Consider the following 115343-nt stretch of genomic DNA (forward strand, 5'->3'; position numbering starts at 1 on the left):
AGATCCGTGCCGGCATCGAAGGCACCATCTCCCAGGCAGTCCAAGTCTGCGGCCTGCGCAGATCCCGCTACCGCGGCCTGCCCAAGACGAGCCTCAACACCAGCTAACCGGCGCCGCCGTCAACCTCATCCGCATTGACGCCTGGCTCACCTACACGCCCCGAGCCCGCACCCGCACCAGCCCTCTGACAGCACTTCGCCCCGCCGCATAGCGACGGGGCGAAGCAACCAGGCCCGAATTAACCAACGGCATCTGTGAGGGCGCCCGGCCCCTCGTCGTGCGTGGCATGCGACGGGCCGGGCCTTTCGGCGTGCGTGGTGGCGGTCGGGCCCGGGCCTTGGCGTGAGCGGTGATGGGCGGGCCCGGGCCTTCCGGCCGGGTGGTGGGTGCTGGTCAGTCGTCGGTGGTGTGGGGCGGGCGGGGGCCGCCCAGTTCGACCGCTGTGCAGCGCCAGCGCAGGTCGGGGCCCTGCTCCAGGCGGAAGGCCATGGCACGCAGCCGGTCGCCGGCGCCGATGCGGGCGAAGGCCTCGATGGCGCCGGGGCGGGGTTCGAAGTAGCCGATGTCGCGGACGACGGGGCGCGGGCCGCGGGTGCGCAGCGGCCGGCGCTCGGCGAGGCGGATCAGCTCGTCGTAGGCGGGCCCCGCGGTGTGCCGGAGCATCCAGTGCACGGGGCGCTGGCCGCTGAGCACGGCGAGGAGACGGTCGGCGAAGAGATCGGTGGGCCGGGGCTGCGGGACGGGGACGGGCCTGCGGGGTGTGCGGGCGGGGACGGCGGAGGGGCGGCCGGGGCGGCTGCCGATGGTGGTCGGTGGGCGGGTGGTCGCGGTGGCCGTGGGCGGGCGGGTGTCGGCCGGCCTCGGGGCCGGGCCGCGCGGGGTGCCCGGTGGGCGGTCGTCCGGGGCCGTCGTGCGGGCCGTGCCTCCGCCCGGGGTGCGGGGCGGCGGACCGGACGGGCGGCGGGCGTCGAGGCGGCCGGGCGGACGCGTGGACGGGCGGCGTCGGCTCCTGGTCATGACCTTGATCATGGGGTCCCCGTTCGGCAGGCCGGCATTGATACCGGACAGTAACTTGTTGTTGGGTGACCTTGTACGGGGACATGGGCACGGGGGGCAAGCAGGCCGGGGACGGCGTGGCGCGCCCGCAGGGTTCACTTGTCCGGGTGACTCCGGTGTGCCGAGGCCCGTACTGCCGGGGGCGTACCGGGTGAATCCGTGGACCGGGGTGGACGGTTCGGGGCCCGTGGGCAGGGACCCGAAAGAGGGCTCGCGCACGTATCCTGAAGGCCCTCCGGGAGACGCGGGACCGCCCTTCCCAGGGGTCCCGCCGAGCCCTACGACCACGACGAAAGCGGCCAGACATGCGCGTCTACGTCCCCTTGACCCTCCCCGGTCTCGCCGAGGCGTACAAGGCGGGTCAGCTGGGGACAGGGGCGCTGGTGGCGTACGCGGTCACGCCCGCGCTGCGCGAGTGGTACCTCTCCGACGACATCGAGGAACTGGAGTACGCGGCGCTGAACCGCGCCGCCCTCGCCTCCCTGCGGCTGCTCGCCGCCGACGCCGCGGCGCCGCGGCGCCGGGTCGTGGTCGCCGTCGACGTGCCCGACGGGACGGCGAGCGCAGACCCGGACCGCGGCCTCGACCCGGCCGCGCTCGGCGAGGTGCGCCTGGCCGGGCCCGTGCCGCTGGCCAAGGCGGCGGCGGTGCACGTGGACGCGGACGACGCGGAGGCGGACGTGACCGCCGCCGCCGGGGCGCTGGCCGCGGCCGACGCCGGGGACGACGACGCGCAGTTCGTCGTGGACGGTGCCGAGGACCACGAGCTGCTGTGGTTCGCCACGCAGGAAATCCCCGGCCTGGTCGGCCTCGGCACCTGACCGGCCTGCGGTTTCCCCGATTGTCAGTGGCGGCGGGTACGTTTTTGGCATGGGGAAGAAGACAGGGGCACACATCGTCTGGGACTGGAACGGGACGCTGTTCCACGACCTGGACGCGATCATCGGAGCGACGAACGCGGCCTTCGCCGAGCTGGGCCTGACACCGATCACGCTGGAGAAGTACCGGGAGCTGTACTGCGTACCGGTGCCGAAGTTCTACGAGCGGCTGCTCGGGCGGCTGCCCAGCCACGCTGAGTGGGAGGTCATGGACGAGATCTTCCACCGGTACTACACGGAGCACCGGGTGCGGTGCGGGCTGGCCGACGGGGTGACGGAGCTGCTCACCGGCTGGCGGTCGGCCGGGCACAGCCAGTCGATCCTGAGCATGTACGGGCACGAGGACCTGCTGCCGCTGGTCAAGGGCTTCGGGATAGAGGCGTACTTCATACGCGTGGACGGGCGGACCGGGCCGTCCGGCGGCACCAAGGCCGAGCACATGGTGCGCCACCTCGGCGCCCTCGCCGGCGTCGACCCGGCGCGCACGGTGGTGATCGGGGACGCCGCCGACGACGCGCTGGCCGCGGCGCACGTGGGAGCGCGGGCGGTGCTCTACACGGGGGGATCGCACAGCCGGGTCAGTCTGGAGGCGGTGGGCGTCCCGGTGGTGGACACGCTGGCGGAGGCGGTCGCCGAGGCGGAGCGGCTCGCGGCCTGACGTTGCCCTATGACAGGACCGCACCTCTCCCCTCTGTGCAGAACGTCAAACTTCCGCCCCTGCTTTTGTACACATACGGCTCATGACGGGCCCCCTGTCATGAGCGATAGCCTTGGTGGCGTGATCAGCGCGATAGCTCGCGGGGGCACCGCCGCCCCTGCCCTGCGCCCGGGCCGCACGGACGACATCCGTGACCGGGCGGCGGTCGCTGGTCTTCGCGGGCGGGAGGGGACATCGAGGTTCCCCGGGGCGCCGCACTCCTGCGGGACGGTGGCGCCGCGCACAGCAGCGTCACACCCGTCGGACGCGTCACGACCGGCTGACAGGCCCCCGCTCCTCTCCCCTTGCGGCGCAGCGCCGGAACAGGACGGACACCCCGTGCCGAGGCGTCGCGTCACAAGGGCAGAGACCGTACTTCCTTCTACGTCACGCAACGGCGCGCGACAGGAGTCAGAGGACAATGCAGACCAAGCTGGACGAAGCAAAGGCCGAGCTGCTCGAGAGGGCCGCCCGGGTAGCTGAGAACAGCCCGGTCGGGGGGCACCTACCGACTGGGAAGACGAGCGAGGGCACATCCGGTGCGGACCACGCATCCGTGCTCGCGTTCCTCCAGCGCTACTACCTGCACACGGCACCGGAGGACCTCACCGACCGCGACCCGGTCGACGTCTTCGGAGCCGCGGTCTCCCACTACCGGCTGGCCGAGAACCGCCCGCAGGGCACGGCCAACGTGCGGGTGCACACCCCGACGGTCGAGGAGAACGGCTGGACGTGCACCCACTCCGTCGTCGAGGTCGTCACCGACGACATGCCCTTCCTCGTCGACTCCGTGACGAACGAGCTGACCCGGCAGGGCCGCGGCATCCACGTCGTCATCCACCCGCAGGTCGTCGTGCGGCGCGACGTCACCGGCAAGCTGATCGAGGTGTTCGCCACCCCGCCCAGCGGGGAGCTTCCGCACGACGCGCACACCGAGTCCTGGATCCACGTCGAGATCGACCGCGAGACCGACCGCGCCGACCTCAAGCAGATCACCGCCGACCTGCTGCGCGTCCTGTCCGACGTCCGCGAGGCCGTCGAGGACTGGGAGAAGATGCGCGACGCGGCCGTCCGCCTCGCCGGGGCGCTGCCCTCCGAGCCGCTGCCCGGGGACCTGGCCGAACCCGAGGTCGAGGAGGCCCGCGAGCTGCTGCGCTGGCTCGCCGACGACCACTTCACCTTCCTCGGCTACCGCGAGTACCAGCTGCGCGAGGACGACTCCCTGGCCGCCGTGCCCGGCACCGGCCTCGGCATCCTGCGCGCCGACCCGCAGCACGCCGAGGAGGAGGCCCACCCCGTCAGCCCGTCCTTCGAGCGGCTGCCGGCCGACGCCCGCGCCAAGGCCCGGGAGCACAAGCTGCTGGTGCTGACCAAGGCCAACAGCCGCGCCACCGTGCACCGGCCGTCGTACCTGGACTACATCGGCGTCAAGAAGTTCGACGCCGACGGCAACGTGATCGGTGAGCGGCGCTTCCTCGGCCTGTTCTCGTCCGCCGCGTACACCGAGTCGGTGCGCCGGGTGCCCGTCATCCGGCGCAAGGTCGCCGACGTGCTGACCCGGGCCGGTTTCTCGGCCAACAGCCACGACGGGCGCGACCTGCTGCAGATCCTGGAGACCTACCCGCGCGACGAGCTGTTCCAGACGCCCGTCGACGAGCTCCAGGCCATCGTCACCTCGGTGCTCTACCTCCAGGAGCGCCGCCGGCTGCGCCTCTACCTGCGCCAGGACGAGTACGGGCGCTACTACTCGGCGCTCGTGTACCTGCCGCGCGACCGCTACACCACCGGCGTCCGGCTGAGGATCATCGACATCCTCAAGGAGGAACTGGGCGGCATCAGCGTCGACTTCACCGCCTGGAACACCGAGTCGATCCTGTCCCGGCTGCACTTCGTGGTCCGCGTCCCCTCCGGCACCGAGCTGTCGGAGCTGTCCGACGCCGACAAGGAGCGCATCGAGGGGCGGCTCGTGGAGGCCGCCCGCTCCTGGGCCGACGGCTTCGCCGAGGCGATGAACGCCGAGTGCGGCGAGGAGCGCGCGGCCGAGCTGCTGCGCCAGTACGGCGACGCCTTCCCGGAGGGCTACAAGGCCGACCACTCCCCGCGCGCGGCCGTCGCCGACCTCGTGCACCTGGAGCAGCTCAAGGCGGGCGAGAGCGGCAAGGACTTCGCGCTCAGCCTGTACGAGCCGGTGGGCGCCGCCCCCGAGGAGCGCCGCTTCAAGATCTACCGCAAGGGCGACGCGGTCTCCCTGTCCGCGGTGCTGCCGGTGCTCCAGCGGCTCGGCGTCGAGGTCGTCGACGAGCGGCCGTACGAGCTGCGCGCCTCGGACCGCAGCGTGGCCTGGATCTACGACTTCGGGTTGCGCATGCCCCGGTCGCTCAGCGGCGGCGACCACTTCGGCGACGACGCCCGCGAGCGGTTCCAGGAGGCCTTCGCCGCCACCTGGAACGGCAAGGCGGAGAACGACGGCTTCAACGCCCTGGTGCTGAGCGCCGGGCTGACCTGGCGTCAGGCGATGGTGCTCAGGGCGTACGCCAAGTACCTGCGTCAGGCGGGCTCGACGTTCAGCCAGGACTACATGGAGGACACCCTCCGCAACAACGTCCACACCACCCGGCTGCTCGTCTCGCTGTTCGAGGCGCGGATGTCGCCGGAGCGGCAGCGCGCCGGGCACGAGATCGTGGACGCCCTGCTGGAGGAACTCGACGCCGCCCTCGACCAGGTGGCGAGCCTGGACGAGGACCGCATCCTCAGGGCCTTCCTGACGGTCATCAAGGCGACCCTGCGCACGAACTTCTTCCAGCAGGCGCAGGGCGGCGAGCCGCACGACTACGTCTCCATGAAGTTCGACCCGCAGGCCATCCCCGACCTCCCGGCGCCGCGCCCGGCGTTCGAGATCTGGGTGTACTCGCCGCGCGTCGAGGGCGTGCACCTGCGGTTCGGCAAGGTCGCGCGCGGCGGGCTGCGCTGGTCCGACCGCCGTGAGGACTTCCGCACGGAGATCCTCGGCCTGGTCAAGGCGCAGATGGTGAAGAACACCGTGATCGTGCCGGTCGGCGCCAAGGGCGGCTTCGTCGCCAAGCAGCTGCCCGACCCGGCCGTCGACCGGGACGCGTGGATGGCGGAGGGCATCGCCTGCTACAGGACGTTCATCTCGGCGCTGCTCGACATCACCGACAACATGGTGGCCGGCGAGGTCGTGCCCCCCACGGACGTCGTCCGGCACGACGAGGACGACACCTACCTGGTGGTCGCGGCCGACAAGGGCACGGCGACGTTCTCGGACATCGCCAACGAGGTGGCCCAGGCGTACAACTTCTGGCTGGGGGACGCCTTCGCCTCGGGCGGCTCCGCCGGGTACGACCACAAGGGCATGGGCATCACCGCGCGCGGCGCCTGGGAGTCCGTCAAGCGGCACTTCCGGGAGCTGGGCGTCGACACCCAGAGCGAGGACTTCACGGTCGTCGGCATCGGCGACATGTCCGGTGACGTCTTCGGCAACGGCATGCTGCTGTCCGAGCACATCCGCCTGGTCGCCGCCTTCGACCACCGGCACATCTTCGTCGACCCCCACCCGGACGCGGCCGTCTCCTACGCCGAGCGCCGCCGCCTGTTCGAGCTGCCGCGCAGCTCCTGGGCCGACTACGCCACGGAACTGCTCTCCCCGGGCGGCGGGATCTTCCCCCGCTCGGCCAAGTCCATCCCGGTCAACGCGCACATCCGCGAGGCCCTCGGCATCGACTCGGGCGTCACCAAGATGACCCCGGCCGACCTGATGAAGGCGATCCTCAAGGCACCGGTCGACCTGCTGTGGAACGGCGGCATCGGCACGTACGTCAAGGCGTCCACCGAGTCGCAGGCCGACGTCGGCGACAAGGGCAACGACGCCATTCGCGTCGACGGCAAGGACCTGCGCGTCAAGGTCGTCGGCGAGGGCGGCAACCTGGGCCTGACCCAGCTCGGCCGGATCGAGTTCGCGCTGCACGGCGGCCGGATCAACACCGACGCCATCGACAACAGCGCGGGCGTGGACACCTCCGACCACGAGGTGAACATCAAGATCCTGCTCAACGGGCTCGTGGCGGACGGCGACATGACCGTCAAGCAGCGCAACAAGCTGCTCGCCGCGATGACCGACGAAGTCGGCCGTCTGGTCCTGCGCAACAACTACGCGCAGAACACGGCGATCGCCAACGCGCTCGCCCAGTCCAAGGACATGCTCCACGCCCAGCAGCGCTACATGCGCCACCTGGTCCGCGAGGGCCACCTGGACCGGGCCCTCGAGTTCCTGCCCACCGACCGGCAGATCCGTGAGCGGCTCACCGTCGGGCACGGCCTGACCGGCCCGGAGACGGCCGTCCTGCTCGCCTACACGAAGATCACGGTCGCCGAGGAACTGCTGCACACCTCGCTGCCCGACGACCCGTATCTGCGCGGCCTGCTGCACACCTACTTCCCGGCGCCGCTGCGCGAGGAATTCGGCGAACAGATCGACCACCACCCGCTGCGCCGCGAGATCACCACGACCGTCCTGGTCAACGACACGGTCAACACGGGCGGTACGACGTATCTGCACCGGCTGCGCGAGGAGACCGGCGCCTCGCTGGAGGAGATCGTCCGCGCGCAGACCGCGGCCCGCGCGATCTTCCGGTCCAACGAGGTGTGGGACGCGGTGGAGACCCTCGACAACAAGGTCGAGGCCGCGGTCCAGACCCGGATCCGGCTGCACTCGCGGCGCCTGGTGGAGCGCGGCACGCGCTGGCTGCTCAACAACCGGCCGCAGCCGCTGGAGCTGGCGGAGACCGTCGAGTTCTTCGCCGAGGGCGTCGAGCAGGTGTGGACGCAGCTGCCGAAGCTGCTGCGGGGCGCGGACCTGGAGTGGTACCAGCAGATCCACGACGAGCTGACGGCCGCGGGCGTCCCCGACGAGCTGGCCACGCGGGTGGCGGGCTTCTCCTCGGCCTTCCCGACGCTGGACATCGTGCTGATCGCCGACCGCATGGGCAAGGAGCCGCTGGACGTGGCCGAGGTGTACTACGACCTCGGCGACCGGCTGCACATCTCGCAGCTGATGGACCGCATCATCGAGCTGCCCCGCACGGACCGCTGGCAGTCCATGGCCCGTGCGGCGATCCGCGAGGACCTGTTCGCGGCGCACGCGGCCCTCACGGGCGACGTGCTGGCGGTGGGCAACGGCTCGTCGACGCCGGAGCAGCGGTTCCAGCAGTGGGAGCAGAAGAACGCGGCGATCCTCTCCCGGGCCCGCACCACCCTGGAGGAGATCCGCGGCTCCGAGTCGTTCGACCTGGCCAACCTGTCGGTGGCGATGCGGACGATGCGGACGCTGCTGCGCACGCACCGGTAGTCCCGGCCCAGCACCTCTGGGGCGCCCCGGGCCGAGCCGGTCGGGGCGCCCCCCGGGGTGCGGGGCCTTCAGCGGAGGCCCGCCTGGGCCGTCCGGGCGCGGCTGCGGTGGAGGAGTCGCCGGGGGCGGCCGAGGCTGGTGGGGTGACTCCTGGGCGTTCCCGTACGAAGCGGGCACCGGCCGGGCCGGCCACCGCCCCGGCCGCGTCCCGTCCGGCGGCGGCACCCGCGCTGACCGCCGGGGCGGCGGCCGGGCTGCTGGTGCTGCTGCTCCTCGCGGTGGTCGTCCGGCTCCCGTGGGCCGGTGACCTCGGCATGCACGCGGCGACGATCGAACGCCTGCGCCACGACCTCACCGACCCCGGCAACCCGCTCGTCGCCGCGGACACCCCGAGCCCGTACTACTCGCCGTGGACGCTGCTGCTCGGCTGCGTCGCGCGGCTGACCGGCCTGTCCGTGTTCGTCGTGCTGCGCATCGGCGCGCTGGCCGGGCTGGCGCTGCTGGTGACGGGGGCCGGGCGGTACGCACGGACGCTGAGCGCGCACCGGGCGGCGCCCGCGCTCGCCGTGCTGAGCCTGCTGCTGCTCTGGGGCACGGCCCCGTTCGCCTGGAGCGGCTTCCTGGGCCTGAACTCCCTCGCGCTGACGGTGTCGTACCCGAGCGTGTTCGCCCTGGGGCTCGCCTTCCACTTCTGGGCGTGGCTGACGCGGGCGCTGCGCGGGGCGGCCGGGTGGGGGGCCTGGGCGGGACTGGGGGCGCTGTGGGGGGTGATCCTGCTGTGCCACCAGTTCACCGGGGTGGTGGCCTCGCTGGGCGGACTCGCCGTGATCCTCGCGGCCCGGCCGGCGCGGCACCGGTGGACGAGGTGGGTCCTCGGGGCGGGGGCGGGGCTGCTGGTCCTGTGGCTGTGGCCGTACTACGACTTCTTCGCGCTGCTCGGTGCCGGGGCGGAGCTGGAGCACGTGCACCGGCCGCTGTACCGGGACCTGCCCGCGCGGTTCTGGCTGGTGCTGCTCGGGATGGCCGCGCTCGTCCCGCGGTGGCGGCGCGACCACCGGGACCCGCTGGTGCTGTTCTTCGCGCTGGGCGCGCTGGTGTTCGCCGCCGGCGGGCTGACCGGCCACTACTCCTGGGGGCGGGTCCTGCCCGCCGCGCTGATCCCGGCGCAGCTCGCCGCCGCGCTGGCGCCGGTCGAGGCACCGCGTCGGCTCCGCGCCGGGTGGGCGGTCCTGCTGGCCGCCGCGCTGGCCGTCGGCGCGTGGACGCAGGCCGGGACCGCCGGATACGTCGTGCCCCGCGACGCGCTGCCGGAGGCGGTCGCGGCGAAGTACCGGCAGCCGTGGACCGGCTACGGCTGGATCACGCCGTGGGTGCGCCACGGAGATGTCGTCATGGCCCGGACCTTCCCGGCCCGGCAGATCCCCGCCTACGGCGCCTACACCGTCGCCCCCGGCTATCCCGACGTCTTCCTGCCGGACGAGGAGGCCCGGCAGGAGGCGGTACGGCGGTACTTCGCGCCCGGCACGGCGGCCGGGGAGCGGCGGGCCATCCTGCGGGAGTACGGGGTGCGGTGGGTGGTGGACCGGGGCGCGGGGCCGCCCGGCGCGGGCCTGCGGGAGGTGGCCCGCGGGCCCGGCGGACAGGTGCTGTACGAGGTCGGGTGACCGGCGGCCGTCACCCCGAGGGGTGTCAGGAGGCCACCCCGCGAGGGTGCCAGGGGCCCGGGGGCGTAGGAGGCTCCCCCGCTGAGGGTGTCAGAGGTCCCCGAGGCCGTCAGGAGGCACCCCGCCGAGGGTGTCAGAGGCCCCCGAGACCGTCAGGGATCCCGAGGCCGTCAGTGGTCCCGAGGCCGCCGTCAGGGGGTCACCCCCGAGGCCGTCCGGCCGTCACCGCAGCGCCCCCGCCACCAGCCGCGCCGCCCGTTTCAGCCGGGGCCGTGCCACCCGGCGTACGACGGGGCGGATCAGGTGTGCCGTCACGCCGACCGGCACCCAGCGGATCTGGAGGCGGCCGGGCGCGTGGCCCTCCGGTTCGACGGTGACCCGGTGCGGGGCGGTGCCCGAGCGGTAGTCGACGCGGGCCGTCAGCGTGGGGAAATCCAGCGGGGCGAGCAGCAGGCCGGTGTGGCTCAGGCCGCGCTGCGTGAGGCGCAGCAGGGGATGGCGTACGCCGTCGAAGCCCTGCACCGGCAGCGGGGCCGCCGCCAGGTCCAGCCGCACCCGGCCCTCGAAGACGCCGGGGCGCACGGGGCACAGGCGGAAAGGGATGATCAGGCGGCGCGCGCCGGGCGCGAGGTGCAGGGCCGCGCGCTGCGGGCCGACCGGAAGCCGCAGGCCGGGGTCGTACGTCCGGATCGCCAGGTCGACGCAGGCGCCGGGGCCGGGGCCGAACTCCGTGATCTCGTGCCGGAACTGGGCGCTCGGGAACGGCCGGGTGTCCAGCTCCAGGTCGGACACGTCCAGTTCGCGGCGCGCCCAGTCCGTCTCGGGGATCCGGTCGCCCCAGTAGGTGCGGCCCCCGTCGTCCGTCGTCACCTCCCGCGGTGCCACGCCGTGACCCAGGCCCCGGGCGGCGAGCCTGGCCTCGGGCAGCCGGCGGTCGCGGATCAGCTGGACGACGACGCGTTCGGCGCGCGGCAGCCGGGCGAAGGCGTCCGGGTCGAGCGTGTCCAGGTAAGGGCCGACGATGTCCGCGAAGGCGGCCAGCCACTGATCGTCCCGGTAGGGCAGGTCCCCCGCATACATGCGGAAGTCGTGCTTGAGGAACTTGTAGTCCTTGTCCGGGCGCAGCGCGCCGTGCCCGCTCTCGGCGAGGAAGGCGTCGATGAGGTGCTGGACGCGCACCCGGTCGCGGACGTTCTCCAGCCGGTCCCGCCGGTTGGAGATCGACGCCGCGCCTGGCGGTGCGTACGGCGCCACGTACCAGAGGTAGACCGGCTCCGGGATGATCGTGAACGCCCTGGCCAGGCAGTACGCGCGCGCCGAGAACAGCTGGTCCTCGTAGTGGATGTCCTCGGGGAAGAGCAGGCCGTGCCGGTCGAGGAAGGCGCGGGCGTACATCTTGCTGGTCGCAAGGTGCTCGAAGAACAGCCTCGGGTCGGCCCCGATGCCGTCGAGGGTGCGGCGCTCGGCGACCAGGTGCGGCATCCAGGTGGAGCGGCGGCCGCTGTCCACGCGGATGCGCCGCACCGCGCCCATCGCGAAGTCGATGTCGCGTTCGCGGTGCGCGGCGAGCAGCAACTCCACAGCGTCGTCGGTGAGTTCGTCGTCGCTGTCCAGGAACATCAGGTACGGCGCCCGGGACACGGCGATGGCACGGTTGCGCGGCACGCCGCAGCCGCCGCTGTTGCGCGGCAGCCGCAGATACCGGATGCGCGGGTCCTCGGCGGCCAGCCGGCGTGCCACGTCCGGGGTGTCGTCGGTGGAGTGGTCGTCGCTGATGACGATTTCGAGGTCGGCGTGGGTCTGCCGGCGCACGGAGGCCACGGCCCGGGGCAGGCGGGCGGCGTCGTTGTGGACGATGACGATGACGGTGACGTCGGCGGTCATGCGAGCTCCTCGGGGCGCGGGGCGGGGGTGCGCCGCTCCAGGGGCAGGACCGGGGGCAGCGCCTCCTCGGGCTCGCCGAGGAAGACACGGCGTACGACGCGCTCGGCGGCGCGTCCGTCGTCGTACTCGCAGAACCGGCGCCGGAACGCGGCCCGCGCCTTCGCCGCGCACTCGTCCCGCCACGCCTCCGTCGCCAGGATCTCCGTCAGCTCCTCCTGGGTGCGGGCCACCGGGCCGGGGGCGTCGGTCATCAGGTCGAAGTAGACGCCGCGCGTGGTGCGGTAGGTCTCCCAGTCGTCGGCGTGCACGACGACGGGCCGGTCGAGGTTGGCGTAGTCGAACATGATGGACGAGTAGTCCGTGACCAGCGCGTCGGCGGCCAGGCACAGGTCCTCGACGGGCTCGTAGGAGGACACGTCGACGATGCGGCCGGTGCGGCGCAGACCGGTCAGCGGGGAGGCGGCGCCCTCGTAGAAGTAGTGGCCGCGCACCAGCAGGACGGTGGTGCCGCCGAGGCGGTCGGCGAGCGCGGCGAGGTCGAGGCGGGGGCTCCAGCCGGCCTCGTAGTCGCGGTGGGTGGGCGCGTAGAGGACGGCCCGGTGGCCGGGCGGGATGCCGAGGCGGGCGCGGATCGCGCGGATGTCGTCGGCGCCGGCCGTGTAGTACACGTCGTTGCGCGGGTAGCCGTGGTCGAGCGAGACGTAGCGGGAGGGGTAGGCGCGCTGCCACATGCGGGTGGTGTGGCTGTTGGCGGAGACGCTGTAGTCCCACTTGTCGACGCGCTCCAGCAGCGCCTGGAAGTCCAGCCCCTTGGCGGCGGCCGGGTACGGCATCTGGTCCAGGCCCATGCGTTTGAGCGGGGTGCCGTGATGGGTCTGGACGTGGATCGCGTCGGGGCGCTTGACCACGGCGTTGGGGAAGTTGACGTTGTTGACGAGGTACGCGGCGCGCGCCAGCACCTCCCAGTAGCGGCGGGTGCCGGGCATCACGTGGTCCGTGCCGGGCGGCAGCAGAGCGGCGTTCCGCGCGGTCACCACCCACACCGGGTGGACGTGCGGGGCGAGTTCGGCGAGCTTGGCGGCGATCGCGGCCGGATTGCAGGCGACGCCCCGGTTCCAGTAGGCGGCGAAGACGGCGAGGCCCGGGTCGACGGGCCGGCCGAGCGCCCTGCGGTACTGGTGGTCGCGGATCAGGTCGCCGACCTGCTGTCTCCTGGTGCGCAGGGCCGACTTGGCGGCCCGGCGGGTGCGGTTGGCGGCCTGGAAGGCGCGGTACTTGGTGCAGGCGCCCTCCTCCAGCAGGCCGCGGCGGACGCCTTCGAGGCCGGGCGGTCGCCGGTGCCCCTCGGGCTTGCGGCGCACCGCGGCACGCGACGCCCGCCGGAAGAACTCCCGCGCCACCGCGTCCGGCATCCCGGCCCGCGCGAAGGTGCGCAGACAGTCCCGGACCATCAGCTCGTACAGCGTGCCCTGGGCGGTCCGGCGGCCCTCGGCCAGGTCGAGCAGGGCCTCGTAGCGGTCGATCAGGGCGTAGTGCTCCTCGGGCGCGAGCGGCGGGAGGCTCTCGGGGCGCAGCCGGCGGTCATCGAGGGCGGCGTGCGGCAGGCAGGCGATGCGGTCGGCGAGCAGGAGGGCGGCGAGCGCGGCGAACGGTTCGCCGGGGCCGTCGCCGTCGTCCGCCGGGCCGAGCAGGCGCTCGTGCGCCCGCCAGAAGCCGGCGCGCACGGCGCGGTTGCCCAGCAGCGGGGTCACGCACAGCAGGTGCGGGCAGTCGTCGAGGGCGAGCGGGTCCCGCCCGGCGCGGGCCAGGAGCGGCCCGTCCCGGGAGGGCAGGCCGGAGGTGCGCCAGGTGCTGCGGACGTGGTCCAGGAGGATGACGTCCACCGTGTCGGGCAGTTCGGCGGCACGCTCGGCGAGGGTGTGGGAGGCGCCGGCCGGCAGCCCGTCCTTGGCGTGGACGAAGTGCAGCCAGCGCCCGGTGGCCCGCGCCGCGCCCGCCGCCCGGGCCGCCGCGTCGCCCGTGCCGTCGGGCAGGGGCAGCACCATCATGTTGGAGGCGTGGTGCCCGGCGGTCTCCTGCGCCCAGTCGCCGACGGCGGCCACGACGACCTCGGCGCCGGGCAGGGGGCGCGCGGCGAGCGAGTCGAGGAGTTCGGCCAGGTGGCCCTGGGTGTTGGGCCCGTGGACGACGACGCTGAGCTCGGGCATCGGGGGACTCCTTCGTCTCGTCTCACCAGACGCGCCTGTCCGGTCATACTGGCATCAATGTGATGAAGGGGTTAATCCGATTGGGCCTGGCGAGGGAAACGGTGGGGGTCAGGAGCCGACGGCGGCGGTCTTGGGCTGCGGTCCCGATTCCGGCTTCGGTTCAGGCTGCGGCTGCGGCTGCGGCTGCGGCTTGCCTTCCGGCTCCGGCTTCGCTTCAGGCTTCGGCTTGGACTTCGGCTTGGGCTGTGCCTTGTCCGCGCCGCCGGTGAACGCCTCGTACTCCTTCAGGACCTCCTCCGTCGGCCCGTCCATGCGCAGCTCGCCGCGCTCCAGCCACAGCACCCGGTCGCAGGTGTCCCGGATCGACTTGTTGTTGTGGCTGACCAGGAACACCGTGCCCGCGTGCTTGCGCAGTTCGCGGATGCGGGCCTCGGACCGCTTCTGGAAGGACCGGTCGCCGGTGGCCAGCGCCTCGTCGATCAGCAGGACGTCGTGGTCCTTGGCGGCGGCGATGGAGAAGCGCAGCCGGGCGGCCATGCCGGAGGAGTACGTCCGCATCGGCAGCGTGATGAAGTCGCCCTTCTCGTTGATGCCGGAGAAGTCGACGATCTCCTGGTAGCGCTCCTTGATCTGCTCGCGGGTCATGCCCATGGCGAGGCCGCCGAGGTGGACGTTGCGCTCGCCGGTCAGGTCGTTCATCAGGGCGGCGTTGACGCCGAGCAGGGAGGGCTGGCCGCCCGTGTAGATGCGGCCGCTCTCCACGGGCAGCAGGCCCGCGACCGCCTTCAGCAGGGTGGACTTGCCGGAACCGTTGGTGCCGATCAGGCCGATGGCCTCGCCCTTGTACGCGACGAACGACACGTCCTTCACGGCGTGCACCCGGCGTACGCCGGCGGCCTTCTCGGTCTGCCTGCGGCGCAGGATGCGGTTGAGGGCGGCGGTCGCGGAGCCGCGGCCGGCGCCGGTGCCGTTGACGCGGTAGACGATGTCGACGCGGTCGGCGATGACGGTGGGAACGCGGTCCTCGGTGCTGTCAGCCACGGCCGTAGGTCTCCTCAGCCTTCCAGAAGTAGATGAAGCCGCCGACGCCGGCCAGCAGCGCCCAGCCGGTCGCGGTCAGCCACACGTGCGCGGGCAGCCGGTCCGCGTGGAAGCTGTCGATCAGCGCGAACCGCATCAGGTCGATGTAGACGGCGGCCGGGTTGGCCTGGAGCACCGGCAGGACCCAGCCCGGCAGGTCGGTGTGGCGGCTGACCATGTGGTCGATGCTCCACATCACACCGGAGGCGTACATCCAGGTGCGCAGCACGAACGGCATGAGCTGGGCGATGTCCGGTGTCTTGGCGCCCAGCCGCGCCATGATCATGGCGACGCCCGCGTTGAAGGTGAACTGGAGTGTCAGCGCCGGGACCGCCAGCAGCCAGGACGCGGCGACCGGCACGCCGAACACCAGCAGGATCACGGCGAGGGCGGCCATCGAGAACATCAGCTGCTGGAGCTGCTGGAGGCAGAACGAGACCGGCAGCGCGGCGCGCGGGAAGTGCAGGGCACGCACGAGGCCGAGGTTGCCGGAGATGGCGCGGGTGCCCGCCATGATCGAGCTCTGCGTGAAGGTCCACACGAACACGCCCGTGACCAGGAACGGCACGTAGTCCGGCACGCCCTGCTTGGTCTGGAGCAGCACGCCGAAGATGAAGTAGTACACCGCCGCGTTCAGCAGCGGGGTCATGACCTGCCAGACCTGGCCCAGCCTGGCCTGGCTGTACTGCGCGGTCAGCTTGGCCGTCGCGAAGGCGGCTATGAAGTGCCGGCGCGCCCACAGTTGGCGCACGTACTGCGGCAGGGAGGGGCGGGCGCCGCTGACGGTGAGGCCGTGGCGGGCGGCGAGCGCCGCCAGATCCTGGCCGGTGGGTGCCGGGGCCGGTTTCTGGGGCGGTGTGTCGAGAACCTGGCTCACATCCGCTGCTTTCGGTCGGTCGGGCGGGAGTGGATGTCGGCTTTGTCGCTACGTCGGGACGGGACCGTATCGTCGCAACGGGAGCGTAGGCCGTTTGGGCGTCGGGACGCAACCGTTTCGTCGTGACGCGAGGGCTCGCTGGGGTTGGGGTGCGCGAGGGCGTTGCTGAGGGGGAGCGTGAGGACGGGGCCGTATCGTCGCTACGGCCTATGCTGGCCGCATGGAGACGAACGCTGACGAGCCCCAGCCGCGTCCGCGCCGCCGGGCCCCCGCGGGGGCGGCCGTGCTGCGGGCGGACGTGACGGAAGCCATCCGGGCGGCCGTCTTCGAGGAGCTGGCGGCCGTCGGCTACGCGCGGATGTCCATCGAGGGGATCGCGCGGCGCGCGGGGGTCGGCAAGACGGCGGTGTACCGCCGGTGGCGTTCCAAGCTGCACCTGGTGCTGGACCTGGTGTCGGCCGTCGCCGCGCAGGGGCTGCCCGCGCCGGACACCGGCAGCCTGGAGGGGGATCTGCGGCTGCTCTACGAGGTGACCGCGCGGGCGCTACGGCATCCCGTCGCCTCGCAGGTCATCCCCGATCTGCAGGCCGAGGCGGCGCGCAACCCCGAGATCGCGGAGGCGTTGCAGAAGGCGCTGCGGGAGGGGCAGAGCGGTGTCGCCAGCGGGATTGTGACGGCGGCGGAGCGGCGGGGGGAGCTGCGGGCGGGGCTCGATCACGAGCTGGCGCTCGATCTGATCTCGGGGCCGCTGTACTGGCGGTCGGTGGTCATGCGGGGGGCGCGGCCCGGGAAGGGGTACCTGGAGGCGTTGACCCGGGCTACGGCGGGGGCCCTGCGAGCGCTGTGACTGCCGTCGGCTGGGCGGGGTGGGGTGCGGGTCTCGGGGGTGGGGTGGTGGCCGGGGTTGTGGTTGGCGTCGCGGGGTGGGGTGGCGGCCGGGGTTGTGGTGGGCGTCTCGGAGTGGGTTGGTGGCCGGGGTTGTGGTTGCCGTCTCGGGGGTGCGCTGCCCGGCGCTGACGGGTTGCCGCCCGCGCCCACCCGTGCCGCCCCAGCGGCACGATTGCCCGCGGAATGACGGACCTGGCCGTCCCCGCCGCTCGCGGAATGACGGGTCGTGGGCGCCGCCGCCCGGGATTCACGGGCGTAGCTGTCCGCCGCCCGTGGGATGACGGATCGCGCCGCTTGCCGCTCGTGGGATGACGGATCGGGCCGCCTGCCGCTCGTGGGATGACGGGGCGTGGGCGCCCGCCGCCCGGAATGACGGGTTGTGGCCGCCCGTCGCCCGTGAATGACGGGCGCGGCCGCCCGTCGCCCGCGGAAAGACGGACCCCGCCGCCCGCCCGCCGCCCGGGAATGACGGGCGGAACTGCCCGCCGTCTGTGGAATGACGGCTGTGGCCGCCCGCCGCTCGCGGAAAGACGGACCCGGCCGCCCGTCGCTCGCGGACCGACGGGTGCAGCTCCCCGCCGCCCGCCGCTCGCAGAAAGACGGACCTGGCAGCCTGCCGCCCGGGAATGACGGGCGCAGCTGCCTGCCGCCCGTGGGATGACGGATCGTGGCCGCCCGCCGCCCGCCGCCCGCCGCCCGCCGCCCGCGGAATGACGGATCGGGCGGCCCGCCGCTCGCGGACCGACGGGCGCAGCCGCCCCGCCCGCCGCCGCCGAATGACGGGCGTGGTCGCCCGCCGCCGCGGTGACCGGTATCGCGCCGTCCGCCACCCCCCGGCCGGGCGATCCGTATCGCGCGCCCGCGACCCGCAGGCGACCCGTATCGCGCCGCCCGCCGCCCGTCGGCGACCACCGTCCGTCACCAGAGCTGGCCGCCCTGGTCGGTGGCCCAGTCAGTCCCGGGTCGCCTCCGGATGGTGGAGGGTCCAGCCCTGCCACGCTGAGGTGATCATGTCCTGGACGTCGTGCCGTGCCTTCCAGCCCAGTTCGGTGGCGGCGCGGTCGGCGGAGGCCACGACTCGGGGTGGGTCGCCGGGGCGGCGCGGGGTGACCGCCGGGGGGCGGTCGCAGCCGGTGACGGCGTTGATGAGGTCGATCATCTCGCGCACCGAGACGCCCTCGCCGCGCCCGATGTTGAGGGTGAGGTCGCGGCCGGGGGTGGCGCGCAGGGCGCGGGCCGCCGCGAGGTGGGCCTCCGCCAGGTCGACGACGTGGATGTAGTCGCGGACGCAGGTGCCGTCCGGGGTGTCGTAGTCGTCGCCGAAAATGCGCGGGGCCGCCTTCTCGGTGAGCCGCTCGAAGACCATCGGGACGAGGTTGTGGACGCCGGTGTCGGAGAGTTCCGGTGCCGCCGCGCCCGCCACGTTGAAGTAGCGCAGCGACGCGGTGGCCAGGCCGGTCGCGCGGCCCGTCGCGCGGAGCAGCCACTCGCCGGCCAGCTTGGTCTCGCCGTACGGCGAGAGGGGCGCGCACGGCGTGTCCTCCGTGACGAGGTCCACGTCCGGCATGCCGTACACCGCCGCCGAGGAGGAGAACACGAACGACGCCACCCCGGCCGCCGTGACCTGCTCCAGCAGGACCCTGAGGCCCTCCACGTTGGTGCGGTAGTACTCCAGCGGCAGGTCCATCGACTCGCCGACCTGCTTCTTCGCCGCCAGGTGGACGACACCGGTGACGCCGTGGTCCGCGAGGACGCGGGCGATCCGCTCGCCGTCCAGGATCGAGCCGACCACCAGCGGAACGCCGTCGGGCACCCGCTCGGCGATGCCGGTGGACAGGTCGTCGTACACGACCGTCCGCTCGCCGGCCTCGGTCATCGCCCGTACGACGTGCGATCCGATGTAACCGGCGCCGCCGGTGATCAGCCAGGTCATGTCGGCCGTCCCCTCGTGTGTTGGCCCGTTCGGGTGGTGCTTGCGCGGTCGGGCAGCTCGCCCTCAGTGAAGCAGGCGCCGGAGCCTTCCGCGTACGACGGCCCCCGCGCCGCGCACGCCGGGCGCCACCCGCAGGGCGAGCGAGCCGGAGTTCGTGGCGTACGGCCTGACGAGTACGACACCGTGCCGCAGGCTCACAACGGCGCGTCGGCGCAGCCGGCCGTTGCCCGTGAGCGCGTGCGCCGTCACCTCACGGCTCGCGCCGTCGCGAAAGCGCAGCCGCAGCCGCAACTCCCAGGTGCCCGCGCCGAACGCGGCCGGGTCCAGGGTCGTCTGTGCCGTCCAGGTGCCGGGCGCGGCGGGGACGAGTGCCGCCGTGCGGCGGGCCGCGACGGCGCCGTCCTCGCGACGCCGCCACCGCACCTCGACGGTCGCCGGGCCGGCCGGCGCGAGCCTCCCGTACAGCTCGTGCAGGCGCAGCCGCAGCGGGGCGGCGCGGGCCCGCGGGCGCAGTTCCGCGTCGACGGCGACGGGCAGGAACCGCACCGGACGCGTCAGCAGGGGCTCCAGCGTGACCTGCGGGAGGTCGGCCGACCAGACGGGCGTGCCGTCGGCGGCGCGCGCGTACGGCGGGCACAGGCGCGCCGGGCGGGCCGCCAGCTCCCGCAGCCGGGGCAGGTCGCGCGGCTCGGGGGAGGCCAGCACCACCCGGCCGATCAGCCGGCCGGGGGCGCCGGGCCCGCGCGACCAGTCCGCCGCGTCGTACTCCGCCAGGTGCGCCCGCGTGTGCTCCCACCACGCGCGCCGGTAGTGCGGGTCGCGCAGGCCCAGCTCGCGGACGTACATGCGCAGCTCGTGGTCGAGGAACTTGGCGCGCGCCGCCCGCGCGAGCCTCTTCTGCCCGGCGCCCAGCAGGATCTCGTACGCCGTCCGGCAGGCCCGGGTGCGTGCCTGCCAGTTGGTGATGTCCGCGCGGTCCAGGGAGATCGACAGCCGCTCGGCGGACCGGCGCACGTGCCACACGTACACCCGGTCGGGGACGAGGACGATGCGCGGGGCGGCGGCGAGCACGCGCGCGGTGAAGACGACGTCCTCGTAGCGGAAGCGGCCCTCGGGGAAGCGGATGCCGTGCTCGCGCAGGAAGGCGGTGCGGTAGAGCTTGTTGACGCAGAGCGTGTCGTGGACGAGCCGGGGGCGCCGCGCGGGGCGCGTGACGACGGCGCGCGCCGCGTACAGCGCCCCCTGCCACGGCACTTCGCGCCCCGAGGGCAGCTCTCGGCGCACGCACAGCCCGCCCGCGACCTCCGCGCGCTCCTCGGTCGCCGCCGTGAGCAGCGCGTCCACGGCGCCGGGCGGCAGTACGTCGTCGCTGTCGAGGAACATCACGTACGGCGTGGTCACCGCGTCGAGGCCGGTGTTTCGGGGGCTGCCGCAGCCGCCGCTGTTGACCGGCCGCCGCACGACCCTGAGCCGCGGCTCGGTCCCGGCGAGGCGGGCCAGCAGCTCGGCGCTGCCGTCCGTCGAGCAGTCGTCCACGGCGACGACCTCACGGACGGCGGGCCCTTGCGCGAGAGCCGAGCGCACGGCGTCGGCGACGTGCGCGGCGTCGTCGTAGCCGATGACGACCACACCGACCACCCCGACGGGGGCGCAGGGGGCCGCGGGGTCGGTGAGGAACGTGGGGTCGGTGCCGTGGATGCTCATACACGTCCATCATCGGCATCCCCGGGCAAAACGCCACAAAGGCTGGCGAACGTGGTGTTACGTGGTGGTCGCCGCCGCCGCGTCCAGCGCGGCCGTGAGTTGGTCCAGGTGGGCGCGCAGGGCGCGGATCTCGTCGGCGCCGAAGCCGGTCGCCTCCGCGATCCGGCGCGGCACCCGGGCCGCCCGTTCCCGCAGCGCGGTGCCCTCGCCGGTCAGCCGCACCCGCACCGACCGCTCGTCGCGCGCGCTGCGCTCCCGGATCACCAGGCCGGCCGCCTCCAGCCGCTTGAGCAGTGGGGACAGCGTGCCCGAGTCGAGGCGGAGGTGCTCGCCGAGCCTCTTGACGGGCAGCTCCCCGTGCTCCCACAGCACCAGCATCACCAGGTACTGCGGATACGTCAGCCCGAGGTCCTTGAGGGCCACGCGGTAGACGCCGTTGAAGGCGCGCGAGGCGGCGTGCAGGGAGAAGCAGATCTGGCGGTCCAGGCGGAGCCAGTCCGCGTCGGTCGCGCTCGCGGTCGCGGGGTCGGGGGCGGGGGCGGGGGCGGAGGTCGGGGTCATCCTTCCAGGGTAGCCCTGGCGCGCTATTTGATTGCGCACAATTATATTGTGTGCTCTACTCATGGTCGTGAGGCGGCCGGCGAGGCCGCCGGAACACGACCGAGAGGGATGGTTCATCCATGGACGCGCTCTACACCGCTGTCGCCACCGCCACCCACGGCCGCGCCGGCCGTGCCTACACCTCCGACGGCAAGCTCGACGTGCGGCTCGCCCCTCCGGTGGAGTTCGGTGGCAACGGCCAGGGCACCAACCCCGAGCAGCTGTTCGCCGCCGGGTACGCGGCCTGCTTCGCCAGCGCCCTCGGCCTGGTCGGCCGGCAGGCCGAGGTGGACATCGGTGACGCCGCCGTCACGGGTGAGGTCGGCCTGGGCAGGCAGGGCGCGGGCTTCGGGCTCGCGGTCACCCTGCGCATCGAGCTGCCGGAGGGCGTGGACGAGGCGACCGGCCGCAAGCTGGTCGAGCAGGCCCACGAGGTCTGCCCCTACTCCCAGGCCACCCGCGGCAACATCCCGGTCGACCTCGTCATCGAGTGACGGATCCGGCAACCGCGACGAGCGGGCATGCCCGAGGGGGCGGCCCGGTGACGGCCCGCCCCCTCGACACAGCCGCCGCGACGGCTACTTGACCGCGCCCGCCATCACGCCGGACACGAACTGCCGCTGGAACGCGAAGAACACCGCCAGCGGGACCACCATCGAGATGAAGGCGCCCGGCGCCAGCACGTCGATGTTGTTGCCGAACTGCCGTACCTGCGTCTGCAGGGCGACCGTGATCGGCTGGCTCCCGGAGTCGGTGAAGATCAGCGCGACCAGCATGTCGTTCCACACCCACAGGAACTGGAAGATGCCCAGCGAGGCGATCGCCGGACCGCCCAGCGGCATCACGACCCGGACGAACAGCCGCAGTTCGCCCGCGCCGTCCAGCCGGGCCGCCTCCAGCAGCTCCCGCGGGATCTCCGCGAAGAAGTTCCGCAGCAGGAACACCGCGAAGGGCAGGCCGAAGCCGACGTGGAAGAGGATCGCACCGATCATGGAGCCGAAGATGCCGAGCTTGCCGAAGAGTTCGGCGATCGGGATGAGCGCCACCTGCACCGGCACCACCAGCAGCCCCACCACGGCGAGGAACCACCAGTCCCGGCCCGGGAACTCCATCCACGCGAACGCGTACCCGGCCAGTGAGCCGATCACCACCACCAGCGCCGTCGCCGGCACCGTGATCAGCACGGTGTTCACCAGGGAGTCGGTGATGTCGCCGTTCTCCAGCAGCTTCTCGTAACTGGTGAAGGTCAGCTCGGCGGGCTCGGTGAACACCGTCCACCAGCCGCTCTCGTTCATGTCCTCCGGGGTGCGCAGCGAGGACAGCAGCAGGCCGATCGTCGGCACCAGCCAGAACAGGCCGACGACGATCAGGAACACCCGCAGCAGTCCGCCGCTGACGCCCTCGGCCAGCCGCGCGCCCAGCGACCGCTCCGGCTTGGCGGACGTGCCGGGCGGCGGCGCCTTGGTGACACCCGTGTCCGCGGTCATCGCCGCACCTCCCGCCTGAGCCGCCTGACGTTGAACCACATGACGGGAATGACCAGCAGCAGCAGGAACACCGCGATGGCGCTGGCGATGCCCGGCTGGTCCTCGGAGAAGCCCTTGCGGTACAGCTCCAGCGCGAGGACGTTCGCGTCGTCCTGCGAGGAGCCCGGCGCGATGATGAAGACCAGGTCGAAGATCTTCAGCACGTTGATCATCAGGGTGACGGCGACGACCGCGAGGACCGGCGCCAGCAGCGGCACCGTGACCCGCCGGAACACCTGCCACTCGGTCGCCCCGTCGACCCGGGCCGCCTCCAGCAGCTCCCGCGGGATGCCCGCCAGCCCCGCCGCGATCAGCACCATCGCGAAACCGGCCCACATCCAGATGTACGCGCCGATGATCGCCGGGGTGACCAGCGACGGGCCGAGCCAGTCGAGACCGTTGTACGCCTGCTTGAAGTTGTCCGCCGGGAGCCGCAGCAGCGCCCCGTCCGCCGACGCGGGCAGCGTGAACGTGCCGTCGCCGGCCGCCGTCGTCGACGCGACGACCTTGCCGTCCTTGACCGCCTCGATCCGCATCCCGGCGTAGCCCAGCTCGGACGCGTCGACGCCGTTGAGCTGCCCGACGCCCTTGCCGCGCGTGAAGTCCTGCCAGGTGGTGCCGGTGATCCTGCCCGGCTCCGCCTTCGGCGGCGCGGCGCTCTCCGCGCCGTCCGGCATCAGGTCCGGGGCGACACCGACGAGCGGCAGGACGACCGTCTGGCCGGCCCGCACCGGCTCCTTGGTGGCGAACGCGCCCCCGCCCGCCGCCCGGAGCGGCGAATCACGGCCCGGGTGCGCCTTCGGGAACGCCGACGACTGGACGAACGTGTCGTGCACGCCCACCCACACCGCGTTCGCCACGCCCTTGTCCGGGTCCTGGTCGTACACCAGGCGGAAGATGATGCCCGCCGCCAGCATCGAGATCGCCATCGGCATGAAGACGACCAGCTTGAACGCCGTGCCCCAGCGGACCCGTTCGGTCAGCACCGCGAAGATCAGGCCGAGCGCGGTCGCCACCGTCGGCGCGAACACCACCCAGACGATGTTGTTCTGCAGCGCGGTGCGGATGCCCTCGTCCGTGAACAGGGCCTCGTAGTTGTCGAAACCGGCGAAGCCGCCGCCGGACTGGTCGTAGAAGCTGCGGACGACCGAGTACCCGATCGGGTAGACCACGAGCGCGCCCAGCAGCAGCAGAGCGGGCAGCAGGAACAGCGCCGCCACGGTCCGCCGGGTGCCGATCACACTCTTGCGCGACTTGGGAGCGGCAGGGGCCTGGGGGGCCCCTGCCGCCGTGTCCGACGTCATCGCCGGATCAGCTCCCGTACGCCTTGGCCGCTTCCGCCTCCAGCTTGGCCTGGGCACCCGCGACGTCCTTCGGGTTCTTCAGGAAGTCCTGGAGGATCTTCCACTCGCCCTTGCCGGGCGTCCCGCCGAAGGCCTGCGGGGCCTGGTCCGACATGTCGAAGCGGAAGTCGTCACCGGCCGCGATGAGTGCCTCGGCCATCTTCCGCTGGACGTCGTTCGGGTACGACGCCGCGTCGACGTTCTTGTTCGGGGAGAGGTAGCCGCCCAGCTTCGCCTGGATCGTCGCCGCGTCCGGGGAGGCCAGGAACGTCGCCAGCGCCTGCGACGCCTTGGAGTCCTCCAGGATCACCGCCGCGTCGCCGCCGGACACCACCGGAGCGGTGTCACCGACCGCCGGGAACGGGAACACCTTCGCGTCCGTGCCCACCTTCATGTCGGTCTCACCGATGTTGACCTGCACGAAGTCGCCCTCGAAGACCATCGCCGCCTTCGGCTGGTCGCCGCCGGTGAAGGTCTGCGTCACGGACGCCGGGAACTCCGTCTGCAGCGCGCCGGCCGCGCCGCCCGCGATGTAGTCCTTCTTGCCCCAGATCTGCGCCAGCGTGGTCAGCGCGTCCTTCACGGACGGGTCCGTCCACTTGATCTCGTGCTTCGCCAACTGGTCGTACTTCTCCGGGCCCGCCTGCGACAGATAGACGTTCTCGAACCAGTCCGTCAGCGTCCAGCCGTCGGCGCCGCCGACCGAGAACGGCGTGACACCCGAGTCGTAGACGGTCTGCGCGGTGGTCAGCAGCTCGTCCCACGTCTTGGGCTCGCTCGCGCCCGCGTTCTCGAAGACCGGCGCGTTGTACCAGATCAGCGACTTGTTGGCGGCCTTGTAGTAGACGCCGTACGGCTTGCCGCCGACCTTTCCGATGTCCTGCCAGCCCTGCGAGTAGTTCTTGGCCAGCTGGTCCTGCGCCTCCTTGCCCAGCGGCTTGGCCCAGCCCTTGTCGACGGCCTGCTTGATCGCGCCCGGCTGCGGCAGCATCACCACGTCCGGCGGCTGGCCGCCCGCGATCTTCGAGCCGAGGAAGTTGATGATCGGGTCCTGCGCCGGGACGAAGGTGACCTTCGCGCCCGTACGTTTCTCGAACTCCGCGAGGACCTTCTTGAAGTTGGCCTGTTCGGCGCCGGTCCAGACGGCGGCGACCTCCAGGCTCTCGCCGTTCAGCTTGGGAAGGGTGACGGTGGTGCCGGTTTCCTTGCCGGTGTCGCCCGTGCCGCCGCCGCTGTCCTTGTCGTCGCCGCCGCACGCCGTGAGCGAGAGCGCCAGCGCCGCGGCCACGGCCGTCGCGGCCTTCGCCGTTCTGCGGGTGCGGGGGGTCGCCGTGGAGTGCTGGGGAGACCTGCTTGTCCGGAATGTGCTGCTCGTGCTGCGCATCACTGCCCCGTTCTTCGTTCCTCGTCGAACGTGTCGAAGCGCTGTCCCGTGCGGTCTGGTCTACGCCCGGCTGGTGGGGCGTGCAAGGGCGCGTCCGCTGTAAAGCGGGACATCGTGACCCCGTCGTGACCGGTTCCCGGCGTCCGGGCGGGCCTCGCTGGGGGCGGCGCCCCCAGACCCCCCTTATCGGCCTGAGCGGCTGAGTCCTCAAATGCCGGACGGGCTAATTTTTCCGGCCCCGGTCAGAGCAGCGAGGGGACTTCCGCCGCCGACACCTGTCTTGCCGCCCGCTCCAGGGCGCTGGCCAGCAGGGCCAGGTCCGTCGGGCCGTTGCCCAGTTCCCGCACCGGGCGGCGGGCCGGCGGGTCGCCCATGCGGTGCCACTCCAGGGGGACGACCGTCGGGCGGAGCGTCGCCGTGCGGGGGATGCGGCCGGTGACCCGGCCGCCCTGGAACGGGGTGTCCCGGCCGCTCGCCGAGGTCAGCCGGCCGCGGCCCGGCGCCGGTTCCTCCGGGCCCGCGGCGGGCGCGTCGAGCGTGACGCGCAGCCCGGCCCGCCGGACCGCTTCCGTACGGGCCGTACGGCCGTCCGCCGCCGACGCCGCCACCAGGTGCACGCCGAGCCGCTCGCCCTCCCGCGCCACCGCCTCCAGTGCCCGCAGCACCGAGCCCGCCGCCGGGCGGCCCGGCGAGCCGAGCGCGGGCGAGACCAGCGCGTCCAGGTCATCCACGACGACCACCAGCCGGGGCAGCGGCGGCGCCGCCGCCTCCGCGCGCCGGCGGGCCGCGCCCGGCCGCAGCCGCAGCGTCGAACTGGACGGGCCCTCCAGATCGCCGGTGTGCTCCCCGGCACCCGCACCCGACGCGCCCCGCGCCGCCGCCGTGCGCTGCGCGACCAGCCGGCCCGACAGCTCACGGCCCGTGTGCCACTCGGTGAAGTCGGAACGGCCCAGCAGCTCGGCACGCCGCTTCAGCTCCGCGCTCAGCGACTGCGCGAACTCCCGCATCCGCACCGGGTCGTCGGCGGCCAGGTGCGTGGTCACGTGCGATACGTCCGTGGCGGCGCGCAGGCCCTCGCCGTGGCCCCCCGCCGTGCCCACGGTGCCCCGGCCGTCGACCAGCACGATGCCGAGCCGGTCCGGGCGCTCGGCGGCGGCCAGCGACGCCACGACCGCCCGCAGCAGCTCCGTACGGCCGCTGCCCGGCGGGCCCTCGACCAGCAGGTGCGGCCCCTCGGCCGCGAGGTCCACGCCGACCGGGCCGCGCGGGCCGGCGCCCAGTACGGCACAGGCCCGCCCGCCGAGCGCCCCGGGGTCGTCGGCCGCCGCCGCCCAGCGGGCCATCAGCGACGCCGGGGTCGCCCGGGCCAGGCCCAGCTCGTCCAGCAGCCGCGCCGACTGGGGCAGCGGCGCCGACACCCGCGCGCGCTCCGCCACGCCGCCGTCCGTGCGCAGCGGCGCCAGCGCCCGCGCGAACCGCTCCGCCCAGGGCAGGGACACGGCGTCCACGGTGCCGACCGTGCCGTGCCCGACCGGGCCGGCGTGCCCGCCGGCCGCGTCCGCGCGTGCCACCCGCAGCAGCCGCAGCGCCGTCGCCACGTCACCGCTGAGCAGCGCGACCGCGCCGCACTCGCGGAACACCGGCGAGGCCGCGCAGGCCGCCTCGTACGTCTCCGTCACCGGCGACGCGGGCGACGCCGGTGCCGTCTCGGCGAGACAAACCACGTGAATCCCGGCCCGCGGCCCCTCCACCGCCAGCCGCACCACGGCCTCACGCACATCGGCACCACCGGGGTCGCCGTCCACCACGAGGACGGTGTACGGGCCCTGGTGGGCGACGGCTTCCGGGCCGCCCCGGGGCCCTTCGTCGGGCTGGGCCCAGGAGGGGCGGCGGGGAGCGGGGAGGGGCACATGGGCGTCCGGGGCGGCCATGGTGGCTCGGGCGGCCGGAGTGCGGGGGCGCGCGGGGCCGTCCCCCTGCGGGGCCCTCTGGCGGTCCTCGCGTTGCCCGTCCGGACGGTCCTCCAGATGGTCGTCCAGGCGACGGAGGAGTTCGTCGGTGCGGGCCGTGGCCTGTTCGCGGTCGTAGGCGAGCAGCAGGCGGCAGTCCTGGCCGTGGCCCGGACGCAGGTGGGGCAGCCAGCCCAGCCAGGACCACTCGGCCGTGCGCTCCGCCACGGAACGGGAGCGGTCGGCCGTGATCAGCGTGATTTCCAGCGTGTCGGGGGAGTGCAGCGCGGCGAGCTGCGCCAGCACCGTGCGGGCCAGCCCGGCGAGCCGCGCACGCGGACCGGCGAGACCCAGCGCGCCGACCTCGCGCAACCCGGCGGTGACCGGCACCGCGGGCAGCAGGCTGCCGTCGGGCGCCGTCCGGTCGGCCGTGCCGAGCCGCACGGCGAGCGCTTCCGGGTGACCGGGCCCGCGCTCCCACAGTCGGGGGCCGGGTCCCAGCGCGGTCAGCAGCAGCGCGGCCGGGTCCGGCCAGGTCTCCGGCACGCGCGTGGCGGCGCAGGGCGCCTGCGCGGCCGCGGCTCCGTCGGCGTCGTACCCGTCGCGGTCGGCGGTCCGCTGCTCACCCCGCCCACCGGCCAGCCGCCGCGCCCACGCCGACAGCCCACCACGCCGCCGCACACCCTGCGGCACGTCCGTCCCCCGGACGGGGGTGCCTTTGCGACCGGCAGTGCCGTTGAGTTCGTACGGGTCCGGGGTGCCGTGGGGTGTGTCGAGGGGCGGGGTGCCGGTGCCGACGGGGGTGGGGCCGGGGGTGTCCGTGTCGGCGGGGCCGGCGGGGTTCGGGGCGCGCGTGTCGGCGGAGCTGTGGGTGCCGGGGGTGGCCGTGCCGCTGGGACCGGAACCGTCCTGCGCGCCCACGCCACGGGAAGACCGCACGCCCTCCGGAGAGCCCGCGCCCTGGGGGTCGTAGGTGCCGTGCACGGCCGCACCGTGGGAACGGGTGGCGTTCGGTGCGCCGGTGTCGCCGGGACCGTCAGCATCCGGCGCAGCTGCCCCACCGGGACCGTAGGCGCCGTGCGCAGCCGTGTCATGGGAACGGGAGGCGTTCGGTGCGCCGGCACGGCCGGGACCGTAGGCACCCTGCGCAGCGCCTCCGGGGCCGCAGGCGTCCCGCGCGCCCGCGCCACCGGGACCCGAGCTGTCCTGCGCGCCCGCGCGGAGGTCGGCGTCCGCGCCCGCGCCCCCGGACCCGTAGGCACCCTGGGCGCCCGCGCCACCAGAACCGTGGACCCCCTGAGGGCCCGCGCCCCCGGAACGGGTGGCGTTCGGTGCGCCGGGACCGTAGGCACCCTGGGCAGCCGCCCCACCGGAACCGGAGAGGCCCGGCGCGTTGGTGCCACCGGGACCGAAGCCTTCCTGCCCGCCCGCGCCACCGGAACCGAAGCCGTTCTGCCCGCCCGCGCCACCGGACCCGAGCGCCCTTTGCGCACCCGCGCCCCCGGAACGGGAGGCGTTCGAGGCTCCCGCGCCCCCGGAGCCGTAGGCACCCCGCGTCGCACCCGAACCCGCTCCGGCACCCGCCGACCGGCCGCCGTGAGCGTCACCACCGTCGCCGCCGCTGTCGGCGCCGCCGGAACCACCGCCCGGCCTGGCCGCCGGAATCCGCCCCGCCTCACCGCCGCCACGCGACCCGGCACCGGAGTCGGACACGGAGTCAACCACCGGGCGCTCCTGCGACGGCCCGCCATCCGCTCCCGCGCCCCCGCCTCCCCGGCTCTCCACCCAAGGCACCCCACCCTGCCCCGGCACGCTCTGCCCCCCACCGGGCGTGCCAGGGCCACCGGGCACGCCGCCCCCGCCCGACCCCGGCACCACCGCCGAACCGGACACCCCCGCCCCCGGCGTCAGCGCCCCCGCCGCAGCCGTCCCATATGCATGATGCGTGTGCTCCACCGGCCCCGGCGTTCCCACCGCGGCCGGATCCGTCACGCGTGCGTGGGTAGCGGCACCGCCCGCACCCGGCACGCGCACATGCCCCTCCCCGTCCGGCGTAGTCGTTGCGCGGGCCTCCGGGCCCCCGGACGGCGCCAGCCGCAGCGTGGACTCGCCGACCCGCAGCAGCGCGCCCGGCGGGAACCGCACCGGGGTGCCGGTCACACGCGTGCCGTCCAGCAGCGTGCCGTTCGTGGAGCCGAGGTCGGCGACCGCGACGCGGCCGTCGGCGGCGACGGTCACCGCGCAGTGCATGCGGGAGACGTCCGGGTCGTCCAGCGCGACGTCCGCGTCGGCGGACCGGCCGACGCGGATCTCGCCGCCGTGCAGCAGGTGGACGCCGCCCGCGTCGGGCCCCGCGACCACGTGCAGCTGGGTCGGGGCGTCGTCCAGCTCGGGATGCGCCTCCGGCTCCAGGGGCGCGCCCACGGACAGCACGGCGCCGTCGATCAGCGGGGGCTCCCCGAGCGTGCAGCGCCGGCCGTCGAGCCGCTGGGAGGCCGCGTACAGCACGGCGGGGCCGTCGCTGCCGGAGACCGCCGAGGCGAGGGCCGAGGACACCGCCGCGAGCGCCGTACCGGCGGGGGCCGTGACCAGCACGTCGCAGCTCGCGGCGCGCGTCCGCGCCGTGGGGGAGGGCGGGCTCAGCGGGTCTACGACGGTCAGCCGGATCTGCATCGCCGTCAGCGGTCCCTTCTGCTCTGCACGGGCGCCCGCGCGACCGGAGCCGAAACCGTCCGCGGTCCCCCACCGCGGACTTCCCACCCCACCGCACGCGCACGTCGGCCAGTACGACAGGCATCCTCGCACCTGCCACTGACAACGCGCCCGCCACCCTGCACCGAATGATCTTGAATGGTCGGCTCTGCCCGCAAAAGTGACTGACCAGCGCCCTGACGGTGACCAATTGGGGGCCAATTGAGATCGGTCGCGTCGGTCTGCGGCAACCAACGGATCGACCGGCGCGTCTCTCCCCCGAACAGGTCCGGGCGGGCACCGGAGTACGGAAAGCCCGGTGCCGGACGCCACGGCACTACAGTTGGTCCGTAGACCTCCGCGCACCGTGGGAACCAGGTGTCCGGGCCAGCCAGCAAGCAGCAGGGAGCGCATGACGTGCGGCCGGTAGGCAGCAAGTACTTCCTCGAGGAGCCGCTCGGACGTGGCGCGACGGGGACCGTCTGGCGTGCCCGCCAGCGGGAGACGGCGGGCGCCGAGGCGGCCGTGCCGGGCCAGCCCGGGGAGACCGTCGCGATCAAGGTCCTCAAGGAGGAGCTGGCGCACGACGCCGACATCGTGACGCGGTTCCTGCGCGAGCGCTCGGTGCTGCTCCGCCTGACCCACCCGAACATCGTGCGGGTCCGCGACCTGGTCGTCGAGGGAGATCTGCTGGCCCTGGTCATGGACCTGGTCGACGGCCCCGACCTGCACCGCCACCTGCGCGAGAACGGCCCCTTCACCCCGGTCGGCGCGGCCCTGGTCACCGCCCAGATCGCCGACGCGCTGGCCGCCAGTCACGCCGACGGCGTCGTGCACCGCGACCTGAAACCGGCGAACGTCCTGCTCAAGCAGGACGGCGGCGAGCTGCACCCGATGCTGACCGACTTCGGCATCGCCCGCCTCGCCGACTCCCCGGGCCTGACCCGCACCCACGAGTTCGTCGGCACGCCCGCGTACGTGGCGCCCGAGTCCGCCGAGGGCCGCCCGCAGACCTCCGCCGTCGACATCTACGGCGCCGGCATCCTGCTGTACGAGCTGGTCACCGGCCGCCCGCCGTTCGCCGGCAGCTCCGCCCTGGAGGTCCTGCACCAGCACCTGAGCGCCGAGCCGCGACGCCCCTCGACCGTCCCCGACCCGCTGTGGACGGTCATCGAGCGCTGCCTGCGCAAGAACCCCGACGAGCGCCCCAGCGCCGAGAACCTCGCGCGCGCCCTGCGCGTCGTCGCCGAGGGCATCGGCGTGCACGCGAACTCCGCGCAGATCGCCGCCGCCGACAACGTCGGCGCGCTCCTCGCACCCGACCCGGACCCCGCCCCCGTACCGGGCACGCCCGGCGCGACGGGCGACGCCGACCCCACACAGGTCCTGCCGCACAACGCGGGCGCCTACGACCCGAACGCCGCGACCAGCGTCCTGCCGCACACCGGCGGCCCGGCCGGCGCCGACCCCACGGCTGTGATGCCCCCGGTGCCGCAGGGCGGGCCCGACGGCGGCCCCGAGGACCCGCACCCCTGGCAGAACCAGCTCCGTGCCGCGCGCGACCGCAACGAACAGACGCAGGTCCAGTACCTCGACCCGAACGAGGACCCGCTGCGCCGCCGCCCCCAGCGGCAGGTCGCCCGCCCCCAGCAGCAGCCCCAGCGGCCCGCGCGGCGACAGACCCCGCAGCCCCCGCAGGGCTACGGGCAGCCGCAGCGCTACGCCCCGCCGCCCACCCCGCAGCCCCAGCCGCAGCGGTACTCCCCGCCGCCGCCCCCGCCGGAGCGGCAGCGGCCGGTGCGCGAGCCGCGCCGGCGCAGCCCCAACCGGATGCGGATCCCCGGCCTCGGCTGCCTGAAGGGCTGCCTGTTCACGATCCTCATCCTGTTCGTCGCTGGCTGGCTGATCTGGGAACTGAGCCCGCTGCAGGACTGGATCGGCACCACCAAGGGCTACTGGGACCAGCTCTCCGACTGGTTCGGCACCGTGACCGGCTGGATCGAGGACCTGGGCGGCAGCTCGGGCGGCGGGACCGGCTGACCCACGCGCCGCCGCACTGCCCGGGTTGGCGATTTGTCGACACCTGGCGGGTGATTTCCGCCCTGGCGGTGAAGGTTGGCTCCGAGGACGCGTAGCTTTGGCGACAACACGCGTCTGTAGGAGCAGCCTTGGCACGGAAGATCGGCAGCCGGTACACCGCGAACCAGATCCTGGGCCGGGGCAGCGCCGGCACGGTGTGGCTCGGCGACGGACCGGAGGGTCCCGTCGCCGTCAAGCTGCTGCGCGAGGACCTCGCCTCCGACCAGGAACTCGTCGGGCGCTTCGTCCAGGAGCGGACGGCGCTGCTCGGCCTGGCGCACCCCCGCATCGTCTCCGTGCGCGACCTGGTCGTCGACGGCAACGACCTCGCGCTCGTCATGGACCTGGTCCGCGGCACCGACCTGCGCACCCGGCTGGAACGGGAGCGCAGGCTCGCCCCCGAGGCCGCCGTCGCGATCGTCGCCGACGTCGCGGACGCGCTGGCCGCCGCGCACGCCGCGGGCGTCGTCCACCGCGACGTCAAACCCGAGAACATCCTGCTGGACATGCAGGGCCCGCTCGGCCCCGGCGGCTCGCACCGCGCGCTGCTCACCGACTTCGGCGTGGCCAAACTCATCGACACCCCCCGCCGCAGCCGCGCCACGAAGATCATCGGCACGCCGGACTACCTGGCCCCGGAGATCGTCGAGGGCCTGCCGCCCCGCGCCGCCGTCGACATCTATGCCCTGGCCACCGTGCTGTACGAGCTGCTCGCCGGCTTCACCCCGTTCGGCGGCGGCCACCCGGGGGCGGTGCTGCGCCGGCACGTGACGGAGACGGTGGTGCCGCTGCCCGGCATCCCCGACGAGCTGTGGCAGCTGATGGTGCAGTGCCTGGCCAAGGCCCCGGCCTCCCGGCTGCGCGCCTCCGAGCTCGGCAGCCGGCTGCGGGAGCTGCTGCCGATGCTGGCCGGGATGCCCCCGCTGGACGTGGACGAGCCGGACGTGGACCCGGCGGAGGAAACCGACGAGGAGCCCGCCGCGGGCGGCTCTGCAGCGGGCGGGCAGCAGCCGACGGTACGGCGGCGGGGAGCGGTGCCGCTGGTGCCGGGCGCCAAGCCCACGGACGCCAACCGCGACACCCACACGTCCATGCGGGTCCCGGCGCCGGACGAGCTGGCGGGCGGGGCCCGGGGCACGGCACGGGCGCCACGGGCGGCGGGGTCGCCGCGGCCCGGCTCGGCACGCAACCGCGCGATGGCCCGGCGGCGCCGGATCGCGCTCGGCGCGGGCGCGGCGGCCCTGGTGGCGGCGGTCGGACTCGGCACCTGGCTGGCCACCTCGGGCGACGACACGGACGCCACACCGCGGGACACCGAGAACTCCGCGCCGGTGTCGCCCTGAGCCGGGCGTCCCGCAGGCACCGGCGTGGGCCGGCCGGCGGAGCCGTTACGCTGGAGGCGTGGCAGTCGTCGATGTATCCGAAGAGCTCAAGTCCCTCTCCTCGACCATGGAGTCGATCGAGGCCGTTCTGGACCTCGACAAGCTGAGGGCAGACATCGCCGTGCTCGAGGAGCAGGCGGCCGCGCCGTCCCTGTGGGACAACCCGGACGAGGCGCAGAAGATCACCAGCCGGCTCTCCCACCTCCAGGCCGAGGTCAGGAAGGCGGAGACGCTGCGCGGCCGGATCGACGATCTCGCCGTGCTCTTCGAGATGGCCGAGGAGGAGGACGACCCGGACACCCGCGCCGAGGCCGAGTCCGAACTGGTCGCCGTCAAGAAGGCGCTGGACGAGATGGAGGTCCGCACCCTCCTCAGCGGTGAGTACGACTCCCGTGAGGCGCTCGTCAACATCCGCGCCGAGGCCGGTGGCGTCGACGCCGCCGACTTCGCCGAGAAGCTCCAGCGAATGTACCTGCGCTGGGCGGAGCAGCGCGGCTACAAGACGGAGATCTACGAGACGTCGTACGCGGAAGAGGCCGGCATCAAGTCGACCACCTTCGCGGTGCAGGCGCCGTACGCCTACGGGACGCTCTCCGTCGAGCAGGGCACGCACCGGCTGGTGCGCATCTCGCCGTTCGACAACCAGGGCCGCCGGCAGACGTCCTTCGCGGGCGTCGAGGTGCTGCCCGTGGTCGAGCAGTCCGACCACGTCGAGATCGACGAGTCCGAGCTGCGCATCGACGTCTACCGGTCCTCCGGCCCCGGCGGCCAGGGCGTGAACACGACCGACTCGGCGGTGCGCATCACGCACATCCCGACCGGCATCGTGGTCTCCTGCCAGAACGAGCGCTCCCAGATCCAGAACCGCGCCACCGCCATGAACGTGCTCCAGGCCAAGCTGCTGGAGCGGCGCCGCCAGGAGGAGCAGGCCAAGATGGACGCCCTCAAGGGCGACGGCGGCAACTCCTGGGGCAACCAGATGCGTTCCTACGTGCTGCACCCGTACCAGATGGTCAAGGACCTGCGCACGGACTACGAGGTCGGCAACCCGGAGGCCGTGTTCAACGGCGAGATCGACGGCTTCCTGGAGGCCGGAATTCGCTGGCGCAAGCAGCAGGAGAAGTAACGCGACGCGCCAAGAGCGTTTTGTCGACAAGGCAACTGCCGCCTTTCGGGCGGCAGTTGCCTTGTGCGTACCGGGATGTCTGGGTTTTACGTCACACTCACAGCTTCGATATCCCGCAAAGCGCCCGTAGGTGGACATCGCGTGCGCAACGGCCTTGACGTTGCTTCGAAAAGTGGGAAGGGTGAACGTGGCATGCGTATCTCTGGGGCGCATGTGAACCGGGGGGCTTCACGTCAGCTACCTCCGTCGATCACGGCCCCCGAGCGCCGCCTCATTGACGATCAGCTACTGGGGGTAGCAACCACATGACCAAGAAGACGCGGATCCGTGTCGCGCGGATAGCGGCCGGCGCCGTGATCGCCGCCGGTGCCTCGCTGACCGCCGCGGGTGCCGCATCGGCCCTGGACATCGGTGTGAACGTCGGTGCCGACGACAGCGGCGTCGGCGTCGGCCTCAACGTCGGTACGGGCGACGGCCCGTGCGACATCGTCGTCGACCCTGAGTGCGAGGACGACAGCAGCGGCGGCACGTCCGAGGGCGGTACGTCGGAAGGCGGCACCTCCGAGGGCGGCACGTCCGGGGGCGGCACGTCCGAAGGCGGTACGTCGGAGGGCGGCGAGGCCGCGGGCGGTGTCATCGGCGGACTGATCGGCGGTGGCGGCGAGGAGGCCAACGGCGGCGGCAACGGCGGCGGGGAGAACAACGGCGGCGGCAACGGCGGCGAGGACTCCAACGGCGGCAACGGCAACGGCGGCGGCACCAACGGCAACGGCAATGGTGGCGGCACCGGCGGCAACGGGGGCGGTTCCGGCTCCAGCGGCGGCGGTTCCAGCTCCACCGGTGGCGGTTCCGGTTCCACCGGTGGCGGCGACGGCGGTTCCGGCTCCACCGGCGGCAACGGCGGCGGTTCCGGCTCCAGCGGCGGCGGTTCCGGCTCCACCGGTGGCGGCGACGGCGGTTCCGGTTCCACCGGTGGCGGCGGCTCGGTCGGCGGCACCGACCACACCGACCCCAACGGCGGCGGCAACGACAACTCCGCCCAGGAGGAGGGTTCCTCCGCCCTCACCGACACCGGCTCCGACGAGGTGACGGGCTCCGACACCTCGGCCCAGGGCACCGGCGACGAACTCGCCGAGACCGGTGCGGCGGAGACCACGTTCCTGCTGGTGGGCGCCGCGACGATGATCGCCGGCGGCATCGGCTTCCGGATCCTGCCGCGCCTCATGGCGGGCCGCGGCGAAGCTGTCGCCTGACGGCAGCCGTCCCGCGCGAGAACAGCGGAGAAGGGCCCGGAGCGCACAGCTCCGGGCCCTTCTCGTGACTCCTGAAGGACTCCTCAAGGACTCCCGCAGGGTCCCTGAAGGTCTCTTACGTCCTTTACGCGCTCTGATGGGCCAGAAGGGCCACCGCGGCGATGAGCACCACGAGCAGCGCGACGAGCGCCGTCGGGTTCAGCCCCGCGAAGAAGTTCTCCTGCTGCAGCCGCTCGCGGTTCGCGCGGCACACGGGGCATCGGCCCTCGTTCACGGGCGCCGCGCAGTTCGCGCACACCAACCGGTCGTACGTCATGCGCTTCGCCCTCCTTGCACCGGTTCCACCCTCCATAACGCCCGCGGCTTGGCGAACGTTCCCCTCCACTGTGCCAGGTCCCGCCGAATTCAGCTCGGGGTCCCGTGCAGCCGGGGGTCCGGACGCTGTGTGACGCCCCGCTCACCGGGCCGCCGCGAACCCGAACCGGTGCAAACGTGCACAACCCTCCCGCAACCCATCCGGCGCCTGCGCCGCGCTGCCCGGTTCGCGTAAGGTCACGCTCATCTACCCCCGGCGACCCGTGGTGCATCCGTGATCCGATTCGACAACGTGTCCAAGGTCTACCCCAAGCAGACCCGTCCGGCCCTCAGGGACGTCACCCTGGAGGTCGAGAAGGGCGAGTTCGTGTTCCTCGTGGGCTCCTCCGGCTCCGGAAAGTCCACCTTCCTCCGGCTGGTGCTCCGCGAGGAGCGGGCCAGCCACGGTCAGGTGCACGTCCTGGGCAAGGATCTCGCCCGCGTCTCCAACTGGAAGGTGCCGCACATCCGGCGCCAGCTGGGGACCGTGTTCCAGGACTTCCGGCTGCTGCCGAACAAGACCGTCGCCGAGAACGTCGCGTTCGCGCAGGAGGTCATCGGCAAGTCCCGCGGCGAGATCCGCAAGTCCGTGCCGCAGGTGCTCGACCTCGTCGGGCTCGGCGGCAAGGAGGACCGCATGCCGGGCGAGCTGTCCGGTGGTGAGCAGCAGCGCGTCGCCATCGCGCGGGCCTTCGTCAACCGGCCCAAACTGCTCATCTGCGACGAACCCACCGGCAACCTCGACCCGCAGACCTCCGTGGGCATCATGAAGCTGCTCGACCGCATCAACCGCACGGGCACCACCGTGGTCATGGCCACGCACGACCAGAACATCGTGGACCAGATGCGCAAGCGCGTCATCGAGCTGGAGCAGGGCCGCCTCGTCCGCGACCAGGCCCGAGGCGTCTACGGCTACCAGCACTGACCGCCGTAACCGGCCGCCCGATGACCGTCCACGGAAAGGCATAACCCGTCGCCATGCGCGCCCAGTTCGTCCTGTCGGAGATCGGCGTCGGTCTCCGCCGCAACCTCACGATGACGTTCGCCGTCGTCGTCTCCGTCGCCCTGTCCCTGGCCCTGTTCGGCGGCTCACTGCTGATGAGCGACCAGGTCAACACCATGAAGGGCTACTGGTACGACAAGGTCAACGTCTCGGTGTTCCTCTGCAACAAGAGCGACGCCGAGTCCGACCCCAACTGCGCCAAGGGCGCGGTGACCGAGGACCAGAAGCGGGAGATCGAGGCCGACCTGAAGAAGATGTCGGTCGTCGACAGCGTCGTCCACGAGTCGCAGGACGAGGCCTACAAGCACTACAAGGAGCAGTTCGGCGACTCCCCGCTGGCCAGTTCGCTGACCCCGGACCAGATGCAGGAGTCGTACCGCATCAAGCTGAAGGACCCGGAGAAGTACCAGGTCATCGCGACCGCCTTCGACGGGCGGGACGGCGTGCAGTCCGTGCAGGACCAGAAGGGCATCCTGGACAACCTCTTCGAGCTGCTGAACGGCATGAACTGGGCCGCGCGCGCGGTGATGGCGCTGATGCTCGTCGTCGCGCTGATGCTGATCGTCAACACCGTGCGCGTCTCGGCGTTCAGCAGGCGGCGCGAGACCGGCATCATGCGCCTGGTCGGCGCCTCCGGTTTCTACATCCAGGCGCCGTTCATCATGGAGGCGGCGGTCGCCGGCCTCATCGGCGGCGGTGTCGCGTGCGCCTTCCTGGTGGTCGCGCGGTACTTCATCATCGACCACGGGCTCGCGCTCTCCGAGAAGCTGAATCTGATCAACTTCATCGGCTGGGACGCCGTCCTGGCGAAGCTGCCGCTCATCCTCGCCACCAGCTTCCTGATGCCCGCGCTGGCCGCTTTCTTCGCTCTGCGCAAGTATCTGAAGGTGTGACACATGCCAAGCGGGCCGTGCGGTCAACCGGCCGTACGGCCTGTTGCGTTGTCCTAGACTCACCGGCATGTCAGGTCGTGACCTGTTCTGTCAGCCCCGCCGCCGGCGCCGCGGGGCCGCCCTGACCTTGGTGTTCACCAGCGTCCTCGTCGCCGGCGCGGCCACCGGCTCACTGCCGGGACCCGGGCGGGAGCCCAGGCCCGACACGGCCCGCCCGGCCGCCCCCGCCGCTCACCACGGCGACGTCACCAGGGCCGCCGAGGAGGCGATGGCCGACGGCAAGTCGCCCGTGGAGGCCGCCCGGCGCGCCGTCAGCCGCAGCGGAGACCGCTGGGCCGCCGTCTACTCCGAGGGCGAGTACGAGGAGTTCGAGGAGACCCTCGACGGCCAGTACACCGGCGTCGGGCTGTGGGCCCGGCTCGAGCGGGACGGCCGTATCGAGGTGACGAAGGTCAAGCCCGGCTCGCCCGCCGCGGACGCCGGGCTCCGCGCGGGCGACCGGCTGCGCAGCGTCGACGGCCACCGCGTCGACGGGCGGCCGGTCACCGAGGTCGTCTCCCTGCTGCGCGGCGACGCCACCGACGCCGTCGCCGGCAGCACCGTCCGCCTCGGCCTGGAGCGCGGCACACGCGCGTGGACCGAGACCCTGCGCCGCGCCCGGCTGACCACCGACTCGGTGAGCGTGCGGCGCCTGCCCGGCGGCGTCACCGTGATCAAGGTCGCCGCGTTCACCAAGGGCGCCGGCGCACAGGTCCGCACCGCCGTGCGGCGGGCCCCGGCCGGCACCGGAGTCGTCCTCGACCTGCGCGGCAACTCCGGCGGCCTGGTCACCGAGGCCGTGACCGCCGCGTCCGCCTTCCTCGACGGCGGCCTCGTCGCCACCTACGACGTCGACGGCGCCCAGCGCGCCCTGCACGCCGACCCCGGCGGCGACACCGCCCGGCCCCTGGTCGCCCTCGTCGACGGCGGCACGATGAGCGCCGCCGAGCTGCTCACCGGGGCGCTCCAGGACCGCGGGCGCGCGGTCGTCGTCGGCTCCCGGACCTTCGGCAAGGGCTCCGTGCAGATGCCGCGCCGGCTGCCCGACGGCTCCGTCGCCGAGCTGACCGTCGGCCACTACCGCACCCCCTCCGGGCGGGGCGTCGACGGCCGGGGCATCACCCCCGACCTGGAGGCGGACCGGCAGGCGCTGGCCCGCGCCGCGACGGTCCTCGGCGGCCTCGGCGCCGCCGAGTGAAACGGCTTCCCGCCCACCCCCCTCGTAGTGCGAAAATGGCGGCACTATGGCAAAGGAAAAAGGGCGCAAGCTGATCGCGCAGAACAAGAAGGCGCGGCACGACTACCTCATCATCGACACCTACGAGGCCGGTCTCGTCCTCACCGGGACCGAGGTGAAGTCGCTGCGCCAGGGCCGGGCGTCGCTGGTCGACGGCTTCGTGCAGCTCGACGGGCACGAGGCGTGGCTCCACAACGTGCACGTGCCGGAGTACACCCAGGGCACGTGGACCAACCACAGCGCCCGCCGCAAGCGCAAGCTGCTCCTGCACCGGGCCGAGATCGAGAAGCTGGAGTCGAAGTCCCAGGAGACGGGGCACACGATCGTGCCGCTCGCCCTGTACTTCAAGGACGGCCGCGCCAAGGTCGAGATCGCGCTGGCGAAGGGCAAGAAGGAGTACGACAAGCGGCAGACGCTGCGGGAGAAGCAGGACCGCCGCGAGGCCGACCGCGTGATCTCCGCGATCCGCCGCAAGCAGCGCGCCTGACCCGGGGGCGCGCGCCCGGACGCCGCCCGGCCGGGGCACGGGGCGGGAGAGCGCCGGGAATGCGCTGGCATCGACGTGCGTTGGTCACGTACGATGGGATCTGCACCTCACAGCGGGTGCGCAGCTTGTCAAATCAACATGGGGATGATCGGTTTCGACAGCGGCTGTCGAAGCAGGGGAAGCGTGTCGAGGAAGCGGCCATGATCTCGTAAACCACAGGCCGAAAAAAATAATCGCCAACACCAAGCGCGATTCCTCCCAGCAGGCCTTCGCCCTCGCTGCCTGATCTCAGGTAGCAGAGCGAGCCTCCTACTAAGGGAGTGTCAGCCCGGGGCTGTTCCCGACCCGGATCCTGGCATCAGCTAGGGAACTAAACCTCTAGGCCCGGTCACGGGGCGTAGAGGGAAATCACACAGTGACTGAGCCCGTCGGAGACTTGTCCGCGTGATCTCCGGGGCTGAGAAAAGCACAGCGGACTGCACACGGAGAAGCCCTGGTTCCGCACCGTTGGACGCGGGTTCGATTCCCGCCATCTCCACCACCCCATGAAGAACCCCCGCCCGGGAAACCGGGTCGGGGGTTCTTGCGTGGCGCGGGCGCGCTCTGGTGGCGGCGCCCATCGCGGGCCCCGCCGTTGTGGGGCCCCACTCCATATCGGCGGGTGGTTCACGCTTCTACCGTTCCTCGGCATGACACAGACCAGAGCCGCGTCATCCCCCCGCCTCCTCCTGGCGACCGTCCTGGTAGTCCTCCTCACGGCCCTTGTGACCCCCACGACCGCTCAGGCCGCCTCCCTCCAGGAGGTCACCGGCTTCGGCACCAACCCCGGCGCGCTGCGCATGTTCCGGTACGTGCCCGACGGACTGCCCGCCGGGCGGCCCGTCGTCGTCGCCCTGCACGGCTGCACGCAGAACGCGCCCGGTTACGGCACCGGCACCGGCTGGACGCAACTCGCCGACCGCTGGGGCTTCTCCGTCGTGCTGCCCCAGCAGCAGAGCGCCAACAACGCCTCCTCCTGCTTCAACTGGTTCCAGACCGGCGACATCCAGCGCGGCCAGGGCGAGGCCGCGTCCATCGCGCAGATGGTGGACCGCCAGCTCGCCGACGTCTCCGGTGCCCCGTCCCGCGTCTACGTCACCGGCCTGTCCGCGGGCGGCGGCATGACCTCCGTGATGATGGCGACGTACCCGGAGAAGTTCGCCGCGGGCGGTGTCGTCGCCGGGCTGCCCCACGGCTGCGCGCAGGCCGCCGGGTCGCCGTACGTGTGCATGTACGTCGGTGCCACGCAGACCCCGCAGCAGTGGGGCGACCGGGTGCGCGCCGCACGGCCCGGCCACACCGGACCGTGGCCCACGCTCACCGTGCTGCACGGCACCGCCGACTACACGGTCAAGCCGGTCAACATGACCGACCTGGTGGAGCAGTGGACCAACGTGCACCGCGCCGACCAGACCGCCGACGTCGCCGACACCGTGGCCGGATACCCGCACCGGGTCTACCGGGGCCCGGGCGGGAACGCCGTCGTCGAGACGTACGAGATCACCGGCATGGGGCACGGGCAGCCCGTCGACCCGGGCAGCGGCGTGGAGCAGTGCGGCGCGGCCGGCTCCTACTTCCTCGACGTGAACCTGTGCGCCGCGTACCGGCTCGGGCGGGCCTGGGGCCTCGGCTGAGCGGTGCCGCGCGACGAGGTCCCGCCGAAGCGTGCCGTCCGGTGCGCCGAGGCGGGCCTCCGAACGGCCGTCGAACTCCTGTGATCCTGCGGCCGGGCGGGCGCCGGCGGTGTCAGTCACGCGCCCTCGGCGCGCAGCTGATCAGCAGGGCCGCCGTCGCCGCCGTGACCGGGACGCCGTACCCGGCGGTGGCCGAGACGTGCTCCACGGTCCAGCCGCCGGCCGCGCTGCCGCACGCGATCCCGCCCAGCAGGCCGGTGACCGCGAGCGTCATGCCCTCGTTCAGGCGGCCCTCGGGGGTGCGGCGCTGAACCAGCGTCATCGTGGTGACCATGGTCGGCGCGGTCGCCATCCCGGCGAGCAGCAGCGCGCCCGCCACCAGCACCAGCGAGCCGGTCAGGGACGCCGCGAGCAGCGGCAGCGTCAGCAGCGCCGCCATCGCCGCGACGCACCACGTCAGCCGGGACCCGGCGGGCCCGGCCGGGCGGACGGCGCCGTACAGCAGCCCGGCCGCGCACGAACCGGCCGCCTGGAGCGCCAGCACCGCACCGGCCGCCGTGCGGTGGCCCTGCGCGTCCACGAACGCGATCGTCACGACCTCCATCGCGCCGAACACCCCGCCCGTCGCCAGGCACACCGCCAGCAGCGACGGCATGCCGGGCGCGCGCAGCGGCGACTTCGCGGGCGTGCGCCGGTGCACGGGCGGCTCGGTGGAGCGCTGCGCGGCGAACAGCAGCACGCCGGTCAGCAGCAGCACGGCGGCGGCGAGGGTGCCCGCCTCCGGGAAGAACGTCCCGCACAGAAAGGCCGCGAGCACCGGGCCCAGCATGAAGCACAGCTCGTCCACCGCCTGCTCGAAGGAGTTCGCGGTGTGCCGCGCCGCCGTGTCGTCGCCGAGCAGGTGGGCCCAGCGCGCCCGGGACATGCCCCCCGTATTGGGCGTCGTGGCGGTGGCGGCGTAGGCGGCGAACAGCGTCCAGTCGGGGGTGCCGTGGCGCACGCACAGCAGCAGGGCGAGTGAGCCGCACACGGCGAACGCGGTGGCGGGCACGGCGACCCGGGCCTGGCCGTACCGGTCGACGAGCCGCGCGACCCAGGGCGCGACCACCGCCGTCGCCGCGAGGCCGGTCGCGGTGACGGCCCCGGCGAGGGCGTAGGAGCCGCGCGTCCCGGCGATCATCATCACGGCGCTGACGCTGAACATGCCCATCGGCAGCCGGGCCATCAGGTTCCCGAGGGTGAAGGCGCGGGCGCCGGAGTGGCGCAGCAGGCGCCGGTAGGGACCGGGCGGGCGGCGCGGCGGCCCGCCCCTCGGGCTGAGGTCGGCGGCGACGAGGGTGTCGCCCGTGACGGTGAGCAGAAGGGCCTGGCGGGAAGGGGAGTGCGGCATGTCCCCACCGTCGCCCCGGGGCGATCGGGCGGTCCAACACCTGACCGGCGCCCATTGACGCACTCCCGTTGTGAATCCCGGCACGACCGGTACGGACTCACGCGTCCGCGTTGTAAGTTCGCCCGGTGCCCGCCCACCTCGACCCGCGCCTGCTGCGGGCCTTCCTCGCCGTCGCCGAGGAACTGCACTTCACCCGCGCCGCGGTCCGCCTCTACGTCGCCCAGCAGGCGCTCAGCCGGGACATCCGGCGCCTGGAGCGGGAACTGGGCGCCGACCTCTTCGTCCGCACCACCCGGCAGGTCACGCTGACCGCCGACGGCGAGCGCCTCGTGCCGTACGCGCGCCGCGCGCTCCAGGCCCAGGACGAGCTGCTCGCCGCCTTCGGCCAGGCCCGCCCGCTGCTCGTCGACCTGAACTCCCCGGGCCTGAGCACCGGCCGCCGCGTCCTGCACCGGGCCCGGGAACTCGCCCCCGAGCACGAGCTGATGGCCCGCTACGAAAGCGGCCTGACCTACGCCGCCGGGGAGCTGATCGCCGGCCGCCTGGACGCGTCGTTCGGCCGGTTCGCCGGACTGGACCCGGCGCTGCGGGCCGGCCTGGACCACCAGCCGGTGCGCTACGAGCCGATGGCCGTCGTCCTGCCCGAGGACCACCGGCTGGCCGGGCTGCCCGAGGTGCCGCTCGCCGCCCTCGCCGGGGAGTCCGTGTACGCGGGCGCCGGCAACCCCCGTACCCCCGAATGGACCGATCTCGCCGTACAGCTGTTCGAGGGGCGGGGGATACGAATCGCGCCACCCGCGCCGCTGGCCATCGGGGAGGAGGAGTTCCAGCGCATCATGGCGAAGAGGCGCAACCCGATCCTGGCCGTGCGGGACTTCCCGGCCCTGCCGGCGACGGTCGTACGGCCCCTGGTCGACCCCGTGCCGCTGTCGCCCGTGTCCCTGGTGTGGCGAAGGCGACTGACCCACCCCGCGCTCGACGCCCTGCGTACGGCCGCGGCTCAGGTCAGTGCAGGTGAGGGATGGTTGCGCAGACCACCGGGGGGATGGCTGCCGGACGGTGACGAGAGCGTCATGGCGTCCTCCTGAGGCCGTTGCGCGGTCCGACGAGCGACGTGCGGCAACCACGGTTCCTCCGCGTGCGCTACATTCTTCGCCTGAGCACGGTGTGGTAAAGGGGGGCGCTCGAACCGGGTGGGGGCCCGGGTCGGTCGACGGGTGCTCGGAGTCGTAGGCGCACCCAGAACTGTCCCGTGGGGGGAAGCGCGCGCGTGAACAATTGGCGAGAAGACGCCCAACCGGAGTGGCCCGTGGTCGCGTCCGCGGCTCAGGAGCTGCCGGGGACGGGAGAAGACGGCGCGGGCTCCACAGCCACCCGGGCCTTTCCCGGACCGCCCGGCCGCGACACCGGCGCACCCTCCGGAGCGGCCCGGGCCGAAACCTTGCGCGGCGACGTCCGGTATCGGCTGACGCCGGACACCGACGAGACGGAGCTGCTGCCGCGGGCGGAGGCGACGCGGGTCTTTCCGCCACAGGCGTTTTCGGAGCAGCAGGGGTCTGCGGGACAGGGATGTCCGCCTCCGGCGTTTCCGCAGCAGGGGTTCCCGTCTCCGGCGTTCCCGTCTCCGGCGGTTCCGCAGCAGGCGGGCGGGGGTCAGGCGGGCGGGGCGGGGACCGGCCGGGAGGCTGGCAGTGGGACCGGCCGGGGGACCGCATCCGTCAAGGGGACCGGTGTTGGGTGGGCGGCCCGGGCCGCCGGCCACCGGCCCGCCGCCGCCCCCGCTGCCCCTGACCGGTCTGCTCCCGACCCGTCTGCCCCTGACCCGTCTGTCTTCGGGCGCCCTGCCGCCGACCCCTTTGCCTTTGACGCGTCCGTCTTCGACCGGCCCGCCGCCGGCCGCCACGCCGCCGCGCCCGCCGTCGGCCCCGGCCGTACCGACACCGGCCGTACCGACACCGGCCGTACCGACACCGGCCGTACCGCCGAGACCGCCCGCACCCACACCGCCGCCCGCCACGCCGCGCCCGGCGTGCGCCCCGCTACCGAGGCCGGCCGTCCCGCCGCCCCCCGCGATCCGTGGCAGCAGGGCTCCGATCCCGGCGGTCACCACGACCCCACCGTCGACCCGCACGAGGTCACCGTGCAGCTCGACGCCGTGCAGCTCGGCGACGGGCTGATACGCCGGGCCGCGAGCGCCGCCGGCGGCCAGGACGCCTCGGACGGGCCGGTGTTCGTGGACGAGTCCGGCCGCCGTAGCCGCCGCTTCCGCCGCCTCGGCATGGCCGTGGCCCTCACCTGCGCGGTCTACGCCGTCGTCATCGTGGCGACGCTGCTGTCCGGCAGTTCCGACGCGCCCTGGCTGCCCGTCCCGGGCCAGCAGGACCAGCAGCCCGCCGGACAGGTCGACACCAGCCCGCTGCCCACCGGCTCGACGCGGCCCACCGGCACCGGCAGCCCCGAACCCGACACCTCCCCGTCGCCCGACGACAGCACGCCCCCGTCGCCCGGCACGAGCACCGGCGCGCCGGCCGGCCCCGGCGGAGCGGGCACGAGCGCCGACCCGCGGCCGACCCAGACGCGGACCACCCCCCGGCCGGGCACCGGCGTCGGCCCCGCCCCGACGAAGGGCACGCCCTCACCGGACACCAAGGACCCGGAGCCGACCCCCACGCCCACCGGGACCACGGTCGGCCCGACGGGGACCACCGGCGGCGGCGAACCCGCCGTGGCCGACGCCGTCGCCGCCGGACCGGGCGACTCCACACCCGCCCCCGGCTCCCCCCAGGAGCCCGGCGCCCGCTCGTCCACGTCCCCGGAGTACGTCCTCTGATGGCATCCCGCTCCCACCGCCGCAGGCCCGCGACCGGCGCCCGCGGCGGCCCCCGGCGCCGCCGTGTGCCGATGCGCTTCCTGCTTCCCTCGCTCGTCCTCGTCGCCCTGCTGGCGATGCTGATGCTCCGCGGCTACGTGCACAGCGAGATCCTCGCCGACCACCGGGTCCGCCCGCCCGCGCCCGCCGACAAGGTGCCCGAGCGGATCCTCAAGGGCGGTCCGGTCATCGACACCCGCAGCGGCCGCACCGACACCCTGCGCGTGCCCGACCACCGGCTCGTCCTCACCTTCGACGACGGCCCGGACCCCGTGTGGACCCCGAAGGTCCTGGACGTGCTGAAGAAGCACGACGCGCACGCCGTCTTCTTCGTCACCGGCAGCATGGCCTCGCGCCATCCCGGCCTCGTCAGGCGCATGGTCGACGAGGGCCACGAGATCGGGCTGCACACCTTCAACCACCCCGACCTGTCCTACCAGTCGAAGAAGCGCATCGACTGGGAGCTGTCGCAGAACCAGCTCGCCATCACCGGCGCCGCCGGCATCCGCACCTCCCTCTTCCGGCCGCCGTACTCGTCGTTCTCCGCCGCCATGGACAACGAGTCGTGGCCGGTCACCCAGTACATCGGCTCACGCGGCTACATCACCGTCGTCAACGACACCGACAGCGAGGACTGGCAGCGGCCGGGCGTCGAGGAGATCATCCGCCGCGCCACGCCCAAGGACGGCGAGGGCGCCATCGTCCTGATGCACGACTCGGGCGGCGACCGCAGCCAGACGGTCGCGGCACTGGACCGGATGCTGCCCGGCCTCAGGGACGACGGCTACGAGTTCGACAACCTCACCGAGGCCCTGGACGCGCCCAGCGCGCACAGCGCCGTCGGCGGCGTCGAGCTGTGGAAGGGCAAGGTGTGGATCCTCCTGGTCCAGGCCGCGGAGAAGGTCACCGGCGTTCTGGTGGCCGGCCTCGCGGTCATCGGCTCGCTCGTCATCGGCCGCTTCCTGCTGATGCTCGTCCTCTCCGGCGCGCACGCCCGCCGGGTGCGCCGCCGCGGCTTCCGCTGGGGGCCGCCGGTCACCGAACCGGTGTCGGTGCTGGTCCCGGCGTACAACGAGGCGAAGTGCATCGAGAACACCGTCCGTTCCCTGACGGCCGGCGAGCACCCGATCGAGATCGTCGTCGTGGACGACGGCTCCTCGGACGGCACGGCCCGCATCGTGGAGGCGATGGGCCTGCCGAACGTCCGCGTCGTCCGCCAGCTGAACGCGGGCAAACCGGCGGCCCTCAACCGCGGCCTCGCCAACGCGCGTTACGACATCGTCGTGATGATGGACGGCGACACGGTCTTCGAGCCGTCCACGGTCCGCGAACTCGTCCAGCCCTTCGGCGACCCGCGCGTCGGCGCCGTCGCGGGCAACGCGAAGGTCGGCAACAAGGACAGCCTGATCGGCGCGTGGCAGCACATCGAGTACGTGATGGGCTTCAACCTCGACCGCCGTATGTACGACGTCCTGCGCTGCATGCCGACCATCCCCGGCGCAGTCGGCGCCTTCCGCCGCAGCGCCCTGGAGCGGGTCGGCGGCATGAGCGACGACACGCTCGCCGAGGACACCGACATCACGATGGCCCTGCACCGCGACGGCTGGCGCGTGGTCTACGCGGAGAACGCCCGCGCGTGGACCGAGGCCCCGGAGACCGTGCAGCAGCTGTGGTCCCAGCGCTACCGCTGGTCGTACGGCACGATGCAGGCCATCTGGAAGCACCGCAGGGCCCTGATCGAGACCGGCCCGTCGGGCCGCTTCGGTCGCGTGGGCCTCCCCCTGGTCTCCCTCTTCATGGTCCTGGCCCCTCTCCTCGCCCCCTTGATCGACATCTTCCTGCTCTACGGCCTCGTCTTCGGGCCGACGCAGAAGACGATCGTGGCCTGGCTGGGCGTCCTCGCCATCCAGGCGGTCTGCGCGGCCTACGCCTTCCGCCTCGACCGCGAACCCATGACCCACCTGATCTCCCTCCCGCTCCAGCAAATCCTCTACCGCCAGCTCATGTACGTCGTGCTGCTCCAGTCCTGGATCACGGCACTGACGGGTGGCCGACTGCGGTGGCAGAAGCTGCGGCGGACCGGGGTCGTGGGCGCGCCGCCGCCCGCCGACGTACAGCCTCCCGTCCTGGGCGGACGGCCGGTCCCATGAGCACCACGCCTGCGGCACCCCCACGGCCGGCAGGCCCGCACAGACACAGGAAAGCCAGCACATGCCGGACCTGACCACCTCCGCCGCACCCTCCGGGACGGACCCCTCCGACCGGCCGCCGCCCTCCGGGCAGCCCCGGCCGGGACCGGTGCGGGACCGGTACTTCGACTTCCTGCGCGCCGTCGCCCTCTTCCGCGTCGTGCTCTACCACCTGACCGGGTGGGCCTGGCTGCCGGTGGTGTTCCCGTCGATGGGCGTGATGTTCGCGCTCGCCGGCAACCTCATGGCGCGTTCCCTCAAGCGCCCGCCGCTGCAGGTCGTCCGGGGCCGGCTGCGCCGTCTGCTGCCACCGCTGTGGCTGCTCGGCGCGGTGGGTGTGACGGGCATGCTGCTGCAGGGCTGGGGCCCGAACGACGACGGTCGCCCGGGCTGGTGGTGGCTGCACCTCGTCTTCTGGATCCTGCCGCTGAGCGACCCGCCGTACGCCGAAGGGCTGCGGGGCATTCGCGGCATCCTCGGTGAGGACTGGGCGACGGACCTGGCCGGTCCGCTGTGGTACATCCGCGCCTACCTCTGGTTCGTCCTGCTCTCCCCGTTCCTGCTGCGGGCGCTGCGCGCGCTGCCGTGGGCGACTCTGCTGTTCCCCGTCGCCCTGTCGGCGGTCCTGGAGTTCGGGTACGTCACCCTTCCCGGCGAGCGGATGCCCTCCGCACTCACCGACTTCAGCACCTTCGGCGCCTGCTGGATCCTGGGCATGGCCCACCAACAGGGCATGCTCAAGCGCCTGCCCAGTTACGTCGTCCCGTCGACGGCCCCGGTGATCGCCTGCCTGGGGCTGTGGTACGCCATGGCGCACGGCTTCGGGACCGACCACGACCTGGACTCCATGCCGCTCGCCCAGGCGCTCTGGTCCCTCGGGACGGTGCTGCTGCTCCTGCACGTCAGCCCCTCCTGGACCGACTGGCCCCGCTGGCTGCGCCGTTGGGACAACGTGATCGAACTGCTCAATTCCCGGGCGGTGACGATCTACCTGTGGCACAACGTGTGCATCCTCGTCGTCGTGACGATGTGGGACCAGCTGTGGAACATCGACGTGCTGTCGATGCACGTCTCCTGGCTGCTGGAGAGCCAGTGGCCCGTACTGGCGTGCACGTGGGTCCTCATCTGCAGCTGCATCGTCTGGTTCGGGTGGGCGGAGGACCTGGCGGCCAGGCGGAAGCCGCAGTTGTGGCCGACGACGGCGAAGGCCGCGTCGGGCAGGAGGCGCGGGCGGCCCTGACAGCGCGCACACCGTGGAGGGCCGTCGGACAGCAGTTCCGACGGCCCTCACCTATTGCGTGGCGGGCAGGGGGCTCACCCGATGGCGATGCGTGGGTCGACCAGCGGGAAAGCAGCCCCGCCGTCGGGAGGTCGACGGCGGGGCTGCCCGTTCAGGTGTGCGCCGGCGCTCAGCCGAAGGCGCGGACTGCCTGGTAGTACGTCCAGGCCGTGCTGTTGCAGGACGTCAGCGTGGAGCCGGAGTAGCGGCTGCACACGCGCTTGAGGTCCTCGTAGAAGGCGCTGTCGATGCGGGACTTGTTGGCGGAGAAGGTGCCGATCTCCTTGTAGTTGCGGTAGCCGAAGTCGTGGCGCTGGCAGGCCTTCTGGAAGGGGAAGCCGAAGGGGTTGTCGGGGGAGGAGCTGCAGTAGTCGGTCGACCAGTTGAAGGCGTAGGCCGACCAGGCGGAGCGGTTGGCCTCGGCCGACGCCCAGGCGTTGTAGCTCGTGGCGCTGGTCTGGGTCCAGCCGGCGAGGACCTGGGCCTTGTCGGCGGGGACGGCCGTGGCGGACGAGGCGGTGGCGAAGACGGTCGCCGAGGTGACAGCGGCGGCGACCAGACCCTTGAGAGCGGTGCGGGGCATGGGACTCCTCAAGTAGGTGCACCGGGTCGCGGTGCGTGGTCTGGGGGAGGCAACTGCCGTACGGGGACCGGTAGTTGGCTCCTTGGTGGGGGTGACGCTATGCGCGTAGCGTGACGCAGGAGGGACTTTCCCTTGACATGGACCTGAAGAACAAGAGGGCGTGCAGTTCCATGCAGACCCCGTAGCCTCGGCGGTCACCGGGGTTTCGACAGTCTCACCAGCGCTTTTGTCCTGGACGGTTCCGAGTCCCGTCGCCCTCGCTCGATTCCGCGTCGAGTCGGTCTCGAGGGCGGGAGGTCCGACCGACCTGCCCGGCGACCGCCCCGGCCGCCCCACCGTCCCGCCCCCCGGCCGCCCCACCGTCCCGCCCCCCCCGGCGGCCCCATGCCCACCCCTCACCCGCTCCCCCCGGCCCTCCACCCACCCCCGTAAAGTTGTTCGGGCAGCACACATCCCCCCGTGGCCCACCCCGGGGACGAGTGAGGAGCAGACGTGACAGACCCGCAGGCCACCGCCGTGCAGCAGGAGATCGCCCGGGATCTGCAGGTGAGCCAGTCCTTCGACGCGGCGCAGGAGATCGAGCGCCGCGTGGCCTTCCTCGCCGGGCGGCTGACCGGCACGGGACTGCGCTCACTCGTGCTCGGCATCAGCGGCGGCGTGGACTCCTCGACCGCGGGGCGGCTGTGCCAGCTGGCCGTGGAGCGGGTGCGTGCCGACGGGCGGGACGCGACGTTCTACGCGATGCGGCTGCCGTACGGCGTGCAGGCCGACGAGAAGGACGCCCGGCTGGCGCTGGAGTTCATCCGGCCCGACCGGGTCCTGACCGTCGACGTGAAGCCCGCCAGCGACGCCGCGCTGGAGGGGGTCGTAGCCGGCGGCACGGTGTTCCGCGACGCGCACCACCAGGACTTCGTGCACGGCAACATCAAGGCCCGGCAGCGCATGATCGCCCAGTACGCGGTGGCGGGCGCGCACGACGGCCTGGTCGTCGGCACGGACCACGCCGCCGAGGCGGTCTCCGGGTTCTTCACCAAGTTCGGCGACGGCGCGGCCGACGTCGTGCCGCTCACCGGCCTCACCAAGCGGCGCGTGCGCGCCCTGGCGCTGGAGCTGGGCGCACCGGACGCCCTGGTGTGGAAGACCCCGACCGCCGACCTGGAGACCCTGGACCCGGGCAAGCCCGACGAGGACGCGCTCGGCGTCACCTACGACGACATCGACGACTTCCTCGAGGGCAAGCCCGTCGCCGAGGCCGCCTTCGAGGCCATTGTCCGCCGCTACCGGCTCACCGAGCACAAGCGGCAGCTCCCGATCGCCCCGTAGGGCAGCCGCCGGTCACCGGCCCTCCGCGTGACCTGCGGCGGCTCCCGATCGCCCCGTAGGGCAGCCGCCGGTCACCGGCCCTCCGCACGACCTGCGCGGCTCCTCGTCGTCCCGTGGGCCTGCGCCGGTCACCAGGCCTCCACGCGCCGCCGGTCACCGCCCCCGCGCGACGCGACCTCTCACCCCCTCCGCCCCGAGGGTGAGATCAACGTTCCCTTCCGGTCACCGGGTGCCACAGTGTGGAAACGCGCCCTCCCTACCTTCGGGACTCAGCCACTCGCAGTACGACTGAGCCCGGAGCACCGTGGAGGCGTCATGACAGCCCCGAGTACAGCGCCCGCACCCCCGAGCAGGGGCCGCTGGATCCAGCACTGGGATCCCGAGGACGAGACGTTCTGGAAGGAGACCGGGGAGAAGGTCGCCCGCCGCAACCTGTTCTTCTCCGTCCTCTCCGAGCACATCGGGTTCTCCGTCTGGACCATGTGGTCCGTGCTGGTGCTGTTCATGGGACCGGAGTACGGCCTGAGCCCGGCCGACAAGTTCCTGCTGACCTCGGTGGTCACGCTGGTCGGCGCGGTCGTCCGGGTGCCCTACACCTTCGCCATCGCCGTCTTCGGTGGCCGGAACTGGACGGTGATCTCCGCCGCCCTCCTCCTCGTGCCGACCGTCGCCGCCTTCGCCGTGATGGAGCCGGGCACGTCCTTCTCCACCTTCCTGCTCGTCGGCCTGCTGGCCGGCGTCGGCGGCGGCAACTTCGCCTCGTCCATGACGAACATCAACGCCTTCTTCCCGCTCCGCAAGAAGGGCTGGGCCCTCGGGCTCAACGCGGGCGGCGGCAACATCGGCGTCCCCGTCATCCAGCTGGCCGCCCTCGCGATCATCGGCGCGAACGGCGGGCCGCGCGTCCTGCTCGGCATCTACATCCCGCTCATCCTGGTCGCCGCGGTGCTGGCCTGGCTGTTCATGGACAACATCGCGTCGGTGAAGAACGACACCGGCGCCGCCAAGGACGCCGTGCGCGAGCCGCACACCTGGATCATGGCCTTCATCTACGTCGGCACGTTCGGCTCCTTCATCGGCTACAGCTTCGCCTTCGGGCAGGTCCTGCAGAACCAGTTCGGCCGTACGCCGCTGGAGGCCGCGTACGTCACCTTCATCGGCCCGCTGCTGGGCTCCCTGATCCGGCCGCTCGGCGGCTCGCTCGCCGACAAGTACGGCGGCGCCAGGATCACCCTCTACAACTTCGTCGCCATGGGCGCCGCCACCGCCGTCCTGATCACCGCCGGCATGCGGGAGTCGCTGGGGCTGTTCACCGTGGCCTTCGTGGTGCTGTTCGTGCTCTCCGGCCTCGGCAACGGCTCGACCTTCAAGATGATCCCGGGCATCTTCCAGAACAAGGCGCTCGCCAAGGGCCTGACCGGCGAGGAGGCCGCCCGCTACGGCCGCCGCCTGTCCGGCGCCTCGATGGGCCTGATCGGCGCGGTCGGCGCGCTCGGCGGCGTCGGCATCAACCTCGCCTTCCGGCAGTCCTTCCTCTCCTACGGCTCCGGAACCGGCGCCTTCCTCGCCTTCCTCGCCTTCTACGCCGCCTGCTTCGTGGTCACCTGGGCCGTATACCTTCGCCGCCCGTCGGCCAAGGTGCGGGCCACTTCCGCCACCAGCGAGGAGAAGCCGCAGCTCAGCTATGCCGAGGTGTGACGTAACACTGGCGACACGCGTCCGAACCGAGCCTGTCACGAGCCGTTGACAGGCTCGTTCGGCACGTGGATGTGAACGCTGGATGTGAACGCCTTCCGGCACGTGAGAGTGATGATTAGAGCGGGACGAGAGCCATGGACGACCGACAGCAGCAACCCGACCACGGCCCCCTGGCCGGCTTCACCGTAGGGGTGACCGCCGCCCGCCGGGCCGACGAACTGGGGACACTCCTCCAGCGGCGTGGTGCCGCCGTCCTGCATGCCCCGGCCCTGCGGATCGTGCAGCTCGCCGACGACAGTGAACTGCTCGCGGCGACGAAGGAGATCATCGACCAGGCGCCGGACATCGTGGTGGCGACGACCGCGATCGGCTTCCGCGGCTGGGTGGAGGCCGCCGACGGCTGGGGGCTCGGCGACGCCCTGCTGTCCCGGCTGCGTGGTGTGCGGATCCTGGCCCGCGGGCCCAAGGTCAAGGGCGCGATCCGGGCCGCCGGGCTGACGGAGGAGTGGTCGCCGTCGTCCGAGTCGATGGCGGAGGTGCTGGACCGGCTCCTGGAGGAGGGTGTCGAGGGCCGCCGGCTCGCCGTACAGCTCCACGGCGAGCCGCTGCCCGGGTTCGTGGAGGCGCTGCGGGCCGGCGGGGGAGAGGTCGTCGGGGTGCCGGTGTACCGGTGGATGCCGCCCGAGGACATCGGGCCCGTCGACCGCCTGCTGGACGCCGCCGTCTCCCGCGGGGTCGACGCGGTCACCTTCACCAGCGCGCCCGCCGCCGCGTCGCTGCTGTCCCGCGCCGAGGAGCGCGGCCTGCTGCCCGAGCTGCTGGAGGCCCTCCGCCACGACGTGCTGCCGGCCTGCGTGGGGCCCGTGACGGCGCTGCCGTTGCAGGCCCGCGGCATCGACACGGTGCAGCCGGAACGCTTCCGGCTGGGCCCGCTGGTCCAGCTGCTGTGCCAGGAACTGCCCGGCCGGGCACGGGCGTTGCCGGTCGCCGGGCACCGCATGGAGATCCGCGGGCACGCGGTGGTGGTCGACGGGGAGCTCAAGCCCGTGCCGCCCGCCGGGATGTCCCTGCTGCGGACCCTGGCCCGGCGCCCCGGCTGGGTGGTCGCCCGCGCCGACCTGCTGCGCGCACTGCCCGGCGCCGGGCGCGACGAGCACGCGGTGGAGACGGCGATGGCCCGGCTCCGCACGGCCCTCGGTGCCCCGAAGCTGATCCAGACGGTCGTCAAACGCGGCTACCGCCTCGCCCTGGACCCGGCGACGGACGCGAAGTACGCCGACGGGTGAGGGACGGGGGCGGTCGGAGGGCCGCGCGCCGGTGGCGAATGGCCCAGCGCCGCCCCCCAAGGCCCGGCACCGCCCAGTGCCCGACACTGGCTCGGTGTCCAGCACCCCCAGCACCCCCCAAAGGCCCGGCACCGCCCAACACCCGCCACCGGCCCAGTGCCCAGCACCGCCCTTAAAGCCCTCCACCCCCCACCCCCCAAGGGCTTCCCGCCACCGCCACGGCCAGGCACTGTAAGAGGGAGCGGTTTCGATTCCCCCCTCCCAGCCAGCTCCCACCTCAGCTCCCACCCCCTCCCCTAGGCGGTGACAGGCGCATGGCAACGGGTACGGCCACGGCCCCCCACGAGCTGCGTTTCGACGCCGGGCGGATCTGCCTGGACCTCCTCGCCACCACCCACCCCGCCGAACGGCTCGACTCCGTCGAGGTGCTGCGCGCCTGGATCGTCGCCTCCGGACTCGTCCCGCCCGGCACCCCCCTCGCGCACGCCGACCCCGCCTGGCCGGCGGCCTTCCGCGAACTGCGCGGTCACATCGCCCAGTTGGTCCGCAGCAGGCTGACTCCGGGAGTACGCCCGTACGGCCTCGCCCTGGCCCGCGTCAACGACCTCGCCCGTGCCGCGCCCCCGGCCCCGCGTGCGGTGGCCGACGCCGAGGGGGCGCTGTCGCGGCGGCTGGACGGGCCGCCCGCGTGCGCCGCGCTGCTCGGGGCCGTCGCCCGGGACGCCGTGGAGCTGCTCACCGACCCGGTCGCCCGGGCGGGCCTGCGCGAGTGCGCGGGCGACGACTGCCCGATCGTCTACCTGGACACCTCCCGGGGCCGCCGGCGCCGCTGGTGCTCCAGCGAGACGTGCGGCAACCGCGAACGCGTCGCCCGCCACCGCCGCCGCGCCGCCCTCGCCCGGGCCTGAGCACCTCGGAGCACCCGAGCGCCCCCGGCACCCCGGGTGAACGCAGCGGCGGGGGAAATGTCCTCCCGTGTCCCACCCGTCACGGCACCCCCGGGAAAACGCCGCCCCGTTTGAACACTCCGCACCCCCGCTGCGTACCCGTCCTCGAGCGACCGGCTGGGGGAACCCCCGGACATCGGAGGTGGGCGTGCGCAAGGATTCCGTCGTGGCCGGGGAACGCGGAGCGAGGGCCCGGCACCGCCTGTCCCAGCCGTCGTCGGAGCCCGACGAGGAGCTGATGCGCGCCCTGTACCGCGAGCACGCCGGACCCCTGCTCGCCTACGTGCTGCGCCTCGTCGCCGGAGACCGCCAGCGCGCCGAGGACGTCGTGCAGGAGACGCTCATCCGTGCCTGGAAGCACGCCGGTCAGCTCAACCGGGCGACCGGATCGGTTCGCCCCTGGCTGGTGACGGTCGCCCGGCGCATCGTCATCGACGGCCACCGCAGCCGGCAGGCCCGGCCTCAGGAGGTCGATCCGTCGCCGCTGGAGGTCATCCCCGCGGAGGACGAGATCGACAAGGCGCTGTGGCTGATGACCCTCTCGGACGCCCTCGACGACCTGACCCCCGCACACCGCGAGGTACTGGTCGAGACGTACTTCAAGGGGCGTACCGTCAACGAGGCGGCCGAGACGCTGGGCATACCCAGCGGCACCGTCCGCTCGCGGGTGTTCTACGCCCTGCGTTCGATGAAGCTGGCCCTGGAGGAGCGGGGGGTGACGGCGTGATGAGTGCTTACGGGGGCTACGGAGCGGGTGGTGCGGGTATGTCTGGCCCCATGCAGGGATCTCCGGTGCCGAACGAACACGAGACGGTCGGCGCCTACGCCCTCGGCATCCTGGACGACGCCGAAGCAACCGCTTTCGAGGCGCATCTGGCGACCTGCGAATGGTGCGCGCGGCAGCTCGACGAGCTCGCCGGGATGGAGCCGATGCTGGCCGCCCTCGCGGACCTGCCCGGGGCCGGCACGCCCGCGATCGGGGAGTCGCTGTCCGCGAAGCCGGGTCCGCGGCTGGCGGAGGCGCTCGTGGACGAGGTCGCGCAGCGCCGCGCCGCCAAGCGGCGCCGGAACGTCTGCCTGGTGGGCGCCGCGGCGGCGCTGATCGTCGGCGGCCCGTTCGCGGCCGTGGCGACGACCGGCGGCGACGACGGCGGCAGGCGTCCGGCCCAGGCGGACGTGAGCCCGGCCCAGGAGGCGTTCGACGCCATGGGCGAGAAGATCACGGCGACCGACCCGGCCACCAGGGTCACCGCGACGGTGGCGATGGAGGAGAAGGCCTGGGGCACCCACGCGGTCCTGCGGCTGAAGAACGTCACGGGCCCGCAGAAGTGCTCGCTCGTCGCCGTCGGCAAGAACGGCGAGCGCGAGACCGTCACGTCCTGGTCCGTCCCGGCCTGGGGCTACGGCATCCCGGGCGCCGGGACCGACCGGGCCAAGCAGCCGCTGTACGTCCACGGCGGCGCCGCCTTCGAACCCAACCAGATCGACCACTTCGAAGTCATGACGTTCGACGGCGAACGCCTCGTCGAGGTCGATGCCTGACAGTCCGCAGCTTCCCGGCAGGGCCCCCTTCGCGTACGGTTGACGGCTGCCCAGCACGTCAGAAGGGGGCCCGGTGGCCGCTCAGGCTCAACAGCAAACCGCGGTTCAGGCTCAGCAGGAGCCCGCGGCCGACTCGGTCCGCGACCGGGAGATCGGTGTCGAACAGGAACACCTGGACCGGGTGTACCGCCGCCTGGAGGAGAAGATCCACGAGGCGGAGTTCCTCATGAACGACGCCGCCCAGCGCGGCCAGGTCGGCACGCCCGGCGCGCTCGCCGAGCGGGACGCCCAGGTGTTCCGCGCGGGCGTGCACCTCAACCGCCTCAACAACGAGTTCGAGGACTTCCTCTTCGGCCGTATCGACCTGCTCCCCGGCAAGGACGGCAAGAAGGGCCCCGACGGCGCGTACACCGCCGTGGAGCCCGCCGACGGGGCCGTCCGCGCCGACAACACCGCCGACATCGCCGAGACCCTGCACATCGGCCGCATCGGCGTCCTCGACCAGGACTACGCCCCGCTGGTCATCGACTGGCGGGCGCCCGCCGCCGCGCCGTTCTACCGCTCGACCCCGGTCGACCCCGGCCGGGTGGTCCGGCGGCGCGTCATCCGCTCCAAGGGGCGGCGGGTGCTGGGCGTCGAGGACGACCTGATGCGCCCCGAGCTGACGGCGTTCCTCGACGGCCACGAGCTGCCCGTCATCGGCGACGGCGCCCTGATGGCGGCGCTCGGCCAGGCCCGCAGCCACACCATGCGGGACATCGTCGCCTCCATCCAGGCCGAGCAGGACCTGGTGATCCGCGCCCCCGCCGCCTCCGTGACGTACGTGGAGGGCGGTCCCGGCACGGGCAAGACGGCCGTCGCCCTGCACCGCGCCGCCTACCTCCTCTACCAGGACCGGCGCCGCTACGCGGGCGGCATCCTGATCGTCTCGCCGACGCCGCTGCTGGTGGCGTACACCGAGGGCGTGCTGCCCTCCCTCGGCGAGGAGGGCCAGGTCGCCATCCGGGCGATCGGCTCGCTGGTCGACGGTGCCGAGGCCACGGTGTACGACTCCCCGGCCGTGGCCCGCGCCAAGGGCTCGTACCGCATGCTCAAGGTGGTGCGGAAGGCGGCGCGCGGCGCCCTGGAGATGCGCGACGCGCCGGACCGGCTGCGGGTGGTCGCCTTCGGCCGCCGCCTGGAGCTGGACGCGCAGGAGCTGGACCGCGTCCGGCGCACCGCCCTCGGCGGCACCGCGCCGGTCAACCTGCTGCGCCCGCGCGCCCGCAAGCTGCTGCTGGACGCCCTGTGGGAGCAGTCCGGCGCCGGGTCCCGGCACACCGACCCGGAGCTGGCCGCCGAGCTGCGCTCCTCCTTCGACGAGGACGTCAGCACCGAGGACGACTTCCTCGCCTTCCTCGACACCTGGTGGCCGGAGCTGACCCCGCGGGCGGTTCTCACGGCCATGTCGGACGAGCGGCGCCTGGGCCGCTGGTCGCGCCGCGTCCTGAACCCGGGCGAGGTCCGCAAGGTCGCCCGCTCCCTGAAGCGGGACGGACTGTCGGTGCACGACGTCGCCCTGCTGGACGAGCTGCAGGCGATCCTCGGCGCCCCGGCCCGCCCGCGGCGCAGACGCGAGCTGGACCCGCTGGACCAGCTCACCGGGCTGGAGGAGCTGATGCCGGTGCGCGAGGAGTCGCAGCGCGAGCGCGCCGAGCGGCTGGCCCAGGAGCGCACCGAGTACGCGCACGTGATCGTGGACGAGGCGCAGGACCTCACGCCGATGCAGTGGCGCATGGTCGGCCGCCGCGGCCGGCACGCCACGTGGACGGTGGTCGGCGACCCGGCCCAGTCGTCCTGGTCCGACCCGGACGAGGCGGCGGCGGCCCGCGACGAGGCCCTCGGCAGCCGTCCGCGCCGCCGCTTCACCCTCACCGTGAACTACCGCAACCCGGCGGAGATCGCCGAGCTCGCCGCCCGGGTGCTGGCGCTGGCCATGCCGGGCGCCGAGGCCCCGGCGGCGGTGCGCTCCACGGGCGTCGAGCCGCGCTTCACGGTCGTAGGGGGCTCGCTCGGGGCGACCGTGCGGCAGGAGGCGGCGCGGCTGCTGGACCGGGTCGACGGCACGGTCGGCGTGGTCGTCGCCATGAACCGCCGCGAGGAGGCCGGGCGCTGGCTCGCCGGGCTCGGCGACCGCGTGGTGGCGCTCGGCAGCCTGGAGGCGAAGGGCCTGGAGTACGACGCGACGGTCGTCGTGTCCCCGGCCGAGATCGCCGACGAGTCACCGGCCGGCCTGCGCGTGCTGTACGTCGCGCTGACCCGCGCCACCCAGCAGCTCACGGTGGTGTCGGCGGAGCGGGACGAGCCCGACGCGGACGGGGTGCCCGACCTGATGAGGGACTGACGCCGGGGGACCGGCGGGAGAGTTCCGGGCTCCGCCCGGGTGGCCCGGAAATGAACTCGCGGCAGGGGAATGGCCTTGCCGGACGGGTTTGTTAGCCTGGGTGTCGGCACCGGCTCGATCCAAGCCCCCGGGCCCAACCTTCGTCGCTTCGAGCGACCACTTGCCGCGAGGCGAGCATGGCGGGCCGGTGTCATGAGCGAGTGAGAGGTCCACGTCACTGTGTGACGTGGACCTCTTTCGTTTCCCGTGCCTCCCGGCCTGTTTCCCCGCCTGATCCGAATCTCGTATGGTGGAATAAGTTTTCCGATTGCGCGGATCGCTGTGAACAAAACAACCGCAATCCGGGGCGGCTACCACGTACTCGGTGGTAGGTGCGACGATCGGACGGCACAACTCGTGACACGGTGAAAGCAGAGGAAGTCGGCCATGGCAACGGCGCCCAGCGTCTCCTACTCGATGACGATCCGGCTGGAGGTGCCCGCGAGCGGAACGGCCGTCTCGCAGCTCACCACCGCCGTGGAGTCCTCCGGAGGCTCGGTGACCGGCCTCGACGTCACCGCGTCCGGCCACGAGAAGCTCCGCATCGACGTCACGATCGCGGCCAGCTCGACCGCGCACGCCGACGAGATCGTGGAGCAGCTGCGCGGCATCGAGGGCGTCACGCTGGGCAAGGTCTCGGACCGTACGTTCCTGATGCACCTCGGCGGCAAGATCGAGATGGCGTCGAAGCACCCCATCCGCAACCGTGACGACCTGTCCATGGTCTACACGCCCGGTGTGGCCCGCGTCTGCATGGCCATCGCCGAGAACCCCGAGGACGCCCGCCGCCTCACCATCAAGCGCAACTCCGTCGCGGTCGTGACCGACGGCTCCGCCGTGCTGGGCCTCGGCAACATCGGCCCGAAGGCCGCGCTGCCGGTCATGGAGGGCAAGGCCGCCCTGTTCAAGCGGTTCGCGGGCATCGACGCCTGGCCGCTGTGCCTCGACACGCAGGACACCGACGCCATCGTCGAGATCGTCAAGGCCATCGCCCCGGGCTTCGCCGGCATCAACTTGGAGGACATCTCCGCGCCGCGCTGCTTCGAGATCGAGGCCCGGCTGCGCGAGGCCCTCGACATCCCCGTCTTCCACGACGACCAGCACGGCACCGCCATCGTCGTCCTCGCCGCCCTCACCAACGCGCTGCGCGTCGTCGGCAAGGGCATCGAGAACGTCCGCGTCGTGATGTCCGGCGCCGGCGCCGCCGGTACGGCCATCCTCAAGCTGCTGCTCGCCGCGGGCGTGAAGAACGCCGTGGTCGCCGACATCCACGGTGTCGTGCACGCCGGCCGCGAGGACCTGGTCGCCGCCGCCGCCGACTCGCCGCTGCGCTGGATCGCCGACAACACCAACCCCGAGGCCCTCACCGGCACCCTCAAGGAGGCCGTGCGCGGCGCCGACGTCTTCATCGGCGTCTCCGCCCCGAACGTCCTCGACGGCGGCGACGTGGCCGCGATGGCCGACGACGCGATCGTGTTCGCGCTCGCGAACCCCGACCCGGAGGTGGACCCGGCGATCGCCCGCCTGACGGCCGCGGTCGTCGCCACCGGCCGCTCGGACTTCCCGAACCAGATCAACAACGTCCTGGTCTTCCCGGGTGTGTTCCGCGGTTTGCTCGACGCGCAGTCGCGTACCGTCAACACGGACATGATGCTGGCTGCCGCCAAGGCCCTCGCCGACGTGGTGACCGAGGACGAGCTGAACCCGAACTACATCGTGCCCAGCGTCTTCAACGACAAGGTCGCCGGTGCGGTCGCCGGCGCGGTGCGGGATGCCGCGAAGGCGGTCGGGGCGGCGGCGTCGGCGCCGTAGGGACCCGCCGGGACCGCTGTGAGGATCGCCACGGCTGTGTTTCGTACCGGCGCGTCGTGGAACCCTGAGGCACCGGCCGCGCTCTATGGTGGCGGCCATGCTCGGGGCCTCCACCCCGTTTCGTGACTCCCATGGGTGTTCTCACGACTCCTGCGGGTGCCGGATTGGCTTTCCCCCTGTTGGTGGAGGCAGGATGCGTCTCTGGGCGCGAGGGTCTGACGACGGACCCGGGTCCGGGGACTCACCGAGGACCCTGGCAGCATCGGCTTCGCTGGCCCAACATGCGGCTCCGCCGCTGGCACGCCGCAACGGCAAGAAGAACACGGGAGTAACAACATGAACCGCAGTGAGCTGGTGGCCGCGCTGGCCGACCGCGCCGAGGTGACCCGCAAGGACGCCGACGCCGTGCTGGCCGCGTTCGCCGACGTCGTCGGCGACATCGTCTCCAAGGGCGACGAGAAGGTCACCATCCCCGGCTTCCTGACCTTCGAGCGCACCCACCGTGCCGCTCGCACCGCGCGCAACCCGCAGACCGGTGAGCCGATCCAGATCCCGGCCGGCTACAGCGTGAAGGTCTCCGCGGGCTCCAAGCTCAAGGAAGCCGCCAAGGGCAAGTAAGCGCTCCGCTTCGAGCGCCGGGTGACTGCGGGCCGCCCCGTGGCCCGCGGGCCGCTCGTGGCCGGTCGCGCAGTTCCCCGCGCCCCTCGCAGGGGCACCACAACGCCGATGGGGCGGTCACCCGAGACCGGGTGACCGCCCCATCGGCGTCAGTCGACATCCGCCGCCCAGCGCGAGCGCCCTGCCGGCCGTTCGGTCAGCCGAGGGCCTTGCCCGGCAGTTCGACCTTCGCCCCCAGCTGCACGAGCTTCTCCATGCTGTGTCTGCCCGGGGGACAACCCCCGGACCCCCGGCCGGGGCGGCGTCCCTGGCCGGGGTCAGGCGGTTCGGTCAGCCGAGGGCCTTGCCCGGCAGTTCGACCTTCGCCCCCAGCTGCACGAGCTTCTCCATGAAGTTCTCGTAGCCGCGGTTGATCAGGTCGATGCCGTGGACGCGGGACGTGCCCTGGGCCGCGAGGGCGGCGATCAGGTACGAGAAGCCGCCGCGCAGGTCGGGGATGACCAGGTCCGAGCCCTGTAGGCGGGTCGGGCCCGACACCACGGCCGAGTGCAGGAAGTTCCGCTGCCCGAAGCGGCAGTGCGAGCCGCCGAGGCACTCGCGGTAGAGCTGGATGTGCGCGCCCATCTGGTTCAGCGCCGAGGTGAAGCCCAGCCGGGACTCGTACACCGTCTCGTGGATGATCGACAGGCCGGTCGCCTGGGTGAGCGCCACGACGAGCGGCTGCTGCCAGTCGGTCTGGAAGCCCGGGTGGACGTCCGTCTCCAGCGCGATCGACTTCAGCTGGCCTCCGGGGTGCCAGAAGCGGATGCCCTCGTCGTCGATCTCGAAGGCGCCGCCCACCTTCCGGTAGGTGTTCAGGAACGTCATCATCGAGCGCTGCTGGGCGCCGTGGACGTAGATGTTGCCCTCGGTGGCGAGCGCGGCGGACGCCCAGGAGGCGGCCTCCAGGCGGTCCGGGAGGGCGCGGTGGGCGTAGCCGCCGAGTTTGTCCACACCGGTGATGCGGATGGTGCGGTCGGTGTCCATCGCGATGATCGCGCCCATCTTCTGCAGGACGCAGATGAGGTCCTCGATCTCCGGCTCGACGGCCGCGTTCGACAGCTCGGTGACGCCCTCGGCGAGGACGGCCGTCAGCAGCACCTGCTCGGTCGCGCCGACCGACGGGTACGGCAGCGTGATCTTCGTGCCGCGCAGCCGCTGCGGGGCCTCGAGGTATTGGCCGTCCGCGCGCTTCTCGATGGTCGCGCCGAACTGCCGCAGCACGTCGAAGTGGAAGTCGATGGGCCGGCCGCCGATGTCGCAGCCGCCCAGGCCCGGGATGAAGGCGTGGCCGAGCCGATGCAGCAGGGGGCCGCAGAACAGGATCGGGATGCGGCTGGAACCGGCGTGGGCATCGATGTCGGCGACGTTCGCGCTCTCGACGTGCGTCGGGTCGAGCACCAGCTCGCCGGGCTCCTCACCCGGGCGGACGGACACCCCGTGCAGTTGCAGCAGACCGCGTACGACGCGCACGTCACGGATGTCCGGAACATTGCGCAGCCGGCTCGGAGCACTGCCGAGCAGGGCGGCGACCATGGCCTTCGGTACGAGGTTCTTCGCACCGCGGACCCGGATCTCGCCCTCCAGCGGGGTTCCGCCGTGGACAAGCAGGACATCGTCGTTGACGGTCATGAATCTCGCGTTCCGTGGAGTCGGGCAGGGGCCGGAGAGACAGACTAATGGCCGCGCACCCCCCTCCACTAAGCCCGCGGACGGCCCGGCTCCGTCCCGGCCGCACGCCGACACGAAACGTTCCTGTGCGGACACGGTGCGTCACCAGCCTGCGGGTGCGCGGGGGGTGCGCGCGGGCGCCCTGAGCTGCGTTCACTCCGGTACGCCGCATTGCCTCCCCACGGGGCGGGAAGATGCGGGATCATGTCTGGCATGACCGAGGTGTCCTCGCTCACAGGGCGGTTGCTCGTGGCAACGCCCGCCCTGGCGGACCCGAACTTCGACCGCGCGGTGGTGCTCCTCCTCGACCACGACGAGGAGGGCTCCCTCGGCGTGGTCCTCAACCGCCCGACCCCGGTCGACGTGGGCGACATCCTGGAGGGCTGGGCCGACCTCGCCGGCGAGCCCGGCGTCGTCTTCCAGGGCGGCCCGGTGTCGCTGGACTCGGCCCTGGGGGTCGCCGTCGTGCCCGGCGGGGCGACGGGGGAGGCCGCACCGCTGGGCTGGCGCCGGGTGCACGGCGCGATCGGCCTGGTCGACCTGGAGGCCCCGCCGGAACTGCTGGCCTCCGCCCTCGGTTCGCTGCGGATCTTCGCCGGGTACGCCGGCTGGGGCCCGGGCCAGCTGGAGGGCGAGCTGGTGGACGGCGCCTGGTACGTCGTGGAGTCCGAGCCCGGTGACGTCTCCTCGCCCGCCCCGGAGAGGCTCTGGCGCGAGGTGCTGCGCCGCCAGCGCAACGAGCTGGCGATGGTGGCGACGTATCCCGACGACCCTTCACTCAACTGACGGGTGTGACTTTCAGTACTCTTGCTTGCATGAGCACTCTTGAGCCCGAGCGCGGGACTGGTACGGGGACCCTCGTCGAGCCGACGCCGCAGACCTCGCACGGTGACGGTGACCACGAGCGCTTCGCCCATTACGTCCAGAAGGACAAGATCATGGCGAGCGCCCTCGACGGCACCCCCGTCGTGGCGCTGTGCGGCAAGGTGTGGGTGCCGGGCCGCGACCCGAAGAAGTACCCCGTGTGTCCCATGTGCAAGGAGATCTACGAGTCCATGGGCGCCGGCGGCGACGACAAGGGCAAGGGCGGCGGCGACAAGTAGCCGACGCCCGGCCTGCTGGGCCCCCGGGTGCGTTTTGCGCGCCCTGGGGGCCTTTGTGCTGTCCGGGCGTTGCACGGGATGCGTCCGCCGGTCACAGAGTGGTTGAGACCTCTTGTGGGCGTGTGTGCGCGTACTTAGCCTCCGGGGTGTTGTGCACAGCGAAACCATCATTGCGCATGTTGCAACGCCTTATCGGAGGAACACCGCATGAAGCTCTCCGTCCGTTTCGCCGGGGCCGCCGCCCTCGCGGCCCTCCTGGCCACCGCCTGCGCCCCCGGGACCTCCGGAAACTCCTCCTCCGGCAAGGACGAGAAGACCGGCACCCTGCGCGTCTGGCTCTTCCAGGAGGTCAACAACAAGCCGAAGGAACAGGTCGTCGACCGGGTCCTCGCCGGCTTCGAGAAGGCGCACGAGGGCATCGACGTCAGCGTCGAGTACATCCCCGTCGAAACCCGCGCCCAGCGCATCAAGGCCGCCTTCAACGACCCCCGGAGCGCCCCCGACCTCATCGAGTACGGCAACACCGACACCGCCGGCTATGTGAAGGACGGCGGACTCGCCGACGTCACCGCCGACTTCACCGCCTGGGACGAGGCCGAGGACACCGACCCGACCGCCCGCCAGTCGGTCACCGTCGACGGCAAGGTCTACGGCGTCCCGTACTTCGTCGGCGTGCGCGCCCTCTACTACCGCACCGACCTGTTCGACAGGCTCGGCCTCGACGTCCCCAGGACGCAGGCCGAACTCCTCTCCACCGCCAGGAAGATCCGCGCCGCCGAACCCGGCCTGTACGGACTCGCGGTCGGCGGCGCCTACACCTACGGCGCGCTGCCCTTCGTATGGGCGCACGGCGGCGAACTCGCCACCGGCAAGGGCGGCTCGTACGCCGCCGCCATCGACAGCGCCGCCGCCCGCAGGGGCATCGAGGCCTACACCTCCCTGTTCGGCGACGACAACTGCCCCGCCGCCAAGTGCGCGGGCATGGGCGGCAACGACACCGTCACCGCGTTCGCCTCCGGCAAGGCGGGCATGGCGATCGGCGGTGACTTCAGCCACCAGGCCGTGGAGGCCGGGAAGGTGAAGGGCAAGTACGCGGTCGTGCCGCTGCCGGGCGTCAAGGAGGGCGAGATCGCCCCGGCGTTCGCGGGCGGCAACAACCTCGGCGTCCTCAAGAGCACCTCGCACCGCACCCTCGCCGTCGACCTGATGAAGCGGCTCGCCGCGAAGAAGACGCAAGGCGAACTCTTCGACGCGATGGGCTTCCTGCCGACCTTCACCGACGTGCGGCAGGAGGTGGCGCAGAAGGAGCCGTTCGTGAAGCCGTTCGTCGAGACGCTCGCCGCCGGCACCAGGTTCGTGCCCGCGTCGGCCGCCTGGGCGCAGATCGACTCCTCGCTGGTGCTGCCGACGATGTTCCAGGAGATCGTCAGCGGCAAGAAGGACGTCGCGGCGGCCTCGAAGGACGCGGCCCGCAAGATGAACGACGCGTTCGGTTCCGCCGGATGACGGTCTCGCCCGGCAGCACGGGGGCCTGGACGCGTCGGCGGCTGCGGGACGGCCGTGGCTTGTCGCGCAGTTCCCCGCGCCCCTCGGGGCGCGGCTCCGGCACCCCTTGGCTGTATCTCGCCCCCGCGCTCGTCGTCCTCGCCGGCCTGCTCGTCTACCCCGTCTACCAACTCGGCCTGATCTCGTTCCTGGAGTACACCCAGGCCCAGGTCAGCGGCGGCCAGCCGACCACCTTCCGGGGCTTCGGCAACTACGCCGAACTCTTCCGCGACGGCCAGTTCTGGCAGGTGCTGCTGGCGACCGTGCTGTTCGCCGCCGCGTGCGTCGTCGCCACGCTCGCGGTGGGCTGCGCCCTCGCCGTGCTGCTGACACGCGTGCGTGCCCTGCCGCGGCTCGCGCTGATGATGGCGGCGCTGGGCGCGTGGGCCACCCCCGCGGTCACCGGGTCCACGGTCTGGCTGTTCCTGTTCGACCCCGACTTCGGCCCCGTCAACCGGGTCCTCGGCCTCGGCGACCACTCCTGGACGTACGGCCGGATCAGCGCCTTCGCCCTGGTCCTGCTCGAAGTGGTCTGGTGCTCCTTCCCGTTCGTCATGGTCACCGTGTACGCCGGCATCCGTGCCGTACCGGCCGAGGTGCTGGAGGCCGCCGCGCTGGACGGCGCCTCCCAGTGGCGCATCTGGCGCTCGGTGCTCACACCGATGCTCCGGCCGATCCTGACGATCGTCACCATCCAGTCGGTCATCTGGGACTTCAAGGTCTTCACGCAGATCTACGTCATGACGGGCGGCGGCGGCATCGCGGGCCAGAACCTGGTGCTGAACGTGTACGCCTACCAGAAGGCGTTCGCGTCCTCGCAGTACAGCCTCGGCGCCGCGATCGGCGTCGTGATGCTGCTGATCCTGCTCGCCGTGACGCTCGGGTACCTGCGGCTGCTGCGCCGCCAGGGGGAGGAGCTGTGAACCTCGTGAAACACACTGCCGCACGGCCTGTGAATCTTGTGCGTGGATGGGTCCGCAGGCCGGGCCGTTCGGCGGCCGAGGCGACGGCGCTGCTCGTCGCCGCGGCGGTCGCCTTCCCCCTGTACTGGATGGTGCTCGGCGCCTTCAAACCGGCCGGCGAGATCGAGTCGTCCGCGCCCCGGCCGTGGACCCTGGCGCCCACACTGGACTCCTTCCGGCGGGTCTTCGGGCAGCAGGAATTCGGCCGTTACTTCCTCAACAGCCTGGTCGTCGCGGGCACTGTGGTGATCGTCTCGGCGCTGATCGCGTTTCTCGCCGCCACCGCCGTGACGCGCTTCCGGTTCCGTTTCCGGACCACCCTGCTGATCATGTTCCTGGTGGCGCAGATGGTGCCCGTGGAGGCGCTCACGATCCCGCTGTTCTTCCTCATGCGGGACTTCGGCCAGCTGAACACGCTGGGCGCGCTGATCCTGCCGCACATCGCGTTCTCGCTGCCGTTCGCGATCTGGATGCTGCGGGGCTTTGTGAAAGCCGTGCCCGAGGCGCTGGAAGAAGCCGCCTGCATCGACGGGGCGAGCCGGGCCAGATTCCTCTGGCAGATCCTTTTCCCGCTCGTCTTCCCGGGACTTGTGGCCACCAGCGTGTTCTCGTTCATCTCCACCTGGAACGACTTCCTGTTCGCCAAGTCGTTCATCATCAGCGACACGTCCCAGTCGACGCTTCCGATGGCGCTGCTGGTGTTCTACAAGCCGGACGAGCCGGACTGGGGCGGGGTGATGGCGGCCTCGACGGTCATGACGATTCCGGTACTGGTGTTCTTCGTTCTCGTCCAGCGGCGGCTGGTGTCGGGACTCGGCGGAGCGGTGAAGGACTGACGTGATGGATCTGATTCCCCGGCCCCGCGCCGTGACGGACGGCGGGCCGCACTTCCTCGAACTCGGCCCGCACACCACGCTGGCGGCGGGCCCCGGCACCGAACGCACCGAGCGCTGGCTGCGCGCCACCCTCACGGCGGCCACCGGCCTGCCCCTGGCCCCCGGGGACCCGGCCAGGGCGGACACCGTCCGCCTGCGCACCGACCCGTCGGTCACCGCGGACCTCGGCGAGGAGGGCTACCGGCTCGCCGTCACGGCGGACGGCGTCGACCTCGCGGGCGGCGGCCCCGCCGGGCTGTTCTGGGGAGCGCAGACGCTGCGTCAGCTGCTCGGCCCGGACGCCTTCCGGCGCGCCCCGCTGCCGGGCCGGACCTGGCGGCTGCCCCTGACGCGCGTTCAGGACGCGCCCCGGTTCGGCTGGCGCGGCCTCATGCTCGACGTGGCCCGGCACTTCATGCCCAAGGACGGCGTCCTGCGCTACCTGGACCTCATGGCCGCGCACAAACTCAACGTCCTCCACTTCCACCTGACGGACGACCAGGGCTGGCGCATCGAGATCGAGCGGTACCCGAAGCTCACCGAGACCGGTTCCTGGCGGACCCGCACGAAATTCGGCCACAGCGCCTCACCCCTGTGGGAGGACAAACCGCACGGCGGTCACTACACCCAGGACGACATCCGCGAGATCGTCGCGTACGCGGCCGAACGGCACATCACCGTCGTCCCCGAAATCGACGTACCCGGGCACTCGCAGGCCGCCATCGCCGCGTATCCGGAACTCGGCAACACCGACGTCGTCGACACCACCGCCCTCACCGTCTGGGACACCTGGGGCATCTGCCCGAACGTCCTCGCACCCACCGACCACACCCTGCGGTTCTACGAAGGGGTCTTCGAGGAAGTCCTGGACCTGTTCCCGTCGCGGTTCATCCACGTCGGCGGCGACGAATGCCCCAAGGACCAGTGGCGCCGCTCGGCCGTCGCGCAGGCCCGCATGCGGGAACTGTCCCTCGCCGACGAAAACGCCCTCCAGGCGTGGTTCATCGGCCACTTCGACACCTGGCTCACCGCGCGCGGACGCAGGCTCATCGGCTGGGACGAGATCCTCGAGGGCGGCCTCGCGCCCGGCGCGGCGGTGTCGTCCTGGCGCGGCTACCGGGGCGGCATCGAGGCCGCGCGCGCCGGGCACGACGTCGTGATGTGCCCCGAACAGCAGGTGTACCTGGACCACCGCCAGGACGCGGGCCCGGACGAGCCGGTCCCCATCGGCTACGTCCGCACCCTGGCCGACGTGTACCGCTTCGAGCCGGTCCCGCCGCAGCTCACCGCGGACGAGGCACGGCATGTGCTGGGCACCCAGGCCAACGTGTGGACCGAGGTGATGGAGGACCAGGGGCGCGTCGACTACCAGGTGTTCCCCCGGCTCGCCGCCTTCGCCGAGGTCGCCTGGAGCGACCTGCCCGCCCCGGAACGGCGGGACTTCGCCGGCTTCGAGCGCCGGATGGCAGCCCACTACCGGCGACTTGACGCGCTCGGCGTCGCATACCGGCCACCCACCGGGCCCCGCCCGTGGCAGCGGCGGCCCGGCGTGCTCGGCCGCCCGATCGAGGGACCGCCTCCGGACAAGTGACGGGTTCCGGTCGCGCCGCGCATGGCCGGTCCCGTCCGAACAGGCGGGGGGGAGTCCCGAACACACGAGGGAGAAAAGTAAGGGAAAAATTGTGCAAGTGTCACTGAAGAGTGCCAATTCGAGCGCACCGGCAGTGCTCGTACAAAACGGGCGATGCCCGCAGTGAGGTGGGCGAACGTCTCCTAGCGGACCCCCGCGTTCCCGCCCTGCGAAGATGTGCCAGAGTTGCCACGTCCGCCCTGTCGGCACGTACCGTACGGCCAGCAAAGGTGGGATCAGGGCAGCGGGAAGGGGCAGCCGGTTTGACCACGCACGCACCGCAGACGGCGCAGGCCGTCACGCTGCCCACGACGCTGGACGAGGCCGTGGCGGCCCTCACCGCCGTGCCCGCCGCCGTGCCCGTCGCGGGCGGCACCGACCTCATGACCGCGGTGAACTCCGGGCAGCTCAGGCCCGCCGCCCTGGTCGGCCTCGGCCGCATCAGCGAGATCCGCGGCTGGCAGTACCAGGACGGGCACGCGCTGCTCGGCGCCGGACTCACCCACGCGCGCATGGGCCGGCCCGACTTCGCCGCGCTCATCCCGGCGCTCGCCGCCGCCGCGCGCGCCGCGGGCCCCCCGCAGATCCGCAACGCGGGCACCCTCGGCGGCAACATCGCCTCGGCCGCCCCCACCGGCGACGCGCTGCCGGTCCTCGCCGCGCTCGAGGCGACCGTGGTCATCGCGGGCCCGGGCGGCGCCCGCCGCGAGATCCCCGTGTCGCACCTGCTGGCCGGCATGGAGATGCTGCGCTCCGGCGAACTCATCGGGTACGTGCGCGTGCCGCTGCTGCACGCCCCGCAGGTCTTCCTCAAGGCCACCGGCCGCACCGGCCCCGGACGCGCCCTCGCGTCCGTCGCCCTGGTCCTCGACCCGGCCCGGCGCGGCGTGCGCTGCGCCGTCGGCGCCATCGCGCCGATGCCGCTGCGGCCCCTGGAGGCCGAGAACTGGGTCGCCCAGCTCATCGACTGGGACAACAACCGCGCGATCGTCCCGGAGGCCCTCGGAGCCTTCGGCGAGTACGTCGCCGCGGCCTGCATCCCCGACCCGGGCCCCGCCGAGGACGGTTCCGTGCCGCAGCTGCCGCCCGCCGTACTGCACCTGCGGCGCACCGTCGCCGCGCTGGCCCGACGAGCACTGGGGAGGGCGCTGTCGTGACCGACGACCAGCACGGAGAGAGCACGCCCCGGGGCGGGAGCCGCTGGGACCCGCTGCCCCAGGGCGACTACGACGACGGCGCCACCGCCTTCGTGCACCTCCCTGAGGGCGGCATCGACGCCCTCCTGGCCTCCCAGGACAGCCCGCTCGCCGCACCCGGCCACGGCTATGTTCCGCCGCAGATAACGGTCACGCCCGCCACGACCGCCGGCACCGACCCCGCGGCCACCTGGCCGGTCGCCGGCGCGCCCGTCGACGGCGCCCAGTGGCACGACCCGAACGCCACCGGCCAGGACACGGCGGGCGGCGACCGGTTCACCTACCGGCCCGACGCGAGCGGGCAGTGGCAGTTCCAGGACGGCGGGGCCGCGTCCCCGGAGGAGCAGCACCCGCCCGCTCCCGGGCACGACGTCACCGGCCAGTGGTCGATCCCCGTCGCCGGGGGCGACCTGCCGGACGAATCGGGCGAGTTCACCGCGTCCGCACTGGTCGAACAGTGGGGCGGCACCCCACCGCCGACCCTGCCGGGCGGCGCAGCCGCCCCGTGGGCCACGCAGCCGATGGGCGAGCCGTGGGGGGCGGGGGAGGGGCCCGCGGATTACGGACAGGGCCAGGAGCCGGGGGCGGTTGGGCAGCCGGCGGACTACGGGCAGGGCCCGGTGGCCGAGCATGAGCACGGGCACGGGCACCCGGTGGGCGAGCAGCCGTACGGCCAGCCGGACCCGGCCGGACAGCATCTGCCGCCGCACCGGCCGGAAGCGGCGCAGGGACAGCCGTACGGCGGCGAGCCGTACCGGCAGGACGAGGGCGGGCTCGGTCAGCAGCCGGTGCCGGGGTACGAGCACGAGCACGCGCCCGTGCAGCAGCCCGCGCCCGCCGAGCACGCGGGTGACTACGGGGCTCAGCAGCACGCCGCCGGGCAGCACACGGGTGGGCAGCACGCCGGCGATCCCGCCGCCGAGCAGCACGGCGATGGGCACCACGCGGGCGGGCATCACGCAGTTGACCACCACGCGGGCGGGCGTCACGCGGGCGGCCACGCCGCCGAGCAGGCGGGCGGCCCCGCCGAGCAGCACGGCGCCGAGCACCACCTCGGCGAGCACGCCGCCGAGCAGCACGCCGGTGAGCACCACGCAGCCGAGCCGCACGCGAGTGACCCCGCCGCCGAGCACCACGCCGCGCCCGCCTCCGCCGAGCAGGCGCCCCCGCACCCCGCCGACGCGTACCCGGCCGAGCCGTCCGGCGAGCAGCCCGAGCCGCAGGCCTCACAGCAGGCTCCTGATGCCGGTGAGGTCGCCGAGGACGCGCAGGGCGGCCCCGGCGAGGCCGCTGAGAGCCCCGCTGAGGCTTCCGCGGAGCCCTCCGGGGAGGCGGAGGCCGAGAGCAGCCCCGAGGCCGCCGAAGAGGCCGCCACGGCCGCCGGACCGGAGACGCCCGACGAGCCGGCGCCCCAGGCCGAGACCGCGGCGGAGGCCGAGGCGACAGACGCCCCGGGGCCCGCCGCCGCGCCGAACGAGGACCACCCCCTCGCCTCCTACGTGCTGCGCGTCAACGGCACCGACCGGCCCGTCGCCGACGCCTGGATCGGCGAGTCGCTGCTGTACGTACTGCGCGAACGGCTCGGCCTCGCGGGCGCCAAGGACGGCTGCTCGCAGGGCGAGTGCGGCGCCTGCAACGTGCAGGTCGACGGCAGGCTCGTGGCCTCCTGCCTGGTCCCGGCCGTGACCGCGGCCGGCAGCGAGGTGCGCACGGTCGAGGGCCTGGCCTCCGACGGACAGCCCTCGGACGTGCAGCGGGCGCTCGCCCGGTGCGGCGCCGTGCAGTGCGGCTTCTGCGTGCCCGGCATGGCGATGACCGTGCACGACCTGCTGGAGGGCAACCCCGCCCCGAGCGAACTGGAGACCCGCCAGGCCCTGTGCGGCAACCTGTGCCGCTGCTCCGGCTACCGGGGCGTCGTGGAGGCCGTCAAGGAGGTCGTCGCCGAGCGCGAGGCGCACCGCGCGTCCGACGGCGCCGACACCGACGCCGGCGAGGCCCGCATCCCGCACCAGGCGGGCCCGGGCGCGGGCGGCATCCACTCCGCGGCGTTCGACGGCCCCCAGCCGGGCCGGGGCGGACCGCACGACCAGTCCCACGGCCAGGACGGAGGCCACGCGTGAGCAACGAGACCGCCACCGCGCAGGCCGCGCAGGCCCCGGAGGCGACCGACGCGCCCGAGCCGATCCCGCACGGCCTCGGCGCCTCGCTCCCGGCGTCCGACGCGCGCGCCAAGACGGAGGGCACCTTCCCGTACGCCGCCGACCTGTGGGCCGAGGGCCTGCTGTGGGGCGCGGTGCTCCGCTCGCCGCACGCGCACGCGCGCATCGTGTCCATCGACACCACGCACGCGCGTGAGATGCCCGGCGTGCGGGCCGTCGTCACGCACGAGGACGTGCCCGGCGCCCCGCTGTACGGCCGCGGCAAGGCCGACCGCCCGGTGTTCGCCTCCGAGGTGGTACGGCACCACGGCGAACCCATCGCGGCCGTCGCCGCCGACCACCCGGACACCGCGCGGATGGCCGCCGCGGCCGTCACCGTCGAGTACGAGGTGCTCGTCCCGGTGACCGACCCGGAGCAGGCCTTCGAGGCCGAGCCGCTGCACCCCGACGGCAACCTGATCCGGCACATCCCGCTGCGGCACGGCGACCCGCAGGCCGCGGGCGAGGTCGTCGTCGAGGGCCTGTACCGCATAGGCCGCCAGGACCCCGCCCCCATCGGCGCCGAGGCGGGTCTCGCCGTACCGCGTCCCGACGGGGGCGTGGAGCTGTACCTCGCCTCCACCGACCCGCACGCCGACCGCGACACGGCCGCCGCCGCGTTCGCCCTCGAACCCGAGCGCGTGAAGGTCGTCGTCACCGGCGTGCCCGGCGCCACCTCCGACCGCGAGGACCGGGGCTTCCAGCTCGCACTCGGCCTGCTCGCGCTGAAGACCGGCTGCCCGGTGAAACTCGCCGCCACGCGCGAGGAGTCCTTCCTGGGCCACGTCCACCGGCACCCCACCCTGCTGCGCTACCGCCACCACGCGGACGCCGAGGGCAAGCTGGTGAAGGTCGAGGCGCAGATCCTGCTCGACGCGGGCGCGTACGCCGACACGTCGTCGGACGCGCTGGCCGCCGCCGTCGCGTTCGCCTGCGGCCCGTACGTCGTGCCGAACGCCTTCATCGAGGGCTGGGCCGTCCGCACCAACAACCCGCCGTCCGGCCATGTGCGCGGCGAGGGCGCGATGCAGGTGTGCGCCGCCTACGAGGCGCAGATGGACAAGCTGGCCAAGAAGCTCGGCGTCGACCCGGCGGAGCTGCGCCTGCGCAACGTGATGGCCACCGGCGACGTGCTGCCGACCGGGCAGACGGTGACCTGCCCGGCGCCGGTCGCCGAACTGCTCCAGGCCGTACGGGACCAGCCGCTGCCGCCGCTGCCCAAGGACACCGACCAGGACGAGTGGCTGCTGCCCGGCGGCCCCGAGGGCGCCGGTGAACCGGGCGCGGTGCGCCGGGGCGTGGGCTACGGGCTCGGCATGGTGCACATGCTCGGCGCGGAGGGCGCGGACGAGGTGTCCACGGCGACCGTGAAGGTGCACGACGGCGTGGCGACGGTGCTGTGCTCGGCGGTCGAGACCGGCCAGGGCTTCGGCACGCTCGCGCGGCAGATCGTGCAGGAGACGCTCGGCATCGACGAGGTGCACGTGGCGCCGGTCGACACCGACCAGCCGCCGGCCGGCGCGGGCTGCCGCGGCCGTCACACGTGGGTGTCCGGCGGCGCCGTGGAGCGCGCGGCGAAGATGGTGCGCACGCAGCTCCTGCAGCCGCTGGCCCACAAGTTCGGCATGTCCACGGAGCTGCTGCAGATCACCGACGGCAAGATCACCTCGTACGACGGGGTGCTGTCGACCACGGTCACCGAGGCGATGGACGGCAAGGAGCTGTGGGCGACGGCCCAGTGCCGCCCGCATCCGACCGAGCCGCTGGACGACTCCGGGCAGGGCGACGCGTTCGTCGGCCTGTCCTTCTGCGCGATCCGCGCGGTCGTGGACGTCGACGTCGAGATCGGCTCCGTCCGCGTCGTGGAACTGGCCGTCGCGCAGGACGTGGGGCGGGTGCTGAACCCGGCCCAGCTGGCCGCGCGCATCGAGGGCGGCGTCACGCAGGGCGTGGGCATCGCGCTCACCGAGAACCTCCGCGCGCCGCGTGGCCTGGTCCGTCACCCCGACCTGACCGGGTACGCCCTGCCGACCGCCCTGGACGCGCCCGACATCCGGATCGTCAAGCTGGTCGAGGAGCGGGACGTGGTCGCGCCGTTCGGCGCGAAGGCGGTCAGCGCGGTGCCGGTCGTGACGTCGCCGGCGGCCATCGCGTCGGCGGTGCGCGCGGCGACGGGCCGCCCGGTCAACCGCCTCCCGATCCGCCCGCAGGCGGCGGTGGTCACGGGCCAGTGAGGCCCGGGGCGGGGACGGGCGCGGCAGGCCGGTGACGGCCGGGGCGCCCGCCGCCCCTCCGTGCCGTCCTGGCGGGCGCGGCGCTCCGGCCGGGCGGAATTCCGAGGCCGTTGTCAGTGGTGGCGGCTACTGTTCTGGCAGTGGGACGGCCGCCCGTCGGGGGTGGGCGGCCGGCCTGTGAACAGGCGGGGGGCAGGTATGCACGGGGGAGCGATGAGCGGGGTGGCGATCACGACGGCGGGGACGGACCTGGAGCGCTGTGCCGCACAGGGGCGGCTGGTCCGGCTGCCGGGACTGCGCGGGGCCGCGCCGTCGCTGGTGACGCTGGTGCGTCTTGCGACGGCGACGGACCAGTCGGCCGGCGGGCGGGGCGCCTTCGTCCCGTGCGGGGAGCGCGCCGACATACGCACGCTGGTGGAGCGGTCGCCGTACCGGAGGATGACGGCGCTGGTCCGGCTCCTGGCGCTGGCGGCGGGCACCGACGCGGAGTCGGGGCTCACCCTCGACCTGCCGGTGGGGCTGCTGGACCGCCAGTTCGGCCGGGGCCGTGTCGTGCACTTCGAGGACATCGACTTCCCCGCCGTGCTCACCCACGAGCCGACGCGCCGCTTCCTGCGGGAGACGGGCCTGCCCGAGCAGGCGTTCCCGCTCACCCTGGACACGGACGCGCCGCTGCCGACGCTGGAGGAGTACGCGGAGGACGCCCCGGCGGGCCCGGCCCTGCTCCCGGCGGACGCCGAGCGCCTGATACGCGTCGGAGGCCTCGCCGAGCAGGGCTCCAGCCTGGTCCTCGACGGCACGACGGGCACACTCCTGAAGTGGAGCGAGCCGGACGCCGCCCTCCACCCCCTGAGCACGGACGTCTCCACCTTGGCCTTCACCCTGTGGCTGCTGCACAGAGCGGTCGCGGAGACCGCGGGCGGAGGTCGCTGAGGGACGCGGCGCGGGCGGGCCCCTGAACCACTCGGGCACGCGGCCGTGTTGACGACCTGACCGCATGGCCCGGGGGGTGCGGGGTTCAAGGAATCCGGGGGTGCTGCCGTAGGACCGCCACCCGCCGTTCATGAAGGGCGGGCGGTGGCCGGGACCGGTGGGCGTAGGTCCGACGGTGGAGGCGCGTACCGTCTTTCGACAGGGGTCAACGCGTGCCTTGGCCCTTACCCTGGCGACCATGAGTGCCCTCGAACCGCGCGACAGCGATGTCGCCGACGCCACCGAACCCGACCCCGGCCGGGCCGGGACCGTGCTGAGCCGCTCCTACCGGGCGCTGAGCATCGGTATCGTCTCCGTCGTCCTGCTGATCGCCTTCGAGGCGACCGCCGTCGGTACGGCGATGCCGGTCGCGGCGCGGGAGCTGGACGGGGTGTCGCTGTACGCGTTCGCGTTCTCGGGGTACTTCACCACGAGCCTGTTCGGGATGGTGCTCGCCGGCCAGTGGGCCGACCGCCGCGGGCCGCTCGGGCCGTTGACCGCGGGCATCGCCTCGTTCGCCGCGGGGCTGCTGATGTCGGGCACGGCGACGGCGATGTGGCTGTTCATCCTCGGCCGGGCGGTACAGGGCCTGGGCGGCGGGCTGGTGATCGTCGCGCTGTACGTCGTGGTCGGGCGGGCGTATCCGGAGCGGCTGCGGCCGGCGATCATGGCGGCGTTCGCGGCGGGCTGGATCGTGCCGTCCATCGTCGGCCCGCTGGCGTCGGGCGCGGTGACCGAACACCTCGGCTGGCGCTGGGTGTTCCTCGGCATCCCGGTGCTGGTCGTGTTCCCGCTGGCGCTCGCGCTGCCGCAGATACGGCGCCGGGCGGCGGGCCCGGTGGAGGAGCCGGGCACCGGCAGGGGGACCTCCGTCGGCGCCCGCCGCATCCGTCTCGCCCTCGGCATCTCGCTGGGCGCCGGACTGCTCCAGTACGCGGCGCAGGACCTGCGGTGGGTGTCGCTGCTGCCCGGCGTGGCGGGGGCCGCGCTGCTGGTCCCGGCGGTCCTCGGGCTGCTGCCGCGCGGCACGTACCGGGCGGCGCGCGGGCTGCCGTCGGTGGTGCTGCTGCGCGGGATCGCGGCGGGGTCGTTCATCGCGGCCGAGTCGTTCGTGCCGCTGATGCTGGTCACCCAGCGCGGGCTCAGTCCGACGCTGGCCGGGTTCTCGCTGGCGGCGGGCGGCGCGACGTGGGCGCTGGGCTCGTGGCTGCAGTCCCGCGCGCGGGTGGAGCCGTACCGGGAGCGGCTGATGACGCTGGGCATGCTGCTGGTGGCGGCGGCCATCGCGGCGGCACCCAGCGTGCTGATCGACGCGGTGCCGGTGTGGACGGTGGCGGTCGCCTGGGCGTTCGGCTGCTTCGGCATGGGCCTGGTGATCTCCTCCACCAGTGTGCTGCTGCTCAAGCTGTCCGCCCCGGAGGAGGCCGGCACGAACTCCGCCGCCCTCCAGATCTCCGACGGGCTGTCCAACGTGGTCCTGCTGTCCACGGGCGGCGCGGCGTTCGCGGCGCTGGGCGGCGGCAGGGTCAGCCACGGGGCGACGGAGGCCTCCACCTCCCACCCGGCGGCCTTCGCGGCGGTGTTCCTGCCGATGGCGGCGGTGGCGCTGGTGGGGGCGTGGGTGACGAGGCGCGTACGCGCGCAGTAGGGACGACACCGATCGCAGCGCAGCCGCCGAGGTACGCGCGCCGACTGTGACCTCGGTCCCACCCGCCGTCGCCCCGGTGGCGTCCGCCGGTCGGACGATCGTGCCGCCGGTAGGGTGGCCCGGTCGTCATACGTAGCCGAGCCGTCGACCCCTCCACGGAGACCGTGACTACCACCGCCAGCTCCAGCACCGCCTCCCACTCGCACCACCTGTCACCGGCCTTCCCCGGCCGTGCGCCGTGGGGCACCGCCAGCAAGCTGCGTGCCTGGCAGCAGGGGGCGATGGAGAAGTACATCCAGGAGCAGCCCCGCGACTTCCTCGCGGTCGCCACCCCCGGCGCCGGAAAGACGACCTTCGCGCTGACGCTGGCGTCCTGGCTGCTGCACCACCACGTCGTGCAGCAGGTGACCGTGGTCGCGCCGACCGAGCACCTGAAGAAGCAGTGGGCCGAGGCGGCGGCGCGGATAGGGATCAAGCTGGACCCGGAGTACAGCGCGGGGCCGCTCGGCAAGGAGTACGACGGGATCGCCGTCACGTACGCGGGTGTCGGCGTGCGCCCGATGCTGCACCGCAACCGCGTCGAGCAGCGCAAGACCCTGGTCATCCTGGACGAGATCCACCACGCCGGTGACTCCAAGTCCTGGGGCGAGGCCTGCCTGGAGGCCTTCGAGCCCGCCACCCGCAGACTCGCCCTGACCGGTACGCCGTTCCGCTCGGACACCAACCCCATCCCCTTCGTCACGTACGAGGAGGGCGACGACGGGATCCGGCGGTCCGCCGCCGACTACACCTACGGGTACGGCTCCGCCCTCGCGGACGGTGTCGTGCGGCCGGTCATCTTCCTCTCCTACAGCGGCAACATGCGCTGGCGGACCAAGGCCGGCGACGAGATCGAGGCCCGGCTCGGCGAGCCGATGACCAAGGACGCCGTCAGCCAGGCCTGGCGCACCGCCCTCGACCCGCGCGGCGACTGGATGCCGGCCGTGCTGCGCGCCGCGGACCAGCGGCTCACCGAGGTCAGGAAGGCCGTCCCGGACGCGGGCGCCCTCGTCATCGCCTCCGACCAGGAATCCGCGCGCGCCTACGCCAAGCTCATCCGGGACATCACGGGCCACAAGGCCACCCTCGTCCTGTCCGACGACACCGGCGCCTCGAAGCGGATCGACGACTTCAGTGCCGGCACCGACCGCTGGATGGTCGCCGTCCGCATGGTGTCCGAGGGCGTCGACGTGCCGCGCCTGGCGGTCGGCGTGTACGCCACGACGATCTCGACGCCGCTGTTCTTCGCCCAGGCGGTCGGCCGTTTCGTACGGTCCCGGCGGCGCGGCGAGACCGCGTCCGTCTTCCTGCCGACCATCCCCGACCTGCTCTCCTTCGCCAACGAGATGGAGCGCGAGCGCGACCACGTCCTCGACAAGCCCAAGAAGGAGGGCGAGGAGGACCCGTACGCCGAGTCCGAGAAGGAGATGGAGGAGGCGAACCGGGAGCAGGACGAGGACACCGGCGAGCAGGACATGCTGCCCTTCGAGGCGCTGGAGTCCGACGCCGTCTTCGACCGGGTCACCTACAACGGCGCCGACTTCGGCATGCAGGCCCACCCCGGCAGCGAGGAGGAGCAGGACTACCTCGGCATCCCGGGGCTGCTGGAGCCCGACCAGGTGCAGCTGCTGCTCCAGAAGCGGCAGGCCCGGCAGATCGCGCACAGCCGCAAGAAGCCGGCCGAGGAGGCCGACCTGCTGGAACTGCCCGCCGAGCGGCGGCCGGTGGTCACGCACAAGGAGCTGATGGAGCTGCGCAAGCGGCTCAACACGATGGTCGGCGCGTACGTCCACCAGAGCGGCAAGCCGCACGGCGTGATCCACACCGAGCTGCGGCGCGTGTGCGGCGGCCCGCCCAGCGCCGAGGCGACCGCCGGCCAGCTGCGCCAGCGCATCGCCAAGGTCCAGGAGTGGGCCACGCGCATGAAGTGACGCCCGCGCGTCGGGGAGCAGCCGCGGGGCCTTCGGATGCGGTGGTGGCGCCGGGGCGCTGTGGGCGTACGGGTGTGCTGGTGGCGCGGAAGCGCCGCGGGGCGTGCGGGCGCGGTGGTGCGCCGGATGTTTCGGGATAAACGGAGTGAGTCCGTACCGTGCGCTGACCGGATTCTGGACGGAGCCTTCCGCTCAGCGGACCGGCTCGCTACTGTCCCGCTACGCACACGCCCCGTGGCAGCGCCGCCGCGGAGCGCAGCCGTGAAGCGACTGGGCCCGGGACAAGGCCGGGCCGTCAGCCGATCGGCGGCCTCTGAAGCGCGTCACTGACGGGACTCGGTGACGCCCCGCCGACAGGTGCCGCCGACCTCACCACCAAAGGAGTGGGCGTCGTGACCGCGGAGACCTCCCAGACGCTCGACCGGGGACTGCGCGTCCTCAAACTGCTCGCCGACACCGACCACGGGCTGACCGTCACCGAGCTCTCCCACAAGCTGGGCGTGAACCGGACCGTGGTGTACCGGCTGCTCGCCACGCTGGAACAGCACGCCCTCGTACGCCGCGACCTCGGCGGCCGTGCCCGGGTCGGGCTCGGGGTGCTGCGGCTGGGCCGCCAGGTGCATCCGCTGGTGCGGGAGGCCGCGATGCCGGCGCTGCGGTCGCTGGCCGAGGACATCGGCGCGACGGCCCACCTGACCCTGGTCGACGGGGCCGAGGCGCTGGCCGTGGCCGTGGTCGAGCCGACGTGGACCGACTACCACGTGGCCTACCGCGCGGGTTTCCGGCATCCGCTGGACCGCGGTGCCGCGGGCAAGGCGATCCTCCTGGCCCGCCGGCAGCCCGCGCCCGACCCCGCGTACGCGCTGACCCACGGGGAACTGGAGGCCGGCGCGAGCGGGGCCGCCGCGCCGCTGATCGGTGTCACGGGCGTCGAGGGCAGCGTCGGCGTGGTGATGCTGGCGGACGCCGTACCGCAGCGGGTGGGCCTGCGGGTCGTGGAGGCGGCCAAGGAGGTCGCGGAGGCCCTGCGCTGACGCGCACCCGGGCGTCAGTTCGCGTCACGTTAGATTGATCCCGTGTTCTCTCGTCTCACGCGCCCCCAGGCCGTCGCCGTCTGTGCCCTGCCCGTCGTGGCCCTGCTCGCCACGGCGGCGTTCGCGCCGCTGCCGTTCTCCGTGGCGCAGCCCGGGATGACGGCGGACGTGCTCGGGGAGAACAAGGGCGCGCCCGTGATCACGATCTCGGGCGCCCCGGTCCGCGAGACCGGCGGCGAGCTGCGCATGACGACGATCGAGGCGACCAGCCCGGACACGCGCGTGTCTCTCGGCGACGTACTGGACAGCTGGTTCGCGACGGACAGGGCGGTCATGCCGCGCGACTCGGTCTACCCGAGCGGCGGCGACGTCAAGGAGATCGAGCGGCACAACGAGCAGCAGATGCGGCAGTCCCAGAGCACGGCGACGCGGGCGGCGCTGCGGTATCTGAGGATCGCCGACGGCACGGTGAAGGTGTCGCTGAAGCTCGCCGACGTCGGCGGCCCGAGCGCCGGCCTGCTGTTCTCCCTCGGCATCGTCGAGAAGCTGGAGGGCGACGGCAGCGGCGGCGACCTCACGGGCGGCCGGGTGATCGCCGGCACGGGCACGATCGACGCGGCCGGCCGGGTCGGCGCGGTGGGCGGCGTGGCCCTGAAGACGCAGGCGGCCCGCCGCGACGGGGCGACGGTCTTCCTGGTCCCGAAGGCGGAGTGCGGCGACGCGAAGTCGGAGCTGCCCGAGGGCCTGCGCCTGATCCCGGTCACCACGCTCAAGGGCGCGGTCGAGTCGCTGAAGGCCCTGGAGACGGGCCGGGGCAGGGTCCCCAGCTGCTAGGACCTGTCTGATAATTGATCTTGTAGTGGGTCGTGGTGAGCTGACGGATGCGGCGTGGGGGCGGACAGTTCCTTGGTCAGCCGGGCTCACCAGCACGCCGCCGGTGCCCGCAAAAGGGGGCGGAGACAGGGGACGAACTGGACGATCCGGCACGTGCGGCGGCTCACCGGGCGCTCGGCCGGTCCCGCGGCGGGCTGACGACGAAGGTCCATCCCGCCTGTGACGGCCGGGGCCACCCAGCCAGGATCGTTTGTCAGACAAGACCTGGCCCACTGTGAAAGAGGACCGCTGGGGAAGCAGGCGACAGCGGCCGTATTCGCTCGAGCGGGACGGCTACGCATCTGTCCGTCCGAGCTCTCAGGCGGCGACCGGTGCATTCCGCCTCCCTGATCTCCATCACGTCACCTGTCGAGCTGTGTTCGGTCGATGCGGGGCCTGGCTCGTCGTCGGCTTTTGCTCCGGTCGGCGACTCGGGTGGCGGGCTGGGCCCGCGTGCGGCCGGTCCGGGAGGACTGTTGGGCCTCCCCGTGGCGTCTGGACGCCTGTGCGGAGGGGTGTGGCTCCGTCTGGCGCTCTGGATAGCCGACGGTTGGCCGGGTAGGGGGAATTGCCACCGCGTCAGGGAAGGGAGGACACGGATGTCCCGCACGCCCGAGCCGGCGGATGCCGTGCAGGCCGCCGAGTGTGTGGCAGAGGCCATGATCCAGCTGTGGCGGCAGGCTCACCTGGAGATCGCACCGGAGGTGTCCGATCAGCAGATGCGTACGCTGCTGGTGCTGGAGACGGGGCCGCGCCATCTCACCGCTCTCGCGCAGCAAATGGGTGTGGGGCCGTCCTCCGCCACGCGCCTGTGCGACCGGCTCGGCCAGCGGGGCCTGATCGAGCGTGTCAGTGCCGGCCGGCAGGTGACGATCCGGCTCACTCCCGCCGGTGAGAAGCTGCTGCACGCTACGCGCGAGCACCGCCGCGTGCTGTTGCGGCAGGCTCTGGCCTCGATCGGCACCGACCAGGCCGTCCTCCACGACGCTCTGGGGCAACTGTGCGCACTCTTCCCGGTCGTGGCACCCCCCGCTGCGGAGGGCTCGTGAGAAGAGGGCAGGCAGGTGTCCTCTGCCTTTTTGTCCGCCTGTCGGCTGCCAGGGCCGTGTCCCGCCGTGCGGCCGTCTCGGGGCTGCCTCGTTCCGGCACAACGCCGGACAGTTGCCATTTGACAACTATGGCCGCGAGGCAACAGAGTTTCCCGTGTCGGTTGTGCGGGGAAGGACGTGGAATGCTCCGATGGGCGCAGGCCACGCCGAGTTCTGGTCCCGGCGGTCCGAGGGCGGTTCAGGCGGTCCGGCTCTCCGAGCCCGGTGCCTCGACGTGGATCTGCGTCGCCGCCGCGGCGCGGAAGGCCTCCAGTCCCTCGAGCAGCGCGGTCCGCTGGGCGACGGGCATGGCCGCCACCAGCTTCTGCAGTTCCTGCTCCCGGCGGGTGCGCAGGTCGGCGAGGAAGGCGCGGCCCCGGCTGCTGAGGCGCAGGCGCACCTCCCGCCGGTCCGAGGGGCTGGTCGCCCGCTCGACCAGGCCGGCGGCCTGCAGACGGTCGCACAGCCGGCTGGTGGACGGCGGGGTGGAGGCGAGGGTTTCGGCGAGGGTGCGCAGGTTGATGCCGTCGTGGTGTTCCAGCACGTGCAGGACGCGCAGCTGCGATGCTGAGGCGGGGGCGGTGGTGGCCCGGCCCCACACGACCTCCAGCAGTTCAGCGGCCATGGTGGTCACACGTGCGACCTCTTCGGGCTCAGGGCCGCGGCGGAAGGCAGTCACATTCACACTCTCGCAGGCACTGGGATGGCCGTCAGCGTACTAGGCGCAGGCGTCGGCTAAGGATGGCACGGGCAGGGGACGCGGCTCGAGCGGGCGCTTCGGCTCCGCGGGCGGCGCTCGGTCCGGCGGAAGATTGGTATCCCCATAGTGAAGAGATTCAAAGCCGCTGAACGCGCTTTGCGGACGGCGGCTCCCCACGCGTTGCTCGACGCCGCCCGTACCGTGCTGGCGGACCAGTACGGCGCGGACCGTGTCGAGCTGTTCATGGCCGACTACGGGCTGAGCGTGCTCCAGCCGGTGACGGTGCTGCCGCACACCGTGGAGCCGGTGCCGGTGCACAACAGCCCGGCCGGCCGGGCCTTCGGCTCCCAGCAGCCGTACCGCGAGGAGCTGCGGGACGGCCGGGTATGCCTGTATCTGCCGGTCAGCGTGCGCGGCGACCGGCTGGGCGTCCTGGCCGTCACCCTGCCTGCGGCCGAGGCCGCGCGCGGGTACGAGTCCGAGCTGGCTGAGATCGCCGATGTGCTGGGGCACGAGGTCGTCGTGGCCGAGCGCGACACGGACGTGTTCCTGCAGGCCCGGCGCAAGGACCGGCTCACCCTGGCCGCCGAGATGCAGTGGCAGCTGCTGCCCGGGCGCTCCTGCTCGCGCCCCGAATACGACCTCGGGGCCCAGCTGGAACCCGCTTACGCGATCTTCGGTGACAACTTCGACTGGTCGTCCACGGCCGATCACCTGATGCTCTACGTCACCAACGGCATGGGCGAGGGGATCGAGGCGTCGTTGCTGACGAACCTGGCCATCAACGCGCTGCGCAACGCCCGGCGGGCCGGCATCGGTCTCGCCGACCAGGCGGCCCTGGCCGACCAGGCCGTCTACGCCCATTACCGGGGACGCTGCTACCTGTCCGTCCTGATGTTCGACTTCGACCTGGCGACCGGCCGGGCGAGCGTGGTGGACGCGGGCTCCCCCCAGCTGCTGCGGCTGCGCGGCGGCACGGTGGAACAGGTCGCCTTCGACGACCAGCTCCCGCTGGGCATGTTCGAGGAGACGGACTACGTGGAGCAGCACTTCCAGGTCGAGCCCGGTGACCGGCTGGTCTTCGTCAGCGATGGGGTCCACGCGGTGGCCTCGCCCAGGGGAGAGGCGTACGGGCAGGCGGCCCTGGCGCGGGCGATCCACTCCACCCGCCTGCTGCCGGCCGCGGAGGTGCCGGGTGCCATCCTGCGGGAGCTGACCGGCCACCGGGCCGGGGCCAGGCCCGAGGACGACGCGCTGATCGTGTGTCTGGACTGGCGGGGGAGGACCCGGGGCCAGTGATCGCCGTGCGCACGTGACAATCGTGTGTTGTTCGGCTCACATTCCTCGCGCTAATATTTGCCATGTGGCAATAATTGCCTGATGGCTTGCCGTCCGGTGGGCCGCCGAGCCGGCAACAGGGAGACGATGCACGTGGCGGAACAGCGCGATTTGGGCCCCGAGGACGCGCGGGAGCTGGGCGGCTTCCTGGAACAGCGGCGTGAGCAGATAGCTCAGCGGTGGGCCGATACCGCCCTGTTCCGCACCGTCTTCACCGTCTCCCGCGACGAGGCCGTCGAAGCGTGCAAGGCCGTGGTGGACGCCCTCGCCGAGGTCGCCCGCTCCGGGCGCCTGGAAGACGTCCGGGCGCCGGGCTTCGACACCGTCCGCGACCAGCTGGGCCGGATGGCCGCCTCACGCACCCGGGCCGGCTCCAGCCCTGCCCAGATCGCCGGCGAGGTCGCCGTCCTGCGCGAACCGGCCGCGGCCCTGCTGCGGGCCGAGTTCGAGGAGGCGGCCGGCGAGCGGGCGCACGCCTGCGCCCTCGCCCTGACCATCCTGCTGGGAACGCTGCGCCTGGTGGTGATGGAGACGACCGTGAACGCGGGCGAGGAACTGATCGGCCGACAGCGCGAGCAGCTCATGGAGGTGGCCACCCCCGTCATCAAACTGTGGGACGGCATCGTCGCCGTACCGCTGGTCGGCACCCTGGACAGTGCCCGCAGCCAGGTCGTCATGGAGAACCTGCTGGAGGCGATCGTCGCCCAGCACGCCCGTTACGCCATTCTCGACATCACCGGCGTGCCCACGGTCGACTCGCTCGTGGCCCAGCACCTGATGAAGACAGTGGCCGCGGCCCGGCTGATGGGCGCCGAGTGCATCGTCTCCGGGATCCGGCCGGCGATCGCGCAGACCATCGTCCACCTCGGTATCGACCTGGGAACGATCCTCACCCGGACAGGGCTGGCCGACGCCCTGGCCTACGCGCTGACCCAGGAGGGCATCGTCGTCTCACCACGCCCCGTCCCAGGGGCAAGTCCCCGGTGACCTCCTTCCCGCCCCCTCCGGCGAGCACGGTTCCCGTCCTGGCCCTCGGAGACGTCCTGCTGGTCACCCTGCAGGGAGAACTGCACGACCGGACGGCCGAGCAACTCCAGCACGACATCGCCGACCGCATCGCCCACAGCCCGATCCCGGTGCGAGGTGTGGTGATCGACATCTCCGCGGTGGAGATCGTCGACTCCTACCTCGGCCGGATCCTGGCCGAGATCTCCCATACCGCCCGCCTGCTGGCCGCCCGGACCGTCCTGGCCGGGATGCGTCCGGCCGTCGCCATCACCCTGGTCGAGCTGGGGCTCTCCCTGCCCGGCCTGATCACGGCCCTGGATACCGACAGCGCGCTGTCCCTGCTGGGCTGCGCTTCCTCACCGGCCCCGGCCGGCCACCCGGAGGGGGGCGCGTGATGCATGCCCCGCCCGACCGCACCACGCGGCTGCCCATCGGCTCGGACGCGGACCTGGCCCGGGTGCGCCAACAGGTCCGCCACGACGCTGCCGCCCTCGGCTTCGGCCTCGTCGCGCAGACGAAACTGGTCACCGCCGCCAGCGAACTGGCCCGCAACACCCTGGTCCACGGCGGAGGAGGCCACGCGGAGATCACACCGCTCGAGTACGGACACGCCCGCGGCCTGCGGCTGTCGTTCGTCGATTCCGGCCCCGGTATCCGCGACATCGACGCGGCCATGACGGACGGCTACACCACCGGCGGCGGCCTCGGCCTTGGCCTCAGCGGATCCAAGCGGCTCGTCGAGGAATTCGTCCTCGACAGCCGCCCCGGACAGGGCACCACCGTCACCATCACCGACTGGATCTGCGCCCCGCCCGCCCCACGCACGAGCACGCCATGAGCAGGGTCTGGGACATCCCGGTACAGGACTCCACCCGGGTCCGCGACGTCCGCGTCGCCGCGGAGGCGGCCTGCGCCGACCTCGGCCTGGACGCCCACTCCACGGCGGTCACGGCACTGGTCGCCACCGAACTGGCCACCAACCTCGTCAGACACGCCAACGGGGGCTACATCGTCATCAACCTGACCGCCCCCATCGACACCTCCACCCAGACCCCCGTGCCCTGCGTGCAGATCGCCTCACTCGACCACGGCCCCGGCATCACCGACGTGACCGCGGCCCTGCGGGACGGCTCCACCACCGCACCTTCCTCCCTCGGCGCGGGCCTGGGCACCTGCCTGCGGATCTCCAGCGACTTCGACCTGCACAGCCGGCCCGGCACGGGCACCGTCGCCGTGGCACACATACGGCCCGACCAACCGCCCGGCACGTCCTCCTCCCGGCCCGCACCACCCCGGACGGGCGCCCGCGCCGGAGGCATCACCACCTCCCTCGCCCACGCCGAACACTCCGGTGACGCCTTCGCCTGGACGGCGTCCGGCTCCCTGCTCACACTGCTGCTCGCCGACGGACTCGGCCACGGAACGAAAGCAGCACAGGCCTCCACCACCGCCGTACACGAACTGCGCCACAACGCCGCACTCGCACCGGCCGACCTCCTGCGGCACCTGCACACCGCACTGCGGCCCACGCGCGGCGCGGCCATCGCCGTCGCACAGCTCGACCAGGACACCGGCCGGCTCTCCTTCGCCGGAGTCGGCAACATCGGCGCCCGCCTGCGCACCGGCGACGACTGGCGGCACCTGCTCTCCCACCCCGGCATTGTCGGCGCCTACTTCCCCGCCACCGTGCCCGTCCAGCACGCGCCCTGGCGGCCGGACAGCCTGCTCGTCCTGCACAGCGACGGACTGCCCAGCCGCTGGGCACCACCCGACGACCCCCGGCTCCTCGTCCACGACCCGGCCGTCACCGCCGCCGTCATCCTCCGGGACGCCGCAAGCGCCGTCCGCCCCCTGCGCGACGACGCCACCGTCGCCGTCCTCGCCCCCGACCGTGCGGACGGTCACGCATGACCCCGGCCCCCCAGGTCTGGAAGATCACCTCGACCGCCGACGCGGCCCGCGCCCGCGCCGCCATCGGCACGATCACCACCGAAGCCCACACCCCGCTACGGGAACGGGCATGCTTCCTCACCACGCTCACCGCGCGGCTGCGCCGCTGCCTGGACCACGGCGGCACCTGGGAACTGCACCTCCACCAGCGGCACAACACAACCGCCCAGGGGGACCGGCTCGACGTCCGGCTGCAACCGGACGACCCCACTGCCGCGACCCCGGACGACGGCCCGCTGCTCACCTGCCCCCTGCCGCACCCGCCCGCCACGACGCCCGACCCGGCCGGCACCCCGCTGCCCGACGCCCTCCTGCGCGCCGACGAGGACACCGCAGCGGTGGTGAACCTGCTCCAGGAGCAGGAAGGCCTCGTCCGGATGCACCGGCAGGAACTGCACCACACCAACAACGGCGTCCTGGCACTGCACTCCGAGCTCGAGGCCGCCGCCCTCACCCAACGCCAACTGCTGGAAGCAGAACAAACCGCGCGCGCCCAAGCCGAGCGGGCCCGGCGCCTGCTCACCTTCCTCGGTGACACCAGCGCCGCCATCACGTCCTCCCTCAGCCCCACCGCGATCCTGCACCGCCTGACCGATCTGCTGGTGCCCCACTACGCGGAGCGCGTCGACGTCTGGCTCTTCGACGAGCAAGACGCCCCCGGGCACGCGGCACGCGGCCATGCCACTCCCACGGTGGTCGCCGCCCGCACCGGCCGCCCTCAGCACGCCGGCCCCCACCCGGCCGGCCTGCCCGGCACCAGCGACCTGCCGCCCTCCGCCCTCTCCCCGCAACGGCCGCTGCTGGCCATCCCGCTCGGCGCACACCGCCCGCTGGGCGTCCTCACCCTCACCGCGCCCGGGCCCCGCTTCGATCCCGACACCGGCATCATGCTGATCGAACTCGCCCGCCGCGTCGGCATCGCCCTGGACAACGCCCGCCGCTACGAGCAGTCCCGCGACACCGCCGAAGCCCTCCAGCACGCCCAGCTCACCGACCTGCCCGCCGTACCCGGCCTGCTCCTGGCCGCGCGCTACCTCCCCGCCACCCAAGGGCTCAACATCGGCGGCGACTGGTACGACGCCTTCCTCCAGCCCAACGGCAGCCTGCTCGCCGTCATCGGAGACGTCACCGGCCACGGACTGCACGCCGCCGTCGTCATGGGCCAACTGCGCACCGCCCTGCGCGCCTACGCCGTCGACGACACCTCCCCGGGCGAGATCCTCACCCGCCTGCACCGCATGCTCCGCCACCTGCAGCCCGACCTGTACGCCACAGCGCTCGTCGTCCGGATCCGGCCGGGCGCCCACGAGGCGCAATGGGCGTCGGCCGGCCACCCGCCCGCCGTCGTCCGCGACGCCGACGGCACCGTGCGCGTCCTGGACGCCCGCCCGGGAGTCATGCTGGGCGTCCCCGTCGACCACACCTACGCCGACCGCGACATCGACCTGCCGCCCGGCTCCTCCCTGATGCTCTACACCGACGGCCTGGTCGAACGGCGAACGGCGGGTATCGACCCCGGCATACAACGCCTGACCCGCGCCTTCGCCGCACTGCGCACCCCCGAGATGGAACAAGACCTCGACACGGCCGCGGAAGCCCTGCTCACGCCCCTCCTGCACGACTCCGACCACGACGACGACGTATGCCTCCTGCTGTGCCACACACCGGCACCGGCCGGGCAGGGGCACGCTCCGCAGCCCAACCGCCTCCTGACGACAGACATCCCCGCCCGCAGCAGCGCGCAGCGCAGTAGCGTGGAAACCCCCGGCTGAGAAGGCGAGTACCGTGAATGCCCTTGATCTGCTCGCGTCTGCCGAGGCCCGGCTGCGGGCCGTCCCGCCCCATGCTCTGGTCGCCACTGCGGGCCGGCTGCTGGCCGAGGGCCTCGGGGCCCGAGGGCTGACCGTCCTGCTGGCCGACTACGGCCTGACGGTGCTGCAACCCGTCTCCCACCTGCCCCACACCGGCCCCGCGGTCTCCGCTCACGACGGTCCCGCGGGCCGTGCCTTCACCGACCAGAGCCCCGTCGTCGAAGTCCTCCGCGAGACCGACGGCCACCTGGTGCACCTCCCGATCACAGTGCGCGGCGACCGCCTGGGCGTGCTCACCGTACGTCTGCCGGCGCGGGCGGCCGACCCGGACACCGTGCTGGCGCTGGCGGAGTTCGCCACGGCGCTGGGCCACGAGGTCGCCACCGTCGGCCAGGACACCGACCTCTACCTCCAGGCCCGCCGCACTCGCCGTCTCACCCTCGCTGCCGAGATGCAGTGGCAGCTCCTGCCCGGGCGCGGCTGCTCCCGCGCGGAATACGTCATCGGCGCCCACCTGGAGCCCGCCTACGCCATCGGCGGCGACAACTACGACTGGTCCACCAGCGCGGACCGTCTCGTCCTCACCGTCACCGACGGGATGGGCCAGGGCATCGACGCCTCGCTGCTGACCAGCCTCGCCGTGGCCGCCCTGCGCAACGCCCGCCGGGCCGGCATCGGCCTCGCCGACCAGGCTGTCCTCGCCGACCAGGCCGTCTTCGCCCAGTACGGCGGCAAGGCGTACGCCTCGACGCTGCTGCTGGAGTTCGACCTGGCCACCGGCACGGTGGCCGCCGTCGACGCCGGCTCGCCCCAGCTGTTCCGCCAGCGCGACGGCCGTACCGAGCGCATCGAGCTGGAGGCACAGCTGCCGCTCGGCATGTTCGAAGAGACTCCCTACACACAACAGACGTTCCACGTCGAGCCCGGTGACCGGCTCATCGTGGTCAGCACCGGAGTGCACGGCACCCGCTCCGCGACAGGAGATCTGTTCGGCGAGCGGGCATTGCGTCAGATCCTCAGCGCCACCCGCACCACGAAACCCCACGAGGCGGCACGCGCGGTCGTCGCCGGGCTGGTCGAGCACTACGGCAGCAAAGACCTGCTGTCGGATGCCGCCGTGGTCTGCCTGGACTGGAACGGCCACCACGGCTGACGAGCACGGTCACGGCGACAGCCGCCGGCCCGGACCTCGACCGGCAGCCCTCTGAGCCCGCACCAAGCCGCGCATGCCCCCGGACAGCGCCTCCAGTGCGTTCGGGTCCATGGCGGCGAGCACCGCGGCCAGCGCCTTGGCCCTGCGGGCAGCCACCTCTTCGAGGATCTGCCGGCCCGGACCCGTGAGTTCCAGTCGCACCTCACGCCGGTTGCGCGGGTGAAGCATCCGCTCCAGCAGACCGGCCGCCTCCAGCCGGTCACACAGCCGGCTCGCCGCCGGCATCCCCAGCTCCATTCTCTCCGCCAGAGCCGTCAGATTCATCCCCGGCGCGGACTCCAGGATGCGCAGCGCCCGCAACTGCTGCGGCGGCAGCCGCAGCCGCGCCCCCTGCGCGGCGCCCGCCCACAAGTCCGCAAGCCCGTCCACCGCGTCGCCGATCTCCCGCGCGAGGGCCAGGACATCCTCGCCCGGTCCACTCGCCCGGTCGTCTCCGGGACCGCCGAGACGAGTCACCAACGCATCACTTTCGGTGAAGTTCTGCTCATACGGATCCGGCCCTTACTCTCACGCGGTATCCGAAGACCCGCCGGACACGCACCGCCAGTCGAGCCATCGTAGGACCAGGCGACACGCCAGAGCGCTCCCTTCTGTACCACGGCACCGGCCTCGGAAACCGAATCCGCACACTCAACAGCCGGCTCACCACCCACACCCACGGTCAGGGCGACCGTGACGTCCGCCCGCTCTGCGGCGACGAGACCCGCCCCTGGGTCTTGCCCGACGAACGATCTTGGCTGGGTGCGCGGAGCCGCAGGACGAGCGAGGCGAGGTGGACTCCGGCCCGGTGTCGGTCGGCGAGTTTGCCGAAGCGGGTGGCGATAGCGCGGGACTGCTTGAGGCGGTTGAAGCAGCGTTCGTCCTCACCCCTCCTTCACGAACCCCTCCTCCACCAGCCAGTCCAGTGCCACCTGATGAGGGTCCTCGCCCTCGACGTCCACCTTCGCGTTCAGGGTCCGGGCCACCGAGTTGTCGAGCCTCTTGGTGATGGGGGCGAGGATCTCCGCGATCTCCGGGTGCTTCTTCAGGGTCTTGGTGTGGACCATGGGGGCCGCGTTGTAGTTCGGGAAGAACTTCTTGTCGTCCTCCATCACCACGAGGTCCATCGACTTGATGCGGCCGTCGGTCGTGAAGACCTCGCCGAAGGTGCAACTGCCCTTCGCGACCTGCGTGTAGATGATGCCGGTGTCCATCTGCGTGACGTTCCCCGCCGGGATGTCCATGCCGTACTTCCTGGCCATCCCGGGCAGCCCGTCCGCGCGGTTGGCGAACTGGTTCTCCACGCACAGCGTCACCGCGCCCGGGTCCCTCTTCGCCAGCGCCGCCACGTCCGACAGCGTCTTCGTGCCGTACTTCCTGAAGGTGTCCTGGTTCATCGCCAGGGCGTACGTGTTGTTCAGGGGCGACGGCTCCAGCCACGTCACGCCGTTCTCGCGGTCCGCGTCCCGCACCGCCTCCCACTGCTCGCGCGGGTCGGGCAGCGGCTCGGTGTTGCCGAGGTAGTTGATCCACCCGGTGCCGGTGTACTCGTAGTCGGCGTCCGCGGCCCCCGTCCGCACCGCCTCGCGCGAGCCGATCGAGCCCTGGATGCCGGTGCGGTCCAGGACGTTCGCGCCGGCCGCCTCGAAGGCGATGCCCATGATCGCGCCGAGGATCAGCTGCTCGCTGAACTCCTTGGAGGTGACCGTCAGGTCGACGCCCTTCAGCGGCTCGCCCCGGCCGACCGAGCCGGGGGAGACGTCGTCGACCATCGGGGAGCCGCTCGTCAGCCCGCAGCCGGACGCCAGCAGCAGCGCCCCGGCCAGGAGCGGCCAGCCGCGTCTCATGTCCCCGCCTCCAGACCCCGGGGCCGCAGTACCAGCTCGGCCAGCGACGCCAGCCAGTCCACCAGCAGCGCCAGGACGACCGTGAGGATCGAGCCCAGCACCAGCACCGGCATCCGCTGGTTGGTGATGCCGGTCGTGATCAGGACGCCGAGGCCGCCGCCCCCGCCGAACGTCGCCAGCGTCGCCGTGCCCACATTGAGGACCAGGGCGGTACGGACGCCCGCCAGGATCAGCGGCACCGCCAGCGGCAGCTCGACCCGGGTCAGCACGCCCAGCGGGGACATGCCGATGCCGCGTGCCGCCTCCAGCAGCGTCGGGTCGTTCGCCCGCAGCCCCGCCATCGTGTTGGACAGCACCGGCAGGACGGCGTACGCGATGATGCCGATGAGGGCCGCCCTTCTGCCCGTGCCGAGCCAGATCACCAGCAGCGCGAGCAGGCCGATCGCCGGGGTCGCCTGGCCCGTGTTGGCGAGCGCCATGGCCACCGGCGTCGCCCTGCGGAAGGCGCGGCGGGTCAGCAGGATGCCCAGCGGGACGGCGATGACCAGCACGAAGAACGTGGAGATCACCGTCAGTTCGATGTGCTGCCACAGCGCCTTGGACACCTGCCCGCCCGACAGGGCGTTCTCCGAGATGGCGTCCAGGTCCGCCTGCCGGAACCACAGCCAGGTCGCCAGCAGCACCGCGATCAGCACCACGGGCAGGAAGGTCAGCTTCTGCCAGGGGATCCGCCGGGCCGGGCGGCGCGGTGGGGGAGTGCGCGGCTCGTCGTCGTCCTCGAACGCCTCGGGCCCACTGCCGGGCGGGGTGCGGAGAGCGGTGCTCACGCCTTCGCCTCCCCGCCGTCCCAGTTGTCCGCGCCTTCCTGCTCGACGTGCGTCTGCCGGGCCCTGGTCCGCCGCAGTTCGTGCTGGGCCTCCATGGCCTCCAGGCGGTCGGCCTCCAGCATCTCGTGCACGGAGTTGATCAGCGTCTCCATGTCGACGACGCCCGTGTACTCGCCGCGCCGCCCGGTCACCGCCACCCGCCCCGCGTTGTCGGTGAGCACCGCCTCCAGCGCGTCCCGCAGGGTGGCGTCCCGGGTCACCGTGTCCTGCACGAGTGTCCCGGCCCGCGCCAGTGACCCCTTGGCGCGCATCAGGTCCCCGCGTCTGAGCCACTTGTAGGGCCGGCCGCGCCGGTCGAGCAGCAGGATCTCGTTGCTGCCGCTGGACCGCAGCCGGTTGAAGATCGCCTGGAGCGGGTCCTCGACGGTCACCGTCGGGTAGTCCGTGATCTCCACGTCCCGTACGCGGGTCAGGTTCAGCCGCTTCAGGGCCGCCCCGGCGCCCACGAAACCGGAGACGAAGTCGTCGGCGGGGTTGGTGAGGATCGCCTCCGGGGTGTCGAACTGCGCGATGTGCGAGCGCTCCCGCAGGACGGCGATCCGGTCGCCGAGCTTGATCGCCTCGTCGAAGTCGTGGGTGACGAACACGATCGTCTTGTGCAGCTCGTGCTGGAGCCGGATCAGCTCGTCCTGGAGGTGGTCCCGGGTGATCGGGTCGACCGCGCCGAACGGCTCGTCCATCAGCAGCACCGGCGGATCGGCCGCCAGCGCCCGCGCCACGCCGACCCGCTGCTGCTGCCCGCCGGACAGCTGACGCGGATAGCGGCCGTGGAACTCGCCGGGGTCCAGCCCGACCAGGTCGAGCATCTCCGCCACGCGCTCGCGGACGCGGGCCCTGGGCCAGCCGAGCATGCCCGGCACCAGCGCGATGTTCTGGGCGACGGTCATGTGCGGGAAGAGGCCGGACGACTGGATCGCGTAGCCGATCTTGCGGCGCAGCTTCACCGGGTCCATGTGGGTGACGTCCTCGCCGCCGATGCGGATCCGGCCCCCGGACGGCTCGATCAGCCGGTTGATCATCTTCAGCGTGGTGGACTTCCCGCAGCCCGACGGCCCGACCAGGACGACCGTCTCGCCCGCGCGGATCTCCATGGTGACGCTCTCCACGGCCGGCCGCGCGCTGCCCTTGTAGCGCTTGGTCAGGTTGTCCAGCTCGATCGTGGCGCCGGTCGCGCCGCGGTGGCCGTTCGTGTCAGGCACGGATCCCCCTGGGGATGGTCAGCCGCCCGACGAGGACGTACGCGGCGTCGAACAGCAGGGCGAGGACGATGATCCCGAGGGTCCCGGCGAGCACCTGGTTGAGCGCGTTCTTGCTGCCCAGCGAGCCGATGCCGCGGAAGATCTCGTTGCCGAGGCCGGGCCCGGAGGCGTACGCCGCGATGGCCGCGATGCCCATCAGCATCTGCGTCGAGACCCGGATGCCGGTCAGGATCGGCGGCCAGGCCACCGGCAGCTCCACGCGCAGCAGCCGGGCCGCCCGGGACATGCCGATGCCGCGGGCCGCGTCCACCAGCGCCGGGTCGACGCCGCGCAGCCCGACGATCGCGTTGCGCACCACCGGCAGCAGCCCGTACAGCGTCAGCGCCACCACCGTCGGCGGCACGCCGAGGCCCACGACCGGGACGAGCAGGCCGATCATGGCGAGGGACGGGACGGTCAGGACGGTCGCGGTGGCCGTCGTGGCGAGGCTGCCCGCCCACTCGCTGCGGTAGGTGAGGACACCGATCAGGACGCCGAGCAGTGTCGCCACGACCATGCACTGGAACACGGCACCGGCGTGCTGGTAGGCGTCGGCGAGCAGCTGCTGGTGCCGGGTGCTCACGTACTCCCAGAAATTCACATCCGCTCACCCCGGCTCCGGGCCGTGCCCGAGGGACACGGTCTGCGTCAGGTCCGCCGCCGGTCCTCCGCAGCCTGTTCCACGAGCGGGATGATCCGCAGCGGAACGGGGTTCTCCATGACGATCGCCGTGGAGGCCCGGACGATGCCATCAAAACCGACAACCAGGTCGATCACCCGCTGAAGATCGGCGTTCGAGCGGGCCACCAGGCGGCACAGCATGTCCCCGCTGCCGGTCGTGGTCAGCAGCTCCAGCACCTCCGGCACGGACGCCAAGTGGGCCCGCACGTCCGGGCCTTGGCCCTGCCGGATCTGCAGCGTGGCGAACGCCGTGACCGGGTAGCCGAGCGCCGCCGGGTCCACCTCGGGGCCGAAGCCGCGGATGACTCCGTTCGACTGAAGCCGGTCAAGGCGCGCCTGGACCGTGCCGCGGGCGACCCCCAGCCGCCGGGACATCTCCAGCACCCCGATGCGCGGCTCGCGCGCCAGCAGCACGATGATCCGCCCGTCCAGATGATCAATCGCCATCGCGTACGCCTCCCGGGGTGGTCACCCTGCACAGAAAGTCCGCCGAAGCGGCGGTCGCACTGGGCGGATTGCCCAGTGAAAAAGCGAACTATTGCGCATCTTGCGGGTGCGGGGCAGCCTGCGGTTATGACGCAGACCACACACCACACTCCCGACACGACCGCCCGGCAGGACGACCCCTTCCCGGTCAAGGGAATGGACGCGGTCGTCTTCGCCGTGGGCAACGCCAAGCAGGCCGCGCACTACTACTCCACCGCCTTCGGCATGAAGCTGGTCGCCTACTCCGGACCGGAGAACGGCAACCGGGAGACCGCCGCCTACGTGCTGGAGAGCGGTTCCGCCCGGTTCGTCCTCACCTCGGTCATCAAGCCCTCCACCCCCTGGGGCCACTTCCTCGCCGAGCACGTGGCCGAGCACGGCGACGGCGTCATCGACCTGGCCATCGAGGTGCCCGACGCGCGCGCCGCGTACGCGTACGCCGTCGAACAGGGCGCCCGCTCGGTGGCCGAGCCGTACGAGCTGAAGGACGAGCACGGCACCGTGGTCCTCGCCGCGATCGCCACCTACGGCAAGACCCGGCACACCCTGGTCGACCGCAGCGGCTACGACGGCCCCTACCTGCCCGGCTACGTCGCCGCCTCCCCGATGGTCGAGCCGCCCGCCCAGCGCTCCTTCCAGGCCATCGACCACTGCGTCGGCAACGTCGAACTCGGCCGCATGAACGAGTGGGTGGAGTTCTACAACAAGGTCATGGGCTTCACGAACATGAAGGAGTTCGTGGGCGACGACATCGCGACCGAGTACAGCGCGCTGATGTCGAAGGTGGTGGCCGACGGCACGCTCAAGGTCAAGTTCCCGATCAACGAGCCCGCCATCGCCAAGAAGAAGTCCCAGATCGACGAGTACCTGGAGTTCTACGGCGGCGCCGGCGTCCAGCACATCGCGCTGAACACCAACGACATCGTGCAGACCGTCCGCCAGATGCGCGCGGCCGGCGTGCAGTTCCTGGACACGCCCGACTCGTACTACGACACGCTCGGCGAGTGGGTCGGCGAGACGCGCGTGCCGATCGACACGCTGCGCGAGCTGAAGATCCTCGCCGACCGCGACGAGGACGGCTACCTGCTGCAGATCTTCACCAAGCCGGTCCAGGACCGCCCGACCGTGTTCTTCGAACTCATCGAGCGGCACGGCTCCATGGGCTTCGGCAAGGGCAACTTCAAGGCCCTGTTCGAGGCGATCGAGCGCGAGCAGGCGCGGCGCGGCAACCTCTGACACCCGCCCGCCGGCCGGGCGGGCCCGCGCGTCGCGGCCCCGCCCGGCGGTGAGGAACGGGACGGCGGCCACACCCCGGCACGGCCGCCGCCGGCGGGCTTCACACCGATGGCCACGGGTGCGAACCTGTGATCATGAGCCGTATCGAAGCGCCCCCCGACGGCGGCACGGCAGCGACCGGCGGCCTCGTCGACCGGCTGCTCGGCGCCCTGCCCGCCGAGGCGGTCCTCACCGACCCCGACGTCACCGCGTCCTACGCCCGCGACATGGCGAGCTTCTGCCCGGCCGGCGCCCCCGCCGTGGTCGTCCTGCCGCGCACCGTCGAACAGGTCCAGCACGTCATGCGCACCGCCACCGAGCTGCGCGTCCCGGTCGTCCCGCAGGGCGCCCGCACCGGCCTGTCCGGCGCGGCCAACGCCACCGACGGCTGCATCGTGCTGTCCCTGACCAGGATGGACCGCATCCTGGAGATCAACCCGGTCGACCGCGTCGCCGTCGTCGAACCGGGCGTCATCAACGCCACCCTCTCCCGCGCCGTCGGCGAACACGGCCTCTCCTACCCGCCGGACCCCTCCAGCTGGGAGATGTGCACCATCGGCGGCAACATCGGCACGGCCTCGGGCGGCCTGTGCTGCGTGAAGTACGGCGTCACCGCCGAGTACGTCCTCGGCCTGGACGTCGTCCTCGCCGACGGCCGTCTGATGTCCACCGGCAGGCGCACCGCCAAGGGCGTCGCCGGATACGACCTGACCCGGCTGTTCGTCGGCTCCGAGGGCTCCCTCGGCATCGTCGTACGGGCCGTGCTCGCGCTCAGGCCGAAGCCGCCCCAGCAGCTGGTGCTGGCCGCCGAGTTCCCGTCGGCCGCCGCGGCCTGCGACGCGGTGTGCCGCATCATGGCGGGCGGGCACGTCCCGTCACTCCTCGAACTGATGGACCGTACGACGGTCAGGGCCGTCAACGACCTGGCCCACATGGGCCTGCCGGACACCACCGAGGCGCTGCTGCTCGCCGCCTTCGACACCCCGGACCCCGCCGCCGACCTCGCCGCCCTCGGCGCGCTGTGCGAGGCCGCCGGAGCCGGCCAGGTGGTCCCCGCCGAGGACGCCGCCGAGTCCGAGCTGCTGCTCCAGGCGCGGCGGCTGTCCCTCCCCGCCCTGGAGGCCGTCCGGGGCGTGACGATGATCGACGACGTGTGCGTGCCCAGGTCGAGGCTCGGCGACCTCATCGAGGGCGTCGAGCGGATCGCCGACAAGCACGGGCTGACCATCGGCGTCGTCGCCCACGCCGGTGACGGCAACACCCATCCCACCGTCTGCTTCGACGCCCGGGACCCCGACGAGTCCCGGCGCGCCCGCGAGTCCTTCGACGAGATCATGGCGCTCGGACTGGAACTCGGCGGCACGATCACCGGCGAGCACGGCGTCGGCGTGCTGAAGAAGGAGTGGCTGGCCCGCGAACTCGGCCCGGTGGGCATGGAGATGCAGCGGGCCGTGAAACACGCCTTCGACCCGCTCGGCATCCTCAACCCGGGCAAGCTCTTCTGACCTGCGGTCCACCCCTGGCGTGGGGTTCACTCCCCGTCCTGGGACTCGTCCGCCGGCCACGGGCCGTGTGTCCACAGGTCGTCGGGGATCGGGGCGAGCAGCTCCGCCAGGAGGCCGTCCAGGCCGAGCCGGTCGCCCTCCGACCCCGGGGGCACCGCCCGCAGGGTGCGCTCCAGCCAGGCCGACACCTGCGCCGCCGGGGCCTGGAGCAGGGCGTCCCCGTCCGGGGAGCCGAGCGCCAGGAGCACGACGTCGCGGCCGGCCGCCTTGGCCGGCCACACCCGCACGTCCCCGCTCCCGCACGGCCGGAACACCCCCTCCACGAGCAGCTCACGGGCGAACGTCCAGTCCACGGGGTGGTCGGAGTCGATGTGGAAGGTGATGTGGACCGCGTACGGGTCGTCGCTGTAGTAGCTCAGCAGCGCCGGGACCGGGATGCTGCGCTCCGGCGACAGTACGAGCTGGAGCTCCAGTTCCCGCTCGACCACGGTGGGGTGCATGGCGTGCGTTCCTCTCTCCTCAGGGTTCCTCAGGACGTGCTGCGGAGGCCGTCGGTGCGCCCGCACGAGGAGAGAGCGGGCCGGACGCGGAGCATTACGCGGGTCGGGGCAAGTTTTTCCGGCGCCGCGCCTCCCGTGAACATTCCGGTGCGCCGATGCCCGGAAAGGGGTGGGTACGGCCGGACGGGCCCTGGGAGCCGCACCGGTCTGATAGATGTGGAGGCCCCCAGACGACCCCGAGCAGATACGGGACGACGGACATGAGCGCCCCAACCCCGGCACCCGGCGACGACAGGCCCCGCGAAGGGTATTACCCGGACCCGTCCATTCCTGGATATGTCCGGTACTGGAACGGAACCGCCTGGGTACCGGGCACCAGCCGTCCGGCCCCCAAGGAGGGCGAGCACCTCGCCCCGCCGCCCGGGGTGCGCCCGGCACCGCCCGCCGTGGAGGAGACCGGCCCGCACTTCTTCGACGAGGACCCGGTGGACGGCCCGGCCGCCGCCGAGGACGCCCGGCACGGCGGCGGGCCCGAGCCGGCGTCCGCGTGGACCGCCGACCGCTCCCGCCAGGCCGGCCTCGGCGCGGACCAGGAACGCCGGGTGAGATGGGGGTCCCCGGAGGGGGCGGACCCGCGGGTGGCGCACGGGGGCGAAGCCGGGTCCGCGTCGGGCTCCTCGCCTGCCGAGGGCGCGTCCGGCGGCGACTTCGACGGTGGCGACTCGGGCAGCACGTTCGTCTTCCGCAGGCCTACGGCGGCGTCCGCGGGCGGCAGCGGCGGTACGGGTGCGGCGACGCCCGACGGCCCGGCTGTCGCGGGTGCGGCCGGCGCCGGTGCGGTGAGCCCGGCGCCCGGGGGCCAGACGTCTGGTCCCACGCGCGCCGACGAGGGCACGATGACCTTCCGCCCGGCCCCTGCCCGGGTGGGACAGCAGGGGGGACGGGCGACCGGTGACGGCTCGGGGGCTCCCGGCTTCGGCGCCGGGCAGTCTGCCGCGGGCCGCGCTGCCGACGGGCAGGCCGCCGGCCAGGTCTCGCCCGCCGCTCAAGCCGCCGCCCCGCAGGCCGGTGCCCAGGGTTCGCCCTCCGCTCACGCTGCCGCCGCCCAGGGCTCGGCCGCGGTGGCTCCCCCCGGCCCGCAGCAGGTGGGTCCCTCGGGCCCGCAGCAAGTCGCTCCTTCGGGCCCGCAGCAGGTTGGTTCGTCGGGTCCGCAGCAAGTCCCTCCCTCGGGCCCGCAGCAGGTGACCCCGGCGCTCACACCGCAGGCGGCTCACGCGGTCAGGCCCCAAGTGGCCCCCGCGCTCCCGCAACAGGTGGCCCCGCCACACCACCCCGCACCCCAGCCAGTCGCCCCGGCAGCCCAGGCCGCCCCCGTGACGCCTGCCGCAGCCGTCGCCGCAGCCGCCCCGGCCCCCGCCGCCCCGACTCCGCTGACCAGCGGCCCCGGTGGCGGTCAGTCGTCGTGGGCGCAGCAGGTGCACCGGCTCGCGGGTGCCGGTGGTGACGAGCAGCAGCCCGTGACGCCCTGGCGCCCCCCGGCCGACGACCCGTTCCAGGCGATGGTCCGGCAGCAGACGGCCGCCCGCCCGGCGCCCCTCGGCAAGCGGCTCGCGGCACGGCTGCTGGACACCGTCGTGCTCGGCGCCGTCACCGCGGTGGCCGCCGTGCCGCTCGGAGCGCGGGCCGTCGACCACGTCGACCGGAAGATCGAAGCGGCCAGACTGAGCGGCGAGACCGTCACGGTCTGGCTGCTCGACGGCACCACGTCGGTCCACCTCGGCATCGTCCTCGCGGTGCTGCTGCTGGCCGGCGTCGTCCTGGAGGTGCTGCCCACCGCCAAGTGGGGCCGCACCCTGGGCAAGCGGCTGCTGGGCCTTGAGGTGCGGGACATCGAGGGCCACGACGCCCCCGGGTTCGGCGCCGCCCTGCGCCGCTGGCTGGTCTACTCGGTGCCGGGCCTGCTGGTCGTGGGGGTCGTGGGCGTGCTGTGGTGCCTGTTCGACAAGCCGTGGCGGCAGTGCTGGCACGACAAGGCCGCGCACACGTTCGTCGCGGGCTGACGGCACAAGGCGGCCGTACCGGACAATCCGGTACTCCGGACGGCCGCGCGCCGGATGCGGGGCCGGAGGGTTCGCGGTCGACTCGGGCCATGAGCAGCGAACCGCCCCCCGGCTCCGGTCAGCAGCCGCCCGAGGAGGACCCGTTCAGGAAACAGCCCCCACCGCCCGGCGGCCGGCCGCCGCCGTACCCGGGCACCGGAAGCCCTTACGGCGGCCAGGGGCCGGGCGGCGGCCCCTACGGAGGCGGCGGACCGTACGGCGGTCCGGGCGCGGGCGGCGGCGGCCCCTACGGCGGCGGCTCCGGTCCTTACGGCGGTGACCCCTACGGCGGCGGCGGCCACCCCGGCGACCCGCTCGCCGGAATGCCCCCGCTCGCGGACAGCGGCAGACGCACGCTGGCCCGCATCATCGACATGATCCTCGTCGGTGTCGTCGTCTGGCTGCTCACCCTGGCGTTCGGTGTGGACGAGTACGACGTGAACGGTGACGAGATCGAGGTCGGCAAGTCCTTCGGGCAGTCCCTCGTCGCGGCCGTGCTCTACATCGCGTACGACACCCTGCTGACCGCCAGGACGGGGCAGACGCTGGGCAAGAAGCTGCTGAAGATGCGGGTGGCCAACCTGGCCGACGGCTCCACGCCCTCCGTGCAGAGCGCGCTGATCCGGGCGCTGGTGCTGTGGATCCCGTTCGCCTTCTGCTGCGCCTGCATCTGGACGCTGATTTCCGGCGGCTGGAGCTACTTCGACAAACCCTACAAACAGGGCCTGCACGACAAGGCGGCCAAAACGGTAGTGGTCAGCACCGATTGAGGCGGCGCGGCGGCGCTGCCCTAGGCGGCGAGCCGCTCCCGCTCCGGTGCCGACCCGGACTGCGTCAGGGGCCGGGCGGCCCTGGACGCCGGCTTCGGCCGCGGGACGGTCATGGCGACGAGCAGCCCGAGCGCGAGTGCCGTGACGGCGATGACGGCGATCGCCGGGGCCGAACCGGCCTGGGACAGCAGCAGCATGGCGAGCGTCGAGAAGATCACGGTGCAGGAACCGTAGGCGAGCTGTGCGACGGTCGGACGAGGCATGGCAATCGTGTCCTCGGAAGCGGGGGAGGCGTCGTTTCTCGACTCTATTCGCCTGCATGCCCGAGGCGGGCCGACAGTAAGCGTGACCTAACCAACAGTGCCGGAGCATGGGGGGCGCACGGAGTCACACCGTCCACGAAGTGGACGGACTCGCGCGCCCGTTCGACGCCGCGCCGAGTCCGATACGAGTCAGGGGCGAGTGTCCGCAAACCGGACAGTCGCTTCGCATAGTGCACTTGAACTGTTCAAGTCAAGGCCTGTCTTTTCTGCGAAACCTGCAGTCAAATGTCGTCACTTGACTACACGCGTTGATCACGCGCCCGCGGAACCTCCACCCCCGGACCTCCCTCCCGCGCGCGCGAACGCGGGGGAGGACATCAAGTGACCAGTAGAACCTGGACGTTCAGAGCCGCCGCGATCGGTGTGGCATTCGCGGCGGCGTCCACCACCCTTTCGGTGTTCGCCGTGGCACAGGCCGACTCGGCCGCCCGTCCCGCGAACGTGGACCGGCACGACCCGCAGCCGGCCAAGGGGATGGCGGAGCACGACCTCGAAGGACCGCTGAGCAAGACCCGGGCGGCGCAGCGCCAGGAGGCCCTCAACCGGGTCATATCCGGCGACGCCCAGGTGAAGGAGCGTGACGGCTCGAAGGTCGTCGAGCTCCCGAGCCGCAAGGGTGACAGCAAGTTCGTCGAGCTGGGCCGGGAGAAGACCGACAAGATCTTCACCATTCTGGTCGAGTTCGGCGACAAGGTGGACAGCCGCTACGGCGGCACCCCCGGCCCGCTGCACAACCAGATCGCCGAGCCCGACCGCACCAAGGACAACAGCACCGCCTGGAAGGCGGACTACAACCGGGAGCACTTCCAGGAGCTGTACTTCGGCTCCGGCGCCGGCTCGATGAAGACGTACTACGAGAAGCAGTCCTCGGGCCGCTACTCCATCGACGGCGAAGTCTCCGACTGGGTGAAGGTCCCCTACAACGAGGCCCGCTACGGCTCCAACAAGTGCGACCCCGACAACTGCGCCTGGTACGCGGTGCAGGACGGTGTCACCGCCTGGGTCGAGGCCCAGAAGGCGGCCGGCGAGACCGACGCCGAGATCAAGGCGCAGCTCGCCGAGTACGACCAGTGGGACCGCTACGACCACGACGGCGACGGCGACTTCAACGAGCGCGACGGCTACATCGACCACTTCCAGATCGTGCACGCCGGCGAGGACGAGTCCGCGGGCGGCGGCGCGCAGGGCGAGGACGCCATCTGGGCGCACCGCTGGTACGCCTTCGGCACCGACGCCGGCGCCACGGGCCCCGACGGCAACAGGCTCGGTGGCACGCAGATCGGTGACAGCGGCGTCTGGGTCGGCGACTACACCATCCAGCCGGAGAACGGCGGCCTCGGTGTCTTCGCCCACGAGTACGGCCACGACCTCGGTCTGCCGGACCACTACGACACCAACGGCGGCGAGAACTCCACCGGGTTCTGGACGCTGATGTCGTCCGGTTCCTGGCTCGGCACCGGCAAGAACGAGATCGGCGACATGCCGGGCGACATGACCGCCTGGGACAAGCTCCAGCTGGGCTGGCTCGACTACGACGTGGCCAAGGCCGCGACCAGGTCCAGCCACACGCTGGGTCTCGCGGAGTACCAGACGAAGAACAAGCAGGCGCTGGTCGTCGAGCTGCCGGAGAAGCGGGTCACCACCGAGGTGGTCGTGCCCGCCGAGGGCCAGACCCAGTGGTGGAGCGGCAGCGGTGACGACCTGCGCAACACGCTGACCCGTTCGGTCGACCTGACCGGCAAGGCGTCGGCCGCCCTCACCCTGGACGGCTGGTACGACATCGAGGCCGACTACGACTACCTCTACGCGGAGGTGTCGACCGACGGCGGCGCCAACTGGACCGCCCTCGACGGCACGGTGGACGGCCGGCCGGTCCCGCGCGACGGCAGCGGCAAGCCGGCGCTGACCGGCACGGTCGACGGCTACCAGCCGCTCGCCTACTCGCTGGACGCCTACGCGGGCAAGAAGATCGACCTGCGCTTCCGCTACCAGACGGACGGCGGTGTCGCGCAGAAGGGCTTCGCGGCCGACCGCATCACCGTCACCGCCGACGGCGCGGCGCTGTTCACGGACAACGCCGAGAGCGCGGACGCGGCCTGGACGGCCAACGGCTTCTCCCGGATCGGCGCGTCGTTCAGCAACGACTACGCGCAGTACTACATCGCCGAGAACCGCCAGTACGTCTCGTACGACAAGACCCTCAAGGTCGGCCCGTACAACTTCGGCTTCTCGACGACCCGTCCGGACTGGGTGGAGCACTACCCGTACCAGAACGGTCTGTTGATCTGGAAGTGGGACACCTCCCAGGCGGACAACAACACCAGCCAGCACCCGGGCACCGGTCTGCTGCTGCCGGTCGACGCGCACCCGGCTCCGCTGAAGTGGTCGGACGGCACGCTGATGCGCAACCGCATCCAGTCCTACGACTCGCCGTTCAGCCTGTACGCCACGGACGGCATCACGCTGCACAAGGCGGACGTCCCGACCACGATCCCGTCGGCGAAGGGCGTGCCGGTCTTCAACGACCACACGAACACCTACTACGACGCGTCGAACCCGAGGGCGGGCGTCAAGATCACTGACACCAACACCAAGATCAAGATCGTCAAGGAGGCCTGGAACGGCTCCACGATCTCGGTCCAGGTCGGCCCCGCGGTGAAGTAAACAGCATTTCTGCAGGTCACGGCATGATCGGCGGCACCCCCCTGGCGGGTTGCCGCCGATCGTGTTTAGGTGCGTCCTGTGATTCCCTTATTGACACCGGACAGCACGGGGGTGTGACCGCATGGCCGCAGGAGGTTTCTGCAAGCTGCCGAACGGCACGGTGGTGGTCGCGATGAACCTGCCGAGCCCCGCCGCCGACGGCCCCGCCGTGCGCGTTCTCGTCCACGCCCAGAACCGGGCGCGGGCCCTGACCCGGCTGCGCAACCTGGGTCTGCGCGCCGTCTACCTGCGGGGCAACGCCGCCCCGCCGTCCCCGGACGAGATCACGGCCGTACTGCACCATCCGGACGGCCTGATATGGCGCACGGCTCCCGACGGCGGGGTCGTCCCGGGGGCCGATCTGACGCAGGAGCTGTGGCAGCCGATCCGGGCCCTGCTCAGGCGCCCGGCTCAGCAGCCCCAGCCGCAGGGCCGGCCGGCCGCCGGGCGGGTGTAGCGCCCCGGACCAGCCCGGTGGCCGGGCGGTCGGGGGCTACTGGACGACGGGCTTGCCCGAGAGTTCCACGCCCGCCTCGCGCAGCTCCTCCAGGGCCCGCTCGGTGGTCTCCGCGGCCACTGCGGCGGTCAGGTCCAGCAGGACCTGGGTGCGAAAGCCCTCCCGCGCCGCGTCCAGCGCGGTGGCCCGCACGCAGTGGTCGGTGGCGATGCCCACCACGTCCACCTCGTCGATCTCCCGGGCCCTGAGCCAGTCGGCCAGCGGCACGCCGTTCTCGTCGGTGCCCTCGAAGCCGCTGTACGCGGCCGTGTAGGCGCCCTTGTCGAACACGGCGTCGACGGCACCGGAGGCGACCGCGGGGGCGAAGTTCGGGTGGAAGCCCACGCCCTCCGTCCCGGCGACGCAGTGCGCGGGCCAGGAGTGCACGAAGTCGGGGTTGTCGGCGAAGTGCCCGCCGGGCGCGATGTGGTGGTCGCGGGTGGCCACCACGTGCCGGTACACGGCGGGCGCCTGCCCGATCAGCTCGGTGATGGCGGCGGCCACGTCGGCACCGCCGGACACCGCGAGGCTGCCCCCCTCGCAGAAGTCGTTCTGCACGTCTACGACGATCAAGGCGCGGCGCATGGTCGGTGTCCTTCGGCTGTGGGTTCGGCGTGGGGAGCGGGCCCGGCCGGTGGGGTACCGAGCCTATTGACTTCGGGTCCGGCAGGGGAGGGGGCGGGCGGGGGCGGGTCGGCACCCGCTCAGCTACCCGAGGGTCCGTGCGCGTACTCCGTGGGAATGACGGGTTCCCCGCGGGAGAGCTGCGTCGCGGACAGCGGGAGGTTGGCGCGGGCCGCCGCGTGCCGGTCCCGGACGGTGTCCAGCGGCTCGCGCCGGACCACCTCGCCGCCCCGGACCAGCTCGACCAGCAGCGGCCGCCCGGCCGGCTCGTCGGGCACCGGACCGGTGCCGACCACCTCGGCCTGCGCGATGCCGTCCTCGTCCAGTCGCCGCACGGCCCACTTGCGGCCGCCCACGGAGGTCTTGCCGCCGCTGGACTTCTTCGCCACCGGCACCAGCGGGGCCTTGGGGTCGTCGGACGCGGCGCGCGCGACCAGCTTGTAGACCATCGAGGCGGTCGGGTGCCCGGAGCCGGTGACCAGCTGCGTACCGACGCCGTACGCGTCCACGGGCGCCGCCGCCAGCGAGGCGATGGCGTACTCGTCCAGGTCCGAGGTCACGATGATCTTCGTGTCCCGGGCGCCCAGCTCGTCCAGCTGCTGGCGCACCCGGTGCGCGACCAGCAGCAGGTCACCGGAGTCGATCCGCACGGCGCCCAGCTCGGGCCCGGCGACCTCGACGGCCGCACGGACGGCCTCGGCGACGTCGTACGTGTCGACCAGCAGCGTCGTGCCCCGGCCGAGGGAGTCGACCTGGGCGCGGAAGGCGTCGCGCTCGCTGTCGTGCAGCAGGGTGAAGGCGTGGGCGGAGGTGCCGACGGTGGGGATGTGGTAGCGGAAGCCGGCCGCGAGGTTGGAGGTGGAGGCGAAGCCGCCGACGTAGGCGGCCCGGGACGCGGCGACCGCGGCGAGTTCGTGGGTGCGCCGGGCGCCCATCTCGATCAGGGGGCGCCCGCCCGCGGCGGAGGACATCCGGGAGGCGGCGGCGGCGATCGCCGAGTCGTGGTTGAGGATCGACAGGATCACGGTCTCCAGCAGCACGCACTCGGCGAAGGAGCCCTCGACCCGCAGGATCGGCGAGCCCGGGAAGTACACCTCGCCCTCCGGGTAGCCCCAGATGTCGCCGGAGAAGCGGTAGCCGGCGAGCCAGTCGAGGGTCTGCTCGTCCACGACGTGCCGCTCGCGCAGGAAGCCGAGGACGCCCGGGTCGAAGCGGAAGTTCTCCACGGCGTCCAGGACGCGCCCGGTGCCGGCGACGACGCCGTAGCGCCGTCCCTCCGGCAGCCGCCGGGTGAAGACCTCGAACACGCTGCGCCGCCCGGCCGTGCCCGCCTTGAGCGCGGCCTGGAGCATCGTCAGCTCGTACTGGTCCGTGAAGAGCGCCGTGGACGGGACACCCACCCGTCGCCCGCCACCGCCCATCTGCGGAAGCGCTTCGCGTCCTGCTTCGTCTGGCAGCCCAAGGTCCGCTGTGTTCATGGCAAGGATCGTACCCCCATCTCGTCACTCTGACGATTTGTGCGGCGCGTGGTCCCGGTCACGTACCCCCGGGCCGTCCATTTGTGTCCCCACCCCCCTGCGGTGGCAGCATGGGCCATGTGACGTCACCCGCACCCCTAGAGATCGAACGCACCGAGTCGGCGGAGGAGCAGTTCGCCGTACCCGAGCCGGACGTCCCCTGGGTCACCATCGTCCACAACGACCCGGTCAACCTCATGAGCTACGTGACGTACGTCTTCCAGACGTACTTCGGCTACTCCAAGGACAAGGCCACCAAGCTCATGCTCGACGTCCACCACAAGGGCCGGGCGGTCGTCTCCAGCGGCAGCCGCGAGGAGATGGAACGCGACGTGCAGGCCATGCACGGCTACGGCCTGTGGGCCACCCTCCAGCAGGACCGCAAGTAGCGAGCACGCCCGCCCACCAGCGAAAAGACTCCATGCCCGGACAATTCGAACCGCTCCCCGGCGGCGGCGCGGCCGTCGCCCTCGACGACGTCGAGATCTCCATCATCCGGTCGCTGGCCGTGCAGCTCCTGGAGCTGATCGGTCCCGGCCCCGCCGAGGACGCGCAGGGCGACCCGCTCGCCGAGCTGTTCGCCGACGGGCCGAGCGAGCCGCCCGCCGACCCGGTGCTGCGCCGGCTCTTCCCGGACGCCTATGTCGACCCCGAGCAGCCGCCCGCCTCTCCGCGGGACGCCGAGGAGCGGCGGGAGTACTCCGCCGAGTTCCGCCGCTACACCGAGAACGACCTGCGGGCCGGCAAGCGCGAGAACGCCCTCGCGGTGATCCGCTCCCTGGACGCGCTGGCCGGGGACGGCGGGGCCGTGCTGAAGCTGTCGGAGCGGGAGTCGCAGCAGTGGCTCGGCGCGCTCAACGACCTGCGCCTGGCGATCGGCGCCCGGCTGGAGATCGACGACGAGGACGACACCGACCTGCTCTACCGGCTCCCGGACGAGGACCCGCGCAAGCCGATGGTGATGGCGTACCTGTGGCTGGGCGGCCTCCAGGAGACCCTGGTCTCGACGCTCATGCCGTGAGAGCGCGCACCCTGTGTTCGCTCAGAGGACGCTCAGATCCGAATAACGATCCTGTCACCGGCCCTGGGGTTTTCCGGGGCGGCAGCGGTTTCCGTGACGGCCGTCACTAAAGACTCGGCAAACGGCGTGGTAAGAACGGGCAACTCCCGCGCGGCACCACCCCTCGCCGTGCTGGAGGAGCCGTCTTCACCGGCGGACACCCGTACTGGTCCGAGTCCGCGGACCACGTTCCCCCCGCGCCCGACGGACAACGGTGTTCGCCCTCCCTGCCGCACCCCCGTAGTGCTGAGCCACGCCAGCACCTCCCCGCCCCCCGAGGTAGCTCGATGTCACTCGACTCCGTCACCACGTCCATTGACGACGCCGTCAGTGGATTCTTCGAACCGGTCGCCACCACACTCGGCGAGATCGTCTTCTACTCCGTCCCCGTCGGGGGAACCGAGCTGCCGCTGATCGTGGCCTGGCTCGTCGTCGCCGGCCTGGTGTTCACGCTCGGGTTCGGCCTCGTGCAGATCCGCCGGTTCAAGCTGGCCGTCGACGTGGTGCGCGGCAAGCACGACGAACACGGCTCGGCCGGTGAGGTCAACCACTTCCAGGCGCTGACCGCGGCCGTCTCCGGCACCGTCGGCCTCGGCAACATCGCCGGTGTCGCCGTCGCCGTGTCCATCGGCGGACCGGGCGCCACCTTCTGGATGATCCTGTGCGGCCTGCTCGGCATGGCCACCAAGTTCGTCGAGGTCACCCTCGGTGTGAAGTACCGCCAGGTGCACGAGGACGGCACCGTCTCCGGCGGCCCGATGCACTACCTGCCCAAGGGCCTCGCCGACCGCTTCGGCGCCCGCGGCGCCAGGCTCGGCAAGGTGCTGGCGATCCTCGCCTCGGTGATGATCCTGTTCTTCGGCCTCTTCGGCGGCAACCTCTTCCAGGTCAACCAGAGCTACACCCAGCTGGTCTCCGTGGCCGGCGGTGAGGACGGCGCCCTCGGCTCCTCGGCCGGCGCGCTCTTCTTCGGCATCCTGGTCGCCGCCCTGGTCGGCATCGTGCTGCTCGGCGGCATCCGCTCCATCGCCTCCGTCACCAGCCGCCTGGTCCCGGCCATGGCGATCATCTACATCGCCGCCTGCCTCGTCGTGCTCGCCGTCAACGTGACCGAGCTGCCCGGCGCCGTCGCCCAGATCGTCGAGGGCGCCTTCGCCCCCGAGGGTGTCGCGGGCGGCATCATCGGCGCCCTGATCGTCGGCTTCAAGCGCGCCGCGTTCTCCAACGAGGCCGGTCTGGGCTCCGCGCCGATCGCCCACTCCGCGGTGAAGACCAACCACCCCGCGAGCGAGGGCCTAGTCGCCCTGCTGGAGCCGTTCATCGACACGGTCCTCATCTGCACCATGACCGCGCTGACCATCGTCGTCGCCAACCCGGCCAGCTGGGCCGCGGCCCGCGAGGCCGGCGGCGGGGACATCGGCGGCGTCACCATCACCTCGGACGCCTTCGAGACCGTACTGCCCTGGTTCCCGTACGTCCTGACCGTGGCGGTGCTGCTGTTCGCCATCTCCACCGTGCTGACCTGGGGCTACTACGGCCTCAAGGCGTGGACGTACCTCTTCGGCCGCAGCCGGACCAGCGAGACGGTCTACAAGGCCCTCTACACGCTGTTCGCGGTGGCCGGTTCGCTGCTCACCCTGCAGACGCTGATCGACCTGGCCGACGCCGTGCTGTTCATGCTCGCCGTCATCAACATCATCGGCCTGTACCTGCTGGCCCCCGTGGTCAAGCGTGAGCTCCACTCCTTCCTGGAGTTCGTCCGCGACCGCCGCACCGGCGGGGCCGCGGAGCAGGACCGCGAGGACGTCAAGACCGGCTGACCCGCAGCCGCCGGCCGCGTCCCGCCCGGGCCCGCCCGTACCGTCACCGGTACCGGCGGGCCCGGGCCGTTGTTCGCTCAGAGGACGCTCAGATCCGGATAACGATCCCGTTACCGTGCCCGTCACCTTTGCCGAACCCGGTTCCGTATGTCCGCATCTGGCCGTGGCGCGCGTCACGGGCGGCGGGCGGGACCACACCACGTGCGTGATACACCTTCACGATCGCCCGGCGGACGCCACCCCTGTCCGCAAGCCGGGTGCGCCACCGAGCCGACCACCGTCGGCCAGGCACGACTCCAGCAGTCCGGGGGGATCGAGACCCGATCCGGAGGCCCACGAGAGGCCCGGATCGGCATGGAGAAAGGCGCACACATGTCATCGGCGCAGGCCGCCAAGGAACACCAGGGCACCACCACCGAAGAGGGGTACGAGCGCGGGCTCGGCAGCCGCCAGGTCCAGATGATCGCGATCGGCGGCGCCATCGGCGTCGGCCTCTTCCTGGGAGCCGGGGCGAACATCGCCAAGGCCGGTCCCAGCCTGATCCTGATGTACGCCCTCGCGGGCGTGATCATCTTCTTCATCATGCGGGCGCTCGGCGAGCTCCTGCTCTACCGCCCGGTCTCGGGCTCCTTCGCCGAGTACTCGCGCGAGTTCCTCGGCCCGTTCTTCGGCTACTTCACCGGCTGGACGTACTGGCTGATGTGGGTGGTCACCGGCATGGCCGAGCTGACCGCCGCCGCGATCTACATCAACTACTGGTTCCCGCAGATCCCGCAGTGGGTCACGGCCCTGGTCTTCCTGATCGTGCTGTTCGCGGCCAACCTGATCTCGGTGAAGCTGTTCGGCGAGATCGAGTTCTGGTTCTCGATGGTCAAGGTCACCGCCATCATCGGCATGATCGTCATCGGCCTCGGCGTGCTCACCCTCGGCTTCAGCCAGGCCGGCGACACCGCCGCCGTCTCCAACCTGTGGGCCTTCGACGGCTTCTTCCCCAAGGGCATCGGCTCGTCCCTGATGACCCTCCAGGGCGTCATGTTCGCCTACCTCGCCGTCGAGCTCGTCGGCGTCACCGCCGGTGAGTCGGAGAACCCGGAGAAGACCCTCCCCAAGGCGATCAACACCCTGCCCTGGCGCATCGCCCTGTTCTACGTCGGTGCCCTCACCGTCATCCTGTGCGTCGTCAAGTGGACCGAGTTCGCGGGCGGCGCGAGCCCCTTCGTGAAGGCGTTCGCGGAGATCGGCATCCCGGCCGGCGCCGGCATCGTCAACTTCGTCGTGCTGACCGCCGCCCTGTCGTCCTGCAACTCCGGCATGTACTCCACCGGCCGCATGCTGCGCACCCTCGCCGACAACGGCGAGGCCCCGCGGGTCTTCCAGCGGCTGTCGTCCACCAGGACCCCGGCCCTGGGCATCGCCACCTCCGTGGTCTTCATGGGCATCGGCGTGGTCCTCAACTACGTCGTCCCGGAGAAGGCGTTCGGCTACGTCACCTCCGTCGCCACCGCCGCCGGCATCTGGACCTGGCTGATGATCCTGATCAGCCACGTCCTGTACCGCCGCGCGGTCGACGCCGGCCGGCTGCCCGCCTCGGCCTTCCCGGCGCCGGGCGGCGCGAAGCTCAGCTGGGTCGCCATCGTCTTCCTCCTCTTCGTGACCGGCCTGATCGCCTACGACGCCGACTCCCGGATCTGCCTGTTCGTGATGGCCGGCTGGGCGCTCGCCCTGGCCGTCGGCTGGTTCGTCCTGAAGCGGCGCAACCCGGAGGTCGCCGAGCGCCGGGAGCCGGAGTTCGAGAAGGTCTGATCTCCGGCCCGGACGCCCGGCCGGGCGGGAGCACTCGTGGCGCCCCCGCCCCGCCCGCCGCCCGCCCCGTCCGTCATGTGGGCGGCCCCGTACCACCCCTCGGTACGGGGCCGCCTTCTGCTTATCCTGACGCCATGCTGACCATCACCCAGGCCCTCTACGACCGGATCGTCGCCCACGCCCGCGAGGACCACCCCGACGAGGCGTGCGGCGTCGTCGCCGGCCCGGTGGGATCCGGCCGCCCCGAGCGCTTCGTCCCGATGCTCAACGCGGCCCGCTCGCCCACCTTCTACGAGTTCGACTCGCAGGACCTCCTCAAGCTCTACCGCGAGATGGACGACCGCGACGAGGAGCCGGTGATCATCTACCACTCCCACACCGCGACCGAGGCCTACCCCTCCCGCACCGACATCTCCTACGCCAACGAACCCGGCGCGCACTACGTCCTGGTCTCCACCGCCGACACCGACGGCGCCGGCGACTTCCAGTTCCGCTCGTTCCGGATCGTGGCGGGCGAGGTGACGGAGGAAGAGGTCAAGGTCGTCGAGGCCTACTGAGTTCTCGTCGGCCCTCTCCGGGACCTCTTCGGCCCCGCTGACCACGCACGTCTCATGCTCCGGTCGGAAAACGTCCGGAATGCGAGATCACACTCGGGGCCCGGCACCGGGAATCGATACGATGAGCCCATGGTTTCCCACGACGTGAGCGAGAAGACGCCGGGCACGCTGCTCGTGGCGCGGCTGCACGTCGACCTGTGCAGGCTCGCCAGCGCCATCTGTTGACGCTGCTCCCTGCCGCCGTACGGCCGTGAGCCGCGGCGCACCACCCTGCGTACCACCACGCTGTCCCGCGCCGCCGCGCGCCCCGATCACACACCTCCCGACAGGAGCCCTGAGCCATGGCCATCGAGGTCCGCATCCCGACCATCCTCCGCCAGTACACCGACGGCCAGAAGGCGGTGGAGGGCAACGGCGACACCCTCGCCGAGCTGTTCGCCGACCTCGAAACCCGGCACACGGGCATCCACGCCCGCATCGTGGAGGGCGACCAGCTGCGCCGGTTCGTCAACGTCTACCTGAACGACGAGGACGTCCGCTTCCTCGACGGCATCAACACCAAGGTCTCCGACGGGGACAACATCACGATCCTGCCGGCCGTCGCCGGCGGCGCGGCCTGATCACCGATGCGCTACGACTCCCCGCTGGCCGCGGTGGGCAACACCCCCCTGGTGCGCCTGCCGCGGCTGTCGCCGTCCGCCGAGGTCCGCATCTGGGCCAAGCTGGAGGACCGCAACCCGACGGGCTCGATCAAGGACCGCCCGGCCCTGCACATGATCGAGCAGGCCGAGAAGGACGGACGCCTGACCCCGGGCTGCACCATCCTGGAGCCCACCAGCGGCAACACCGGCATCTCGCTCGCCATGGCGGCCCGGCTCAAGGGCTACCGCATCGTGTGCGTCATGCCGGAGAACACCTCGCAGGAGCGGCGCGACCTGCTCACCATGTGGGGCGCGGAGATCATCTCGTCCCCGGCCGCGGGCGGCTCCAACACCGCCGTACGGGTCGCCAAGGAACTGTCGGCCGAGCACCCCGACTGGGTGATGCTCTACCAGTACGGCAACCCGGACAACGCGGGCGCCCACTACGCCACGACCGGCCCCGAGATCCTCGCCGACCTGCCGTCGATCACGCACTTCGTCGCCGGCCTCGGGACCACCGGCACGCTGATGGGCGTCGGCCGCTACCTGCGCGAGCAGAAGCCGGACGTGAAGATCGTCGCCGCCGAACCGCGCTACGACGACCTGGTGTACGGCCTGCGCAACCTCGACGAGGGCTTCGTCCCCGAGCTGTACGACGCCTCCGTCCTGACCACCCGGTTCTCCGTCGGGTCCGCCGACGCGGTCACCCGCACCCGTGAACTCCTCCAGCAGGAGGGCATCTTCGCGGGCGTCTCCACCGGCGCCGCCCTGCACGCCGCGATCGGCGTCGGCCGGAAGGCGCTCAAGGCGGGGGAGAGCGCGGACATCGTGTTCGTCGTCGCCGACGGCGGCTGGAAGTACCTCTCCACCGGCGTCTACACGGCGGCCACCACCGAAGAGGCCATCGACACCCTCCAGGGCCAGCTGTGGGCCTAGCTTTCTGAGCTATGTGGCGAGGTGGCGGACCTGGTCCCACAGGACCGGGTCCATCACCCCCACCCGACGGCTGAAGTCCCGCACGGGCACGTCCCGCAGCTCGTCCGTCTCCAGATAGCTCGCCCGGCCCTGCGCCCCGCCGACCGAGCCCGGCGGCAGCGGGATCACCCCGGCCAGCTCGTCGCGGTACGTGCTGGTGATCTGCGCGACCACCGCGCGCCGCCCGCGCACCGACAGCACCAGGCACGGCCGGTCCTCACCGCGCGTCCCCGCCGCGTCCACCGGGCCCAGCGGCTCGCCGCCCCCGGTGGACGGCACCCGCGCCCACCAGATCTCCGCCGGGCGCGGCCGGGCCGGTCCCGGCCGCGCGCGCCGCCCCCGACCCCACCCGTCGGCGAGCGCGGCGACCAGCGCGAGCAGCGCCACCACCGCGGCCACCGGCCACCAGGACGTGTCCATACCGACGACGGTACCGGCGCCCTGCCGCTCCCGCGCGCCTCCCACCCGCCTCAAGCGCCCCGTTGCCAGCCGAACCGGTGACACCACAGGTGAGTTCGCCCACAACGGCCCTTGGCGGAGGAGCGACCGGACGTTTTGCGTCTTACGCTCGACAGACCGCACACCGCACGACCCCCGTCGCCCCCATCCAGGATTTCCTGTCGTTCCCGCCAGCGGAGGTTTCTGCTTCATGAAGCTCACCGTCGTCGGCTGCTCGGGGTCGTTCCCCTCCGCGGAATCGGCCTGCTCGAGCTACCTCGTCGTGGCCGACGGCTTCCGGCTGCTCCTCGACATGGGCAACGGCGCCCTCGGCGAGCTGCAGCGCCACTGCGGTCTCTACGACCTCGACGCGATCTTCCTCAGCCACCTGCACGCCGATCACTGCATCGACATGTGCGCGTACTTCGTGGCCCGCTACTACCGGCACGACGGCGGCCGGTGCGCCCCGCTGCCCGTCCACGGACCCGAGGGCACCGAGCACCGGCTGACCACCGCCTACGCCGACACCCCCTCCGCCTCCTCGATGAGCGAGGTCTTCGACTTCCACACCGTGAAGCCGGGCACCTTCGAGATCGGCCCCTTCACGGTCCACACCGAGCGGGTCGCCCACCCCGTCGAGGCGTACGGCATCCGCATCGAGCACGGCGGCCGCACGCTGACGTACTCCGGGGACACGGGCGTGAGCGCCGCGCTGGACGAACTCGCCCGCGACGCCGACCTGTTCCTGTGCGAGGCCGCGTTCACGCACGGCAAGGAGAACATCCCCGACCTGCACCTCAACGGCCGCGAGGCGGGGGAGACCGCCGCCCGCGCCGGCGCCCGGCGGCTGG

General features: G+C 72.7%; 93 protein-coding genes, 1 other RNA gene and 3 pseudogenes (1 of these 97 running past the window's edge). 68 read left to right on the forward strand and 29 right to left on the reverse strand.

Features of this window, described 5'->3' with window-relative positions; all coding sequences use genetic code 11:
- Window positions 1-242: pseudogene (locus AB0M97_RS10410) on the forward strand (transposase); the annotation flags it as partial.
- A gap of 151 nt (window positions 243-393) precedes the next feature.
- Here AB0M97_RS10410 and AB0M97_RS10415 read toward each other — a convergent pair.
- Window positions 394-1029 (reverse strand): Rv3235 family protein, encoded by a 636-nt coding sequence (locus AB0M97_RS10415; protein ID WP_365960363.1) that lies wholly within the window; start codon window positions 1027-1029, stop codon window positions 394-396.
- 332 nt (window positions 1030-1361) lie between these two features.
- Here AB0M97_RS10415 and AB0M97_RS10420 point away from each other — a divergent pair, with 332 nt between their 5' ends.
- The 4 genes from AB0M97_RS10420 (at window position 1362) to AB0M97_RS10435 (ending at window position 9660) form a co-directional block, all read left to right on the forward strand.
- Window positions 1362-1877, forward strand: a complete 516-nt coding sequence (locus AB0M97_RS10420; protein WP_365960364.1) for a hypothetical protein — start codon at window positions 1362-1364, stop codon at window positions 1875-1877.
- 49 nt (window positions 1878-1926) lie between these two features.
- Complete coding sequence (locus AB0M97_RS10425) at window positions 1927-2592, forward strand: HAD hydrolase-like protein (RefSeq protein WP_365960365.1); 666 nt, start codon at window positions 1927-1929, stop codon at window positions 2590-2592.
- Window positions 2593-3052: 460 nt separating this feature from the next.
- Window positions 3053-7996 carry an NAD-glutamate dehydrogenase gene (locus AB0M97_RS10430; RefSeq protein ID WP_365960366.1) on the forward strand — a complete coding sequence of 1648 codons (4944 nt, stop codon included), beginning with the start codon at window positions 3053-3055 and terminating at the stop codon, window positions 7994-7996.
- Window positions 7997-8226: 230 nt separating this feature from the next.
- Window positions 8227-9660: a hypothetical protein gene (locus AB0M97_RS10435; protein WP_365960568.1), complete on the forward strand. Its 1434-nt coding sequence runs from the start codon at window positions 8227-8229 to the stop codon at window positions 9658-9660.
- Between the two features lie 222 nt (window positions 9661-9882).
- Here the strand turns inward: AB0M97_RS10435 and AB0M97_RS10440 are convergent, their stop codons facing one another.
- The 4 genes from AB0M97_RS10440 to AB0M97_RS10455 form a co-directional block, all read right to left on the reverse strand.
- A complete protein-coding gene (locus tag AB0M97_RS10440) occupies window positions 9883-11544 on the reverse strand; it encodes a glycosyltransferase family 2 protein (RefSeq protein ID WP_365960367.1) in 1662 nt (553 codons plus the stop codon).
- On the reverse strand, window positions 11541-13751 hold the full coding sequence (locus tag AB0M97_RS10445) for a CDP-glycerol glycerophosphotransferase family protein (protein WP_365960368.1): 2211 nt from the start codon (window positions 13749-13751) through the stop codon (window positions 11541-11543). Before AB0M97_RS10445 ends, AB0M97_RS10440 begins: the two co-directional genes overlap by 4 nt.
- 108 nt (window positions 13752-13859) lie before the next feature.
- Window positions 13860-14792, reverse strand: coding sequence for an ABC transporter ATP-binding protein (locus AB0M97_RS10450; protein ID WP_365960369.1), 933 nt, complete (start codon window positions 14790-14792; stop codon window positions 13860-13862).
- The gene (locus AB0M97_RS10455) at window positions 14785-15708 is read right to left on the reverse strand and encodes an ABC transporter permease (protein ID WP_365960370.1); all 924 of its coding nucleotides are present in this window, start codon (window positions 15706-15708) and stop codon (window positions 14785-14787) included. Before AB0M97_RS10455 ends, AB0M97_RS10450 begins: the two co-directional genes overlap by 8 nt.
- A gap of 220 nt (window positions 15709-15928) precedes the next feature.
- Here AB0M97_RS10455 and AB0M97_RS10460 point away from each other — a divergent pair, with 220 nt between their 5' ends.
- Window positions 15929-16555 carry a TetR/AcrR family transcriptional regulator gene (locus AB0M97_RS10460; protein ID WP_365960371.1) on the forward strand — a complete coding sequence of 209 codons (627 nt, stop codon included), beginning with the start codon at window positions 15929-15931 and terminating at the stop codon, window positions 16553-16555.
- Window positions 16556-17548: 993 nt separating this feature from the next.
- Here AB0M97_RS10460 and galE read toward each other — a convergent pair.
- The 3 genes from galE to AB0M97_RS10475 all read right to left on the reverse strand — a co-directional run bounded on the left by galE (window position 17549) and on the right by AB0M97_RS10475 (window position 20794).
- On the reverse strand, window positions 17549-18529 hold the full coding sequence (galE, locus tag AB0M97_RS10465; RefSeq protein ID WP_365960372.1) for a UDP-glucose 4-epimerase GalE: 981 nt from the start codon (window positions 18527-18529) through the stop codon (window positions 17549-17551).
- A 63-nt stretch (window positions 18530-18592) separates the two neighbouring features.
- A complete protein-coding gene (locus AB0M97_RS10470) occupies window positions 18593-20233 on the reverse strand; it encodes a glycosyltransferase (RefSeq protein ID WP_365960373.1) in 1641 nt (546 codons plus the stop codon).
- A 57-nt stretch (window positions 20234-20290) separates the two neighbouring features.
- Window positions 20291-20794, reverse strand: coding sequence for a MarR family transcriptional regulator (locus AB0M97_RS10475; protein WP_365960374.1), 504 nt, complete (start codon window positions 20792-20794; stop codon window positions 20291-20293).
- A gap of 119 nt (window positions 20795-20913) precedes the next feature.
- Between AB0M97_RS10475 and AB0M97_RS10480 the strand changes: the two genes are divergently transcribed.
- A complete protein-coding gene (locus tag AB0M97_RS10480) occupies window positions 20914-21327 on the forward strand; it encodes an organic hydroperoxide resistance protein (RefSeq protein ID WP_365960375.1) in 414 nt (137 codons plus the stop codon).
- An 84-nt stretch (window positions 21328-21411) separates the two neighbouring features.
- On the opposite strand, the gene AB0M97_RS10485 is transcribed toward AB0M97_RS10480, so the two are convergent.
- The 4 genes from AB0M97_RS10485 to AB0M97_RS10500 form a co-directional block, all read right to left on the reverse strand.
- The gene (locus AB0M97_RS10485; protein WP_365960376.1) at window positions 21412-22320 is read right to left on the reverse strand and encodes a carbohydrate ABC transporter permease; all 909 of its coding nucleotides are present in this window, start codon (window positions 22318-22320) and stop codon (window positions 21412-21414) included.
- Window positions 22317-23663 carry a sugar ABC transporter permease gene (locus AB0M97_RS10490; protein WP_365960377.1) on the reverse strand — a complete coding sequence of 449 codons (1347 nt, stop codon included), beginning with the start codon at window positions 23661-23663 and terminating at the stop codon, window positions 22317-22319. Before AB0M97_RS10490 ends, AB0M97_RS10485 begins: the two co-directional genes overlap by 4 nt.
- Window positions 23664-23670: 7 nt before the next feature.
- Complete coding sequence (locus tag AB0M97_RS10495; protein ID WP_365960378.1) at window positions 23671-25086, reverse strand: ABC transporter substrate-binding protein; 1416 nt, start codon at window positions 25084-25086, stop codon at window positions 23671-23673.
- 242 nt (window positions 25087-25328) lie between these two features.
- Window positions 25329-29708 carry an FHA domain-containing protein gene (locus AB0M97_RS10500; RefSeq protein ID WP_365960379.1) on the reverse strand — a complete coding sequence of 1460 codons (4380 nt, stop codon included), beginning with the start codon at window positions 29706-29708 and terminating at the stop codon, window positions 25329-25331.
- 435 nt (window positions 29709-30143) lie between these two features.
- Here AB0M97_RS10500 and AB0M97_RS10505 point away from each other — a divergent pair, with 435 nt between their 5' ends.
- The 4 genes from AB0M97_RS10505 (at window position 30144) to AB0M97_RS10520 (ending at window position 35566) form a co-directional block, all read left to right on the forward strand.
- Window positions 30144-31766, forward strand: coding sequence for a protein kinase (locus tag AB0M97_RS10505; RefSeq protein ID WP_365960380.1), 1623 nt, complete (start codon window positions 30144-30146; stop codon window positions 31764-31766).
- Between the two features lie 128 nt (window positions 31767-31894).
- Window positions 31895-33148 (forward strand): serine/threonine-protein kinase, encoded by a 1254-nt coding sequence (locus tag AB0M97_RS10510; RefSeq protein WP_365960381.1) that lies wholly within the window; start codon window positions 31895-31897, stop codon window positions 33146-33148.
- A 58-nt stretch (window positions 33149-33206) separates the two neighbouring features.
- Window positions 33207-34313 carry a peptide chain release factor 2 gene (gene prfB / locus AB0M97_RS10515; RefSeq protein WP_365960382.1) on the forward strand — a complete coding sequence of 369 codons (1107 nt, stop codon included), beginning with the start codon at window positions 33207-33209 and terminating at the stop codon, window positions 34311-34313.
- Window positions 34314-34618: 305 nt separating this feature from the next.
- Window positions 34619-35566 (forward strand): hypothetical protein, encoded by a 948-nt coding sequence (locus tag AB0M97_RS10520; protein WP_365960383.1) that lies wholly within the window; start codon window positions 34619-34621, stop codon window positions 35564-35566.
- Between the two features lie 124 nt (window positions 35567-35690).
- Here AB0M97_RS10520 and AB0M97_RS10525 read toward each other — a convergent pair whose 3' ends face one another.
- Window positions 35691-35882, reverse strand: coding sequence for a hypothetical protein (locus AB0M97_RS10525; RefSeq protein WP_365960384.1), 192 nt, complete (start codon window positions 35880-35882; stop codon window positions 35691-35693).
- Between the two features lie 273 nt (window positions 35883-36155).
- Between AB0M97_RS10525 and ftsE the strand changes: the two genes are divergently transcribed.
- The 6 genes from ftsE to AB0M97_RS10555 all read left to right on the forward strand — a co-directional run bounded on the left by ftsE (window position 36156) and on the right by AB0M97_RS10555 (window position 41252).
- On the forward strand, window positions 36156-36845 hold the full coding sequence (gene ftsE / locus AB0M97_RS10530; RefSeq protein ID WP_365960385.1) for a cell division ATP-binding protein FtsE: 690 nt from the start codon (window positions 36156-36158) through the stop codon (window positions 36843-36845).
- 53 nt (window positions 36846-36898) lie between these two features.
- Complete coding sequence (ftsX, locus tag AB0M97_RS10535) at window positions 36899-37816, forward strand: permease-like cell division protein FtsX (RefSeq protein ID WP_365960387.1); 918 nt, start codon at window positions 36899-36901, stop codon at window positions 37814-37816.
- 67 nt (window positions 37817-37883) lie between these two features.
- The gene (locus AB0M97_RS10540) at window positions 37884-39053 is read left to right on the forward strand and encodes a S41 family peptidase (RefSeq protein WP_365960388.1); all 1170 of its coding nucleotides are present in this window, start codon (window positions 37884-37886) and stop codon (window positions 39051-39053) included.
- Window positions 39054-39099: 46 nt separating this feature from the next.
- Window positions 39100-39579 carry an SsrA-binding protein SmpB gene (gene smpB, locus AB0M97_RS10545; RefSeq protein ID WP_365960389.1) on the forward strand — a complete coding sequence of 160 codons (480 nt, stop codon included), beginning with the start codon at window positions 39100-39102 and terminating at the stop codon, window positions 39577-39579.
- A gap of 140 nt (window positions 39580-39719) precedes the next feature.
- Window positions 39720-40120: a transfer-messenger RNA gene (gene ssrA / locus AB0M97_RS10550) on the forward strand.
- A 148-nt stretch (window positions 40121-40268) separates the two neighbouring features.
- Entirely contained in the window at window positions 40269-41252 is a 984-nt protein-coding gene (locus AB0M97_RS10555; protein ID WP_365960390.1) for a PHB depolymerase family esterase, read from the forward strand.
- A gap of 112 nt (window positions 41253-41364) precedes the next feature.
- Here the strand turns inward: AB0M97_RS10555 and AB0M97_RS10560 are convergent, their stop codons facing one another.
- On the reverse strand, window positions 41365-42642 hold the full coding sequence (locus AB0M97_RS10560; RefSeq protein WP_365960391.1) for an MFS transporter: 1278 nt from the start codon (window positions 42640-42642) through the stop codon (window positions 41365-41367).
- Window positions 42643-42767: 125 nt separating this feature from the next.
- Between AB0M97_RS10560 and AB0M97_RS10565 the strand changes: the two genes are divergently transcribed.
- The 4 genes from AB0M97_RS10565 to AB0M97_RS10580 all read left to right on the forward strand — a co-directional run bounded on the left by AB0M97_RS10565 (window position 42768) and on the right by AB0M97_RS10580 (window position 48940).
- Window positions 42768-43730 carry a LysR family transcriptional regulator gene (locus tag AB0M97_RS10565; protein ID WP_365960392.1) on the forward strand — a complete coding sequence of 321 codons (963 nt, stop codon included), beginning with the start codon at window positions 42768-42770 and terminating at the stop codon, window positions 43728-43730.
- A 941-nt stretch (window positions 43731-44671) separates the two neighbouring features.
- Entirely contained in the window at window positions 44672-45472 is an 801-nt protein-coding gene (locus AB0M97_RS10570; RefSeq protein WP_365960393.1) for a hypothetical protein, read from the forward strand.
- Window positions 45472-47661, forward strand: coding sequence for a glycosyltransferase (locus AB0M97_RS10575; RefSeq protein WP_365960394.1), 2190 nt, complete (start codon window positions 45472-45474; stop codon window positions 47659-47661). The genes AB0M97_RS10570 and AB0M97_RS10575 overlap by 1 nt, the downstream gene beginning before the upstream one ends.
- A 61-nt stretch (window positions 47662-47722) precedes the next feature.
- On the forward strand, window positions 47723-48940 hold the full coding sequence (locus AB0M97_RS10580) for an acyltransferase (protein WP_365960396.1): 1218 nt from the start codon (window positions 47723-47725) through the stop codon (window positions 48938-48940).
- 169 nt (window positions 48941-49109) lie between these two features.
- On the opposite strand, the gene AB0M97_RS10585 is transcribed toward AB0M97_RS10580, so the two are convergent.
- Window positions 49110-49562 (reverse strand): phospholipase, encoded by a 453-nt coding sequence (locus AB0M97_RS10585; RefSeq protein ID WP_365960397.1) that lies wholly within the window; start codon window positions 49560-49562, stop codon window positions 49110-49112.
- 492 nt (window positions 49563-50054) lie between these two features.
- On the opposite strand from AB0M97_RS10585, the gene nadE reads away from it, so the two are divergent.
- From nadE to AB0M97_RS10630, 9 genes are all read left to right on the forward strand, one after another.
- On the forward strand, window positions 50055-50885 hold the full coding sequence (nadE, locus tag AB0M97_RS10590; RefSeq protein ID WP_365960398.1) for an ammonia-dependent NAD(+) synthetase: 831 nt from the start codon (window positions 50055-50057) through the stop codon (window positions 50883-50885).
- 315 nt (window positions 50886-51200) lie between these two features.
- Window positions 51201-52583 carry a nitrate/nitrite transporter gene (locus AB0M97_RS10595; RefSeq protein ID WP_365960399.1) on the forward strand — a complete coding sequence of 461 codons (1383 nt, stop codon included), beginning with the start codon at window positions 51201-51203 and terminating at the stop codon, window positions 52581-52583.
- 134 nt (window positions 52584-52717) lie between these two features.
- Window positions 52718-53869 carry a uroporphyrinogen-III synthase gene (locus AB0M97_RS10600; RefSeq protein ID WP_365960400.1) on the forward strand — a complete coding sequence of 384 codons (1152 nt, stop codon included), beginning with the start codon at window positions 52718-52720 and terminating at the stop codon, window positions 53867-53869.
- Window positions 53870-54183: 314 nt separating this feature from the next.
- Window positions 54184-54777, forward strand: a complete 594-nt coding sequence (locus AB0M97_RS10605) for a CGNR zinc finger domain-containing protein (RefSeq protein ID WP_365960401.1) — start codon at window positions 54184-54186, stop codon at window positions 54775-54777.
- A 181-nt stretch (window positions 54778-54958) separates the two neighbouring features.
- The gene (locus AB0M97_RS10610) at window positions 54959-55543 is read left to right on the forward strand and encodes a sigma-70 family RNA polymerase sigma factor (RefSeq protein ID WP_365960402.1); all 585 of its coding nucleotides are present in this window, start codon (window positions 54959-54961) and stop codon (window positions 55541-55543) included.
- Complete coding sequence (locus AB0M97_RS10615) at window positions 55543-56358, forward strand: zf-HC2 domain-containing protein (protein WP_365960403.1); 816 nt, start codon at window positions 55543-55545, stop codon at window positions 56356-56358. The genes AB0M97_RS10610 and AB0M97_RS10615 overlap by 1 nt, the downstream gene beginning before the upstream one ends.
- A gap of 73 nt (window positions 56359-56431) precedes the next feature.
- Window positions 56432-58741, forward strand: coding sequence for a UvrD-helicase domain-containing protein (locus AB0M97_RS10620; protein WP_365960404.1), 2310 nt, complete (start codon window positions 56432-56434; stop codon window positions 58739-58741).
- Window positions 58742-59167: 426 nt separating this feature from the next.
- Window positions 59168-60592 carry an NAD-dependent malic enzyme gene (locus AB0M97_RS10625; protein WP_365960405.1) on the forward strand — a complete coding sequence of 475 codons (1425 nt, stop codon included), beginning with the start codon at window positions 59168-59170 and terminating at the stop codon, window positions 60590-60592.
- A gap of 336 nt (window positions 60593-60928) precedes the next feature.
- Window positions 60929-61210: an HU family DNA-binding protein gene (locus AB0M97_RS10630; RefSeq protein ID WP_003990598.1), complete on the forward strand. Its 282-nt coding sequence runs from the start codon at window positions 60929-60931 to the stop codon at window positions 61208-61210.
- Between the two features lie 330 nt (window positions 61211-61540).
- Here AB0M97_RS10630 and murA read toward each other — a convergent pair whose 3' ends face one another.
- Window positions 61541-62881, reverse strand: a complete 1341-nt coding sequence (gene murA / locus AB0M97_RS10635; RefSeq protein ID WP_365960406.1) for a UDP-N-acetylglucosamine 1-carboxyvinyltransferase — start codon at window positions 62879-62881, stop codon at window positions 61541-61543.
- A gap of 252 nt (window positions 62882-63133) precedes the next feature.
- Between murA and AB0M97_RS10640 the strand changes: the two genes are divergently transcribed.
- The 16 genes and pseudogenes from AB0M97_RS10640 to AB0M97_RS10715 all read left to right on the forward strand — a co-directional run bounded on the left by AB0M97_RS10640 (window position 63134) and on the right by AB0M97_RS10715 (window position 82209).
- Window positions 63134-63706 (forward strand): YqgE/AlgH family protein, encoded by a 573-nt coding sequence (locus AB0M97_RS10640; RefSeq protein WP_365960407.1) that lies wholly within the window; start codon window positions 63134-63136, stop codon window positions 63704-63706.
- Between the two features lie 29 nt (window positions 63707-63735).
- Complete coding sequence (locus AB0M97_RS10645; RefSeq protein WP_358653618.1) at window positions 63736-64023, forward strand: DUF3039 domain-containing protein; 288 nt, start codon at window positions 63736-63738, stop codon at window positions 64021-64023.
- 207 nt (window positions 64024-64230) lie between these two features.
- Window positions 64231-65529 (forward strand): extracellular solute-binding protein, encoded by a 1299-nt coding sequence (locus AB0M97_RS10650; RefSeq protein WP_365960408.1) that lies wholly within the window; start codon window positions 64231-64233, stop codon window positions 65527-65529.
- A complete protein-coding gene (locus tag AB0M97_RS10655) occupies window positions 65526-66491 on the forward strand; it encodes a sugar ABC transporter permease (protein ID WP_365960409.1) in 966 nt (321 codons plus the stop codon). Before AB0M97_RS10650 ends, AB0M97_RS10655 begins: the two co-directional genes overlap by 4 nt.
- Window positions 66492-66520: 29 nt before the next feature.
- Window positions 66521-67366: a carbohydrate ABC transporter permease gene (locus AB0M97_RS10660; protein WP_365960410.1), complete on the forward strand. Its 846-nt coding sequence runs from the start codon at window positions 66521-66523 to the stop codon at window positions 67364-67366.
- Window positions 67367-67370: 4 nt separating this feature from the next.
- The gene (locus tag AB0M97_RS10665; protein ID WP_365960412.1) at window positions 67371-68996 is read left to right on the forward strand and encodes a beta-N-acetylhexosaminidase; all 1626 of its coding nucleotides are present in this window, start codon (window positions 67371-67373) and stop codon (window positions 68994-68996) included.
- Window positions 68997-69298: 302 nt separating this feature from the next.
- Window positions 69299-70192 carry an FAD binding domain-containing protein gene (locus AB0M97_RS10670; protein ID WP_365960413.1) on the forward strand — a complete coding sequence of 298 codons (894 nt, stop codon included), beginning with the start codon at window positions 69299-69301 and terminating at the stop codon, window positions 70190-70192.
- Window positions 70189-72351, forward strand: a complete 2163-nt coding sequence (locus tag AB0M97_RS10675) for a 2Fe-2S iron-sulfur cluster-binding protein (protein WP_365960415.1) — start codon at window positions 70189-70191, stop codon at window positions 72349-72351. Before AB0M97_RS10670 ends, AB0M97_RS10675 begins: the two co-directional genes overlap by 4 nt.
- On the forward strand, window positions 72348-74663 hold the full coding sequence (locus AB0M97_RS10680; RefSeq protein WP_365960416.1) for a molybdopterin cofactor-binding domain-containing protein: 2316 nt from the start codon (window positions 72348-72350) through the stop codon (window positions 74661-74663). The genes AB0M97_RS10675 and AB0M97_RS10680 overlap by 4 nt, the downstream gene beginning before the upstream one ends.
- Before the next feature lie 213 nt (window positions 74664-74876).
- Window positions 74877-75596, forward strand: coding sequence for an SUKH-4 family immunity protein (locus tag AB0M97_RS10685; protein ID WP_365960417.1), 720 nt, complete (start codon window positions 74877-74879; stop codon window positions 75594-75596).
- Window positions 75597-75834: 238 nt separating this feature from the next.
- A complete protein-coding gene (locus AB0M97_RS10690; RefSeq protein WP_365960418.1) occupies window positions 75835-77283 on the forward strand; it encodes an MFS transporter in 1449 nt (482 codons plus the stop codon).
- A gap of 164 nt (window positions 77284-77447) precedes the next feature.
- Window positions 77448-79253 carry a DEAD/DEAH box helicase gene (locus AB0M97_RS10695; RefSeq protein ID WP_365960419.1) on the forward strand — a complete coding sequence of 602 codons (1806 nt, stop codon included), beginning with the start codon at window positions 77448-77450 and terminating at the stop codon, window positions 79251-79253.
- A 392-nt stretch (window positions 79254-79645) separates the two neighbouring features.
- Window positions 79646-80287, forward strand: a complete 642-nt coding sequence (locus tag AB0M97_RS10700) for a helix-turn-helix domain-containing protein (RefSeq protein WP_365960421.1) — start codon at window positions 79646-79648, stop codon at window positions 80285-80287.
- Window positions 80288-80329: 42 nt separating this feature from the next.
- Window positions 80330-81121, forward strand: coding sequence for a S16 family serine protease (locus AB0M97_RS10705; RefSeq protein ID WP_365960422.1), 792 nt, complete (start codon window positions 80330-80332; stop codon window positions 81119-81121).
- 63 nt (window positions 81122-81184) lie between these two features.
- Window positions 81185-81333: pseudogene (locus AB0M97_RS10710) on the forward strand (IS5/IS1182 family transposase); the annotation flags it as partial.
- Between the two features lie 426 nt (window positions 81334-81759).
- Window positions 81760-82209: a MarR family transcriptional regulator gene (locus tag AB0M97_RS10715; RefSeq protein ID WP_365960423.1), complete on the forward strand. Its 450-nt coding sequence runs from the start codon at window positions 81760-81762 to the stop codon at window positions 82207-82209.
- 238 nt (window positions 82210-82447) lie between these two features.
- Here the strand turns inward: AB0M97_RS10715 and AB0M97_RS10720 are convergent, their stop codons facing one another.
- Window positions 82448-82882, reverse strand: a complete 435-nt coding sequence (locus tag AB0M97_RS10720; protein WP_365960425.1) for a MarR family transcriptional regulator — start codon at window positions 82880-82882, stop codon at window positions 82448-82450.
- A 192-nt stretch (window positions 82883-83074) separates the two neighbouring features.
- Between AB0M97_RS10720 and AB0M97_RS10725 the strand changes: the two genes are divergently transcribed.
- The 7 genes from AB0M97_RS10725 to AB0M97_RS10755 all read left to right on the forward strand — a co-directional run bounded on the left by AB0M97_RS10725 (window position 83075) and on the right by AB0M97_RS10755 (window position 90208).
- Window positions 83075-84247, forward strand: coding sequence for a PP2C family protein-serine/threonine phosphatase (locus AB0M97_RS10725; protein WP_365960426.1), 1173 nt, complete (start codon window positions 83075-83077; stop codon window positions 84245-84247).
- 126 nt (window positions 84248-84373) lie between these two features.
- Complete coding sequence (locus AB0M97_RS10730) at window positions 84374-85273, forward strand: STAS domain-containing protein (RefSeq protein ID WP_365960427.1); 900 nt, start codon at window positions 84374-84376, stop codon at window positions 85271-85273.
- Window positions 85270-85689, forward strand: coding sequence for an STAS domain-containing protein (locus AB0M97_RS10735; RefSeq protein ID WP_365960428.1), 420 nt, complete (start codon window positions 85270-85272; stop codon window positions 85687-85689). Before AB0M97_RS10730 ends, AB0M97_RS10735 begins: the two co-directional genes overlap by 4 nt.
- Window positions 85689-86132, forward strand: coding sequence for an anti-sigma regulatory factor (locus AB0M97_RS10740; protein ID WP_365960569.1), 444 nt, complete (start codon window positions 85689-85691; stop codon window positions 86130-86132). The genes AB0M97_RS10735 and AB0M97_RS10740 overlap by 1 nt, the downstream gene beginning before the upstream one ends.
- Window positions 86129-87205 (forward strand): SpoIIE family protein phosphatase, encoded by a 1077-nt coding sequence (locus AB0M97_RS10745; protein ID WP_365960429.1) that lies wholly within the window; start codon window positions 86129-86131, stop codon window positions 87203-87205. Before AB0M97_RS10740 ends, AB0M97_RS10745 begins: the two co-directional genes overlap by 4 nt.
- The gene (locus AB0M97_RS10750; RefSeq protein WP_365960430.1) at window positions 87202-89016 is read left to right on the forward strand and encodes a GAF domain-containing SpoIIE family protein phosphatase; all 1815 of its coding nucleotides are present in this window, start codon (window positions 87202-87204) and stop codon (window positions 89014-89016) included. The genes AB0M97_RS10745 and AB0M97_RS10750 overlap by 4 nt, the downstream gene beginning before the upstream one ends.
- Before the next feature lie 13 nt (window positions 89017-89029).
- Window positions 89030-90208, forward strand: coding sequence for a PP2C family protein-serine/threonine phosphatase (locus AB0M97_RS10755; protein WP_365960431.1), 1179 nt, complete (start codon window positions 89030-89032; stop codon window positions 90206-90208).
- A gap of 9 nt (window positions 90209-90217) precedes the next feature.
- On the opposite strand, the gene AB0M97_RS10760 is transcribed toward AB0M97_RS10755, so the two are convergent.
- The 7 genes and pseudogenes from AB0M97_RS10760 to AB0M97_RS10790 form a co-directional block, all read right to left on the reverse strand.
- A complete protein-coding gene (locus tag AB0M97_RS10760; RefSeq protein ID WP_365960570.1) occupies window positions 90218-90724 on the reverse strand; it encodes a MarR family transcriptional regulator in 507 nt (168 codons plus the stop codon).
- A 205-nt stretch (window positions 90725-90929) separates the two neighbouring features.
- Window positions 90930-91127 (reverse strand): annotated as a pseudogene (locus tag AB0M97_RS10765) (hypothetical protein); the annotation flags it as partial.
- Between the two features lie 4 nt (window positions 91128-91131).
- Window positions 91132-92094 carry a glycine betaine ABC transporter substrate-binding protein gene (locus AB0M97_RS10770; RefSeq protein ID WP_365960432.1) on the reverse strand — a complete coding sequence of 321 codons (963 nt, stop codon included), beginning with the start codon at window positions 92092-92094 and terminating at the stop codon, window positions 91132-91134.
- A complete protein-coding gene (locus AB0M97_RS10775; RefSeq protein ID WP_365960433.1) occupies window positions 92091-92921 on the reverse strand; it encodes an ABC transporter permease in 831 nt (276 codons plus the stop codon). The genes AB0M97_RS10770 and AB0M97_RS10775 overlap by 4 nt, the downstream gene beginning before the upstream one ends.
- Window positions 92918-94180 carry a betaine/proline/choline family ABC transporter ATP-binding protein gene (locus AB0M97_RS10780; protein WP_365960434.1) on the reverse strand — a complete coding sequence of 421 codons (1263 nt, stop codon included), beginning with the start codon at window positions 94178-94180 and terminating at the stop codon, window positions 92918-92920. The genes AB0M97_RS10775 and AB0M97_RS10780 overlap by 4 nt, the downstream gene beginning before the upstream one ends.
- Window positions 94173-94820 carry an ABC transporter permease gene (locus AB0M97_RS10785; protein ID WP_365960435.1) on the reverse strand — a complete coding sequence of 216 codons (648 nt, stop codon included), beginning with the start codon at window positions 94818-94820 and terminating at the stop codon, window positions 94173-94175. The genes AB0M97_RS10780 and AB0M97_RS10785 overlap by 8 nt, the downstream gene beginning before the upstream one ends.
- A 47-nt stretch (window positions 94821-94867) precedes the next feature.
- Window positions 94868-95347 (reverse strand): Lrp/AsnC family transcriptional regulator, encoded by a 480-nt coding sequence (locus AB0M97_RS10790; protein WP_365960436.1) that lies wholly within the window; start codon window positions 95345-95347, stop codon window positions 94868-94870.
- A 126-nt stretch (window positions 95348-95473) separates the two neighbouring features.
- Between AB0M97_RS10790 and hppD the strand changes: the two genes are divergently transcribed.
- Complete coding sequence (gene hppD, locus AB0M97_RS10795; protein ID WP_365960437.1) at window positions 95474-96622, forward strand: 4-hydroxyphenylpyruvate dioxygenase; 1149 nt, start codon at window positions 95474-95476, stop codon at window positions 96620-96622.
- A 128-nt stretch (window positions 96623-96750) separates the two neighbouring features.
- Window positions 96751-98166 (forward strand): FAD-linked oxidase C-terminal domain-containing protein, encoded by a 1416-nt coding sequence (locus AB0M97_RS10800; RefSeq protein ID WP_365960438.1) that lies wholly within the window; start codon window positions 96751-96753, stop codon window positions 98164-98166.
- 26 nt (window positions 98167-98192) lie between these two features.
- Here AB0M97_RS10800 and AB0M97_RS10805 read toward each other — a convergent pair whose 3' ends face one another.
- Window positions 98193-98666, reverse strand: coding sequence for an SsgA family sporulation/cell division regulator (locus AB0M97_RS10805; RefSeq protein ID WP_365960439.1), 474 nt, complete (start codon window positions 98664-98666; stop codon window positions 98193-98195).
- A 260-nt stretch (window positions 98667-98926) separates the two neighbouring features.
- Here AB0M97_RS10805 and AB0M97_RS10810 point away from each other — a divergent pair, with 260 nt between their 5' ends.
- The gene (locus tag AB0M97_RS10810) at window positions 98927-100726 is read left to right on the forward strand and encodes an RDD family protein (RefSeq protein ID WP_365960441.1); all 1800 of its coding nucleotides are present in this window, start codon (window positions 98927-98929) and stop codon (window positions 100724-100726) included.
- A gap of 89 nt (window positions 100727-100815) precedes the next feature.
- On the forward strand, window positions 100816-101535 hold the full coding sequence (locus AB0M97_RS10815; protein WP_365960442.1) for an RDD family protein: 720 nt from the start codon (window positions 100816-100818) through the stop codon (window positions 101533-101535).
- A 20-nt stretch (window positions 101536-101555) separates the two neighbouring features.
- On the opposite strand, the gene AB0M97_RS10820 is transcribed toward AB0M97_RS10815, so the two are convergent.
- Window positions 101556-101798, reverse strand: coding sequence for a hypothetical protein (locus AB0M97_RS10820; RefSeq protein ID WP_365960443.1), 243 nt, complete (start codon window positions 101796-101798; stop codon window positions 101556-101558).
- A 381-nt stretch (window positions 101799-102179) separates the two neighbouring features.
- On the opposite strand from AB0M97_RS10820, the gene AB0M97_RS10825 reads away from it, so the two are divergent.
- Both AB0M97_RS10825 and AB0M97_RS10830 read left to right on the forward strand, forming a co-directional pair.
- On the forward strand, window positions 102180-104522 hold the full coding sequence (locus AB0M97_RS10825; RefSeq protein ID WP_365960444.1) for an immune inhibitor A domain-containing protein: 2343 nt from the start codon (window positions 102180-102182) through the stop codon (window positions 104520-104522).
- A 121-nt stretch (window positions 104523-104643) separates the two neighbouring features.
- On the forward strand, window positions 104644-105018 hold the full coding sequence (locus tag AB0M97_RS10830) for a hypothetical protein (RefSeq protein WP_365960445.1): 375 nt from the start codon (window positions 104644-104646) through the stop codon (window positions 105016-105018).
- Between the two features lie 36 nt (window positions 105019-105054).
- Here the strand turns inward: AB0M97_RS10830 and AB0M97_RS10835 are convergent, their stop codons facing one another.
- Window positions 105055-105642, reverse strand: a complete 588-nt coding sequence (locus AB0M97_RS10835) for a nicotinamidase (RefSeq protein WP_365960446.1) — start codon at window positions 105640-105642, stop codon at window positions 105055-105057.
- Window positions 105643-105761: 119 nt separating this feature from the next.
- A complete protein-coding gene (locus tag AB0M97_RS10840; protein ID WP_365960571.1) occupies window positions 105762-107102 on the reverse strand; it encodes a nicotinate phosphoribosyltransferase in 1341 nt (446 codons plus the stop codon).
- A gap of 167 nt (window positions 107103-107269) precedes the next feature.
- Between AB0M97_RS10840 and clpS the strand changes: the two genes are divergently transcribed.
- The 8 genes from clpS (at window position 107270) to AB0M97_RS10880 (ending at window position 114015) form a co-directional block, all read left to right on the forward strand.
- On the forward strand, window positions 107270-107587 hold the full coding sequence (gene clpS, locus AB0M97_RS10845; protein ID WP_365960447.1) for an ATP-dependent Clp protease adapter ClpS: 318 nt from the start codon (window positions 107270-107272) through the stop codon (window positions 107585-107587).
- Between the two features lie 32 nt (window positions 107588-107619).
- On the forward strand, window positions 107620-108219 hold the full coding sequence (locus AB0M97_RS10850; RefSeq protein WP_365960448.1) for a DUF2017 domain-containing protein: 600 nt from the start codon (window positions 107620-107622) through the stop codon (window positions 108217-108219).
- Window positions 108220-108545: 326 nt separating this feature from the next.
- A complete protein-coding gene (locus AB0M97_RS10855; RefSeq protein WP_365960449.1) occupies window positions 108546-110078 on the forward strand; it encodes an alanine/glycine:cation symporter family protein in 1533 nt (510 codons plus the stop codon).
- Window positions 110079-110450: 372 nt separating this feature from the next.
- A complete protein-coding gene (locus tag AB0M97_RS10860; RefSeq protein WP_365960450.1) occupies window positions 110451-111881 on the forward strand; it encodes an amino acid permease in 1431 nt (476 codons plus the stop codon).
- A gap of 134 nt (window positions 111882-112015) precedes the next feature.
- Window positions 112016-112438: a M67 family metallopeptidase gene (locus AB0M97_RS10865; protein ID WP_365960451.1), complete on the forward strand. Its 423-nt coding sequence runs from the start codon at window positions 112016-112018 to the stop codon at window positions 112436-112438.
- 129 nt (window positions 112439-112567) lie between these two features.
- On the forward strand, window positions 112568-112663 hold the full coding sequence (locus AB0M97_RS10870; RefSeq protein ID WP_324612360.1) for a putative leader peptide: 96 nt from the start codon (window positions 112568-112570) through the stop codon (window positions 112661-112663).
- A gap of 116 nt (window positions 112664-112779) precedes the next feature.
- Window positions 112780-113058, forward strand: coding sequence for a MoaD/ThiS family protein (locus tag AB0M97_RS10875; RefSeq protein ID WP_365960452.1), 279 nt, complete (start codon window positions 112780-112782; stop codon window positions 113056-113058).
- 6 nt (window positions 113059-113064) lie between these two features.
- On the forward strand, window positions 113065-114015 hold the full coding sequence (locus AB0M97_RS10880) for a cysteine synthase (protein ID WP_365960453.1): 951 nt from the start codon (window positions 113065-113067) through the stop codon (window positions 114013-114015).
- Window positions 114016-114024: 9 nt separating this feature from the next.
- On the opposite strand, the gene AB0M97_RS10885 is transcribed toward AB0M97_RS10880, so the two are convergent.
- Window positions 114025-114474 carry a type II toxin-antitoxin system PemK/MazF family toxin gene (locus AB0M97_RS10885; RefSeq protein WP_365960454.1) on the reverse strand — a complete coding sequence of 150 codons (450 nt, stop codon included), beginning with the start codon at window positions 114472-114474 and terminating at the stop codon, window positions 114025-114027.
- Between the two features lie 229 nt (window positions 114475-114703).
- Between AB0M97_RS10885 and AB0M97_RS10890 the strand changes: the two genes are divergently transcribed.
- A protein-coding gene (locus AB0M97_RS10890; protein WP_365960455.1) for an MBL fold metallo-hydrolase crosses the window boundary here: on the forward strand, window positions 114704-115343 show its 5' portion. Its footprint extends 113 nt past the window's final position; only the first 640 of its 753 coding nucleotides appear in the window; the start codon lies at window positions 114704-114706; its stop codon lies beyond the right edge, outside the window.

This window comes from Streptomyces sp. NPDC051207, assembly GCF_040682395.1.
In the GTDB taxonomy this organism is placed as follows: domain Bacteria; phylum Actinomycetota; class Actinomycetes; order Streptomycetales; family Streptomycetaceae; genus Streptomyces.

What these genes read in the sequence shown, in the direction of transcription:
- AB0M97_RS10415 (WP_365960363.1), bottom strand. Translation starts at nt 1,029, where the DNA reads ATGATCAAGGTCATGACCAGGAGCCGACGCCGCCCGTCCACGCGTCCG.
- AB0M97_RS10420 (WP_365960364.1), top strand. Translation starts at nt 1,362, where the DNA reads ATGCGCGTCTACGTCCCCTTGACCCTCCCCGGTCTCGCCGAGGCGTAC.
- AB0M97_RS10425 (WP_365960365.1), top strand. Translation starts at nt 1,927, where the DNA reads ATGGGGAAGAAGACAGGGGCACACATCGTCTGGGACTGGAACGGGACG.
- AB0M97_RS10430 (WP_365960366.1), top strand. Translation starts at nt 3,053, where the DNA reads ATGCAGACCAAGCTGGACGAAGCAAAGGCCGAGCTGCTCGAGAGGGCC.
- AB0M97_RS10440 (WP_365960367.1), bottom strand. Translation starts at nt 11,544, where the DNA reads ATGACCGCCGACGTCACCGTCATCGTCATCGTCCACAACGACGCCGCC.
- AB0M97_RS10445 (WP_365960368.1), bottom strand. Translation starts at nt 13,751, where the DNA reads ATGCCCGAGCTCAGCGTCGTCGTCCACGGGCCCAACACCCAGGGCCAC.
- AB0M97_RS10460 (WP_365960371.1), top strand. Translation starts at nt 15,929, where the DNA reads ATGGAGACGAACGCTGACGAGCCCCAGCCGCGTCCGCGCCGCCGGGCC.
- galE (WP_365960372.1), bottom strand. Translation starts at nt 18,529, where the DNA reads ATGACCTGGCTGATCACCGGCGGCGCCGGTTACATCGGATCGCACGTC.
- AB0M97_RS10470 (WP_365960373.1), bottom strand. Translation starts at nt 20,233, where the DNA reads ATGAGCATCCACGGCACCGACCCCACGTTCCTCACCGACCCCGCGGCC.
- AB0M97_RS10475 (WP_365960374.1), bottom strand. Translation starts at nt 20,794, where the DNA reads ATGACCCCGACCTCCGCCCCCGCCCCCGCCCCCGACCCCGCGACCGCG.
- AB0M97_RS10480 (WP_365960375.1), top strand. Translation starts at nt 20,914, where the DNA reads ATGGACGCGCTCTACACCGCTGTCGCCACCGCCACCCACGGCCGCGCC.
- AB0M97_RS10485 (WP_365960376.1), bottom strand. Translation starts at nt 22,320, where the DNA reads ATGACCGCGGACACGGGTGTCACCAAGGCGCCGCCGCCCGGCACGTCC.
- AB0M97_RS10490 (WP_365960377.1), bottom strand. Translation starts at nt 23,663, where the DNA reads ATGACGTCGGACACGGCGGCAGGGGCCCCCCAGGCCCCTGCCGCTCCC.
- AB0M97_RS10495 (WP_365960378.1), bottom strand. Translation starts at nt 25,086, where the DNA reads ATGCGCAGCACGAGCAGCACATTCCGGACAAGCAGGTCTCCCCAGCAC.
- AB0M97_RS10500 (WP_365960379.1), bottom strand. Translation starts at nt 29,708, where the DNA reads ATGCAGATCCGGCTGACCGTCGTAGACCCGCTGAGCCCGCCCTCCCCC.
- AB0M97_RS10520 (WP_365960383.1), top strand. Translation starts at nt 34,619, where the DNA reads ATGACCAAGAAGACGCGGATCCGTGTCGCGCGGATAGCGGCCGGCGCC.
- AB0M97_RS10525 (WP_365960384.1), bottom strand. Translation starts at nt 35,882, where the DNA reads ATGACGTACGACCGGTTGGTGTGCGCGAACTGCGCGGCGCCCGTGAAC.
- ftsX (WP_365960387.1), top strand. Translation starts at nt 36,899, where the DNA reads ATGCGCGCCCAGTTCGTCCTGTCGGAGATCGGCGTCGGTCTCCGCCGC.
- AB0M97_RS10540 (WP_365960388.1), top strand. Translation starts at nt 37,884, where the DNA reads ATGTCAGGTCGTGACCTGTTCTGTCAGCCCCGCCGCCGGCGCCGCGGG.
- smpB (WP_365960389.1), top strand. Translation starts at nt 39,100, where the DNA reads ATGGCAAAGGAAAAAGGGCGCAAGCTGATCGCGCAGAACAAGAAGGCG.
- AB0M97_RS10555 (WP_365960390.1), top strand. Translation starts at nt 40,269, where the DNA reads ATGACACAGACCAGAGCCGCGTCATCCCCCCGCCTCCTCCTGGCGACC.
- AB0M97_RS10560 (WP_365960391.1), bottom strand. Translation starts at nt 42,642, where the DNA reads ATGCCGCACTCCCCTTCCCGCCAGGCCCTTCTGCTCACCGTCACGGGC.
- AB0M97_RS10575 (WP_365960394.1), top strand. Translation starts at nt 45,472, where the DNA reads ATGGCATCCCGCTCCCACCGCCGCAGGCCCGCGACCGGCGCCCGCGGC.
- AB0M97_RS10580 (WP_365960396.1), top strand. Translation starts at nt 47,723, where the DNA reads ATGCCGGACCTGACCACCTCCGCCGCACCCTCCGGGACGGACCCCTCC.
- AB0M97_RS10585 (WP_365960397.1), bottom strand. Translation starts at nt 49,562, where the DNA reads ATGCCCCGCACCGCTCTCAAGGGTCTGGTCGCCGCCGCTGTCACCTCG.
- AB0M97_RS10595 (WP_365960399.1), top strand. Translation starts at nt 51,201, where the DNA reads ATGACAGCCCCGAGTACAGCGCCCGCACCCCCGAGCAGGGGCCGCTGG.
- AB0M97_RS10600 (WP_365960400.1), top strand. Translation starts at nt 52,718, where the DNA reads ATGGACGACCGACAGCAGCAACCCGACCACGGCCCCCTGGCCGGCTTC.
- AB0M97_RS10605 (WP_365960401.1), top strand. Translation starts at nt 54,184, where the DNA reads ATGGCAACGGGTACGGCCACGGCCCCCCACGAGCTGCGTTTCGACGCC.
- AB0M97_RS10615 (WP_365960403.1), top strand. Translation starts at nt 55,543, where the DNA reads ATGAGTGCTTACGGGGGCTACGGAGCGGGTGGTGCGGGTATGTCTGGC.
- AB0M97_RS10625 (WP_365960405.1), top strand. Translation starts at nt 59,168, where the DNA reads ATGGCAACGGCGCCCAGCGTCTCCTACTCGATGACGATCCGGCTGGAG.
- AB0M97_RS10630 (WP_003990598.1), top strand. Translation starts at nt 60,929, where the DNA reads ATGAACCGCAGTGAGCTGGTGGCCGCGCTGGCCGACCGCGCCGAGGTG.
- murA (WP_365960406.1), bottom strand. Translation starts at nt 62,881, where the DNA reads ATGACCGTCAACGACGATGTCCTGCTTGTCCACGGCGGAACCCCGCTG.
- AB0M97_RS10640 (WP_365960407.1), top strand. Translation starts at nt 63,134, where the DNA reads ATGACCGAGGTGTCCTCGCTCACAGGGCGGTTGCTCGTGGCAACGCCC.
- AB0M97_RS10645 (WP_358653618.1), top strand. Translation starts at nt 63,736, where the DNA reads ATGAGCACTCTTGAGCCCGAGCGCGGGACTGGTACGGGGACCCTCGTC.
- AB0M97_RS10650 (WP_365960408.1), top strand. Translation starts at nt 64,231, where the DNA reads ATGAAGCTCTCCGTCCGTTTCGCCGGGGCCGCCGCCCTCGCGGCCCTC.
- AB0M97_RS10655 (WP_365960409.1), top strand. Translation starts at nt 65,526, where the DNA reads ATGACGGTCTCGCCCGGCAGCACGGGGGCCTGGACGCGTCGGCGGCTG.
- AB0M97_RS10665 (WP_365960412.1), top strand. Translation starts at nt 67,371, where the DNA reads ATGGATCTGATTCCCCGGCCCCGCGCCGTGACGGACGGCGGGCCGCAC.
- AB0M97_RS10685 (WP_365960417.1), top strand. Translation starts at nt 74,877, where the DNA reads ATGAGCGGGGTGGCGATCACGACGGCGGGGACGGACCTGGAGCGCTGT.
- AB0M97_RS10690 (WP_365960418.1), top strand. Translation starts at nt 75,835, where the DNA reads ATGAGTGCCCTCGAACCGCGCGACAGCGATGTCGCCGACGCCACCGAA.
- AB0M97_RS10715 (WP_365960423.1), top strand. Translation starts at nt 81,760, where the DNA reads ATGTCCCGCACGCCCGAGCCGGCGGATGCCGTGCAGGCCGCCGAGTGT.
- AB0M97_RS10730 (WP_365960427.1), top strand. Translation starts at nt 84,374, where the DNA reads ATGCACGTGGCGGAACAGCGCGATTTGGGCCCCGAGGACGCGCGGGAG.
- AB0M97_RS10740 (WP_365960569.1), top strand. Translation starts at nt 85,689, where the DNA reads ATGCATGCCCCGCCCGACCGCACCACGCGGCTGCCCATCGGCTCGGAC.
- AB0M97_RS10745 (WP_365960429.1), top strand. Translation starts at nt 86,129, where the DNA reads ATGAGCAGGGTCTGGGACATCCCGGTACAGGACTCCACCCGGGTCCGC.
- AB0M97_RS10750 (WP_365960430.1), top strand. Translation starts at nt 87,202, where the DNA reads ATGACCCCGGCCCCCCAGGTCTGGAAGATCACCTCGACCGCCGACGCG.
- AB0M97_RS10770 (WP_365960432.1), bottom strand. Translation starts at nt 92,094, where the DNA reads ATGAGACGCGGCTGGCCGCTCCTGGCCGGGGCGCTGCTGCTGGCGTCC.
- AB0M97_RS10790 (WP_365960436.1), bottom strand. Translation starts at nt 95,347, where the DNA reads ATGGCGATTGATCATCTGGACGGGCGGATCATCGTGCTGCTGGCGCGC.
- hppD (WP_365960437.1), top strand. Translation starts at nt 95,474, where the DNA reads ATGACGCAGACCACACACCACACTCCCGACACGACCGCCCGGCAGGAC.
- AB0M97_RS10805 (WP_365960439.1), bottom strand. Translation starts at nt 98,666, where the DNA reads ATGCACCCCACCGTGGTCGAGCGGGAACTGGAGCTCCAGCTCGTACTG.
- AB0M97_RS10810 (WP_365960441.1), top strand. Translation starts at nt 98,927, where the DNA reads ATGAGCGCCCCAACCCCGGCACCCGGCGACGACAGGCCCCGCGAAGGG.
- AB0M97_RS10815 (WP_365960442.1), top strand. Translation starts at nt 100,816, where the DNA reads ATGAGCAGCGAACCGCCCCCCGGCTCCGGTCAGCAGCCGCCCGAGGAG.
- AB0M97_RS10820 (WP_365960443.1), bottom strand. Translation starts at nt 101,798, where the DNA reads ATGCCTCGTCCGACCGTCGCACAGCTCGCCTACGGTTCCTGCACCGTG.
- AB0M97_RS10830 (WP_365960445.1), top strand. Translation starts at nt 104,644, where the DNA reads ATGGCCGCAGGAGGTTTCTGCAAGCTGCCGAACGGCACGGTGGTGGTC.
- AB0M97_RS10835 (WP_365960446.1), bottom strand. Translation starts at nt 105,642, where the DNA reads ATGCGCCGCGCCTTGATCGTCGTAGACGTGCAGAACGACTTCTGCGAG.
- AB0M97_RS10840 (WP_365960571.1), bottom strand. Translation starts at nt 107,102, where the DNA reads ATGGGCGGTGGCGGGCGACGGGTGGGTGTCCCGTCCACGGCGCTCTTC.
- clpS (WP_365960447.1), top strand. Translation starts at nt 107,270, where the DNA reads ATGGGCCATGTGACGTCACCCGCACCCCTAGAGATCGAACGCACCGAG.
- AB0M97_RS10850 (WP_365960448.1), top strand. Translation starts at nt 107,620, where the DNA reads ATGCCCGGACAATTCGAACCGCTCCCCGGCGGCGGCGCGGCCGTCGCC.
- AB0M97_RS10855 (WP_365960449.1), top strand. Translation starts at nt 108,546, where the DNA reads ATGTCACTCGACTCCGTCACCACGTCCATTGACGACGCCGTCAGTGGA.
- AB0M97_RS10860 (WP_365960450.1), top strand. Translation starts at nt 110,451, where the DNA reads ATGTCATCGGCGCAGGCCGCCAAGGAACACCAGGGCACCACCACCGAA.
- AB0M97_RS10865 (WP_365960451.1), top strand. Translation starts at nt 112,016, where the DNA reads ATGCTGACCATCACCCAGGCCCTCTACGACCGGATCGTCGCCCACGCC.
- AB0M97_RS10870 (WP_324612360.1), top strand. Translation starts at nt 112,568, where the DNA reads ATGGTTTCCCACGACGTGAGCGAGAAGACGCCGGGCACGCTGCTCGTG.
- AB0M97_RS10875 (WP_365960452.1), top strand. Translation starts at nt 112,780, where the DNA reads ATGGCCATCGAGGTCCGCATCCCGACCATCCTCCGCCAGTACACCGAC.
- AB0M97_RS10880 (WP_365960453.1), top strand. Translation starts at nt 113,065, where the DNA reads ATGCGCTACGACTCCCCGCTGGCCGCGGTGGGCAACACCCCCCTGGTG.
- AB0M97_RS10885 (WP_365960454.1), bottom strand. Translation starts at nt 114,474, where the DNA reads ATGGACACGTCCTGGTGGCCGGTGGCCGCGGTGGTGGCGCTGCTCGCG.